At 66.0% G+C, this 113869-nt stretch carries 100 protein-coding genes and 1 pseudogene; 58 read left to right on the plus strand and 43 right to left on the minus strand.

Annotated features, from left to right (window positions below; translation table 11 throughout):
* Positions 1 to 53 precede the first annotated feature (53 nt).
* Positions 54 to 2729 (minus strand): S8 family serine peptidase, encoded by a 2676-nt coding sequence (locus tag K7W42_RS23110; protein ID WP_369411316.1) that lies wholly within the window; start codon positions 2727 to 2729, stop codon positions 54 to 56.
* A 22-nt stretch (positions 2730 to 2751) separates the two neighbouring features.
* Positions 2752 to 3777 carry an Ig-like domain-containing protein gene (locus K7W42_RS04030; protein WP_224572494.1) on the minus strand — a complete coding sequence of 342 codons (1026 nt, stop codon included), beginning with the start codon at positions 3775 to 3777 and terminating at the stop codon, positions 2752 to 2754.
* A gap of 228 nt (positions 3778 to 4005) precedes the next feature.
* Between K7W42_RS04030 and K7W42_RS04035 the strand changes: the two genes are divergently transcribed.
* Positions 4006 to 4542 (plus strand): hypothetical protein, encoded by a 537-nt coding sequence (locus K7W42_RS04035; protein ID WP_224572496.1) that lies wholly within the window; start codon positions 4006 to 4008, stop codon positions 4540 to 4542.
* 98 nt (positions 4543 to 4640) lie between these two features.
* Complete coding sequence (locus K7W42_RS04040) at positions 4641 to 5606, plus strand: alpha/beta hydrolase family protein (RefSeq protein WP_224572499.1); 966 nt, start codon at positions 4641 to 4643, stop codon at positions 5604 to 5606.
* Between the two features lie 45 nt (positions 5607 to 5651).
* Here K7W42_RS04040 and K7W42_RS04045 read toward each other — a convergent pair whose 3' ends face one another.
* Entirely contained in the window at positions 5652 to 6422 is a 771-nt protein-coding gene (locus K7W42_RS04045; protein WP_224572500.1) for a TatD family hydrolase, read from the minus strand.
* 80 nt (positions 6423 to 6502) lie between these two features.
* On the opposite strand from K7W42_RS04045, the gene K7W42_RS04050 reads away from it, so the two are divergent.
* From K7W42_RS04050 to K7W42_RS04060, 3 genes are read left to right on the plus strand one after another with little or no spacing between them, the layout of a single operon-like run.
* A complete protein-coding gene (locus K7W42_RS04050) occupies positions 6503 to 7111 on the plus strand; it encodes a hypothetical protein (RefSeq protein ID WP_224572503.1) in 609 nt (202 codons plus the stop codon).
* A 19-nt stretch (positions 7112 to 7130) separates the two neighbouring features.
* Entirely contained in the window at positions 7131 to 8021 is an 891-nt protein-coding gene (locus tag K7W42_RS04055; protein ID WP_224572505.1) for an LptA/OstA family protein, read from the plus strand.
* A gap of 9 nt (positions 8022 to 8030) precedes the next feature.
* Entirely contained in the window at positions 8031 to 9059 is a 1029-nt protein-coding gene (locus tag K7W42_RS04060) for an LptA/OstA family protein (RefSeq protein ID WP_224572508.1), read from the plus strand.
* A gap of 178 nt (positions 9060 to 9237) precedes the next feature.
* On the opposite strand, the gene K7W42_RS04065 is transcribed toward K7W42_RS04060, so the two are convergent.
* Entirely contained in the window at positions 9238 to 9702 is a 465-nt protein-coding gene (locus K7W42_RS04065) for a universal stress protein (protein ID WP_224572510.1), read from the minus strand.
* 91 nt (positions 9703 to 9793) lie between these two features.
* Between K7W42_RS04065 and K7W42_RS04070 the strand changes: the two genes are divergently transcribed.
* A complete protein-coding gene (locus K7W42_RS04070) occupies positions 9794 to 11257 on the plus strand; it encodes an MBL fold metallo-hydrolase (protein WP_224572512.1) in 1464 nt (487 codons plus the stop codon).
* Positions 11258 to 11443: 186 nt separating this feature from the next.
* Complete coding sequence (locus K7W42_RS04075) at positions 11444 to 11944, plus strand: thioredoxin-like domain-containing protein (RefSeq protein ID WP_224572514.1); 501 nt, start codon at positions 11444 to 11446, stop codon at positions 11942 to 11944.
* Positions 11945 to 12003: 59 nt separating this feature from the next.
* Here the strand turns inward: K7W42_RS04075 and lon are convergent, their stop codons facing one another.
* From lon to clpP, 3 genes are all read right to left on the minus strand, one after another.
* The gene (gene lon, locus K7W42_RS04080) at positions 12004 to 14439 is read right to left on the minus strand and encodes an endopeptidase La (protein WP_224572516.1); all 2436 of its coding nucleotides are present in this window, start codon (positions 14437 to 14439) and stop codon (positions 12004 to 12006) included.
* A gap of 141 nt (positions 14440 to 14580) precedes the next feature.
* Positions 14581 to 15789 (minus strand): ATP-dependent Clp protease ATP-binding subunit ClpX, encoded by a 1209-nt coding sequence (gene clpX, locus K7W42_RS04085; protein ID WP_157457978.1) that lies wholly within the window; start codon positions 15787 to 15789, stop codon positions 14581 to 14583.
* Positions 15786 to 16397: an ATP-dependent Clp protease proteolytic subunit gene (gene clpP, locus K7W42_RS04090; protein ID WP_439648697.1), complete on the minus strand. Its 612-nt coding sequence runs from the start codon at positions 16395 to 16397 to the stop codon at positions 15786 to 15788. Before clpP ends, clpX begins: the two co-directional genes overlap by 4 nt.
* Positions 16398 to 16491: 94 nt before the next feature.
* On the opposite strand from clpP, the gene K7W42_RS04095 reads away from it, so the two are divergent.
* Together K7W42_RS04095 and K7W42_RS04100 are read left to right on the plus strand one after the other, a co-directional pair.
* Positions 16492 to 17058, plus strand: coding sequence for a hypothetical protein (locus K7W42_RS04095; RefSeq protein WP_224572518.1), 567 nt, complete (start codon positions 16492 to 16494; stop codon positions 17056 to 17058).
* Positions 17059 to 17119: 61 nt separating this feature from the next.
* On the plus strand, positions 17120 to 18172 hold the full coding sequence (locus tag K7W42_RS04100) for an aldo/keto reductase (protein WP_224572520.1): 1053 nt from the start codon (positions 17120 to 17122) through the stop codon (positions 18170 to 18172).
* Between the two features lie 95 nt (positions 18173 to 18267).
* Here K7W42_RS04100 and K7W42_RS04105 read toward each other — a convergent pair whose 3' ends face one another.
* Complete coding sequence (locus K7W42_RS04105) at positions 18268 to 19941, minus strand: ribonuclease J (RefSeq protein ID WP_224572522.1); 1674 nt, start codon at positions 19939 to 19941, stop codon at positions 18268 to 18270.
* Positions 19942 to 20236: 295 nt separating this feature from the next.
* Between K7W42_RS04105 and K7W42_RS04110 the strand changes: the two genes are divergently transcribed.
* From K7W42_RS04110 to K7W42_RS04120, 3 genes are read left to right on the plus strand one after another with little or no spacing between them, the layout of a single operon-like run.
* On the plus strand, positions 20237 to 20902 hold the full coding sequence (locus K7W42_RS04110; RefSeq protein WP_224572524.1) for a response regulator transcription factor: 666 nt from the start codon (positions 20237 to 20239) through the stop codon (positions 20900 to 20902).
* A 12-nt stretch (positions 20903 to 20914) separates the two neighbouring features.
* Complete coding sequence (locus tag K7W42_RS04115) at positions 20915 to 23209, plus strand: PAS domain-containing sensor histidine kinase (RefSeq protein ID WP_224572526.1); 2295 nt, start codon at positions 20915 to 20917, stop codon at positions 23207 to 23209.
* Positions 23206 to 23649 carry a response regulator gene (locus K7W42_RS04120; RefSeq protein WP_157457984.1) on the plus strand — a complete coding sequence of 148 codons (444 nt, stop codon included), beginning with the start codon at positions 23206 to 23208 and terminating at the stop codon, positions 23647 to 23649. Before K7W42_RS04115 ends, K7W42_RS04120 begins: the two co-directional genes overlap by 4 nt.
* A gap of 191 nt (positions 23650 to 23840) precedes the next feature.
* On the opposite strand, the gene K7W42_RS04125 is transcribed toward K7W42_RS04120, so the two are convergent.
* The 3 genes from K7W42_RS04125 to K7W42_RS04135 all read right to left on the minus strand — a co-directional run bounded on the left by K7W42_RS04125 (position 23841) and on the right by K7W42_RS04135 (position 25603).
* A complete protein-coding gene (locus tag K7W42_RS04125) occupies positions 23841 to 24287 on the minus strand; it encodes a hypothetical protein (RefSeq protein WP_224572528.1) in 447 nt (148 codons plus the stop codon).
* A 52-nt stretch (positions 24288 to 24339) separates the two neighbouring features.
* On the minus strand, positions 24340 to 25224 hold the full coding sequence (locus K7W42_RS04130) for a class I SAM-dependent methyltransferase (RefSeq protein WP_224572649.1): 885 nt from the start codon (positions 25222 to 25224) through the stop codon (positions 24340 to 24342).
* Between the two features lie 82 nt (positions 25225 to 25306).
* Positions 25307 to 25603: a hypothetical protein gene (locus K7W42_RS04135; RefSeq protein ID WP_157457986.1), complete on the minus strand. Its 297-nt coding sequence runs from the start codon at positions 25601 to 25603 to the stop codon at positions 25307 to 25309.
* A gap of 167 nt (positions 25604 to 25770) precedes the next feature.
* Here K7W42_RS04135 and K7W42_RS04140 point away from each other — a divergent pair, with 167 nt between their 5' ends.
* A complete protein-coding gene (locus K7W42_RS04140) occupies positions 25771 to 26151 on the plus strand; it encodes a hypothetical protein (protein ID WP_224572530.1) in 381 nt (126 codons plus the stop codon).
* 26 nt (positions 26152 to 26177) lie between these two features.
* Positions 26178 to 26549, plus strand: a complete 372-nt coding sequence (locus tag K7W42_RS04145; RefSeq protein ID WP_224572532.1) for a nuclear transport factor 2 family protein — start codon at positions 26178 to 26180, stop codon at positions 26547 to 26549.
* 486 nt (positions 26550 to 27035) lie between these two features.
* On the opposite strand, the gene trmB is transcribed toward K7W42_RS04145, so the two are convergent.
* On the minus strand, positions 27036 to 28043 hold the full coding sequence (gene trmB, locus K7W42_RS04150; protein WP_224572534.1) for a tRNA (guanine(46)-N(7))-methyltransferase TrmB: 1008 nt from the start codon (positions 28041 to 28043) through the stop codon (positions 27036 to 27038).
* Positions 28040 to 28786: an FAD-dependent oxidoreductase gene (locus K7W42_RS04155; protein ID WP_224572537.1), complete on the minus strand. Its 747-nt coding sequence runs from the start codon at positions 28784 to 28786 to the stop codon at positions 28040 to 28042. The genes trmB and K7W42_RS04155 overlap by 4 nt, the downstream gene beginning before the upstream one ends.
* 64 nt (positions 28787 to 28850) lie before the next feature.
* On the opposite strand from K7W42_RS04155, the gene K7W42_RS04160 reads away from it, so the two are divergent.
* On the plus strand, positions 28851 to 29747 hold the full coding sequence (locus K7W42_RS04160) for an RluA family pseudouridine synthase (RefSeq protein ID WP_224572539.1): 897 nt from the start codon (positions 28851 to 28853) through the stop codon (positions 29745 to 29747).
* 257 nt (positions 29748 to 30004) lie between these two features.
* On the opposite strand, the gene K7W42_RS04165 is transcribed toward K7W42_RS04160, so the two are convergent.
* The 3 genes from K7W42_RS04165 to K7W42_RS04175 form a co-directional block, all read right to left on the minus strand.
* A complete protein-coding gene (locus tag K7W42_RS04165; protein WP_224572541.1) occupies positions 30005 to 31024 on the minus strand; it encodes a ComEC/Rec2 family competence protein in 1020 nt (339 codons plus the stop codon).
* Positions 31021 to 31359 carry a DUF3006 domain-containing protein gene (locus K7W42_RS04170; protein ID WP_157459779.1) on the minus strand — a complete coding sequence of 113 codons (339 nt, stop codon included), beginning with the start codon at positions 31357 to 31359 and terminating at the stop codon, positions 31021 to 31023. The genes K7W42_RS04165 and K7W42_RS04170 overlap by 4 nt, the downstream gene beginning before the upstream one ends.
* Before the next feature lie 163 nt (positions 31360 to 31522).
* Positions 31523 to 32533 (minus strand): GGDEF domain-containing protein, encoded by a 1011-nt coding sequence (locus tag K7W42_RS04175; protein WP_224572543.1) that lies wholly within the window; start codon positions 32531 to 32533, stop codon positions 31523 to 31525.
* Between the two features lie 120 nt (positions 32534 to 32653).
* Here K7W42_RS04175 and mqnE point away from each other — a divergent pair, with 120 nt between their 5' ends.
* The 3 genes from mqnE to K7W42_RS04190 all read left to right on the plus strand — a co-directional run bounded on the left by mqnE (position 32654) and on the right by K7W42_RS04190 (position 35124).
* Positions 32654 to 33796 carry an aminofutalosine synthase MqnE gene (mqnE, locus tag K7W42_RS04180; RefSeq protein WP_224572545.1) on the plus strand — a complete coding sequence of 381 codons (1143 nt, stop codon included), beginning with the start codon at positions 32654 to 32656 and terminating at the stop codon, positions 33794 to 33796.
* 4 nt (positions 33797 to 33800) lie between these two features.
* Positions 33801 to 34142, plus strand: coding sequence for a nuclear transport factor 2 family protein (locus K7W42_RS04185; RefSeq protein ID WP_224572547.1), 342 nt, complete (start codon positions 33801 to 33803; stop codon positions 34140 to 34142).
* Positions 34143 to 34257: 115 nt separating this feature from the next.
* Entirely contained in the window at positions 34258 to 35124 is an 867-nt protein-coding gene (locus K7W42_RS04190) for a menaquinone biosynthetic enzyme MqnA/MqnD family protein (protein WP_224572549.1), read from the plus strand.
* 306 nt (positions 35125 to 35430) lie between these two features.
* Here K7W42_RS04190 and K7W42_RS04195 read toward each other — a convergent pair whose 3' ends face one another.
* From K7W42_RS04195 to K7W42_RS04205, 3 genes are all read right to left on the minus strand, one after another.
* Positions 35431 to 36660, minus strand: a complete 1230-nt coding sequence (locus K7W42_RS04195) for a M16 family metallopeptidase (protein WP_224572551.1) — start codon at positions 36658 to 36660, stop codon at positions 35431 to 35433.
* On the minus strand, positions 36653 to 37948 hold the full coding sequence (locus tag K7W42_RS04200) for a M16 family metallopeptidase (protein ID WP_224572553.1): 1296 nt from the start codon (positions 37946 to 37948) through the stop codon (positions 36653 to 36655). The genes K7W42_RS04195 and K7W42_RS04200 overlap by 8 nt, the downstream gene beginning before the upstream one ends.
* Positions 37949 to 38018: 70 nt before the next feature.
* A complete protein-coding gene (locus K7W42_RS04205; RefSeq protein WP_224572555.1) occupies positions 38019 to 39623 on the minus strand; it encodes a histidine kinase N-terminal 7TM domain-containing diguanylate cyclase in 1605 nt (534 codons plus the stop codon).
* Positions 39624 to 39951: 328 nt separating this feature from the next.
* Here K7W42_RS04205 and K7W42_RS04210 point away from each other — a divergent pair, with 328 nt between their 5' ends.
* The 5 genes from K7W42_RS04210 (at position 39952) to K7W42_RS04230 (ending at position 44739) form a co-directional block, all read left to right on the plus strand.
* Positions 39952 to 40467, plus strand: a complete 516-nt coding sequence (locus K7W42_RS04210; RefSeq protein ID WP_224572557.1) for a M23 family metallopeptidase — start codon at positions 39952 to 39954, stop codon at positions 40465 to 40467.
* A gap of 320 nt (positions 40468 to 40787) precedes the next feature.
* Complete coding sequence (locus K7W42_RS04215; protein ID WP_224572559.1) at positions 40788 to 41312, plus strand: hypothetical protein; 525 nt, start codon at positions 40788 to 40790, stop codon at positions 41310 to 41312.
* 67 nt (positions 41313 to 41379) lie between these two features.
* Positions 41380 to 41811 (plus strand): hypothetical protein, encoded by a 432-nt coding sequence (locus K7W42_RS04220; RefSeq protein WP_224572561.1) that lies wholly within the window; start codon positions 41380 to 41382, stop codon positions 41809 to 41811.
* The gene (locus tag K7W42_RS04225) at positions 41808 to 42509 is read left to right on the plus strand and encodes a fimbrial biogenesis chaperone (protein ID WP_157459789.1); all 702 of its coding nucleotides are present in this window, start codon (positions 41808 to 41810) and stop codon (positions 42507 to 42509) included. The genes K7W42_RS04220 and K7W42_RS04225 overlap by 4 nt, the downstream gene beginning before the upstream one ends.
* A gap of 106 nt (positions 42510 to 42615) precedes the next feature.
* Positions 42616 to 44739 carry a fimbria/pilus outer membrane usher protein gene (locus K7W42_RS04230; RefSeq protein WP_224572563.1) on the plus strand — a complete coding sequence of 708 codons (2124 nt, stop codon included), beginning with the start codon at positions 42616 to 42618 and terminating at the stop codon, positions 44737 to 44739.
* Here K7W42_RS04230 and K7W42_RS04235 read toward each other — a convergent pair.
* From K7W42_RS04235 to K7W42_RS04255, 5 genes are all read right to left on the minus strand, one after another.
* A complete protein-coding gene (locus K7W42_RS04235; protein WP_224572565.1) occupies positions 44717 to 45262 on the minus strand; it encodes a GNAT family N-acetyltransferase in 546 nt (181 codons plus the stop codon). The genes K7W42_RS04230 and K7W42_RS04235 overlap by 23 nt on opposite strands.
* Before the next feature lie 145 nt (positions 45263 to 45407).
* Positions 45408 to 46484, minus strand: a complete 1077-nt coding sequence (locus K7W42_RS04240) for an aldose epimerase family protein (protein ID WP_224572567.1) — start codon at positions 46482 to 46484, stop codon at positions 45408 to 45410.
* Between the two features lie 6 nt (positions 46485 to 46490).
* Positions 46491 to 47657 carry a xylose isomerase gene (gene xylA, locus K7W42_RS04245; RefSeq protein WP_224572568.1) on the minus strand — a complete coding sequence of 389 codons (1167 nt, stop codon included), beginning with the start codon at positions 47655 to 47657 and terminating at the stop codon, positions 46491 to 46493.
* Positions 47658 to 47772: 115 nt separating this feature from the next.
* Positions 47773 to 49254, minus strand: coding sequence for a xylulokinase (gene xylB, locus K7W42_RS04250; RefSeq protein ID WP_224572571.1), 1482 nt, complete (start codon positions 49252 to 49254; stop codon positions 47773 to 47775).
* The gene (locus tag K7W42_RS04255; RefSeq protein ID WP_224572572.1) at positions 49254 to 50459 is read right to left on the minus strand and encodes an ROK family transcriptional regulator; all 1206 of its coding nucleotides are present in this window, start codon (positions 50457 to 50459) and stop codon (positions 49254 to 49256) included. Before K7W42_RS04255 ends, xylB begins: the two co-directional genes overlap by 1 nt.
* A 442-nt stretch (positions 50460 to 50901) precedes the next feature.
* On the opposite strand from K7W42_RS04255, the gene K7W42_RS04260 reads away from it, so the two are divergent.
* The 8 genes from K7W42_RS04260 to K7W42_RS04295 all read left to right on the plus strand — a co-directional run bounded on the left by K7W42_RS04260 (position 50902) and on the right by K7W42_RS04295 (position 61726).
* Complete coding sequence (locus K7W42_RS04260) at positions 50902 to 51930, plus strand: LacI family DNA-binding transcriptional regulator (RefSeq protein WP_224572573.1); 1029 nt, start codon at positions 50902 to 50904, stop codon at positions 51928 to 51930.
* A 116-nt stretch (positions 51931 to 52046) separates the two neighbouring features.
* Positions 52047 to 53294: an ABC transporter substrate-binding protein gene (locus K7W42_RS04265; RefSeq protein WP_157459797.1), complete on the plus strand. Its 1248-nt coding sequence runs from the start codon at positions 52047 to 52049 to the stop codon at positions 53292 to 53294.
* Positions 53295 to 53395: 101 nt separating this feature from the next.
* The gene (locus K7W42_RS04270; RefSeq protein WP_224572574.1) at positions 53396 to 54340 is read left to right on the plus strand and encodes a carbohydrate ABC transporter permease; all 945 of its coding nucleotides are present in this window, start codon (positions 53396 to 53398) and stop codon (positions 54338 to 54340) included.
* Positions 54337 to 55233, plus strand: coding sequence for a carbohydrate ABC transporter permease (locus K7W42_RS04275; protein WP_224572575.1), 897 nt, complete (start codon positions 54337 to 54339; stop codon positions 55231 to 55233). The genes K7W42_RS04270 and K7W42_RS04275 overlap by 4 nt, the downstream gene beginning before the upstream one ends.
* A gap of 2 nt (positions 55234 to 55235) precedes the next feature.
* Complete coding sequence (locus tag K7W42_RS04280; protein WP_224572576.1) at positions 55236 to 56477, plus strand: glycoside hydrolase family protein; 1242 nt, start codon at positions 55236 to 55238, stop codon at positions 56475 to 56477.
* A gap of 85 nt (positions 56478 to 56562) precedes the next feature.
* Positions 56563 to 57939 carry a GH1 family beta-glucosidase gene (locus K7W42_RS04285; RefSeq protein WP_224572577.1) on the plus strand — a complete coding sequence of 459 codons (1377 nt, stop codon included), beginning with the start codon at positions 56563 to 56565 and terminating at the stop codon, positions 57937 to 57939.
* On the plus strand, positions 57936 to 59546 hold the full coding sequence (locus K7W42_RS23195) for a glycoside hydrolase family 43 protein (RefSeq protein ID WP_224572578.1): 1611 nt from the start codon (positions 57936 to 57938) through the stop codon (positions 59544 to 59546). Before K7W42_RS04285 ends, K7W42_RS23195 begins: the two co-directional genes overlap by 4 nt.
* A complete protein-coding gene (locus tag K7W42_RS04295) occupies positions 59543 to 61726 on the plus strand; it encodes a glycoside hydrolase family 3 N-terminal domain-containing protein (protein ID WP_224572581.1) in 2184 nt (727 codons plus the stop codon). The genes K7W42_RS23195 and K7W42_RS04295 overlap by 4 nt, the downstream gene beginning before the upstream one ends.
* Before the next feature lie 33 nt (positions 61727 to 61759).
* Here K7W42_RS04295 and K7W42_RS04300 read toward each other — a convergent pair whose 3' ends face one another.
* The 7 genes from K7W42_RS04300 to K7W42_RS04330 form a co-directional block, all read right to left on the minus strand.
* A complete protein-coding gene (locus K7W42_RS04300; RefSeq protein WP_224572583.1) occupies positions 61760 to 62041 on the minus strand; it encodes a histidine phosphatase family protein in 282 nt (93 codons plus the stop codon).
* Positions 62042 to 62205: 164 nt separating this feature from the next.
* Positions 62206 to 62283, minus strand: coding sequence for a hypothetical protein (locus K7W42_RS23200; protein ID WP_369411320.1), 78 nt, complete (start codon positions 62281 to 62283; stop codon positions 62206 to 62208).
* A 233-nt stretch (positions 62284 to 62516) separates the two neighbouring features.
* The gene (locus K7W42_RS04310; protein WP_224572588.1) at positions 62517 to 63059 is read right to left on the minus strand and encodes a CbrC family protein; all 543 of its coding nucleotides are present in this window, start codon (positions 63057 to 63059) and stop codon (positions 62517 to 62519) included.
* Positions 63056 to 64015 (minus strand): NUDIX domain-containing protein, encoded by a 960-nt coding sequence (locus K7W42_RS04315; RefSeq protein WP_224572590.1) that lies wholly within the window; start codon positions 64013 to 64015, stop codon positions 63056 to 63058. The genes K7W42_RS04310 and K7W42_RS04315 overlap by 4 nt, the downstream gene beginning before the upstream one ends.
* Positions 64012 to 64641, minus strand: coding sequence for a nucleoside deaminase (locus K7W42_RS04320; RefSeq protein ID WP_224572592.1), 630 nt, complete (start codon positions 64639 to 64641; stop codon positions 64012 to 64014). Before K7W42_RS04320 ends, K7W42_RS04315 begins: the two co-directional genes overlap by 4 nt.
* Positions 64629 to 65066, minus strand: coding sequence for a DinB family protein (locus K7W42_RS04325; RefSeq protein ID WP_224572594.1), 438 nt, complete (start codon positions 65064 to 65066; stop codon positions 64629 to 64631). Before K7W42_RS04325 ends, K7W42_RS04320 begins: the two co-directional genes overlap by 13 nt.
* Positions 65063 to 65671 carry a GGDEF domain-containing protein gene (locus K7W42_RS04330; RefSeq protein WP_224572652.1) on the minus strand — a complete coding sequence of 203 codons (609 nt, stop codon included), beginning with the start codon at positions 65669 to 65671 and terminating at the stop codon, positions 65063 to 65065. The genes K7W42_RS04325 and K7W42_RS04330 overlap by 4 nt, the downstream gene beginning before the upstream one ends.
* A gap of 255 nt (positions 65672 to 65926) precedes the next feature.
* On the opposite strand from K7W42_RS04330, the gene groES reads away from it, so the two are divergent.
* Together groES and groL are read left to right on the plus strand one after the other, a co-directional pair.
* Positions 65927 to 66214 carry a co-chaperone GroES gene (groES, locus tag K7W42_RS04335; protein ID WP_157459804.1) on the plus strand — a complete coding sequence of 96 codons (288 nt, stop codon included), beginning with the start codon at positions 65927 to 65929 and terminating at the stop codon, positions 66212 to 66214.
* A 77-nt stretch (positions 66215 to 66291) separates the two neighbouring features.
* On the plus strand, positions 66292 to 67926 hold the full coding sequence (groL, locus tag K7W42_RS04340; RefSeq protein ID WP_224572596.1) for a chaperonin GroEL: 1635 nt from the start codon (positions 66292 to 66294) through the stop codon (positions 67924 to 67926).
* A gap of 285 nt (positions 67927 to 68211) precedes the next feature.
* On the opposite strand, the gene K7W42_RS04345 is transcribed toward groL, so the two are convergent.
* Complete coding sequence (locus tag K7W42_RS04345) at positions 68212 to 68862, minus strand: trimeric intracellular cation channel family protein (RefSeq protein ID WP_224572599.1); 651 nt, start codon at positions 68860 to 68862, stop codon at positions 68212 to 68214.
* Between the two features lie 174 nt (positions 68863 to 69036).
* Between K7W42_RS04345 and rpmF the strand changes: the two genes are divergently transcribed.
* The 7 genes from rpmF to K7W42_RS04375 all read left to right on the plus strand — a co-directional run bounded on the left by rpmF (position 69037) and on the right by K7W42_RS04375 (position 75221).
* Entirely contained in the window at positions 69037 to 69219 is a 183-nt protein-coding gene (rpmF, locus tag K7W42_RS04350) for a 50S ribosomal protein L32 (protein ID WP_107137128.1), read from the plus strand.
* 281 nt (positions 69220 to 69500) lie between these two features.
* Positions 69501 to 70535, plus strand: a complete 1035-nt coding sequence (locus K7W42_RS04355; RefSeq protein WP_224572600.1) for a GGDEF domain-containing protein — start codon at positions 69501 to 69503, stop codon at positions 70533 to 70535.
* Between the two features lie 100 nt (positions 70536 to 70635).
* A complete protein-coding gene (locus K7W42_RS04360) occupies positions 70636 to 71409 on the plus strand; it encodes an AIM24 family protein (protein ID WP_224572601.1) in 774 nt (257 codons plus the stop codon).
* Between the two features lie 399 nt (positions 71410 to 71808).
* The gene (locus tag K7W42_RS04365; protein WP_224572602.1) at positions 71809 to 73149 is read left to right on the plus strand and encodes an AAA family ATPase; all 1341 of its coding nucleotides are present in this window, start codon (positions 71809 to 71811) and stop codon (positions 73147 to 73149) included.
* 150 nt (positions 73150 to 73299) lie between these two features.
* The gene (locus K7W42_RS04370) at positions 73300 to 74223 is read left to right on the plus strand and encodes an AEC family transporter (RefSeq protein WP_224572603.1); all 924 of its coding nucleotides are present in this window, start codon (positions 73300 to 73302) and stop codon (positions 74221 to 74223) included.
* Between the two features lie 387 nt (positions 74224 to 74610).
* Positions 74611 to 74745 carry a hypothetical protein gene (locus K7W42_RS22900; protein ID WP_255639021.1) on the plus strand — a complete coding sequence of 45 codons (135 nt, stop codon included), beginning with the start codon at positions 74611 to 74613 and terminating at the stop codon, positions 74743 to 74745.
* Between the two features lie 53 nt (positions 74746 to 74798).
* Positions 74799 to 75221 (plus strand): bleomycin resistance protein, encoded by a 423-nt coding sequence (locus tag K7W42_RS04375; protein WP_224572604.1) that lies wholly within the window; start codon positions 74799 to 74801, stop codon positions 75219 to 75221.
* On the opposite strand, the gene K7W42_RS04380 is transcribed toward K7W42_RS04375, so the two are convergent.
* A complete protein-coding gene (locus tag K7W42_RS04380) occupies positions 75218 to 75673 on the minus strand; it encodes a hypothetical protein (protein ID WP_224572605.1) in 456 nt (151 codons plus the stop codon). The two genes, K7W42_RS04375 and K7W42_RS04380, sit on opposite strands and share 4 nt — an antisense overlap.
* Positions 75674 to 75713: 40 nt before the next feature.
* On the opposite strand from K7W42_RS04380, the gene K7W42_RS04385 reads away from it, so the two are divergent.
* The 3 genes from K7W42_RS04385 (at position 75714) to lpdA (ending at position 79159) form a co-directional block, all read left to right on the plus strand.
* Positions 75714 to 76199 carry a hypothetical protein gene (locus K7W42_RS04385; RefSeq protein ID WP_224572606.1) on the plus strand — a complete coding sequence of 162 codons (486 nt, stop codon included), beginning with the start codon at positions 75714 to 75716 and terminating at the stop codon, positions 76197 to 76199.
* Positions 76200 to 76363: 164 nt separating this feature from the next.
* Positions 76364 to 77683 carry a radical SAM family heme chaperone HemW gene (gene hemW / locus K7W42_RS04390; RefSeq protein ID WP_224572607.1) on the plus strand — a complete coding sequence of 440 codons (1320 nt, stop codon included), beginning with the start codon at positions 76364 to 76366 and terminating at the stop codon, positions 77681 to 77683.
* A 72-nt stretch (positions 77684 to 77755) separates the two neighbouring features.
* Positions 77756 to 79159 carry a dihydrolipoyl dehydrogenase gene (gene lpdA, locus K7W42_RS04395; protein WP_224572608.1) on the plus strand — a complete coding sequence of 468 codons (1404 nt, stop codon included), beginning with the start codon at positions 77756 to 77758 and terminating at the stop codon, positions 79157 to 79159.
* A 353-nt stretch (positions 79160 to 79512) separates the two neighbouring features.
* On the opposite strand, the gene K7W42_RS04400 is transcribed toward lpdA, so the two are convergent.
* Positions 79513 to 80478, minus strand: a complete 966-nt coding sequence (locus K7W42_RS04400) for an ArsR/SmtB family transcription factor (protein WP_224572609.1) — start codon at positions 80476 to 80478, stop codon at positions 79513 to 79515.
* 253 nt (positions 80479 to 80731) lie between these two features.
* Between K7W42_RS04400 and K7W42_RS04405 the strand changes: the two genes are divergently transcribed.
* The 6 genes from K7W42_RS04405 (at position 80732) to K7W42_RS04430 (ending at position 89974) form a co-directional block, all read left to right on the plus strand.
* Entirely contained in the window at positions 80732 to 81697 is a 966-nt protein-coding gene (locus K7W42_RS04405) for an ABC transporter substrate-binding protein (RefSeq protein WP_224572611.1), read from the plus strand.
* A gap of 83 nt (positions 81698 to 81780) precedes the next feature.
* On the plus strand, positions 81781 to 83325 hold the full coding sequence (locus tag K7W42_RS04410; protein WP_369411318.1) for a sugar ABC transporter ATP-binding protein: 1545 nt from the start codon (positions 81781 to 81783) through the stop codon (positions 83323 to 83325).
* Entirely contained in the window at positions 83322 to 84347 is a 1026-nt protein-coding gene (locus tag K7W42_RS04415) for an ABC transporter permease (RefSeq protein WP_224572612.1), read from the plus strand. The genes K7W42_RS04410 and K7W42_RS04415 overlap by 4 nt, the downstream gene beginning before the upstream one ends.
* Positions 84344 to 85336, plus strand: a complete 993-nt coding sequence (locus tag K7W42_RS04420) for an ABC transporter permease (RefSeq protein WP_224572614.1) — start codon at positions 84344 to 84346, stop codon at positions 85334 to 85336. The genes K7W42_RS04415 and K7W42_RS04420 overlap by 4 nt, the downstream gene beginning before the upstream one ends.
* 136 nt (positions 85337 to 85472) lie before the next feature.
* Entirely contained in the window at positions 85473 to 86885 is a 1413-nt protein-coding gene (locus K7W42_RS04425) for an AbfB domain-containing protein (protein ID WP_224572616.1), read from the plus strand.
* 224 nt (positions 86886 to 87109) lie between these two features.
* Positions 87110 to 89974, plus strand: coding sequence for an AbfB domain-containing protein (locus K7W42_RS04430; RefSeq protein ID WP_224572618.1), 2865 nt, complete (start codon positions 87110 to 87112; stop codon positions 89972 to 89974).
* Positions 89975 to 90102: 128 nt separating this feature from the next.
* Here the strand turns inward: K7W42_RS04430 and K7W42_RS04435 are convergent, their stop codons facing one another.
* Both K7W42_RS04435 and K7W42_RS04440 read right to left on the minus strand, forming a co-directional pair.
* Positions 90103 to 92838 carry a PAS domain-containing sensor histidine kinase gene (locus K7W42_RS04435; RefSeq protein ID WP_224572620.1) on the minus strand — a complete coding sequence of 912 codons (2736 nt, stop codon included), beginning with the start codon at positions 92836 to 92838 and terminating at the stop codon, positions 90103 to 90105.
* On the minus strand, positions 92835 to 93005 hold the full coding sequence (locus K7W42_RS04440) for a hypothetical protein (RefSeq protein ID WP_224572622.1): 171 nt from the start codon (positions 93003 to 93005) through the stop codon (positions 92835 to 92837). Before K7W42_RS04440 ends, K7W42_RS04435 begins: the two co-directional genes overlap by 4 nt.
* 99 nt (positions 93006 to 93104) lie before the next feature.
* On the opposite strand from K7W42_RS04440, the gene K7W42_RS04445 reads away from it, so the two are divergent.
* Positions 93105 to 94733: a C1 family peptidase gene (locus tag K7W42_RS04445; protein WP_224572624.1), complete on the plus strand. Its 1629-nt coding sequence runs from the start codon at positions 93105 to 93107 to the stop codon at positions 94731 to 94733.
* Positions 94734 to 94789: 56 nt separating this feature from the next.
* Here the strand turns inward: K7W42_RS04445 and glmS are convergent, their stop codons facing one another.
* A complete protein-coding gene (gene glmS, locus K7W42_RS04450) occupies positions 94790 to 96610 on the minus strand; it encodes a glutamine--fructose-6-phosphate transaminase (isomerizing) (RefSeq protein WP_224572626.1) in 1821 nt (606 codons plus the stop codon).
* Positions 96611 to 97117: 507 nt separating this feature from the next.
* Here glmS and K7W42_RS04455 point away from each other — a divergent pair.
* The 6 genes from K7W42_RS04455 to K7W42_RS04480 all read left to right on the plus strand — a co-directional run bounded on the left by K7W42_RS04455 (position 97118) and on the right by K7W42_RS04480 (position 103726).
* Positions 97118 to 97327, plus strand: coding sequence for an FmdB family zinc ribbon protein (locus tag K7W42_RS04455; protein ID WP_224572627.1), 210 nt, complete (start codon positions 97118 to 97120; stop codon positions 97325 to 97327).
* Positions 97324 to 98424: a S1C family serine protease gene (locus tag K7W42_RS04460; RefSeq protein WP_224572628.1), complete on the plus strand. Its 1101-nt coding sequence runs from the start codon at positions 97324 to 97326 to the stop codon at positions 98422 to 98424. The genes K7W42_RS04455 and K7W42_RS04460 overlap by 4 nt, the downstream gene beginning before the upstream one ends.
* Positions 98425 to 98735: 311 nt before the next feature.
* The gene (locus K7W42_RS04465) at positions 98736 to 101603 is read left to right on the plus strand and encodes an AAA family ATPase (RefSeq protein WP_224572629.1); all 2868 of its coding nucleotides are present in this window, start codon (positions 98736 to 98738) and stop codon (positions 101601 to 101603) included.
* A gap of 666 nt (positions 101604 to 102269) precedes the next feature.
* On the plus strand, positions 102270 to 102530 hold the full coding sequence (locus K7W42_RS04470) for a hypothetical protein (protein WP_224572630.1): 261 nt from the start codon (positions 102270 to 102272) through the stop codon (positions 102528 to 102530).
* Between the two features lie 95 nt (positions 102531 to 102625).
* Positions 102626 to 103537 (plus strand): SPFH domain-containing protein, encoded by a 912-nt coding sequence (locus tag K7W42_RS04475; protein WP_157459822.1) that lies wholly within the window; start codon positions 102626 to 102628, stop codon positions 103535 to 103537.
* Positions 103538 to 103543: 6 nt separating this feature from the next.
* Positions 103544 to 103726: a type II toxin-antitoxin system antitoxin gene (locus tag K7W42_RS04480; protein WP_224572631.1), complete on the plus strand. Its 183-nt coding sequence runs from the start codon at positions 103544 to 103546 to the stop codon at positions 103724 to 103726.
* A 62-nt stretch (positions 103727 to 103788) separates the two neighbouring features.
* On the opposite strand, the gene K7W42_RS04485 is transcribed toward K7W42_RS04480, so the two are convergent.
* Positions 103789 to 104178 (minus strand): helix-turn-helix domain-containing protein, encoded by a 390-nt coding sequence (locus K7W42_RS04485; RefSeq protein WP_157459824.1) that lies wholly within the window; start codon positions 104176 to 104178, stop codon positions 103789 to 103791.
* A gap of 307 nt (positions 104179 to 104485) precedes the next feature.
* Here K7W42_RS04485 and K7W42_RS04490 point away from each other — a divergent pair, with 307 nt between their 5' ends.
* Positions 104486 to 104737: a hypothetical protein gene (locus K7W42_RS04490; RefSeq protein ID WP_157459825.1), complete on the plus strand. Its 252-nt coding sequence runs from the start codon at positions 104486 to 104488 to the stop codon at positions 104735 to 104737.
* Between the two features lie 65 nt (positions 104738 to 104802).
* On the opposite strand, the gene K7W42_RS04495 is transcribed toward K7W42_RS04490, so the two are convergent.
* The 5 genes from K7W42_RS04495 to tgt form a co-directional block, all read right to left on the minus strand.
* Positions 104803 to 106284 carry a carboxypeptidase M32 gene (locus tag K7W42_RS04495; protein WP_224572632.1) on the minus strand — a complete coding sequence of 494 codons (1482 nt, stop codon included), beginning with the start codon at positions 106282 to 106284 and terminating at the stop codon, positions 104803 to 104805.
* A gap of 238 nt (positions 106285 to 106522) precedes the next feature.
* Positions 106523 to 107794, minus strand: coding sequence for a bifunctional folylpolyglutamate synthase/dihydrofolate synthase (locus K7W42_RS04500; protein ID WP_224572633.1), 1272 nt, complete (start codon positions 107792 to 107794; stop codon positions 106523 to 106525).
* Positions 107795 to 107849: 55 nt separating this feature from the next.
* On the minus strand, positions 107850 to 108794 hold the full coding sequence (locus K7W42_RS04505; protein ID WP_224572635.1) for a manganese-dependent inorganic pyrophosphatase: 945 nt from the start codon (positions 108792 to 108794) through the stop codon (positions 107850 to 107852).
* Positions 108795 to 108887: 93 nt separating this feature from the next.
* Positions 108888 to 112205 (minus strand): S-layer homology domain-containing protein, encoded by a 3318-nt coding sequence (locus K7W42_RS04510; RefSeq protein ID WP_224572637.1) that lies wholly within the window; start codon positions 112203 to 112205, stop codon positions 108888 to 108890.
* Positions 112206 to 112513: 308 nt separating this feature from the next.
* A complete protein-coding gene (tgt, locus tag K7W42_RS04515; protein WP_224572639.1) occupies positions 112514 to 113668 on the minus strand; it encodes a tRNA guanosine(34) transglycosylase Tgt in 1155 nt (384 codons plus the stop codon).
* Between the two features lie 101 nt (positions 113669 to 113769).
* Here tgt and K7W42_RS04520 point away from each other — a divergent pair.
* Positions 113770 to 113869 (plus strand): annotated as a pseudogene (locus K7W42_RS04520) (polyphosphate kinase 2 family protein); the annotation flags it as partial.

Here is a 113869-nt window from a genome sequence, read left to right on the forward strand (position 1 = left end):
GCCCACGAAAACGCCGCCCTTATGCACGAGGGCGGCGTTCTGATGTATGTATCTTAGGGGCGCGCGACGGTGAACTTCTGGCTGGTGTAGACCTCAGTGTCGCTCTCGACACTCTCGTCCCCCAGCGCCTTAAGGACCTTCAGTCGGAGCTGGTATACGCCGTTGGGCGCATCCTTACCGTTGCTGAGTTTGCCGTCCCATTCTAAATTGAAGAAGGCATCACAGGTGCTACTTGCCAAGGCGAGGTTATTCGTGCAGTTGCGGCCTAGATACTCCTCTGTGCGGAGTTTTTCCATAACCGTGCCGTTTGCATCTAGCAGGTCGAGCGTCAGCCTGCGGGATTGGTGGGAGAGTTGCGCGATGATATACGGGGCGTCCATCGTCAGTTCGTTGGGCTTGCTTGGGTCAACGGCCACATCTTTAAACGTGTAATCAATAGGCGTGGTAACGTTCTGCCCCTCGGTGTAGTACGTATTAGCCACGTCGTCCGCCAGAGCGGGGAAGTTCTGGCTAGTGCCGTTCACGATCAGGTTGCCGAGTACCTGGATGCTCTGGTAGTCGCCCTTGAAGCCGCCGTAGGGAATCACCATGTTCTGACCGGAGTTGCTTTCAAGAATGATGTATCCGCCGTACTGAGCCTTGTCAGACGCGCCTGCGGGCGGCGCGATCACAACGTTCAGCTCGGCTTCGCCGTTAGCAGGCACAACAACTTCGACATCAGTCTTATCGGCATCCTGTCCATTGATGGTCATGGTGGCGTAGGCCGTGCTGGCAGTTGGAGCCCAAGTGGTGCCGCCAACAGTTAGGGCGGGGTAGTGGTACGCCTTAAATGTCTCAGTGCGGCTGTAGGTGTTTTTCAACACAACTACTTTATTGCGGGTGGCGAAGCTGGCGCTTTCCCCCAGGCTGAGCTTATTGGGCGTGGCGCGCACTGTGTTGTAATACGAGCCGACGATATCCAACATGCCCGCTCCCTGGCGCTGCACGTGATCGGGTAGGCCGGTGAACAAGGTGCCGTTGGCAGCACGGTACCAGCGCAACGAAGCGCTGTTCATGAGCAGGCCGCGCATGTCCTTGGCCTTGGTGTTTGGGAAAGCCTGAAGCATCAGCGCGGCGGCCCCGGCCACATGTGGGGAAGCCATGGAGGTGCCGCTCAGGGTTGCGTAGCCGCTGGCGTCCTTGGTTAGAGGATACGCGCTGCGGATGTTCCCGCCGGGCGCGGCGATGTCGGGCTTCTGCTCCAGCTCAGCGCTCATGCCATATGAAGAGAATGTGTCGAGGGTGTTCCCGGTTGGACTAGGAATACCGATCTTTCCGGCCTTGAATGTCAGGCTGACACCACTACTGATTAAGCCGTCAATCTTGAGGCCATCGGCACGGCTCACGCTCACCACAGGAATAGTGATGCTGCTATCTAAGCCTCCCGGTACCTGATAGCCAGCAACGTTGTTATACAGGACAACTGCGCTGGCGCCAGCCTTTTGGGCGTTGGTCACTTTTTCTAGGAAAGTGCAGGTGCCACGCTGAATCAGCACAGCTTTGCCAGTCAGACTGCCAGCGGCGAAGCCGCCGCTGACAGTGCAGCCGTCATTCGCCGTAGTAGAGGTGCTCCCAGGCTTCTTAGTAATAGGTAGCGTAACACCAGGCGTTCCGATAGGTGGGCCGTCTCCTGTCACGTATCCAACACTGCTGCCGTCGCTGAGGGTGAAGTTGTTAACTTCAATCTCAATATTGCTGACCGACGCGACCGAGATCACGTTGTCCCCCATGGTTACACCGCCCATGGAGTACTGACCATTGGCTCCGCTGTTCCCAGCAGATGCCACAACAATCATGCCCTTCTTGACCATGCGGCTGCCGACCTTGGCCGAGGGCGTTCCTTCCCAGTTTTCGAAGGCCGAACCGATACTGAGGTTCACAATCTGCATGCCGTCCGCGTAGGCGCGCTCCATAGCGGCGATCATGATGTCCTCTTTGGTACTTCCGTTGCAGCCGAAAACTCGGTAGGCCCCAAAACTAACCTCGGGCGCTACACCCTTGAAGCCTTTACTGGAATCGTTGCCGCCCACAATGCCCGCGACGTGTGAGCCGTGGCCCTGGCAGTCGTCGGCGATGGGGTCAGGGACAGGAGAGTCGGCTGGTTTACTGTACTGATCGCCCACAAAGTCGTACTGTGCGACTACACGTCCCGCGAAAGCAGGGTGCTCCAAGTCAATCCCGGTGTCAATCACGCCGACCTTGATGCCCTTACCGGTCAGACCCAGTTCGTTCTGGGCGACGCTGGCTCCCGTCATGTTGATGGCGGAGAACATGTCAGGAGTCAGGGTATCAGCCAAGTTGCGCTCAACCACGGGGGCAGGGATGACCTTAACGGGATATACGCCCAATACGCCGGCCATGCGAGAGATGCGATTGATCTCGGCGCTGCTGGCCTTCACCGAGAAGCCGTTAAAGAGCGTATGGAAGCTCATGACTTCCTGATAGCGGATACCCAGCTGGGCGGCCTGGGTACGGAAGGCAGCCTGCTGAGCGCCAACGCTTTGGACGCTCAGGGCCGTAGGGTCACCAGCCAGTTCCACGAACCAGCGATCAGTGGCCTGTGCACGGGCGTTCAGTTCTTTGGCCGAGTGAGCGTTGGGCGTGACGGTTTGGGGCGTACTGTTATTCCCACAGGCGCCTAGCACGAGGGCCAGGCTTAGCAGGGACGCGGTCTGAATAGTCTTCTTCACGTATTGACTCCTCGGGTGCGCCTTAGCGGCGGCTCAGGGCGATCTGGTATGTATTGGTGGCCTTGTCGTCGGTGGCGGTCGGGTCATCGTGAATCTCGAAGCTGGTCACGACAACGGTGTACGTGCCGCCGACAGGTGTATTGAAGCGAATTTCCGATTCCAGATTCGTGCCGCCGTCGTCATCCTTCTCCAGAACAGTTTTTCCATCGGGCATCAGGATCATGACGTAGGGATCCAGGGTGCTAGCGGCGTTTGCACTGACCGATTTGACAGTCAGCTTCAGGGGATCGCCCGCCGCTGCATCAAACTTGAAGTAATCTATGTCGCGGGCCTGAGCCGTAATCGCGCCGTTGATCGGCGTGCCCACCGTCAGGAGGGTGGCTGCAGCTACACTGTCATTAGGTTCATTGGCATCTACGATAGACACGGTGGTCGTTGTTGTCGCCGTAGAAACATTGTTCAGTGCGTCATAAGCTTTGGCCGTAATGGTGTGCACACCATTATCTGCGAAAGCGTAAGCTTTGTTGGCAGTAAATGGAGCGGTGGTGTCAGTTGCAACGAGCACGCCATTGTCGAAAAAGTCAACTTTAGTCACGCCTACGTTGTCGGTGGCCGTAGCCGTAAATGTCACAACGCCAGCTGCAACCAAAGGGTTAGGCGCCGCTGTGACACTTACTGTTGGCGCCGTGTTGTCAATGTTCACCGTTATGGCAGTGGTCGCCTCAGCAGTGTTTCCAGAAGTATCAGTGGCCACAGCTCGGTAGGTCACACTGCCGTTTTGAGAGCTCGTGATATTGTCTGTCGCCGTGTAAGGCGCTGTTACATCTGTGAAGATGAGGGTCGTTCCTTTATAAAATGACACTGAGGCTAACGCAACGTCGTCTGAAGCTGTCGCCGTCAGGGTGACTTGGCCAGCGTTTGTGACGGTATTGGGGGTAGCGACCAAGCTCACCGAAGGCTTGGCAGTATCCGGGGTCGGCTGCGGATTACAAGCGCTTAGCAAGGCACCTGTCAAAGCCAAAAGGGCGAATGTAGTGGATCTCTTCATGGAATCTCCTTTGCCACTCGACTTCTCTCTACCCGTGAGAGAGATGAGTCTATAAAAAGACGAGACAAGAACGGAAACAGAACCGACAGAGAGCCGGTTAATGTCATGCGGTGAGGCCCTAAGATAACGTCACATGCAGCAAGGGGCAAGGTGCCCTAAGCTCAATTTCAGATTCAACTCAGAAAACAGTCGAGACAACCTCATCCCAAAACCCGGTACGGTGGCCTCATGCGCGCTGCTCTCCCCGCCTTACTCCTGCTGTCCTTGCTCTCGGCCTGCCGCCCGCAGGAGGTGCGTCCGCCTGACGCCTACGCCCTGAGCGGCACCATTGCTGGCGACTGGGGCGCCGCGCCCCGCCTGCGCCTGGCGCTGGTGGGCACAGGCGTACCGGTGGCCGTGACCAACACCAGCGCCATTGGCCAGAACGTCGTGAGCAGCGATCCGAACACCTGGCAGTTCGGCTTTGATCTGCCGGGCATCCCGGCGGTGGCGGGCGTGTATCAGGTCATCGCCTTTGACGACGCCAACAACAACGCCCGGTATGACGTGGGCGAGACCTTTGCGCGCAACCGGCAGTGGCTGGTGTACAGCCCAGTTTCGGGGACAGTGGACACGGTAGAGATTCCAGAGTTCCTGGGGGGCGGCGAGCTGCTGCCGGCCATGACCGTCACGCGAGGTTGGAATCTGTATGACCGCAGTGTGGCACTGGGCGCCGGTAATCCCAGCCCCTTTACCCGGCTGACCAGCTACACCCTGAGCCGCTGAGCCGCCGCTGCGCCATGAGGGCTGGCCCAGTGAAGCCTCAAGGCGGGAACGGTGGCCAGGCCGCAGTCTCGCCTCTTGCCGCCCCCTAGCCTGACGCCATGCGCCGCCTGTTGCCACTGACCCTGCTGCTGACGCCTCTGGCCCTGGCCCAGTCTGACGCGGCGCTGGCGGCGGTGGACGCCGCGCAGATGAGCATTCCCGCTGCCCGGCAAAAGGCCTATCCCGGCAGTGCCCTGACCGTGCGGCAGACCCTGGCGGCAGGCAGCACCTACACCCGTCAGGTGGTGAGCTACCAGTCCGACGGCCTGCGCATCAACGCGCTGCTGACGGTGCCGCGCGGGACGCCACCCAAAGGTGGCTGGCCCGCCATCGTCTTCAATCACGGCTATATCCCGCCCAACGTCTACCGCACCACTGAGCGCTACGTGGCCTATCAGGACGCCTTTGCGCGGGCAGGCTTCGTGACCCTGAAAAGTGACTACCGGGGTCACGGCAGCAGCCAGGGCGAGGCGCTGGGCGGCTACTACGCACCGGGCTACACCACCGATGTCATGAACGCGCTGAGCAGCCTGAAGCAAGATGGCCGGGTCAACGCCGCGCGTATCGGCATGTGGGGGCACTCGATGGGCGGCTTTCTGACCCTGCGGGCGATGGTCATTGACCGGCAGGTGAAGGCTGGGGTCATCTGGGCGGGCGTGGTGGGCGACTACCACCAGCTCCTCAACGAATGGAACAACCCTGTGCCGGTCTCTATTCCGGCCCGCATCCTGAACCTGCGCAAACAGGCCGTGGCGAAATACAGCACCCCGCGCCAGAACCCGCAGTTCTGGAATCAGCTCAGCGCGACCTCCTACCTGCGCGACCTGGGCGGCCCCGTGCAGCTGCACATAGGTACGGCAGACAAGGAGGTGCCCGTGGCCTTTCACACCTCGCTGGCCACCCGCCTGAAGGCCCTGGGCAAGCCGGTGCAGAATTACGTCTACCCCGGCGACAACCATGACCTGAGCCGCAACCTGCGCGTGGCCCTTGACCGCAGCGTCAAGTTCTTTCAGCAGCACCTGTAACGGCGCGCCCTGACCTTGCGGCCGCGCGTGCTGGGCCGGCCACCTTTAAGTTATCGGCAGCCCATAGACCCGCTGAGCGTTTTCGTCTGTTGAACGCTCCAGTTCAGCGGGGGCCAGGCCGCGCAGCGCCGCAATGAACTCCAGCGTGTAGCGCACGTAACCGGGCCGGTTGGGTTTGCCCCGCTTGGGGACTGGGGCCAGGAAGGGCGCGTCGGTTTCCACCAGCAACTGGGAGAGGGGCACCTCACGCGCCGCCGCATGAATCTCAGCGGCGTTCTTGTAGGTCGTGTTGCCGGCAAACCCGAAATAGGTGTGGTCACCGCGCTCCAGCCCAAAGCGCAGCAGACCTGCATGTCCACTGAAACAGTGCAGGATGACCGGCACCTCTGGCCAGGCCCGCAAGACCTCCATGCCCCCCTGGTGGGCGCTGTCCTGGCCAGCCTTGTCGCGGGTGTGAATGACCAGCGGCTTGCCCGCGCGGCTGGCCAGGTCCAGCTGCCACTCGAAGGCGGCGCGCTGCACTGAGCGCTGATCCGCGTTCCAGTAGTCGTCCAGGCCGCTTTCGCCAATGCCCACCACGCGCGGGTGTTGGGCCAGGGCTTCCAGTTCGGCGCGGGTGTCAGGGCTGTCCTGGTCGGCGTCGGTGGGGTGCAGGCCCACGGTGGCATATACGTCAGAAAACTGCTCGGCCAGGGCCACCGCATTGCGGGCATGCTGAACGCTGGCGCCAATGCAAACCATGGCGCTCAGGCCCAGCTCGGAGCGGGCGCTCGCCGGGTCGTCCAGGTAATCCAGATGGGTATGCGTGTCGATCATGCCCGCAGGCTAGCGCTGTCCAGCTCTGTCCCATGCCATCCCCACCACTCTCATGAGAGGCCCGCGCTAGAGTGCGAGCCGTGCAGAAAACTGGCCTCTACGCCCTGGCGGGCATCACCCTCTTTGCGCTGACGTTTGTGTTGTTGCCGACAGGCGGCCACGTGGCCGATACCGGCGCGACCCTCTCGGGCGTGGAGCTCAAGCTCTATCCCTCGCGTGACCCGGACGCGGTGTGGAGCTTCCGCGCCGTCAATGTAGAAAGTGACCCTGAGCAGAACCGCACCTACCTGAGCGGCCTCTCGGGTGGGCAGCGGGTAAAGAAGGAACGCGACGCCCGGGGACGCCTGACGGGACGTGAGGTGCTAGACGCGCGCCTAACGGCCCCTGACCTGACGATTGACGGCCAGGACAACATGACCACCCGTCAGGCCCGCATCACGCTGGTGCGCGAGTGTGCCGACATTGACCTGACTGGTACGGATAAGACACCCGTGAAGATTGAGCAGGGCCAGGGTTTTAGCGCGCCCAAAGCGCAGGTCAATTCACCTCAGATGAATGGCTTTATTGGCCTGCTCAAGATGAGCTTTGATTTCAACATTGAGGACTCGGATAACGCGACCTCAAACTTTACCTACGACCTTGATACCACTGAACGCTGTGTCAATGGCCAGCGCGTCCCCGGCGCCTAAACCACTCAGGAGATCACCCATGAAAAAGACTGCTTCCCTGCTGACTCTGCTCGCCGTTGCCGCTCCAGTGCTGGCCCAGACGGGCGACGCCAACAAACGCCTGATTACCATCCAGGGCGGGCCGCGCGGTGATGTACGAAACGGCCCTCTGACCTTTACCGGCAATCCAGTGAAGGCGAAGGTCAGCACCCTCAATATTGAAGCCAATCAAGCGGTGATGGCCGCCCCCAAAGGTACGCCTCTGATTGAAGCCAAGGGCAAGCGCACCGCCGCCTTTACCGGCGACGTGAAGGTCACGCGCGGCCGCCTGACCGCCACTGGCAGCGGCCTGAATTACGACGAGGCCACTGGCCAGGGCGTCCTGGACGGCAACGCCAGCGCCACCTTCGTGCCTGAAAAGAAGGAAGACGGCGACACCGTGACCATCAAGGCGCCCAAGATGAGCCTGGACGTGGACAACAACGTCTCGACCAGCACGGGCGGTGTGACGCTCTCCACCGGCACCCAGAGCGGCAAGGCCGACAAACTGGTCTTTGATGAGGACCGCGAACTGGCGCAGCTGACCGGCACCCCCAGCCTGACCCGCGCCGCCAAGGGCAGCCAGAAGGAACTGGTGATCACGGGCCAGGAAGTGCGCGCCCTGACCAAAACCAAGACGCTGTACGTGCGCGGCGGCGTGAAGCTGGTGCAGGGCACCACCACGACCACGGGCGACGCCGTGTACTACGACGACAAGAAGAATGTCGCCTACGTGGTGGGCAACGCGGTCAGCGTCGACAGCAAGAGCAAGGTCACCGTCAAGGCCCCAGCCAGCGGCTACCTGGAACAGCGCACCGATCTGGCCCGCGTGCGCGCGCTGAACTCGGCGTACAAGATTCCCACTGAACAGTTTGAGCTGAGCAAGAAGTAAACTGCCGTGATGACAGGGCAGCGTTGGACAGGGGCCGCCGGGCGCGTGACGGTGGCCCTGCTGCTGGGGCTGGGCGGCGTGGTGTGGGGGCAGACGCAGCCGGTGCCTTCTGCCCCGGCCCGAACCACGACTCCCCAGGTGCCCCCGGAAGACCTGGCACCAGCGCCGGAGCAGGCGGGCGCCGAGCAGTCCAGCCTGGAACTGGTGCGCCGCAGCGAAAAAGACGGCAAGAGCCGCCGCATTCTGATTGTCAAAACCGGCACCCAGGATGACAGCGGCGTCTTCGTGCTGTGCCAGCCCACCGAGGACGACCCTGAAGACGCTCCTACCCTGGCGGTGTTTAGCGAAACCGGCACGGGCGGCGTGCGCCTGACCATTGACAAGAACGTCATCACCGTCCCGCTGGCGGTAGTCACGCAGTTGCCCCCCAAAGACGGCCAGGAGGGCAGTGACGGCCGGGTCGAGGCCAGCGCTGGCACCGCCCGCTTTCTGGACGAGCCGCCGCCTGGCAAGACGGATCGTCTGAGCCGCTGTGCCGTCGAGGCCACGCCCAAACCGGCCGCCGACACGGTGCTGGTTACGCAGGGCCGCACGGAACTCAGAGGCCAGAAGCTGGTCTATGACAGCGCCGACGGCATCGCCCGCATTGACGGCCCCATCACCTTCAAGCGCAGCAGTGACAAAGACGCCCTCAGCGGCACCAGCCAGCGCATTGAGGTCAGCGTGGACGATGAAAAGACCACGCTGGTCGGCAACGTGGTCCTGAATTCCGAGGGGGGCCGGGTCAGCAAGGCCGCGCGGGTGGAATACGACGACGCGAGCAATATTGCCCGTCTGTACGGCACCCCTGAACAGCCTGCCCAGAGCGTGAAGGGCGGCGACACCCTGAGCGCCGGCACCATCCTGTACGACCTGGACCGCAACGAGGTGCGAGCGGTCAAGCCCGAAGGCGGCACGATTACCGGGGAGTTCATCGAAGGCGAGGCAGCGGGGACACCATCTGCCGTACCTCCACCTGCTACCCCACCTAACCCTTGACAAGAGATACCCGAGAAGTGGCCCTGTCCTGAACGGTGCCACTTGTTTTCATTTGGGCTTTTCAATTCGGCCGCCTTGCTGCCCCACTCTACCGCTCACAGCGGCTGCCAGCTTCATTGAGAGGTCGAAACATCCTCCTCAACCATTCTGGGTTTTGCTGTCAGAACCAGGCCATCCCTTACCGGCGCTCGGCCCTCACCGTCAGCACCGGCACCGGGCTTCGGGCCACGATTTTCTCGGCGGTGCTGCCCAGGAAGAAATGTTCCAGGGCGCCCTGGGCGTGGGTGCCCACCACGATCAGGTCTGCCCCCCAGCGGGCTGCCGCATCCAGCAGGCCCGTCACCGGGTCGCCCACCAGCAGCTCAACCTCCTCACCGCCCTGCATCAGGCTCTGGAGGCGCCCCGCGTCGGCATGTTCCAGGGTATTCAGGAGGGCCGGGTCTGGCAGGGCGGGGGTCACGCCACCCATTAGGTCGGGGGTCGCCGTCACGCGGGCGTCGGTAACGTGCGCCAGGCACAGCTGCGCGCCGGCAAATCGGATGCGGGCCAGGGTGAGGGCCGCCTGCGAGGATGCCGAGAAATCCACACCCACCAGAATCCGGGCGAAGCCACCAGAAGCAGAGGGGTCAGCAAGCTGGGTCATGCCCTGACCGTACACCGCGCCACGGTCAGGGCCGCTGGAGGGTAAAGGGCCGGTAAAGCGGCTGGTCTGTGGTGGCCCCCTAGACTGCCGTATGAACCTCCAGAGTTTTGGGGCGGCGCAGACGGTGACCGGCAGCATGCACCTGCTGACGCTGGGCGGGCGTCAGCTGCTCGTGGACTGCGGGCTGTTTCAGGGCGGCGACGACTTAGAGGCCCGCAACCGCGAGGCCTTTTCCTTCGAGCCGGCCGGGCTGGACGCCGTCCTCCTGACCCACGCGCACCTGGATCATGTGGGGCGGCTGCCGCTGCTGGTCAAACGGGGTTTTCGCGGCGCGGTGTACTGCACGGCCCCCACGGCCGCGCTGGCCGAAACGGTCTTGCTGGACAGCGCACGCCTTCAGGTGGAGGGCTACCGCCACGACCTGCGCCGCGCCCGGAGGCAGGGGGTGCCCGACGAGCAGGTGCCCCCGCCGCTGTACGAAGAGGAGGACGTTCACCGCGCTCTGGCCCTGCTGCGCCCGGTGCTGACCTTCGGCGAGACCACGGTGGTCGCGGGTGTGCGCGTGACCCCGCAGCGCGCCGGGCACATTCTGGGCAGCGCCTATCTGGTGCTGGACACCCCGGACGGCCGCCTCATCATGAGCGGCGACCTGGGCAACCGCGAGAGTGGGCTGCAACTGGACTTCACGCCGCCGCCGCCGGCCGACGCCATCGTGCTGGAATCCACCTATGCCAACCGCACCCACCGCGCCTGGCCAGACACTCTGGCCGAATTCAGCGCGGCGCTGCGGGCCAGCGTACGCCAGGGCGGGAAAATCCTGATTCCCAGCTTCGCCATTGAGCGCACCCAGACCATCCTTCATACCCTGAAAGAACTGATGGACAGCGGGGAGGTGCCGCGCCTGCCCGTCTTTCTGGATTCCCCGATGGCAGCGCGCGCCACCCACGAGTATTTCGAGTTCGGGGATGAGCTAGTGCCGCCGGTCAGAGACGCCCTGCAAGCGGGCGAGGACCCCTTCCGGCCAGGCACGCTGCATGTGGTCAACACCAGCGCCGAGTCCCAGCGCATCAACCGCTACGACGGCCCGGCCATCATTCTGGCGGGCAACGGCATGATGACCGGTGGGCGCATCCAGCACCACCTCAAGCACCACCTCTGGAAGCCGGGCACCAGCCTGATTATCGTCTCGTACCAGTCGCCCAGCAGCCTGGGCGGGCGCATTGTGGGCGGCGCCGACACGGTGCGCATTCTGGGTGAGGAGGTGGCGGTGCGCGCGCAGGTGCACACCATCGGGGGCTTTTCCGCCCACGCCGATCAGGACGATCTGCTGGCCTTTCTGGAGGCGGCCGGGCAGCCGCACGTCTGGCTCGTGCACGGCGAGAACGAGGTCATGGCCGAATTTCTGCCGGTGCTGGCCGCGCGGGGCCTGAAGGGCGACATCGTGCCGGACCGACAGGCGGTGGACCTCAGGGGCGCCGGCTTTCCCAACGGCACACCTCCGGGGTTTCACATCGAGACCCGTGACCGCGCGGCCCAGACCGCTGGGGGCGAGTAAGACGGGTTTCGGATTAGTCCGTAATACCTTTTAGGCTCAACTCGACTGGAAAGCCGAACAAAGTTGCGGAACGAGGGAAGCCATCCTGGCACCTGGAGGAGCGTCCGGTCCTCGGCTGTTCCCGAGCTGGACGGCCGCCGCAACACCTCCACACGCCCTCATGCCCAGCCGCTACTCTAGAGGTCCATGAAACGCGCGTTGCCCCTGGCTTCCCTGTTCCTGTTTGCCCTGACAGCTTGCGGCTCTAAAGCCGTTGATGGCGTGCAGACCTTCAAGTACGACGGCGGCGACCACCGCACCGGCTCGCTGCTGTACGCCGAAAACCCGCCGGCTGGCGGCGCCCACAACGCCAGCTGGCAGAACTGCGGCGTCTATGACCGGCCGCTGTACAATGAGTACGCCGTGCACAGCATGGAACACGGGGCGGTGTGGATCACCTACCGCCCGGACCTCGACAAAGCGCAGGTGGACCAGCTGAAAGGGCTGGTGGAAGGCCGGCCCTATACGCTGCTCAGTCCCTACGAAGGTCTGGACAAGCCCGTCACGGCCAGCGCCTGGGGCGCCCAGATTAAGGTCGACAGCGCAGGCGACGAACGCCTCAAGGCGTTCCTGGACAAGTACGAGCAAGGTGCCACTGCCCCCGAGCGCGGCGCCTCGTGCAGCGGCGCCTATAGCGAAACGCGCTGAGCACGAAGGATAGAAAGAGCCCCCGGCCAATTACCGGGGGCTTTGTTCTTGTAGGTCTCTCAGGCGCCGGGCTGGGTCACGCCTTTGCTCATGGGGACGGGCATGTTCGGCTCGCTGGCCTCGGGCTTGGGCAGCAGCAGCAGGTCCAGCACCTGGCCTACGCGCTCCAGGGTGTGAATGCGCAGGTCGCCGCGAATACTGTCGGGCACGTCCTGCAGATGCGGCTCATTGTCCTTGGGAATGATGACCTCGCGGATGCCGCCCTGGTGGGCCGCCAGCAGCTTCTCCTTGACGCCGCCGATAGGCAGCACCCGGCCGCGCAGGCTGATCTCGCCAGTCATGGCCACGTCCAGGCGCACTGGGCGCCCAGTAATGGCACTGATGACGGCTGTGGCAATCGTGATGCCGGCGCTGGGGCCATCCTTGGGCGTGGCGCCGTCAGGGAAGTGCACATGCAGGTCCAGAGTCTTGTGGAAATCAGGGTCCGCGCCGTATTCCGCCGCATGGGCCCGCAGGTAAGCGATAGCCGCCGCCACACTTTCCTTCATCACGTCGCCCAATGAACCGGTCATGACGATCTTGCCGGTGCCAGGGGTCGCCAGGGCTTCGACCAGCAGCATGGTGCCGCCCACGCTGGTCCAGGCCAGACCCTGCGCCACGCCCACCTGGGGCTCTTTTTCCATCTTGTCGGGGCGGTGCATGGGCACGCCCAGATAATCCGGCACCTGCGGCGCGTCAATGACCTTCACGCTGTCCCAGGCCTTTTCCAGCAGCTCGCGGGCGGCCTTGCGAGCCAGCTTGCTGACCTGGCGGTCGAGGTTACGCACGCCGCTCTCGGCGGTGTACTCCTCCACAATGCGGTTGAGGGCCGCGTCGGTGATTTCCAGCTTGCCGGTCAGGCCGTGCGACTTGACCTGCCGGGGGACGCGGTAGCGCTTGGCGATCTCCACCTTCTCGGGCTGGGTGTAGCCGGGAATCTGGATGATTTCCATGCGGTCCAGCAGGGGCCGGGGAATGGTCTGGAGGCTGTTGGCCGTCGTGATGAACATGACCTGCGACAGGTCGTAGGGGACTTCCAGGTAGTGGTCCTGGAAGGTGTGGTTCTGCTCGGGGTCCAGCACTTCCAGCATGGCGCTGCTGGGGTCGCCGCGCCAGTCGCTGCTCATCTTGTCAATTTCGTCGAGCAGGATGACCGGGTTGGTCACGCCCGCCGTCTTCATGGCCTGGATGATGCGGCCCGGCATGCTGCCGATGTAGGTGCGGCGGTGACCGCGAATCTCGGCCTCGTCACGCACGCCGCCCAGCGCCATCCGCACGAACTTGCGGTTGAGGCTGCGGGCGATGCTCTTGCCCAGGCTGGTCTTGCCCACGCCAGGAGGGCCCACCAGCACCAGAATCGGCGCGCGCAGTTCGGCGTCGTCGGTGCGCTCTTCGGCGCTGCGCTCCTGGCGCTGCTCCTCGGTTTCGCCGGGCTTGTGGGTCAGCTGACGCACGGCCAGGAATTCCAGGATGCGGTCTTTGACGTCGCCCAGCGCGTAGTGGTCAGCGTCCAAGATTTCGCGCGTGCGGCTGATGTCGAGGATTTCCTCATCGCGCTTGTTCCAGGGCACGTCCACCAGCCAGTCAATGTAGTTGCGCACGACGGTGCTTTCGGGGCTGCCGCCGGGAGTCCGCTCTAAACGCTGGAGTTCCTTGAGGGCCTTTTCCTTCACGCTGTCAGGCATGCCGGCGCCCTCAATCTTCTCGCGCAGGGCCTCGACCTCGGCGGGGCCGTCCTCGCCGCCGCCCAGTTCCTTGCCAATGGCCTTCATCTGCTCGCGCAGGTAGTACTCGCGCTGGTTGGCGTCCATCTGCTCTTTGACGCGCCCGGCGATCTTCTTGTCCATGTTGAAGCGCTCGGTGTCACGTGACAGCAGCTTCAGCACGCCTTCCAGGCGGGGGCGTAACTCCACGGCCGTCAGAATCTCCTGCTTCTCCTCGGGCGTCCAGGTGGCGTGGTGGGTCACCTGATCGGCCAGGGCGCCCACGTCGGTCAGGGCTTTCAGGCCTTCTAACTGGTAGTTGTCCAGGCGCAGGTTCTTGTTCTGGCGCTGATATTCCTCAAAGGCACTCTTGACTTCGCCGGCCAGCACCGCGACTTCGCGGCTGGGGTCGGCGGCGGTGGGCTGGGTCTCGGCGCGCACACGCATATACGCGCTGGGCACCTCGTCCAGCACGGCGGCGCGCTCCTGCGCTTCCACCAGCACCTGATAGGTGTTGTCGGGCATGCGGACCACCTGCTTGATGACCGCCAGCACGCCCATGTCGTACAGCTCGGCGCGGGTGGGGTCATCGGTGCGGGCGTCGCGTTGGGTCAGCAGCAGCACGCGCCGGTCGCTGGCCTGCGCCTCGTCCACGGCGCGCTTGCTCTTGGGGCGCCCCACGTCCACGTTCATGGTGACGCCGGGCAGGATCACAATGTTTCTCAGGGCGACGACGGGTAATTCCCAAATCATGCTTGCTCCTTGGGTCGCGCGGCGCTGGGCCGCGCGTGAATGGGTCAGTGTATCGCAGGGAAGAACAACGAAAAATACCCCCGCACGGTGTCCCCAGAGTCTAGGGACGGGCGCGGGGGAATGCTGTAAGCTCTGTTGCGTTTACGCAGACTTCTTGAGTCCCTTTGACTCAAGCAGCGTCATGGGGTCATCAATGTGATCGGCGTCAAAGCGCAGTTCGCGCAGGCCGTCCACCGGCAACTCGAACAGCAGGTCGGTCATCGCTTTTTCCAGTACGGCGCGCAGGCCACGGGCGCCCGTCTTGCGGTCACGGGCGCGGTGGGCCACCTCACGCAGCGCCTCGTCGGTAAAGCTCAGGTCCACGTCCTGAAACCCGAAGAGGGCTTGGTACTGGGTGGCAATGGCGCCTTGCGGTTCGGTCAGGATGCGTACCAGGGCGTCCTCGTCGAGGTCCTGCAACTGCACGACCAGCGGCAGGCGGCCCACAAACTCGGGAATCAGGCCGAACTTCACGAGGTCTTCGGGCAGGAAACGCAGCTCGGCCTTCTCGTCGCCCTTGTGCTCGGCGCCAAAGCCCACGGCGCGCACGTTGGTGCGGGTGCGGCCGATGTCGGCGATGCCGTCAAAGGCCCCGCCCACGATGAACAAGATGTTCTTGGTGTTGACCTGCACCAGTTCCTGCTGCGGGTGCTTGCGGCCCCCCTGCGGCGGGACCTGGGCGACGGTGCCTTCAATGATCTTCAGCAGGGCCTGCTGCACACCTTCGCCTGATACGTCACGGGTGATGGAAGTGCCTTCGGACTTGCGGGCGATCTTGTCGATTTCGTCAATGTAGATGATGCCGCGCTCAGCCGCCGCCACGTCGTATTCGGCGGCTTGCAGCAGGCGCACGATCACGTTTTCTACGTCATCGCCCACGTAGCCAGCTTCGGTGAGGGTGGTGGCGTCAGCGATGGCGAAGGGCACTTCCAGCATCTCCGCCAGGCTGGACGCCAGCAGGGTCTTGCCGGTGCCCGTCGGCCCGATGAGCAGGATGTTGCTCTTTTGCAGGTTCACATCGGGGTGGGCGAGGCGCTGGTAGTGGCTGACCACGGCGACCGCCAGGGCCTTTTTCGCCTCATCCTGCCCAATCACGAACTCGTCGAGGTACGCCTTGATCTCTTTGGGCGTGGGCAGTTCGGTCAGACTGAAGTCGCCGCCTGCTTTCTTGTTCTGCTTGACCAGCTCGTGCGCGCGGTCCGTGCACTCGTTGCAAATGAAGGCGGCGCGGCCCGGCGCCTCGATCAGCTGGGCAATCTGCGGATGCTGCCGCCCACAGAACGAGCAGCGGTCTCCCCCCGTCTTGGTCATTGCGCGCCTCCCAGTTCCCGGGTGTTTTCGATGACAGAGTCAATCAGGCCGTACTTCAGCGCTTCCTCGGGCGACATAAAGTAGTCGCGCTCCATGTCGCGCAGCAGCTTGTCGTGCGGCAGGTCGGTATGCCGGTGGTAGATACTCACCAGCTTGTCGCGCAGGTGCAGCACTTCCTTGGCCTGCACTTCCAGGTCGGGGGTGTTGCCCCGGAAACCCGCCGAGCCCTGGTGAATCATGATGCGGCTGTTGGGCAGGGCCATGCGCTTGCCCTTGTCGCCGGCCATCAGCAGCACGCTGCCCATGCTCATGGCGATGCCCACACAGATGGTGCTGACGGGCGCTTTGATGTAGCGCATGGTGTCGTAAATCGCCAGGCCCGCGTAGACTTCGCCGCCGGGGCAGTTGATATACATCTGAATTTCCTGCTCGGGGTTTTGAGAGTCCAGCAGCAGCAGCTGCGCCACAATGGTGTTGGCCATCTGGGACTCGATTGGCGTGCCCACGAAAATAATCCGGTCTTTGAGGAGGCGCGAGTAGATGTCGTACATCCGCTCGCCGCGTCCAGTCTGCTCAATGACGTAGGGAATCACGCTCATAAGGGCGATTATCGCACGGGACGGAAAACGTAAAGTGTCAAAGGTGGGGAGTGGAGGCGGGCAACAGCCAGAAGACACGCGTGTTAGGGACGCGCTGCTGGCCTTGCTGGCGGCGCAGGCGGAAGAGTTGGGATACAGCCACCATGAGGAAAGGGCGTGGGGGGGCATCTTTCGGCGCGAAGTAATGCACGGCGCTCTGTTCCTCAAATATCGTTTACAACACTTTCAGGGTAGATGGCACGCTGATGTGCAGGGCTGCATGAGATTTCTCGTTTTTCAGAGTGGAGAGGAGCGTATTCTCAGTTTTTGCAGCACACCGCACCGTCTGGAGAACACTCAGGCCCGCAGATGGCGTTTTCCCTCAGAAGCCCGCGATCCCGAACTGCGCTGGATTGCCAAAGAAATCCGGGGCAGTTACACCCGAACGTTGCTCCCTTTCCTTAAGCAGGTTTCAACTCCAATAAGCCTCCTGACATTCATGACGAACGAGTATCAGCCATACAAACTAGCTTCAGCGGACCTGCTCACTCCTTTTCGGAGCGCGGCGCTGGTGTTGGGAACTTTGCTGCGCCCCGAAGAAGCCGCTCCCGCTCTGGCCCAACTGAACGCGGCGGAACTCGTTTTCAGTGCCCGCTGGGAGGCCTACTTCGGTCCCTTGGACCCTTCCTAACCCTCTCTTCTCCGTACCACCCCCTACAGTCCCCCCACCCTCCTCTCCCCCACCCTGGGGCATGAACCTTTCTTCTTACCGCACGTTGGGCCGCTCGGGCCTGGTGGTCAGCCCATTAGCGCTGGGCACCATGACCTTTGGCACCGCCCGCTGGGGCGCGTCCGACGACGAATCTCAGGCAATTTTCAACGCTTACGTGGAAGCCGGCGGCAATTTCATTGACACCGCCAACGTGTATGCCGGAGGCCGCAGCGAAGAGTGGGTGGGGCGTTTCGTTACTCAGGGGAAGCTCCGTGACCGCCTCGTTCTGGCCACCAAGGCCGCCTTCTCCACCGAAAAGGGCAATCCACACGCCAGCGGCAACGGGCGCAAGCACCTGCACGCGGCGCTGGACGCCTCGCTGCGCCGCCTGAGCACCGACTACATCGACCTGTACTGGCTGCATATCTGGGACATGGTGACGCCCGCCGAAGAGGTGCTGCAGACCCTATGTGACTTCGTGCGCGAGGGGCGCATTCGGTACTTCGGATTTTCGAACGTGCCCGCCTGGTATGCCGCCAAGGCCGCCACGTTGGCCCAGGTGCACGGCGTCCCCGGCCCCATCGCCCTACAACTGGAGTATTCGCTAGTAGGCCGCGACCTGGAACGTGAGCATGCCCCTGCGGCGCGCGAGCTGGGGCTGGGCCTGACCCCCTGGAGTCCCCTGGCCGCCGGCTTTCTTACTGGTAAATACACCCGCGAGGACGGTTTGAAGGGCACGGCCCAGGGCGAGGGCCGCCTGGACGGCCCCAATCCGTTTGGCGACAGCAAATTCACCGAACGCAGCTGGCGCACCCTGGACGCGCTGAGGGCGGTGGCAGCCGAGGTGGACCGTCCACTGGCGCAGGTGGCGCTGGCCTGGGTGGTGGCTCAGCTGGGCGTGACTTCGACGATCATCGGGGCCAGCAGCGCGCGACAACTGACCGACAATCTGGCCTCGCTGGACGTTCGGCTGAGTGCCGAGCAGCTGAAGACCCTCGGCGAGGCAAGCGCCCCGGACACCCCCAACTTCTTCTCAGACGGTCTGCGCTCCATGATTTTTGGTGGCAGTGACGTGCAGGGCTGGACACCGTAAGCTCGCTCTGGACTGAATACTGAACAAGGCCGCCCCAGCTGTGGGCGGCCTTATTGATACGGGATTGGGAGCACCACGACCGGCGCCCCTACTGCTCAGTCCACGATCAGTGGAATCAGCACCGGGTTGCGGCCCGTCACCTTGCGGACAAAGCGCCGCACGGCCCCGTACATGTCGTCGCGCACATCTTCCAGGCGCTTCTTCTCGCGGGTGCCCTGCTCCACGGCGTCCAGGGCCACCTTGCGAATCTGGGCGTCCAGTTCACGGTTGGCGCGTACAAAGCCGCGCGAAACGATCTCGACGTGGGGGGTGGGATGCAGCACCGCCGTCATGATCAGGATGCCTTCCTGGCTCATGTTCACGCGGTCCAGCAGCACATCGTCCCCGATGTCGCCCACACCCAGGCCGTCCACATAGACGGCACCGGCCGGCACCGTGCCTGTCACCTTGAAATCCTCCTGGCTCAGGCGCACAACGTCGCCGTTCTTGGCAATTAGGGTGCGCTTGGGAGGCCGGGGCAGCGTCTGGGCCAGTTTGGCATGGTTAATCTGGTGACGGGGCTCGCCGTGCCAGGGCAGGAAGAACTTGGGCCGGGTCAGGTTCAGCACTGTGGCCAGTTCCTCCTGACTGCCGTGGCCCGAGGCATGCACCTTGTACGCCGGGGGGTAGTACACGTCCACGCCGATTTCGTACAGGCGGTTGACCACGAGGTTCACCGCTTCCTCGTTGCCGGGAATCGGGTTGCTGCTCAGAATCACACTGTCGCCCCGGCGCAGCGCAATTTTGGCGTGGTTGCCAAACGCCAGGCGGGGCAGCACGCTCATAGGCTGGCCCTGCGAGCCGGTGCAGATGTACAGCACCTGCTGGTCCTGCAGAGTGCCCACCTCGTCATTGCTCAGGAAAGGCTCGGGCAATTCCATGTAGCCCACGCTCTGGGCCACCTGGGCATATTTCAGGATGCTGCGGCCTTCGAGCACCACGCGGCGGCCCAGGCGGTGGGCAATCTGCACGATGTTTTGCATGCGGTGCACGTTGGACGCGAAGGTGGACAGGAACACGCGGCCCTTGCAGCTGGCAATCAGCTGCTCCAGGTTGCGCGCCACTTCGGCCTCGCTGACGCTGCGGCCCGGGCGCTCGGCATTGGTGGAATCCGAAATCAGCAGCAGCACGCCGTCCTTGCCCGCCTGCTCAATGCGTGCCAGGTCGCTGGGGCGCCCGTCGCTGGGTTCCTCGTCCAGCTTGAAATCCCCCGTGTGCAGCACCACCCCAGCCGGCGTGGACAGGATGTACCCGGCGTTGTCAGGAATCGAGTGGGTCATGCGCAGGAACTCGACCTGAAACTGCGTGCCGATGCGCACCTTGTCGCCCATCTGCACCTCGCGCAGGTCGGTGTCCACGTCGCGGATACCAAATTCGGACAGCTTCTCGCGCACCAGCCCCAGGGTCAGACCCGCGCCGTAAACCGGCACCTTGGGCAACCGGGGCAGGATGTACGGCAGGCCGCCAATGTGGTCCTCGTGGCCGTGGGTCAGAATCCAGCCTTTAATCAGGTCGGCGTTCTGCTGCAGGTAGTCAATGCGCGGAATGATGAGGTCAATGCCCATCTGGTGGCTGTCGGGAAAGGCCAGGCCGGCGTCCACGACCATAATCTCGTCGCCGGAGCGGTAGACGGTGATGTTCTTGCCAATCTCGCCCATGCCGCCCAGCGGAATGACTTCAAGGTGCGGGGCGGCCCCCTGGGCGGGTGTGGCCTTGTTGGGCTGGGTCATGAGGATCTCCGGTGGGCTGGATGCGGCCCCTGGGCGGGGATGCACAGCAGGTTGTGAGAGAAGGCGGGGCCACCAGGGGCAGCCGGGGTGGGGACTGAGTTGTGTCGCTCTGCGCTGGGGCCAGGGGCCGGCAGACATAGAGGCGCGGTCTCACCAACCTAGCACACCCCCGGCGGGGGACAGCCCAGCAGGCCGCCACCAGCCCCCCAAAGGCCGCGAAGTTCAGGAGCGCAAGACCCTGGCGGTCAAGAAACCATCATGAAGGCGCCCCTCATGAGGGGGTATCATCGGCCACGTGACCACGCAACGCATTCTTGTCATCGAGGACGACCTGGACATTGCCAACGTCCTACGGATGGACCTAACCGACGCCGGCTTCGAAGTTGACCACGCCGACAGCGCCATGAACGGCCTCATCAAAGCCCGCGAGGACCAGCCCACCCTCATTCTGCTGGACCTGGGCCTGCCTGACTTTGACGGCGGCGACGTGGTGCAGCGCCTGCGCAAGAACAGCGCGGTGCCGATTATCGTGCTGACCGCCCGCGACACCGTGGACGAAAAGGTGCGCCTGCTAGGCCTGGGCGCCGACGACTACCTGATTAAGCCCTTTCACCCCGACGAACTGTTGGCCCGCGTCAAGGTGCAGCTGCGCCAGCGCACCACCGAGAGCCTGACGATGGGCGACCTGACGCTGGACCCGCAAAAGCGCCTGGTGACCTACAAGGGCGACGAACTGCGCCTCTCGCCCAAGGAATTTGACATCCTGGCGCTGCTGATTCGTCAGCCAGGGCGCGTGTACTCGCGCCAGGAAATCGGCCAGGACATCTGGCAGGGGCGCCTGCCCGAGGGCAGCAACGTCGTGGACGTGCATATGGCCAACCTGCGCGCCAAGCTGCGCGACCTGGACGGCTACGGGCTGCTGCGAACCGTGCGCGGCGTCGGCTACGCCCTGCGCGGCTAAGGGCCAGGACACATGACGGACGCCCAGCCTGGTCTGGGCCGGCCAGATGGGTCGGGCACCGGGTTTGCCGGGGTGGACGCCAGCGCGCTGCTGGCCGCCCTGCCGGACCCGGTGGCGCTGCTGCACCCTGGCGGCGAGGTCACGCTGAACGCGGCGGCGCAGGAGCGCATCACGCGCGCCTCGCCGCAGGGCGACTGGCAGGCGCTGTTTCAAGCAGAGAGTGCCGATGCGGTGCGGGCGGCGGTGATGGGCGCCCTGGAAGGCCAGACCTCGCGCGTCACGGCGCGGGCCGTGGACACGGTGGCGCCGGCCCTGGTGACGGTCTCGCCGGCAGGGGGCGGCGTCCTGATTCACCTGCATGTGGCGCGCGACCCCCTGGAAGTGGCCCTGGAACTGATGGACAGCCTGCGCCTGGGCATGACGGTGCAGGCCCCCGACAGCCGCATTTTGCACGCCAACCGCGCCGCCGAGCAGATTCTGGGCCTCAGCCTGGACCAGCTGACCGGGCGCGATTCCATGGACCCCCGCTGGCAGGCCATTCATCCGGACGGCTCGGCGTTTCCCGGTGACACCCACCCGTCTGTGCAGGCGCTGCGCAGCGGCGAAGCGGTGTATCACGTCCCGATGGGCATCTTTCACCCGCCCAGCGGCGAGCAGCGCTGGCTGGACGTGACCGCCCTGCCCCGGCGCGCCCCCGGCAGCGCTCAGCCCAAGCAGGTCACGACCGTCTTTAACGACGTCACAGACCTGTACACCACCCAGAAGGCGCTGCGGGGCAGCGAGCAGCGCTTTCGCTCGCTGGTCGAGGCCACCGCCCAGATCGTGTGGACCACCCAGCCTGACGGCGCCTTTTTGCCGCCGCAGCTCGACTGGGAAGCCTTCACGGGCCAGACGCCGGAAGAGTACAGCCAGGCCGGCTGGCTGGGCGCCCTGCATCCAGAAGACCGCGCCCACGCCATTGCCGCCTGGGAAGGAGCGGTGGCGGCCCGCAGGCCCTACATCACGGCCTACCGCGTGCGCCGCGCCGACGGCGTGTATGTGGCGATGGACGCGCGCGGCGTACCTGTGCTGGACGAGCGGGGCGCCGTCAGCGAATGGGTGGGCACCAACACGGATGTTACCGAGCTGCGCGCCGCCCAGCAGGAACTGATGGACGCCAACGCCGACCTGGAGGCGCGGGTGCAGACCCGCACGGCCGAACTGGCGCAGGTCACGCGCTTCAGCACCCTGCTGCTGACAGCAGTGGGCGAGGGCATCTTTGGGCTGGACCCGCGCGGCGTGACTACCTTTGCCAATCCAGCGGCGGCCCGCATCTTTGGTCACAGCGTTGAAAGCATGATTGGCCAGAGCCAGCACGACCTTATTCACCACCACCATGAGGACGGGCGGCCCTACCCGGTTTCAGAGTGCCCCATTCACCAGACGCTGCGCGACGGCCAGACCCGCCGCATCGAGCGCGACGTGATGTGGCACGCCTCGGGCCGGGCGGTGCCGGTGGCCTACGTCGTGACGTCCACGCAGGACGCTTCCGGGCAGGTGGGCGGCGCGGTGGTGATGGTGCAGGACATCACTGAGCGTGAGCAGGCGAGGCAGCAGCTGCACGAGATGATTGAGAATCTGGAGCGCAGCAACCAGGACCTCGAACAGTTTGCCTATGTGGCTTCTCATGACCTGCAAGAACCGCTGCGGACCATCGGCAGCTACACCGAGCTGCTCGCCCGGCGCTACAGCGGCCAGCTGGACGAGCGGGCCGGGCAGTACCTGACCTACACACAGGGCGCCGTCGAGCGGATGCGCAGCCTTATTCAGGACCTGCTGGCCTTCGCCCGCACCGGCCGGCAAGACACTCCCCTGACGCCGCTGGCGCTGAATGACCTGATGGCGGCGGCGGCCAGTAACGTTCAGGGGACCTTGCAGGGGGGCGGCACCCTGACCTGGCACACGCCTCATTCGGTGCTGGGCCAGGCCTCGCTGCTGACCCAACTGCTAACCAATCTGGTGAGCAACGGCCTGAAGTTCTGCGCGCCGGGCCAGCCGCCACAGGTGCGCGTAACCTCGCGCCTGGAGGGGGCCTTTGTGCATCTGAGCGTGCAGGACAACGGCATTGGCATTGCGCCGGAATACCACACCCGCGTGTTTGACATCTTTCAGCGGCTGCATCACCGGGACTCCTTTGCCGGCAACGGCATGGGGCTGGCCATCTGCCGTAAGATTGCCGAACACCACGGCGGCCAGATCTGGGTCGAGTCCAGCCCAGGGCAGGGCAGCACGTTTCAGGTGAGCCTGCCGGCGGTGCCGACCCCATGACCGCGCCTTCTACACCCATTGAAATCCTGCTGGTCGAGGACAACGAACCCGATGTCCTGCTGACCCTGGAAGCCTTCGAGGAATCCCGCGTGCCCAACCGCATGCACGTGGCCCGCGACGGTGTGGACGCCCTGCGCTTTCTGCGCCGCGAGGGCGAACATGCCGGTTCGCCGCGCCCCGACGTGATTCTGATGGACATCAACATGCCGCGCAAAACGGGGCTGGAGGTGCTGGAGGAACTCAAGGCCGACCCCCTGCTGCGCAGCATTCCTGTCGTGATGCTGACCACCAGCCAGGCCGACGACGACGTGCGGTCCTGCTACGAGCGTCACGCCAGTGGGTACGTGGTCAAGCCGGTGGGCTTCGAGAACTTTCTGGGCGCCATGCGAGCTTTTGAAGCCTTCTGGCTGACGTTTGTGCGCTTCCCCCCTCGGGCCTGACTGTCAGCACAGAGAGGCGCTCAGGACTTGGGGGCGTCTCTGCGTCTGGGCAGCAGGAGGAAGGAACAGGGGGTGCTTGCTCACTCCCAAGGCTGCAGAAAACAGGTGAAAAGGAGGTAGCCACAGCACGAACAGCCGTGGCCACCTCCTTTTCACTCAATCCGCACTCTTCAGCACGCGGTGCCTGAACCCTAGCCTCCGCGCTTGACGGTGCAGTCGCCGCCGGTCAGTTTGGTGCCGGTGCCGCTGAGCTTGGCGAACACGGCGTCCAGGTCGGCCATTGAGCCAGTAACACTGATGCCAGGGTATTCCCGGACGCCGCCGATATAGGGCTGGCGCACGATACATACCACCAGCCGCTTGGCGTCGCGGGTGTCCCAGACCTGAAAGTGCCGGTTACTCTCGGTGTAGCCAATGTAGGCCCGCGCATCTTCATAGCTCCATTCGCGCTCAGTGCGGTCATAGTCCGGGGCAGCGGGCACCACGACTTCGCCCTCCACCTTTTCATTGAACTGGTCGCGGCCCGTGATGGTCCAGCGTTCACCCTCAACCAAGGGGCCTTTCAGGACGTCTGCCGTGGTGGCAGCGGGCGCGCAGGCAGCGAGAAACAGGGCAGGCAGCAGAAGCAAGGAACGCATACAGCTGCCCACCCTAGCGCAGCCGTGAGGCCTGCGTAAGAAAGTTTGTGGCCTACAGCTCCAAATTCAGTGGCGTGCGGCTCTGGGCTGGAATGGCCGTGAGCAGCACCTCATATTTCCCGGTCACGAACACCTTGAACCCGTGTTTCTGGAGGCCACGCCGGGCATTCGTGACATCAGCGGCCAGCAGGCTCAGGTCTGGGCGGGCAAAGTTGCGCAGGCGCGCGCCGTAACTCAGGGTGCCGTCGCGGTAGCGGGCGTTCGGGTAACCCAAGATCAGACCGCCGCTGGAGCTCAGGTGATGCCGGCGCAGCGCCGAGAGCAGCACGTCCTGGGTGACGCCGGGGCTTTGCAGCAGGCTCAGGGCCAGGACGAGGTCAAAGCGGCCCAGGTCAGGGGGCAACACGTTGACATCCTGCTGCAGGAAAGTGGCGGCTGGAAACCTGGCCTGCGCAGCCCGCAGCGCCCCGGAGTCAAGGTCTACCCCCGTCACTTGCAACGCCTGGCCCGGAAAGGCCAGGGCCAGGGCGTCCAGCTCATGGCCAGCATTCACCCCCAGCGCCAGCACCCGGCCGCTGGGCGGCGGATTAACCCGCCGCAGCGCCTCGATGAAGGTGGCCAGAAACACGGGGTCCTCCAGCTTGTTCACGCGGCCCCAGCCCCCGGCTGGGCTGTAGCCGGCCGCATCCGGGTCAGGCACGGCGCCCCAGGTACGCAGCCGCACGGTGACGCGGCCTGCCTCGGCCCGTTCGGGGGTCAGCAGATGGGCGCCGAGCAGGTCGGCCAGGTCGGTCCAGGTGGCCCAGGGACGGTGGCATCCGGCGGGCGTGGGCTCACCCGCGTGGAGACCCAGCCCCAGGTCGGGGTCGGGCACGGTGAACGCCACCTCGCCCTGAAGCCGCAGGGCGCCGCGCACGGCAGGCAGAATGACGCTCATGGGTTCGGTGGTAAAGAAGAGGGGGAGAGCAGACAAAGCCCCGTCAGGATAGACGGGGCCGGAACCGAAGGAGAAGCGGGCTTTAGCCTTGCAGGGCGGCGGCCAGCTGGCGCAGGCCGCTCTGGTCAGCTTCGGGGGCGTCTGGGGCGAGGCTCTCGGTGGCGGCACCCAGGTCGGGCAGCAGGGCGGCGGCGCCTTCGAGGTCACCGCTTTCCAGGGCCGACTTGAGGCTGGCCAGGTGCTCCACGACCGTCTCGGCGCCGGGCACGCCGTCCAGCGTCTGGTGCCAGCTCGTCACGTTGTCAATCGCGGCGCTGGCGGGCACGTCCTGAAGGCCACCCGAAAGGGCGTCAATGGTCTGCTGTAACTGCTGGTTCATGCTTGACCTCCTGCGTCTGGGAATTTCCTGCCTGCACAGCACACCACGGCAAGAGGCGGCGAAGTGTAGGCCCGCACGCTTCATGAAGTGCAGGAATTCCGCGTGCTGGCCGACTTTTTGCAAGCGTGCTTACGGTCTTTTTCTGGTGCACACGCTGAGCTGACCCGGTGACCAGCCTGTGGCCTGCCCGTGGAGCCGACCTCGAAGCTCGCCTGACGCGCGTGTTCCTGCGTGCCGCTGACCCCAGTCCGGCGCAGGCCCGCTTGAAACTGCGCTTCGTGCATACGGCGCCCGACGCCTGCGTGCTGGTGGACGGCCGCAGTGACGAAGTGGCCCTGAGCAGCGGTAACGCCGCCCGGCAGGGAGACGCCGACCTGACTTTTCACCTGCGGGGGCCAGAGGCCCACACCTTCTGGCGCGGCGAATTAAACCCGGTGGCCGCCATGACGGCAGGCGTGCTGCGAATTGAAGGCCCGCTGCTGCGTGCCCTGGCGCTGGCCCCCGGCCTGAAACTGGTCCAGGCGGCGTACCGGGAGGAAACGGCCTGATCGCACCCAAGACCTAGACTCCACAGATGGATATACGGCAGCTGGAGCGGCAGCGACTTCGGGCGATCCTGCACGCCGAGCAGGCCACCCTGGAGGCGCTTCATCATCCTGACTTTCAGTTGTGCACGCCCAGCGGCGCCATCTGGACCAGAGCCTTTTATCTCTCGGGCCTGCTGGACGGCTCTCTTCAGTACCACCGCTTTGAACCCGTGACGCCCCTGGAGGTGCGGCAGGTGCCTGGACTGGGCGCCGTCCGGTACCGCTCGGTGATTGACGTGTCCTTCCAGGGTGGCCCGAACAACCATCTGGAATGCTGGCATCTGGATATTTACACGCAGGCCCAGGACAGTGCGTGGCGCTGCCTCTGGTCACAGGCCACCGATACGATTCGAGACTGAGTGCGTCGCCCAGACTCCCCAAGTCGAGACAGCGGCCCGCTCTAGCCTGAAGGAGGATGGTCACCCCACATCTGCGCCATGCACTCCTCCTGCGCGATGGACGCCAACCCGACCGTAGTCGCGTCTGATGCGGATGCCGCTTCATTACGTCACAGCCGGAAGGGTACCGCCTGCGCCTCCATATATTCGTACCTTCCCCCTCTCGCTCCGCTCGGATTTCATCGAAATTCCTATGAGGGCAGACTCGGAAAGCGGCACTGCCCTTCAATCAGGCGAACAAGGTTCAGCCGTGTTCTTTTGACAGCGGCTGCCCGTTCCATTGAGGGGCCGAGAACGCCCCTCAACTCCACTTTCGCCGCCGTCTCTTCCGGAGACTCACTGTGTTCGCCTCAGCGTAGTTGAGGACCATCACCCTCAACCACCCTGAGTTCCGCTATGAGAGCGAGTGATCCAGACGGCAGGCCAGAGCATCAGCCCCGCCTGACCTCAATACCCCCGGTGCTTGACCACTGCGCCTTGCCCTTCCAGCCACTGCGTCACCGTGCCCACGGCGGCTTTCACGCCCGGCGTGATAATCGGGCCGCCGAACTTGGCCAGACGCACCAGATGGGTGCCGTCCTCCCGCGCCGTGATGCCCACCAGCACTTCCTGGGTCAGCTCGCCTTCGACGACATGCGCCAGCGCCACCCAGCCGTCACGCCGCAGCGCCTGATACAGCTCAAGCAGCACCACGGTCCAGCCTGCGTCCTGGGGATCACGGCCAGGGGGGCGGCGGTCCGTGACCTTGTCAAAAGCGGCGGGGTGAAAGTCGGCGGGCAGGGTCAACACAGCGTGGGGCACAGCGGTCTCCGGGGCAGAGAGAGGGTCGGCAGGATAGGGCGCGGTCTGGCCGTGGGAGATCGGCGCGTGGGCGGTGGGCACAAAGCGGGCGTGGTTGACCCCCAGGCCCAGGTCGCGCCACTTGAGGGCGTACTTGGTTTCCAGGGCGGCGGCGGGCGGCTCGCCCTGTTCCACGCGCATGACGCCGCTTGAATTTGCCTCGGCGCAGGCAAAGGCGAAATACTCGTCGTGGTCGGTGGTCAGCAAAATGGCGCCGCCGGGTTTCAAGCGGCTGGCGGCCAGCCGAAAAAACGGCGCCTGCAGCAGGCGGTGGTCGGTATGTCCGGCCTTGGGCCAGGGGTCGGGAAAGTTGACCACCATCAGGTCCAGGCCGGCGTGGGGAATCACCTCGCGCACCAGCACGTCGGCAGGCAGTTTAGTCAGGTGGGCGTTGTGCAGGCCAGCGTCTTTGAGGCGGCGCGCCGCCTTGAGCAGCGACACGCCCGAGAGTTCCACGCCCAGGTAATTGGGCGCCTCGGGAAAGGTGCAGGCAAAGTGCGGCCAGAAGCGGCCGTCGCCAAAGCCCACCTCCAGCACCCAGGGGCGACCGGGCGTATCCGGATACAGGCGCGCCGGGTCGTCGGGAAACTGGAAATCACCCAGGCGAAGAATCATGCGCCCGCCTCGGTCACCAGGTCGGCAGCCAGACGGGCCGCGTCATTCAGCACGCTGGCGTAGGTATGGTCGCCGGGCACGCACTGGCCCAGCATCCGCACCCGGTCCAGGCGGCCCACACGAAACCCGTCCAGCTCGCCCGGCGCGGGGGTCAGAAAGCGCACGTCATAGGGGGGTTCCACGCCCTCACCCTCGGCGCGGCGCTCGGCGCCCACCAGCCAGACGCCGCTGCGCGCCAGGTCATCGGCCAGAAAGTCGTAGGCGACCTCCGAGAGCCGCCCGGCCTCTTCCATCGTGTCGCCCACCAGCAGGCGGCCCTTCAGAAAGGCGCCCACCGCCAGCACACACAGGCGCGCGCGCAGGGACGGGCCTTCCCAGGTGGACAGGGTCACGGTCGCCTCGTCTTCATCCAGCGCCGTCACGGTGCTTTGCAGCAGGTGAATACCGGCGGTTTCTTCGATGCGCGCCTTGACATGGCGGTGAAAGGTCCAGCCGTCAGTGTCGGGGGCCAGGGCCAGGCGCACCTCTTCAAACAGGCTGCCGGGCGCGAATACGGCGCCGGCGGTGGTGGGCTGGTACAGATTGCCCAGGTGGTCCAGGGCCTGCGACACCAGCAGCACGTCCTGCCCCGCGCGGGCCAGCCGCCACGCCAGTTCGGTGCCGGCCAGGCCCGCGCCCACGACGGCCACGTCGTACAGGTGCCCAGGTTGCGGGCGGCTTCGGGGAGAGGCGGGGCCAAACATAGGGCGCAGTCTAGGGTCAGAGACCGGCGCAGGGCCAGGACACGGCGCCCCGTATGCTGTCGGGATGCCCCCTGAGGACGCCCCCAGCAACGCCGGCTACGCCTACCGGGCGGTGGTCCGGCAGGCTGGCACCCTGCTGGACTTTCTAAGTCTGCACTACCCCCACTCGGCGCGGGAGGTCTGGGCTCAGCGGCTGGCGGCAGGTCAGGTGGAGGTTCAGGGCAGGCGCGCTCAGGGGGGCGAGTGCGTGCGCGCCGGGCAGGTCGTGGTGTGGCACCGCCCCCCCTGGCGGGAGGAGACCGCGCCTCTGCACTTTGGGGTGCTGCACGAGGACAGCGCCCTGCTGGCCGTGAACAAGCCTTCCGGACTGCCCACACTGCCGGGCGGAGGCTTTCTGGCCCACACGCTCCTGAGTCTGGTGCGCGCGCAGTATCCGGGGGCCAGTCCCCTGCACCGCCTGGGACGCGGCACCAGCGGCGTGGTGCTATTCGCCCGGACTGGCGAGGCCGGGTCGGCCCTGGCCCGCGCCTGGCGCGACCATGAAGTCACCAAGGTCTACCGCGCCCTGAGCAGCGGTGAGGCCGCGCAGCACACCTACGACATCACCGCGCCCATTGGCCCGGTGCCGCATCCCCGGCTGGGCACGGTGTACGCGGCCCAACCGGAAGGCAAACCCAGTGTCAGCCGGGCACAGGTCAGGCGGCGCACGCCCGGCCAGACCCTCTTTGACGTGCAGATTGCCACCGGGCGCCCCCACCAGATTCGGATTCATCTGGCCAGCATCGGGCATCCGCTGGTTGGCGACCCGCTGTACGGCGCCGGCGGCCTGCCTCTCCCTGACCTGCCTGGGCTGCCCGGCGACCTGGGCTACTGGCTGCACGCCTGGACGCTGGGGTTTCGGCACCCGGTGAGTGGGCAGCACATGCTGGTGGAGGCCGAACCGCCGCCAGAGTTACAGTAAGAGACCGGATGTCGCTGAGGGCAGCTCACACTCCCGAGGCTTTGGTTGTAGGCAACGACCTTCAGAGCTGAACGGGGACTTTCTCAGCCTAATCATCAGGTCGGCGCACTCATGGAAAACCCCGCGTGGATTTCTGCCTGACGGGGCAGCAGCAAGGACAGCGCATTTCAAGGCCACTGCATAAGCCCCTCTACCAGTGCAACGACCCGAGTGAACCTGCCGTCTTCTGGAAGACCTGAAAGCCCAGCCCTGCCCCTTCACCGCTCGGTTTCGGCCGTATACGTGCCGTCAGCTCGGCCCCGGAAGGTCACGGTGCCCTGACGGTCGGTGCGGTAGACCCGCGCGCCCGCCTGCTTGTACAGGTTCAGCGCCTGGGCGGTGGGGTGGCCGTAGGTGTTGCCAGTCCCCACGCTGACCACCACGTTCTCGGGGCGCACGTTGGCCAGCCACGCGGCGCTGTCGCCGTTCGCCGCGCCGTGATGAATGCTCTTGTACACCTGAAAGGGGCCGCGCAGGTCGGCGCGGTCCTGGGCCAGCCAGCCTTCGGTTTCAGGGGTCTCGCTGTCGCCGGTCATCAGGGCGCGGAAGTCCCCGAATTGCAGGGCGATCCCCACGCTGTTCTCGTTCTGCTCGTCGCCCACACCGGGGGGCGGCGCAATGACCCTGAGCTTGACGCTGCCCAGATTGACCGTCTGATTGCTCGCCTTGGCAAAGGTGGTGCCCGCGTCCTGCAGCGCCGAGACCAGCCGCTCCCAGGTCTGGGTGGTGCCGCCCAGCCCATTGTTGAGAAACAGCCGGGGTTTGAGCGCCGCAGCCGGCACCAGCCCGGCAATGTGGTCGGCGTCGGCGTGACTGGCGACCATCAGGTCCAGGGCCGTTAGATTCAGCGCTTCCAGGTGGCCCCGCATCCGCTCGGCGCTGCGGCCCCCGTCAATCAGCAGGCTCTTGCCTTCCGGGCTTTGCACCAGGATGGCGTCGCCCTGCCCCACGTCCAGAAAGCGGATGATGACCTCGCCGGCTGGCCCGGTGGGGGTACCCTCTTCCCCGCCGCCGCCCTGCTGACGCATCCAGCCGCAGGCGGCCAGCGACACGGTCCCCAACAGCACCAGCACGCCCAGCACATCTGAGGCGCTGGGGCCGCGTGGGCGCCCGCTACGGGCCGATTTGCGGGCAGAGGCCGCCTTGACTTTCCTGGCGGCTGGCCCCGACTTGCTCCCTGCTTTACGCGGCGCCGCAGGTTTCTCGCCCGGCTTCTTCTTACCCTTGCCGCCCGTCACAGCGTCACCTCGCCGTCGTCGTTCAAAGGCAGCGCCGCCTGTCCCTGCGTGTTCAGGGCGTCCAGCCGCGCCTGGGCCTCGGCCCGCCGCTCGGCCGTGACACTGGGCAGGCGCACCAGCGTCACCCCGTCAGGGCCGTCCTGCACCGCCAGCACGTCGCCTTCTTCCAGCCCAGCAGGCAGGTCTGCCAGGGGCCGGGTCACGGTGGTGCCGTCTGGCCGCTCCAGCCGAGCCACCACGCCGCGCGGCGTGGGTTCCAGGCCGTCCACGGTCCAGCGTTCGGGCCAGTTCTCCTCCGCCTGTTCTGTTTTTGCCTGGGCGCCTTCCCTGTTCATCTGCCCACAGCGTAGCGCAGGGCGCCGCCGGGCAGGTGTGGGAACGCTCCAGGACCAGGGCGCCTCTCAATGCCGTGGGCACTGGTATCGGTGATAGAACCTCATTTCGTTCACCTGAGCAGCAGCTGAGGCGCACCACTACTGGCCCCTCTGAGGGCCGCTCTCAGTCGGCGCCCTGGCGCAGCAGTTGTACGCGCTGGCGCTTGGCGCTGTACATGCGGGCGTCGGCCTGCCGCAGCCAGTCACTCAGGGTCGCGCCCGGCCAGGCCGCCACGGCCCCTACATTCAGGCGCGGCGCCTGCGGCACCGGCCAGCTGAAGGCGGCCACACGGTCCAGAAAATCGGCCAGCCGCGCCTCACTTTCGGTCTGGGGCCAGGGCAGCAGCGCGGCAAACTCGTCGCCGCCCAGCCGGCAGACAAAGCCCGCTGTCCGCACGAGGTCGCCCAGCAGCGAGGCCACGCCGATCAGCACCTCATCGCCCACCGGATGCCCGTGCCCATCATTGATGCTCTTGAAGTCCTGCACGTCCATGACCGCCAGGGTATGCGGCTGGCCGCTGCCCAGCGCGTCCTGCACCCGCCCGGTCAGGGTGCGGCGGTTGGGCAGGCCAGTCAGGGGGTCGGTGTTGGCTTCCCGCTGCACCTGTTCGTGCAGCGCGGCATTTTCCAGGGCGATGCTCAGGTGAACGCCCAGCAACTCCAGAAACTCCAGGTCTTCATCTGTAAAGGCGTCCAGGTCGTAGCTCTGCACCGACAGCACACCGACTTCCTCGTCGCCCACATGCAGCGGCACGCCCATCCACGACAGGGTATGCGGCAGGTCGTGGCGAAAATGCACGCGCACCACCTTCAGGCCCTCGCGCGCCACATAAGCCCGCAGGTCGTTTTGCAGCCTCAACTGGCCATTCAGGACCCGCTCCAGCAGGCCGTCGGTGCGCGGGGGGAGATTCTGTTCGTCCAGGCTGTCACTTTCCAGGGTCAGGCAGTGCCAGCCGCCTCCCGGCAGGCGCCGGGCCAGCAGAGTCACGGGCGTGGCAAACAGCGCCTGCACCTGGGCGTGCATGGTCCGCAGCAGGTCCGGCGTGCGGGCGTGCCGGGCCAGCGCCGCCGTCACCTGTACCAGCGAGCGGTACCGGGCAATCTGGCGCTGGGCATCGGCGGTGGACGTGGTCACCTTGCTCCTTATTGTGGCACGCCGGGGGCCCGGCCCCTGTACCCCCGCACCCCCGGCGGCTGCCCCCGCCCGCCCCGCCGGGGACATTCCTGCCCCGCCCAGCGCCGTATGCTGAGCAGCATGAAGTGGATTTCCGATCCCGCGCTGGTCGGTATCGCGCAGAAAGTCGAGGCCGGCGAGCGCCTGAGCTTTGAAGAAGGCCTGGCGCTCTTTCAGACGCGCGACCTCAATACCCTGATGCGCCTGGCCGACGGCCGCAAGCGAGCCCTGCACGGCGACAAGGTGTATTTCGTGCACTCGATGCGCCTGGAATTTACAAACATCTGTTACGTCGGCTGCACCTTCTGCGCCTTTGCCGCGCGCAAGACCGAGGAGCGCGCCTGGGACTACGACCCCGAACAGGTCGTGGCCCAGGTGGGCCGCCGCTACCTGCCCGGCATTACCGAATTGCACATGAGCAGCGGCCACCACCCCAACCACAAGTGGCCCTATTACCCGGACATGGTGCAGCGCCTGCGCGAGGCCTACCCCGACCTCCAGGTCAAGGCGTTCACGGCCGCCGAGATTGAACACCTGAGCAAGATCAGCAAAAAGCCCACGCTAGAGGTGCTGCGCGACCTTCAGGCGGCGGGCCTGAGCGCCATGCCCGGCGGCGGCGCCGAGATTTTTGCCGACCGGGTGCGCAAGCAGGTGGCCAAAAACAAGGTCAAGGCCGAGAAGTGGCTGCAGATTCACAGCGAGGCGCACTCGCTGGGTATGCGGACCAACGCAACCATGCTGTACGGCCACATCGAAACGCTGGAAGAGCGCCTGGACCACATGCACCGCCTGCGGGAGTTGCAAGACGATTCACTGGCCCGCTACGGCGGCGGCTTTCACGCCTTTATTCCGCTGGCCTTTCAGCCGCTGGGCAATACCCTGGCGCAGAACCTGGGCAAGACCGATTTCACGACGGGCCTGGACGACCTGCGCAACCTGGCCGTGGCGCGCATCTACCTGGATAACTTTCCGCACATCAAGGGCTACTGGGTCATGATTGGCAGCGAGTTGACGCAGGTCAGCCTGGACTGGGGCGTGAGCGACATTGACGGCACCATTCAGGAGGAGCACATCGCCCACGCGGCCGGGGCCACATCCCCTATGGCCCTGTCGCAGGCCGGGATGATCCGCATGATTCAGCACGCCGGGCGCGTGCCAGTGCTGCGCGACGCCTATTACAACGAGCTGGATACTTTTCCCCGCGTCACTGAAGCGGCGGACTGACGCCGTGAGCGCCCCCGACCTGGACGCCGTGCTGGCCCTGGACGACGCCTGGAATGCCGCTTACCACCACGGCGACCCCGAGCGTATGGCCGCCGTTCTGGCCGAGGACTGGCTGGCCTTTTTTCCTGACGGTACGGCGGTCTTCAGGGCCGACCTGCTGGCCAACATGCGCCGCGACCCCCCACCCACTTTGATGTTCGAGCGCCACGCCAGCCGCGTGTTTGGTGACGCGGCCATCACGCGCGGCACGCTGTACGCCGGTGGCGAGCGCGTCCAGAGCTTTTTGCGCGTGTATGCCCGGCGGGCGGGACAGTGGCAGGCGGTCAGCGTGCAGGTGGTGCCGTGAAGGGGGGAGTGGGGTGTGGGAAGTGGGGTGTAGGAGCTTTTGGCTTTAGCCAATACCGCGCTGTTCCTACTTCCTACACCCCACGCCCCACACCCCACGCGCACGCGGAGCGCCCATGACCTACCGCGCGGGCTGGATTCATTACACGAACGTGGCGCCCATTCTGGATTCCCTGGAATTGCCGCCAGGCGTCACCGCCATTACGGGTGTGCCTACCGAGATGAACGCGGCTCTGCTCTCAGGCCAGGTGGACATCGCCAACATCAGCGCGGTGGAATTCATCCGGCACGCCGACATCCTGGAAGCTCTGCCGGACTTCAGCGTAGCGGTGCTGGGGCCGGTGTATTCGGTGAACCTCTTTCATACTCGGCCGCTGGCCAGGGTGCGGCGCATCGCCCTGACGGCGCAGTCCGCCATGAGCGTGGCGCTGCTGGAAGTACTGCTGCGCGAGTGGGGCCTGACCCCCGTGCTGGAACGCGCCGAGGGCGACGCCGAGAGCCTGCTGAGCCAGGGCTACGACGGCGTGCTGCGCATTGGCGACAGCGCTCTGCGGGAATGGTATGGGGTCGCCGGCCCCCTGACCCCGCAGACCACCATGACCAGCCTGCCCAACACGGGGCGCGGCATTACCGTGACCGACCTGGCCTGCGCGTGGTTTGACCTGACGGGTCACCCATTCACGTTTGCGGTGTGGGCCTACCGCAAAGACAACCCGCCCCCAGCTGACCTGATTCAGGCGATGCGGGAAGCGCGCCGCGAGGGGATTGGCCACCTGGCCGCCGTGGCCCAGCGCCACGCCGCCCGCCTGGGCCTGCCCGAGCGCGTGGTGCAGCATTACCTCTGGAACTTCCGCTACCATCTCGAAGCCCCCGACCGCCTGGGCCTGCACGAGTTCGCCGCCAAGGCGGTGCCAGGCCACGCCGAACTGACCTTTGGGCCAAGGCCCGGCCGCCGGGAGGAAGTGAGCAGCGGGCAGAGGTAAAGAGAAGGCGTGGGTTGTGGGTTAGGGGGACAGAGGGCAAGGGATGAGATTCAGGTCCCGCATCTTTTGAAAACTAGAACCTCTCACCTGCACCAAGGCTTCCTGCCCCGTATTGCCCAGGTCCAGGCGAGGCCATTGTGCGCGCAGCGCGCAGGCCCTTGCGCTGGGCGGCAGGATGGCGTCGAGGCCAGACCCATAAACGTAAAGAGCAAACTGGCCAACTCCAGTCAAACCTCTTGCCCAGTGCCAACGTCTACTCCCCCGTCCCCCCTGGGGATGGGGGCTGGGGGGTGGGGCGAACCGAGCCTACTTCTCCTCCCCCACCGGCCCCAACACCACCACCGTCAACCGCTCTAACGGACAGAGCCGCAGCACCTCCTGCACGTCCTGCACCGTCACCCGCTCGTACCGCCCCACCAGTTCGGCCGTGTCCAGCACCCGCTCGGTGGCCAGATATTCCATGCCCAGCGCAAACAGCCGGCCCTGCGGCGTCTCGGCCCGCAGCAGCGTCCCCACGGCCAGCTTGCGCGCCGCCCGCTGAACCGCCTGCGGCGTGATGAGCGTTCCGGCGTTTTGAAGCACGTCCCGGAAGGTCGCCAGCGCGCCGTCCAGGCGTTCCGGATCGCAGGTCAGGCCGCCTTCAAAGGTGCCGGCGCCCTGATAATCCAGGTGGCCCAGGTCGGCGCTGTCGCACAGGCCGGTGTCCACCAGCGCCCAGTACAGCGCGCCGTTCTCGCCGCCGATCAGGTCGGCCAGCACCTGCGCCGCCTCGCGCAGCGGATGGGTGGTGGCCAGGCCTGGGCAGGCGGCCACCACATGCACCCGCGTCAGGTCGGGGTCGTGCAGTACGCGGGTGTGCTCCGGCCAGGCCGGCGGGGGCAAGACGGTGGCGTCTGGCCGGCCAGCGGGCCAGGCGGTCAGCACCCCCTGCGCCCAGGCCAGCACCGCCGCCGCGTCAAACTGCCCCGTGACGGCCAGCGTGACGCGGCCCGCGCCGTAGCGTTCCTGGTGATGCCGCGCCAGCACGGCGGGAGTCAGGGCCCCAACCGTCTCGGGCGTCCCCAGAATGGAGCCTCCCAGCGGATGCGCCCCCCAGTAGTCGGCGCGCAGTTCGTCGGCCAGGCGGGCGGCAGGCTGGTCGGCGTACATGGCGATTTCTTCCAGAATCACGCCCCGCTCGGTGTCGATGTCGGCTGGGCGCAGCGCCGGGCGCATCAGTTCGGTCAGGATGGCCAGCAGCTCGCCCACCTGCTCGGGCAAGGTGGCGGCGTGGTAGACGGTCGCTTCCTCGCTGGTAAAGGCGTTGGCGTGCCCGCCCAGTTCGTCCAGGCGCTCATTGAGTTCGGCGGCGCCCACGACCTCGCTGCCCTTGAACATCAGGTGTTCCAGAAAATGACTGGCGCCCTGCTCGGCGGCCTCTTCCTCGCGGCTGCCGGTGCGCACGAAATAGCCCGCCGCCACCGTCTGGGCCTCGGGGTCGGGTTCAAGCAGCAGGGTCAGGCCGCCCGGCAGGTTGTAGCGCTGGGTCTCAGACATGGGTGGTCTCCAGAGGTGCCGACAGCGGGGGCACCGCGTTGCCCACTGGCCCCAGGGTCACGACGGTGGCCTGCGCAGCGGGGTCGTACCCGGCCAGAAAGGCGTTCACCCCGTCCAGGCTCAGGGCCTCTACCGCCGCGCGCAGGTCAGCGGGGGCGCGGGGGGAACCGAACAGGGCCGTGTCACGGGTCAGGGCGTGGGCGCGGCCACGCAGGCTCTCGGCGCCAAAGACCACGCTGCTGCTCAGGCCCGCGCGGGCGCGGCCAAACTCAGCGGCCGTCAGGCCCTGCGGCAGCCGCGCCAGCTCAGAGAGCAGGACCTCCAGGGTCTCGGGGGCGCGGTCCGGGGTGCTGCCCGCATACAGGCTCAGAAAGCCCTGCCCCCCCAGCACCAGCGGCGAGGCGCTGACCGCGTAGGCCAAGCCGCGCTCCTCACGCACCGAGTGAAACAGGCGGCTGGCGCTGCCACCCGAGAGGGCGCCCACAGCCAGTTGCCAGGCCAGCCAGTCGGGGCTGTGCGGCGCCACCCCCGGACACAGCACGCTGAGGTGGGTCTGCTCGGCGTCCTCGTGCGGCACCCGAACCTGCCCACCCGCTTGAAAATCGGCGGGCACCTCGTCGGCCGCGCCGGGGCGCAGATCACCGAGCACCTCCTGCGCGAGGGCATGCGCCTGGGCTGGGTCCAGGTCAGCCACCAGCCCCAGCACCGTTCCGGCCTGGCCGTAGCGCGTCAGGTGAGCCCGCAGGGCCGCTGGACTCAGCGCCGTCAGGCCGCCGGGCGTGCCACTGACCGGGTGGGCGTAGCCGGCAAACGGCGACCCCAGGGGCCGGGGAAAGGCGGCGGCGCGGGCCTCCAGGGCCAGCAGGTCGGCTGGGCTGTCCTGCACGCCGTCGAGGTCCTGCCGCGCCAGGTCGGTCAGGACCGGCACCTCAGCCTCGGGCAAGTCGGGGCGCATCAGGACATCGGCGCACAGGGCCAGCGCCGCCCGCAGGTCAGCCTGCAGGCCGCTGACGCTCAGGCGCGTGGCCTCGGGGCCGACCCCGCCGCCCCGCCGGACCCCCAGGTCATCAAAGGCGTCTTGCAGGGCGCGGGCGCTGCGGCCGCCGGCGCCCTTAAACAGCCACTCTTCCAGCACACCGCTCGCGCCTTCCTGCCCGGCCGGGTCGTGGGCGCTGCCCACCGGCAGGCGCAGGTCAAAGGCAAACCCCGGACTGCGGCGGCGCTCGAAGGCGACGCGCAGGCCGCCGGGCAGCGTCCACAGGTGGGCGGAGGGGGGAGCAGCAGGCATCCGGCCATTCTACCCCGCGCCGGCCTTTTTTCGCGCGTCCGGCGGGGGGATGGGCGCCGGCGCCCCAGCGCTACCCCACCACTAGACCCACACCCCGCCCCTGGGGAACGGCCAGCGTGACGCGGTTGCGGCCTCCCGTCTTGGCGGCGTACAGCGCGGCGTCGGCCTGGGCAATCCAGGCGTGCAGGTCCAGTTCCTGCGGGGTCTGGGTCATCTGGTCCTGTGTGGTCTGGGCCTGGGCCGCCTGCCCGGCGACCAGCCCCAGGCTGAGCGTCACTGGAATAGGTCGCCCCGCGTCTTCCAGCCGCAAAGCCTCGACTGCTTCCCGCAGGGCCTCGGCCACCTGCTGGGCCTCGGGGGCCGACGTGGCGGGCAGCAGCGCCACGAATTCCTCACCGCCGTAGCGCGCGAACAGGTCCGTGCGGCGCAGCCTGGCCTGACACGTCTGCGCCACCGCCCGCAGCACCTCGTCGCCCGCCGGGTGGCCGTAGGTATCATTGATGCCCTTAAAGCGGTCGATGTCCATCATGACGACAGCAAACGGCTGCCCACTTCGCCCGGCCTGCGCGAGCGCCTGCCCAGCCAGGGTCACGAAATGGCGGCGGTTATGCACGCCGGTCAGGGCGTCACTCTGGGCGAGTTGCCGGAGCTGCTGCTCGGCTTCGCGGCGCGCGGTGACGTCAAACAACACCACGGCCTGCCCGCTCAGCCGCCCCGACGCCCCCCGGATGGGCGAGCGCTGCACTGTGAAGTAGGCCGGCTGGCCCCGGCTGAGCAGCGTGACCTCCTCATCGGTGGTCTGGGGGGCGTCCGGCGGGGCCAGGTGGGGCAGCACGGTATGGGAAGGCGCGCCCACCCCCGCGGTGCCGGTCAGCCCGAACAGTTCGCGGGCAAAGGGGTTCAGGTCCACCACGCGGCCACTCAGGTCCAGCACCACGATGCCCGCCCGGATGTTGTGGACCACGAGGTGGTGCGCGATAGGCACCAGCCGCAGGGCGCTGTAGCGGAACAGCGCCAGGGCAAACAGCACCGCCGAGACCAGGAAGAAGAAAATCACCTCGTCCACGCGGAGCAGCAGGTCCAGCCCGAACAGGTCTTCGGACATGCGCCCGGCCAGCGGCGCAAATCCGCCCAGCGTCAGCAGCAGCCCCTGGCGCCGGAACAGCGGTTGGGCCGTCCAGTAAAAGCGGGTGAACAGCACCACGCTGGTCAGAATCGAGGCGTAGATGGCGGCGGCGTACAGCCAGAAGAAAGGGCCGTGGCCCGCCTGCAATTCCGGTTCGCCGGGCACCACGCGCAGTTCGGTCCACATCAGGTGATGAACGCCGTCGGTGCAGACCACGGCGAAGGTCAGCGCGGCCCACCCGGCCAGCGCCCACTGCACCCGCCGCGTCAGCCACGCCTCCCGGCCCGTGGCGTACAGGCAGAACACCAGCCACAGCAGCGGCGTCGGCGCGGCCCCCACATACTTGGCCACCAGCCAGGCGTGTTTGCCGGCCAGGGTAGGACTGCACAGTTCCAGGGCGTAGCACAGCGTCCAGACCGACAGGCCCAGCATCAGCCAGACAAAGGTGCGGGCCGCTGGGCTGGGGCGGCCCACCGCCACCAGGGCCAGCGCACTGGTCAGGCCCAGCGAGACCAGAAAGGGCAGAACGTATGGGGTGTATTCCAGCATGTGGGGCTCCTCGGCGCCGGTCAGACAGGCGCCATCAGGCCTGCCTTTAGTTTCTCTTTAAGTTTAAGCTCATACGGACTCCGATTGAATCGAGCGGAATGCCGGGTGGAATCCGAGCGAACTTGGAAAGCGGCGCAGCAGACTTGAAAAGTGCCGCAGGCGAGCGAGCAGGAACAGATGCGGATTTCGCAATATGGAAGCGCAGACGGTGCCTGTCTTTGCCGTGTAGTAATGAAGCGGAATCCGTATCAGCCGCCCTGAAGGCGGCACCCCCTCTGCAACTTTTGCCGGTTTTGGCCTGGGTCAGGGGCGCGGCATGCTGAGCCGAATGCGACGAGTCATCGGAGTGGTGCTGACACTGGCCGTGCTGGGCGGCGCGCTGTTTCTCCTGTGGCCGCTGCTTGAGCAGGCGCGGCGGATGTCCGCTCTCCTGTCGGCCCCCGCGCCGGTAGCGGGCAGTCTGCCCAATCCGCTGCCGGGCCAGCGCTTTGTGGACACCTGGGGCGCGGCGCGCAGCGAGGGCCGGCGGCATGAAGGCGTGGACATCTTTGCGCCGCGCGGCACCCCTATCCGCTCGGTCACGCGCGGCCTGGTGCTGAATGTGGGCGCGAACAATCTCGGTGGCCGCACCGTCATGGTGCTGGGGCCCGCCGGACAGCGGCACTACTACGCGCACCTAGAGCGGTATCCCAACCTGAAACGCGGCGACTGGGTGCAGGCGGGCGACGTGGTGGGCTATGTGGGCGACAGCGGCAACGCGCGCGGCACCCCGCCCCATCTGCATTACGGCATCTACACGGGGCAAGGGGCCATCAATCCGTTCGGGCTACTCCGGCAGCAATAACGCACTGCGCAAGTGTTAAGCGCTTAAGAAGCCTTAAGCCAGAGGCTACGGCAGGCTCATAGAGAGTTTTATTCGTACAGCACGAGGTTAGAGGCCATTAACGCTTCGTTAACGTGAGGTTTTATACAGTGATGTCACAGGAAAAGGAAGGCAGAAGCGAGGGAGCGCCGAAGCCATCTGGAGCCTGAAGCCGGAAGCCTTACCGCTGAGATCGGGTGCGAGTCGCCGGCAGGCCGCACGACGGAAGGGGGTCGCCGCATGACCCTGCAATTCAGTCATCACTGGGCCACACCGTAGGCCCCATCCCTGGAGGGAAGATCATGAGGAACATTGCACTGCTGGCCCTGACCGCTGTTCTCGGCACCGCTTCGGCCGTGACCACCAACACCCAGACCACCCCCCTGAAGCTGAAAGTCGACAACGTCTGCGTCACGGCGTACAGCGGCTTTGACGGCGCTTCCCGCGACCACACCTGGGGCACCCTCGACCTGGGCAAGATCAACGCCGTGTCCAGCGTGACCTCGTCGGCGCAGGTGCTGGCCGTGGACTGCAACTACAAGACGGCCCTGACCGTCATTCAGCCCACCTCCATCACCCTGACCAACGAAAATGGTGACACCTTCAGCATCAACAACGATGTCTGGAGCCTGAGCAACCCCCTGTCGGTGCAGTTCCGCGAAGCCGGCAGCTACACCCCCAACTGGGGCTACGGCCCTTACCAGTACTACGCCTGGAGCGCCGACTTTAAACTGGGCGGCCCTGGCACCGGCTACGGCAGCGCCTGGTCCATCCCCGGCGGCAGCTACACCGGCAACTTGGAAGTGAAGTTCGAGTACAACGAGTAATCCCACCCTATCCTGACGCACAACCTGGCAGCGTAGGCCAGGTTGTGCGTCTTCTCAAGGAGCCCCTATGCGTATTCGCCCCCTGCTTCTCCTGCTGCTCTGTACGGCGGCCAGCGCCAGCCCCAGCAGCCCGGCCGCCAGTTGCCAGATTGTTCAGCTGACGGCCAATCTGGCGCCCTACCGCGCCCCGACGGGCGCGCGCGGAACGGTTCACTTCCGGGTGAATTGTCCGGCTGCTGGCCGCTACGTGGTGGCACTGAGTACCCCAGATGGTCCTCTGAATGGGCCAGTGGCCACTCTGCGGCTGCGGGGGCACTGGGGCGAAGCGCAGGCGCACCTGACCCTTCCTCTGGACCTGACCGTCTCGGGGTCGCGGACCTTTGATCTGAATGTGCAGGTCGCCCCGGGGCAGTGGCGACTGGCAGGGGGCGACTACGAACTGCCCTTTACGGTCAGCACCACCCGACTGGACGCTGCCCCCGCAGGAGAAACACCATGAAGCGCTTGACCCTTGCCGCACTGGTCCTTTTGGGCACTGCCACGGCGCAGAACTTCAGCCTCAGCCCCACGGCGTTCAACCTGGACCCAGCCCGCACCAACACTTCGCAGGTGCGCCTGCAAAACCCAGGCAAAGTGACACTGAAGTTTCAGGTCGAGGTGCGCAAGTGGACCACCGAAAATGGTCAGCATGCCTACTCTTCCACGCGGGACGTGGTGGTCAATCCGGCGACGTTCACTCTGGGACCAGGGGAGTCTCAGGTCATTCGCCTGGGCCTGCTGAAAAAGGCGGGGGCCGACGAACTGACCTACCGGGTCTTCGTGAAGCAGGTGCCGGCCGAAGGCACGGCCACCCAGCAGGTCAGCAGCGGCGCAGCCAACATGAATCTGGCACAGCTGGTTCAGCTGTCGCTCCCGGTGTATGTCACGCCGGCAAACAGCGCCCCCAAAATTAGCTTCCGCGCACGCAAAGATGGCAGCACCCTAACACTAGACGTCATAAACAGCGGCAATCAACATCAGACGTTCCGGGCCCTGTCGGTGGTGACTGGCGGCCAGGAAATCAAACTGGGCAGCACCGCCGTCCTGGGCCGCACCACCCTGAGCCTGCCTTTAAAAGGTGTCGTCAGCGGGCCTCTAGAACTGCGTTACACCGATACCAACGACAAGGAATGGAGTGAAACGCTTTCGATTCCCTGAGGGATGGCGCGCTTCTTGGCTGCTGACTGCGGCGCTCTCGGCTCAAGCCGGCGCCCAGACCACTGACCAGGCCGCCAGTTCCCCCTGTGCTACAGCGCCCATCTTCGTGGACACCATTGTCAACGGCGAGGCACGTGGCGGCGCGCTCATTCTGGTCCGCCCCACTGACCTGTGGGTGACGCCATCCATTCTGGGTGAGTCAGAAGCGGGCTACATCGCCGAGCAGGTCACGTGCGATGACGGCCCCTTCGTGCGTCTCGATCCCCGCCTGGAGAGTCGGTACAACGCCGCCGAACTGACCCTGGATATCCGGGCCCGTCTGGACCTCCTGCCGGGCAACACCCTGGATCTGGGGGCGCAGGCCGGAGCGGCTGGCGTGACGGACCCCACGCTGCCTCTGGTCACCTTGAGTGCCCGTGGCGGCGTGAACCGCTTTCCCGCGCCGGCCGGGCTTACGGGCGTACCCGCCACCATCAGTCATAACGCGGCGGTGCGTGCTGGTGTGCAGGTAGGGCAGGTGCAGGCCAGCGCGGCGGTCAGCGAGGTAGGCGCGGTGACAGACGGCCAGACCCAGTCGCAGTGGCAGGGCGAGGTCCAGGCCACCTATGACTTCAGCGAGCACCTCTCGGCGGGCCTGCAAGCCTACGCCCGCCTGAACGAAGGCGAGACGACCCTGGACCCGCAGCGCATCAGCGGCCTTCGGGTGACGGTGGGTGACACCCGCGCCTACCGCCTGCCCGAAGTCGTGCTGGCCCTGCCCCTGGATGCCGATGTGGATCTGGTTATTAACGGCGAAGCCCTGCCAAGACTGCGGGCCCGCGCAGGCAACCTGTCGCTGCGCAACATTCCCGTGAGCGCCCCCGAAGGCGTCCTGGAATTCACGGTCCGCGACGGCACCGGCCTGCGCACCGAGCTCCGGCGTTACACAGCCGCCGAGGTGGTCGTCACGGCCCGCGCCCTGGCGGCGCAGGCTGAAGCTGGACTGCTGGGCACCCAGCCCGCCGCACGTGCCACTGCGGTCTACGGGCTATCTGATCGCTGGAGCCTCTCAGGGCAAGCCACGGTGACCCGTGAAAATTGGACGGCGAAGGTGGCCACCCGGTACGTTCAGCCGCAGCTCAATGCTGGGTTAGGCGCTGAATATGACGCCAGCCAGCCGGACCAGGCCGCCCTGAACGCTGACGCCACCTATGTTCGCGACGCCTGGCGGGTCACCGGAACTGTGCGGGCCCTGCCCCTGAACCTCAGGGCCAGTGCGCTGGGGGCTCAGGTGATCTGGACACAACCCCGCTACAGCGTTTCGGGGCGGCTGCAAGCGGCGCCGGGCAATGCCCAGTATCTGGCGGGCCTGACTGTGAATAACCGGATCAACGACCAGTGGGCGGCGGCGCTGGACGGCAGCGTCACTTCATCCAGCGGCCAGGTGGGGTGGAAAGTTGGGCTCGGCGTGACCTGGAACCCTCTCCCGACCGTCAATGTCATCACAGCGGCCGAATCACAGGGCGGCTCTCAGAGCACAGGCCTGAGCGGTGTGAGAACCCAGGTGCGCTATCAGCCAACGCCTGAGCACACGATCAGTGCAGCGGCGCAGCTGACCACCGCTCAAGAACGGTTTGCCCGGCTGGGCTACGACTACGATGGTCAGGTGCGGCTGTCAGCCAACGTTTCCACCGCTGGCGAGTGGGGCGTGTCCGGCGACGCCGGCGTCGCCTGGGTCGGAGGCCGTGTGTACATCACGCCAGACGAGCCAGGGCCAGGCATCCTGGTGCGTGTAGGGTCGCCGGGTGTGCCGCTTCTGGTCAACAACACGCGCGTGGTGACAGATGCGCGCGGCGAGGCGCTGGTGCTGCTGGGGGCCGGCCTGCGTTCTGTCAGTGTCACGCCCGATTTTGAGGCCCTGCCCGTCACAGTCAGCGTGCGTGAGGAACGCCGTGAGCTGACCCTGGCCGCGCACGGCGTGACTGTCCTGGACTGGAGCAAGAACTTCGAGCGCTTCGCCTGGGTGCGCCTCCTCCACCCCGACGGCACGCCGCTGAAATACGCCCAGCTGGCCCTGACCGGCGGCCCCACCACAGACGACGATGGCTGGGCGCTGGTGCCTGCCTTCAGCACGCCGCTGACCGTGCAGGTCACCGAAGAAGAGGCGGGCCGCCCCCCCTGTCAGGCCGTCCTGACCCCCGGCACCGAGACCGCCACCTGCGTGCCCCTTACCCCCCCAGCCGCGCCCTGACCGCTGGCCACTCGGCCGCTACGATGGAATACAGGACCGTGTCGCGCTGGCTGCCATCCAGGCGCGGCATGTGCTGGCGCAGCACCCCCTCGCGCACCGCCCCCAGGCCCTCAATGGCCCGCTGAGACCGGAGATTCAGGAGGTCGGTTTTGATTTCCACGCGCAACGCGCCCAGGGTCTCGAAGGCGTGGCCCAGCAAGAGCCGCTTGAAGGTGCGGTTGGCGGGCGTACGCATGTGAGCCGGCGCCAGCCAGGTGCTGCCGATTTCCAGGCGGCGGTGGGCCAGGCGCATCTCCATATACCGGGTCGCCCCAGCGTAAACGCCGTCCACCATGGCCACAAACGGCCGCTGGTCCTCAGCGTTCAGGGCCCCCAGGTAGTAGCGCTCCAGCATGGGCGGCGTGATCATCTGCGCGTACTCGGCCGCGTTGGCCTGGGCCAGCAGCATCAGCGGCGCTTGATCGCTCTCCTGCAGGGGGCGCAGGGTATAGGGCCCGCTGCTGAACGTGAGGTCGTGGCGCATAGGCCGACTGTAGCCCTTCCAGCAGAGCCTATCGCCGCCCTATTCCTTCTCCTCTGTGGTGGGCCGAGCAGACTTCCGCGAACGGCGGCCTTCTTGGCGTGGATGGTTGCGACTAGCTCCCCAGCTCTATACAGAAAGACCGCTGTTAGCGCGTGCGGAAAGTGAAGGTGGTCTGCGACTCGTAAACCTCGCCGGGATTCAGGCGGGTTGAGGGGAAGTCAGGCTGGTTGGGCGAATCGGGGAAATGCTGCGTTTCCAGGCAGACGGCCGCGTGCCGGGCATGCACCTGACCGCCTTTGCCAGTCACGGCGCCGTCCAGAAAATTGCCGGTGTACACCTGGAGGCCTGGGGCAGTGGTGGCCACGGTCAATTCACGGCCGCTGGCCGGATGACGCAGCACCGCCGCTGGGCGCAGCGTCCCGGCCGGCCCCCGCACCACGACGTTGTGGTCGTAGCCGCCGGGCAGCTCAGCCGCATGACGCGCCATAGCTTCTCCCAGCCGCTGGCCGGCGCGGAAGTCCAGCGGCGTGTCCCCCACTGCCCGCACCTCACCAGTCGGAATACCGCCAGCGAGGGCCGGGGTGTAGTGATCGGCGTGCAGCGTCAGGTCGTGGTCCAGCACCAGTGACCGTGGGGCGGCGCTCAGGTTCCAGTAGGTGTGGTTGGTCAGATTGACCACCGTGGGCGCGTCGGTCTCGGCGCGGTAAGTCAGAGCCAGGGTGGGGTGCGGGTCGGCGGTCAGGCTGTACGTGACCCAGACGCGCATGGTGCCAGGAAAGCCTTCTTCACCGTGCGGGCTCAGGCGAGAAAATGTCACCTGCGGGCCTTGCGGGGTCAGGACAGGCCGCGCCTGCCACAGCCGCAGATCAAAGCCGCGTGGCCCGCCGTGCAGGGTATGGGGCCCATCGTTGAGGGGCAGCTCAACCACCCGGCCATCTAGCACAAAGCGTCCACCTGCAATGCGGTTGGCGTAGCGCCCCACAGTGGCGCCCAGATAAGGCGAAGTGTCGTGGGAAAAGTAGCCTTCGGGCTGCTCATGGCCCAGAACCACATCGCCCAGCACACCCTCACGGTCCGGAACCTGCACCCCCACCAGGGTCGCGCCAAAATTGGTCAGGGTGACCTGTGCGCCGCCCGGCAAGCTCAGGGTGTAGAGGCACACCTCCTGGCCACCGGGCGCCACGCCCCAGCGGCGCGTGTCCAGTGTGCCGGCGGCGCTCATCTGCGCCTAGCGTACACCCAGCAGCAGTTCCATGGTCAGCTGGTCTAGAGCTTCGAGGCCGGGGCCCCGCGCCCCCAGCGCTGCCCGGTCAAAGGTGCGCGCCTTGAGGGCGGCCGCGTTTTCCGGGGAAAAGGTACCCGTCAGGGCACTCAGCTCGGCGTCCTCTACGCGGTAGGCCGCCACCGCTGCCTGAATCTCGGCGTCCTGGGCAAACTGCGCGGCCTTCTCTTTCAGAATCAGGTAGGTGCGCATGCAGCCGCGCGCAAAGGCCCAGACGCCGGCCTCGTCCTCGGTGCGCAGGGCGTGGGCGTCAAAGTGCTTGGGCCCGGCGTAGCCCGTGTCTTCCAACAGTTTCACCAGGAAAAAGGCGGCCTTGGGATTCTCGGCGCCAAAGCGCAGGTCCTGGTCAAAGCGGCCCATCTTCTGATCGTTCAGATCGATGTGAAAGAGCTTCCCGGCGTCAATCGCCTGTGCCACCGCATGCGGGAACGACAGCCCTGCCATCGTCTCGTGGGCGAACTCGGGGTTCAGACCGAACAGGTCTGGCTGGTCCAGCGTGGTGATAAATCCCAGGGCGCTGCCCACGGTGGGCAGGAAGATGTCGGCGCGCGGCTCGTTGGGCTTGGGCTCCAGGGCGAAGCGGTAGCCGTACCCCTGGGCCTCGCTGTATTCGGCCAGGTAATTCAGGCTGTCCCGGAACCAGGCCAGGGCGTCCAGCAGCTTGCCGCCGGCGTCCACCTCGGTGCCCTCGCGCCCGCCCCACAGCACGTAGGTCTGCGCGCCCAGCTCGGCGCCCAGGTCCATGGAGTGCATCGTCTTGTGCAGGGCGTAGGCCCGCACGCGGGCGTCGGCACTGGTAAAGGCGCCGTCCTTGAACGCTGGGTCGGAAAAGAGGTTGGTGGTGGCCATCGGCACGACCAGGCCGGTGTCCGACAGGGCCGCCTTGAACTCTCCGACAATCGCGTCTCGCTGCGCCGCTGAGGCGTCAATAGGCACCAGATCGTTGTCGTGGAGGTTGACGCCGTAGGCGCCCAGTTCGGCCAGTTTGCGCACCAGGTAGGGGGCATTCAGGGCTGGGCGGGTGGCCTCGCCAAAGGGGTCGCGGCCGGGGTTGCCCACGGTCCAGAGGCCAAAGGTAAAGCGGTCAGCGGGGGTGGGGGTGTAGCTGGGCATAGGGGCTCCTTGGCTGGGTGAAAGGTGATGGGTGATGGAGAGAAGTGGGACTGGCCTTAACCCACTCCCCAGAGGGGCAGAGCAGAGAGCCTGGCGCCGCAAGAAAGGAGGTGCCTTAGCCCGGCTGCACCGGAAACAATGCCTCCCTTGTGCCGGCGTAGGCAGCCAGAGCGGCGGTCATCTCCAGAGGGGCCACAGCCGGCAGAGCCGCCGGGCGGGTAGCGTCCAGAGCCGCATTCAGGGTGGGGTGTAGGCCGGCGGCGGGCATCGCCAGAATGGCTGCGCCGTGGGCCGCGCCGGGGCGGGCGGCCGTGGGCTGCACCGGCAGACCCAGCGCGCCGCTGGCCAGGCCCAGCCACAGGTCGCTGCGGGCGCCGCCCCCTGTGGACAGCAAGGTGTCCAGCGGCGCCAGGCCGCGCATCACGGCATATGCGTCGGCCAGCGCCGCCACCGAGCCTTCCAATACCGCCCGCACCAGATGGGGCCGCCCGTGGGCCAGGCTTAGGCCCGTAAACGCCGCGCGGGCCGCTGGATTCATCAGGGGACTGCGCTCGCCCGCCAGGTAGGGCAGGAAGGTCACGCCCTCGGCGCCAGGGGGCACGGCGGCGGCTTCATCCAGCAGTGTGGCAATCGGCACCTCAGGCGCCAATTTGCTGTGCAGCCACTCCAGCGACCCCGCCGCCGAGAGGGTCACGCCCAGCAGGTGAAAGCCGCCGTCGGCGTGGGCAAACAGGTGCACCCGGCCCTCCGGGTCAGGGGTGGGCTGGGCCAGGGGCGCAAAGACCACGCCAGACGTGCCCAGGCTCAGGCTACCCACGCCGGGCCGCGCGGCGGTCAGGCCCAGAGCCACCCCCGCCGCGGCGTTGTCGCCGCCGCCCGCCACGACCGGTAGGCCTTCGGGCAGCCCAGTGGCGGCGGCCCAGTCGGCGCGCAGGTGGCCCACCACGTCGGTCGAGCGGCGGACCTCTGGAAACAGCGCGGCGTCCAGGCCCAGTTCGGCCAGCACGTCTAGGTCCCAGGCGCCGCGCGCCAGATTCAGGGCGCCCACGCCGCTGGCGTCGCTGGGCTCGGTGGTCGGCACGCCGGTCAGGGCGTACCCCAGGTAATCCTTGGGCAGCAGCGCGCGCCGCACCTGGGCAAACACCCCGGGCTCCTCGTCGCGCAGCCACAGCAGCTTGGGCAGCTGAAAGCCGGTGACGGCGCGGTTGCCAGTGCGCGCCACCAGCTCAGCGCGGGGAAGGCGGGCTTCTATGGCCCCCACCTGTGCGCCGGTGCGCTGGTCGTTCCACAGCAGGGCGGGCCGCAGCACTTCGCCCGCCGCGTTCAGGGGCACCAGACCGTGCATCTGGCCGCTGAGGCCCAGGGCCAGCGGCTCGGCGCCCAGGGCACGCAGATCGTCGGCCAGCTCACGCAGAGCGGCGCGGGTACCGGTCAACCAGTCCTCCGGGCGCTGCTCGGTCCAGCCGGGGCGCGGGGTCAGCAGCGGGTAGGTGTGGGTGCGCTCGGCAACGACCTCGCCCCCGGCGCTCAGGGCCACCACCTTGACGCCGCTGGTGCCCAGGTCAGCACCCAGGGTCACAGGTAGTCGGGCCGCCATTACGCGGCCCCCCCGGCGGCAGCCGTGGCCGGAGCCGCAATGGCGCGCGCCAGCACCTGCGCCGCCGCGCCGCGTGCGGGCAGCAGCAAGCTGTCCGGCTGCACCTCCACCCGCACGGCGGGCGTGCCGGGGCGGCGGCGGTGGGCGGCGTAAAAGTCCAGCGCGGTGTCGATCAGGGGCCCGCCCAGCCGGGTCAGGGCCCCACCAATAACAATGTCGCTGGGGTTGAGGGTGTGGTGCAGGTTGACCAGCAGCAGCCCCAGGGCCTCGCCCGCGCGCTGCAGGGTGACGCCCACCGCCGCCTCGCGCAGCCGGGGGGCCAGCGCCACGTCCAGGGCTTCTTGCACATTCAGGCCCAGCGCCGCGCGAATGGCCCAGCCGCCCAGCAGGGTTTCCACGCAGCCCCGGTTGCCGCAGTGGCAGTACAGGCCGCCCGGCTGCGCCACCGTGTGCCCCAATTCGCCGGCCAGCCCGTGCGCGCCGCGCAGCACGTCGGGGCTGCCGCCCAAACGGCCGATCAGGCCCGCGCCGACCCCGCTGCCCAGGCTGATATACGCCAGCAGTTCCGGCTCGGGCCCCGCGCGCAGGTAGCTTTCGCCAAAGGCTGCCGCGTTGGCCTCGTTGTCCAGAGTGCAGCCGGCCGGCAAGGGCGGCAGATGCGGGTCCAACAAATCCAGAAACGGCACGTCTTCCCAGCCCAGGTTGGGGGCGTACAGCAGGCGCTCGCCGCTGGGGTCCACCGGCCCCGGCAGCGCCACTCCCAGCCCCAGCGGCAGCCGGCCCTGCACGGCGGGATCGGCCCGCAGCGTGGCCAGCAGCTCGGCCAGGGTCTCTACGGCCTGCTGCGGCGTGCTGGTGGGCACTTGATGCTGCGCCGAGGCCAGAATGTCGCCCGAAAGCGTGCAGGCCACCGCCCGCACCCCCAGCACGCCCACCTCGGCGCCCAGCAGCACCGGCCCGCTGTCGTTCAGGCGCAGCTGACGCCCAGGGCGGCCCACCAGCCCCTGTTGCAGGTCGCCTTCGTGCAGCCAGCCCTCAGACAGCAGCTGGCCCACCAGACTGCCTACCGTCACCTTGGTCAGGCCGGTGCGCAGCGCGAGGTCGGCGCGGCTCAGGCCTGGGGTGCGCCGCAACAGATTCAAGATGGCCGAACGGTTCAGGTGTTTGAGGTACGGCTGATCGCCGCCCGTGGGCATCACGGACATAAAGCCTCCAGTGGGCTCAAAAGTAAAAAGAGTTAACCAACAGGAGAGTAAAGGGCCGGTGAATGCCAGTCAAGAGGGAGGAGGAGGAGGAGAATGACCGTTCCTGGTTTCGGAGCAATGGAGCCGTGCTGCCAGCACTTGAGTGCAGAGAACACCGCTTGCAATCTCCGAGCATTTCTGCCCCTTGCCCGCCGCCTTGCAAATAAGGCCTCTTTGCACTTTTGTATTTTCGATCTACGAACAGCTTTCAGCCACACAGCGAGCTACGGGTCAAAAACACTGTTTCTGAGGCAACATTTGCCCTTTTCAGCCCAGTTTCCGCTCATTTGCCGTCTTGAATCAGCTTGACAGCGCTTTCAGATAGGTTTACGCTTCAGTCACCTTAAAGACCCATGAAGTGCAGGCGACTGTGGCCTGCAACTGAAGGAGCAGCCCTGTGTCTATGCTCGAACCTGTCACCCTGGCGCATGTGGCGCGTGAAGCGGGCGTTTCGCCCAGCACCGTCTCGCGCATTCTGAACGGCACGGCCAACGTGACGCCAGAAAAACGGGTGCGGGTTGAGGCCGTGATTGCCCGCCTGAACTTCCGGCCCAATCCGCAGGCCCAGGCACTGGCCGGTGGGCGCAGCCTCAGCATCGGCGTGATTACCCCCAGCCTGCACTCCACCTTTTACGGCGAAGCCCTGGCGGGCATTGAAGCGGCCCTGGACGACACGCCCTATCACCCTCTGGTGATCAGCGGCCAGTGGCGCACCGAGCGCGAGCAAGAAGCCCTAGACGTGCTGCTGGCCCGCCGGGTGGACGCCGTGATTCTGCTGGGCGGCATTCTGGACGACGAAATCCTGCAGCATGTGGCCCGCCGCGTGCCGCTGATTGCTGTGGGCCGCGAGGTGCGGGGCCTGTCCGAGTGCTGCATCGTGCTGGACAACGCAGCGGGCATGCGGCTGGTGGCGCAGCACCTGCTCTCGCTGGGCCACCGCCAGTTCGCCTACATCAGCGGCGCCGAGCGCCAGAGTGACGCCCTGGAGCGCCGCCACGCCTTCCTGGGCACGCTGCATGCGGCGGGCCTGACGGTCCCAGACGGCCTGATTCAGGTGGGCAACTACACCGAAGACGGCGGGCGACTGGCCGCCCAGCGCCTGCTGGACACCGGCTTACCCTTTACCGCCCTGGCCTGCGCCAACGACCAGATGGCTCTGGGTGCCCGCCTGACCCTGTACCGCGCGGGGCGGCAGGTGCCTGGAGACGTGTCACTGACCGGCTTTGACGACGTGGTGACCTCCAGCCTGATGACTCCGCCCCTGACCACCGTGCGCCAGGCCATTTACGACATTGGGACAGTGGCCGCCCGCGAGGCACTGAATCTGCTCGCCGGTCAGCCGGTGAACCGTCAACTCTTTACCCCCGAACTGGTGGTGCGCGACTCGACCGCGCCGCCACCGTCCCCATCTCCGGCGGAGGCCCAGGCATGACCGGCCCCGCTGGTTAGTCCTGCTTTCCGCTGGCGGCGCCCTTACCTTTTCGTCTTGCCCTTCCGCCTAAACCTGTCCCTCATTTGAAAGCGCTTTCACGACCCCGGAGGTCACCCATGAAAAAAGCCCTTGTGTCCGCTCTCGCCGCCGCCCTGCTGCTGGGTCAGGCCAACGCCCAGGAAAAAGTCACGCTGACGGTGGCCGCCTTCCCTAGCCTGGACAGCGCCATCAAGGCGATTATTCCGGCGTGGACGAAGCTGCACCCCAACGTCACCATTAAGCTGCAGGCGCAGGAATTCGCCGACCACCACAACGCCATGACCACCGCGCTGGCCACGGGCCAGGGACTGCCCGATGTGATGGCGCTGGAAATCGGCTACGTGGGCAAGTTCGCGGAAGGCCAGGGCCTAGAGGACCTGAACAAGGCGCCCTACAGCGCGGTGGCCTCCAAGAAGCTGTTCACGCCTTTTACCATTGCGCAGGCCACCAGCGCCGATGGCCGCTTTATCGCCATGCCGACCGACATCGGCCCCGGCACCTTCTTCTTCCGCAAGGACGTGCTGGACAAGGCTGGCGTCAACCCCGTGAACATGCAGCGCTCGTGGGAGTCGTACATCGCGTCCGGCAAGACCATCAAGGCCAAGACCGGCGCCTACCTGGTGAACACCGCCGCCTCGGTCTACAACGTGATTATCCGCACCAACCTCAAGAGCGGCGAGGGCATCTACTTCGACAAGAACAACAACCTGCTTGTCGGCCCTGACAACGCCCGTTTCGTGCGCGCCATGACCCTGAGTAAGCAGGTACGCGACGCCGGCCTGGACGCCAAGATCGGCGAGTGGAGCAACGAGTGGTACGACGCCTTTAAAAAGGGCACCGTGGCCACGCAGTTCAGCGGCGCCTGGCTGCAGGGCGCGCTGCAAAACTGGATGGCGCCGGACACCAAGGGCCTGTGGCGCGTGCAGAACCTGCCCGAGCGCGGCTTTGCCTCGTGGGGCGGCTCGTTCTACGCCATTCCCAGCAAGGCCAAGAACAAGACCTGGGCCTGGGAATTTATCAAGTTCATGACCCTGAACCAGCAGTCGCAGATCACGGCTTTCCGTGACAACGGCGCTTTCCCTGCGCTGCTGGCCGCGCAAAAGGACAAGGCCTTTAGCGAGCCCGTGGATTTCCTGGGCGGCCAGAAGGCCCGCGTGATCTGGCGTGACGCCGCCGCCAAGACCCAGCCGATTGACGTGAACAAGTACGACAGTGTGGCCGACCAGATTATGCAGACCGAGCTGACCAACGTGCTGGAGCAGGGCAAGGACATCAAGCAGGCCCTGGCCGACGCCCGCGTGCAGATTCTGCGCCGCGCCCGCTAAGCCGCGCCAGGCCGCACCGCCCCTGACCCGGCGGAGTGCAGGAACACGTCAAGGTGGGGGCGCTGGTCTGGCCCCCACCCCTGTTATCAAAGGAATGCCCCATGTCATACCGTGCCCCGCTGGCCCGCCCTGCGGAAAGTCGGCGCTGGAGTTACACCCGCTTTCAGCAGCGCCTCGCGCCCTACGTCTTTACCAGCCCCTTTTTCATCCTGTTCGCCATCTTCGGCCTGTTTCCGCTGCTGTTCAGCCTGTTTCTGGCCTTTCACCTGTGGAATCCGTTAGACGGGCTGGGGAACTGGAAGTTCGTGGGCTTCGAGAACTTTCAGCTCGCGCTGGACGCCCGCGACCAGTTCTGGGTGGCCCTGAAACACACGGTCTGGATTGGCCTGCTGGCCGGCGTGCCGCAGCATCTGGTGGCGCTGCCGCTGGCCTTCGTGATTCACCAGTTTCTGCGCCGCTGGCAGGGGGCCATCAGCACGGTCTTGTTTCTGCCGTACATCACCAGCGCGGTGGCCATCACCATCGTGTTCGGCATGCTGTACAGCGAGCGCCTGGGGCTGCTGAATTACGTGCTGGGCCTGGTGGGCCTGGACCCGGTGCGCTGGCTGGCACAGCCGGAACTGGTGCCGTATTCGGTGGCGACGGTGGTGTTCTGGCGTTACGTGGGCTGGAACGTCATTCTGTATCTCTCGGGGCTACAGGCCATCAGCGAGGATGTCTACGAGGCCGCCACGGTGGACGGTGCCAGCGCGTGGCAGAAATTCCGGTTCATTACCCTGCCATTGCTGCGCCCCATGATGTTCTACGCCTTCACGCTGACCATCGTGGGCAACATGCAGCTGTTCGAAGAACCGTTCATTCTGACCGGCCAGGGTGGCGGCAGCGGCGGCGCGGCCCTGACGAGCGCCATGCACATCTTCAACACCGGCTTCCGCGACCTGGACATGGGCTACGCCTCGGCCATGAGCTGGCTGCTGTTCCTGGCGATTTTTGTGCTGAGCATGGTCAACAACTACCTCTTCTCGCGTGACGGAGGCCGCTCGTGACCACGCAACCCCTGAAAACAGCCGTTCCCGCCCCGCGCCGCCCCCGCCTGCGGCTGCCAGTGGGCCGCGCCGGGCTGTGGCTGCTGGTGGGCCTGGCCTGCTTCCTGTCGGTCATCCCCTTTTACCTGATGTTCGTCTGGGCGACCCTGCCCAGCGCCGAAGTGTTCTCGGTGCCGCCCAAGTTCTGGTTCAGCGACCAACTGGTGGGCAACTTCCAGAAGATGATGGACGCGACCGGCGGGCTGGCGCTGCGCCACTTCTGGAACAGCCTGTACATCGCCATCATGGCCACCCTCACCACGCTGTTTTTCTGCTCCCTGGCGGGCTTTGCCTTTGCCATGTACGACTTCCGGGGCAAGCGGTTTCTCTTCGGCTTCATCCTGCTGACCATGCTCATTCCGCCGCTGGTCATGGACATCCCCAGCTTCCTGGTCATGAACAACTTCCTGCAGTGGGTGGGCGAACCGCGCGCGCTGTGGGTGCCGGGCATGGCCAACGCCTTCGGGATTTTCCTGATGCGCCAGTACATCGGTTCAGCCCTGCCCCGGCAACTGGTCGAGGCCGCGCGCATCGACGGCGCCACCGAATTCGGCATCTACTGGCGGGTCGTCTTGCCGCTGATCCGGCCCATCCTGGCCACCCTGGGCGTGGTGACGTTCGTGGGCTCGTGGAACAACTTCAAGGGCGCGCTGATCATGAAACTCAGCGACGGGCCCATCATGACCCTCCCGCTGTCGCTGCGCAAAATCACGGGCGGCGCCACGAACATCAACGTGGACTGGGGCGCCAACCTGATGATGGTGGTGCTGACGGTGCTACCGCTGCTGATTCTGTTTCTGCTGGCCAGTCGCCAGGTGATCAGCGGCCTGACGAGCGGCGCGGTGAAGGACTGAGGATGAAGGCCCGGTCTGTGCTGACTCTGCTGCTGGCGGCCCAGGCCGGGGCCGTCACCGTGACCCCTGGCCCGGACGCTCCGCGCCCTATCCGCCCGGACACGGTCAGCGGCTTCAATCTGGGCAACTGGATGCCGGTCGTGGAAGCGCTGCCCCAGCTGCGCGCCCTGGACACGGCGCTGCTGCGCTGGCCCGGCGGCAACGTGGGCGACGAAAACGACCTGACCCCGGCGGGCCTACAGACCCTGAAAACCAACTGGACCCTGCTGGGCGAGCCGGCCCTGATCGTGCAGACGCGGGTGTTTACCCGTGCTGGCGTGGGCAAAGCCAGCCCGGCCGACGCGGCCCAGGCGGTGCGCGACGCCCGCGACAAGGGCCTGCGCGTGGCCTACTGGGAGATTGGCAACGAGCCGAACCTCTACGCCACCAACCGCAGCGACCCCAGCTGGACCCCCGAGAAGTACTGCGCCACGGTGCGGGCCCAGCGCGCCGCCATTCTGGCGGTGGACCCCGCCGCCCGGATCGCCGGCCCGGCCGTCAGCAACCCCGGCGAGTACCTGAACGAGGTCATTCGCCGGTGCGGCGACGCGCTGGACCTGGTGACCTGGCACCTGTACCCCACCGACGGCAGCGCGGCCCCGGCGGCGGCGCTGGCCAGTGCCGAGCAGGCCACCACCTCGGCTGAGCAGGTCAGGGCGCTATGGGCCGACCCGGCCACCAATCCGCTGGGCCACCTGAAGCCCCTGAACATGGCCGTGACCGAATACGGCCTGTCGTGGCGCACCAACAAGGGCCGGCATCTCTCGGACGCCGTGGGCGGGCTGTGGGCGGCCGAAGCCACCCTGCGCTTTTCGGCTGCTGGCGCCAGCACGGCCTATTTCGCCCTGATGGGCACGGGCAACCACGGCCTGCTGGACGAAGCCGGTTTTCCGCGCTTTGCCTACGGCACCTTTCACGAACTGGCGCACTACCGGGGCCAGACCTTCAGCGTGCAGAGCGACGACCCGCGCGTGTGGGTCCATGCGGCCCAGCAAGGCGCAGTCGTAACCCTCTTCGCCCTCAACACGGCTGACTCGACCCTTCCCCTGACCGCCACGCTGCCGGGCCTGAGCCTGATTGGCGCCAAGGCCGTCACCGACGAAGACGTGAACGCCGACCGCCCACCGCGTGCGCTGAACATTCGCGGCCCCGTGGCTCTACCGCCCCTGAGCCTGACCCGACTGGTGTTCAAAGCGCAGCCGTAGGCAGGGCTCAGGCCCGGCGGTCCACCGTTACCTCACTGCTCAGGCTTTTTTCACGGACCACTTTCCCCCTTCCCCGGAGCTGCACATGACCAACCACACCCCCACCCCCGACCGCTTTCCCGCCCGTTTTACCTGGGGCGTGGCCACCAGTTCCTACCAGATTGAGGGCGCTGCCTGCGAAGGCGGCCGGGGCCCCAGCATCTGGGACACCTTCTGCGCCACGCCCGGCAAGGTGCGCGGCGGCGACACCGGCGACGTGGCCTGCGACCACTACCACCGCCTGGACGAGGACCTGGACCTGATCGCCAGCCTGGGCGTCAACGCCTACCGCTTTAGCATTGCCTGGCCGCGCATTCTGCCGCAGGGGCGCGGCGAGGTGAATGCCGAGGGCGTGGACTTTTACAACCGCCTGGTCAACGGCCTGCTGGCGCGCGGCATCACCCCGTGGGCCACCCTCTACCACTGGGACCTGCCGCAACCCCTGGAGGACGAGGGCGGCTGGACCGTGCGCAGCACCGCCGAAGCGTTTGCCGAGTACGCCGCCGTGATGGCCGAAGCGCTGGGCGACCGGGTGCGGCACTTTATTACCCTGAACGAGCCGTGGTGCTCGGCGTTCTTGGGCTACGGCAACGGAGTGCATGCGCCGGGCCGCACCGACCTGGCCGACAGTTTCGCGGCGTCGCACCACCTGCTGCTGGCCCACGGGCTGGCTGTGCCGCGCATCCGGGAGCACGCGCCGGACGCGCAGGTGGGCATTACCCTGAATCTGCACCACGCTTACCCTGCCCAGGACACCGACGCGGACCGGGGCGCCGCCCGGCGCTCGGACGGCTTTCAGAACCGCTGGTATCTGGACCCCGTGTACGGGCGCGGCTACCCGCAGGACATGGTGACGCTGCTGGGCGAAGCCAGCCCCCAGGCGCGCGGCCTGGTGCACCCCGGCGATGAGGCCACTATTGCCGCCCCGACCGACTTTCTGGGCATCAATATGTACACCCGCGCCGTCATGGAGGACGCCCCTGGCGACAGCTGGCTGCACGCCCGTCAGATTCGCCCCGAGGGCAGCGACTACACCGGCTTTGACTGGGAAGTGGCCCCCGAAAGCCTGACCGACCTGCTGGTGCGCCTGCAAAAGGACTACAACCCGCCGGCCCTGTACATCACCGAAAACGGCTCGACCTACCCCGACACGGTGTCGGAGGACGGCACCGTGCACGACGAGGGCCGCACCCGCTACCTGGAGAGCCATCTGGCCGCCATGCAAGAGGCCATGGGGCGCGGCGCGAAGGTGCGCGGCTACTTCGCCTGGTCGCTGATGGACAACTTCGAGTGGGCTGAGGGCTACGACAAGCGCTTTGGGATCGTGCATGTGGACTTTGAAACCCAGGCGCGGACCCTCAAGGCGTCGGGGCGCTACTACCGCGACTTTCTGGCACAGACGCGCGCGGCGGTGGGCGTGTGACGGCTGAGGTCCGGCCGCCTACCCCAGCCACCGTGACCGTTCAGAATCCCGTCCTACCCGGCTTTCACCCCGACCCCAGCATCCTGCGGGTGGGCGAGGACTATTACCTCGCCACCAGCACCTTCCAGTGGTTTCCCGGAGTGGCCATTTACCACTCGCGCGACCTGGTGAACTGGCGGCTGGCGGCGCGGCCCTTGGACCGCACGGCCCTGCTGGACATGCGCGGCAACACCGATTCGGGCGGCATCTGGGCGCCGTGCCTGTCACACGACGGCGAGCGCTTTCACCTGATCTACACCGACGTCAAAGCCTGGGGCATGCAGGAGGCTTTTAAGGACAGCCCCAATTACCTCACCACCGCCGAGCAGCTTGAGGGGCCGTGGTCGGCGCCGGTCTACCTGAACAGCAGCGGCTTCGACCCCAGCCTCTTTCACGATGACGACGGCCGCAAGTGGCTGCTGAACATGGTCTGGGACCACCGCCCTGGCCGCAACCCTTTTGCCGGCATCGTGCTGCAGGAGTACAGCCCGGCCGAGCAGCGGCTGGTCGGCCCCCGCGACCTGATCTTTAAAGGCACCGAGTTGGGCGTGACCGAAGGGCCGCACGTCTACAAACGCGGCGGCTGGTATTACCTCGTGACGGCCGAAGGCGGCACCAGCTACGACCACGCGGTAACGGTGGCGCGTTCGCGCTCGCTGCACGGGCCCTACGAGGTGCATCCCGAGAATCCGCTGCTCACGGCCGCCGACGACCCCAGCCTGCCCATTCAGAAGGCCGGGCACAGCAGCTTCACGCAGACGCCGGACGACCAGTGGCTGCTGGCCCACCTGTGTGGCCGCCCGCTGGCAGAGAAAGGCGAGTGCCCGCTAGGCCGCGAAACGGCGCTGCAACCGCTGATCTGGGGCGAGGATGGATGGCCCCGCCTGGCTGGGGGCGGGCACCACCCGGCGCAGACCGCTGAGCTGCCCGCCCTGACGCCGCACCCCTGGCCCACGGTTCCCGAACGTGATGACTTTCAGAGCGGGGCCCTGCGCTCCGAGTGGCTGACCCTACGCGTGCCGGCCGCCGACCTGGGGGTGGAGCTTACAGGCGACGGCCTGCGCCTGCCGGGGCGCGAATCGCTAAACAGCCGCCACCACACGGCGCTGGTCGGACGGCGCCTGCAAAGCCTGCACGCCCGCCTGCGCACCTCGCTTGACTTTGATCCGCAGGATTTTCAGCAGATGGCCGGGATGTGCGCCTATTACGACACCCGCAACTGGGTCTATCTGCGCCTCAGCCGTGACGCGGCACTGGGCCGCACCCTCAACGTGGTGTCGTGCGAGAACGGCACCTACCGCGAGCATCTGCCCCAGGAAGTGCCGGTGGCGCCAGGCGCCGTTGAGTTACAGATTCTGTACAGCGGCCCCACTTTTGCCTTTGCCTACCGGCAGGCCGGCCGGGACTGGGCCGACCTTGGGCCGCCCTTCTCTGCGGGTCTACTGTCCGACGAGCACTGCGGCGGCCTCAGCTTTACGGGCACCTTTCTGGCCCTGGCCTGTCAGGACCTCAGCGGCCAGCGCCAGCCGGCGACCTTTCACTGGGCTGACTACACGGAGACGCCTTGAGCCGCGCCGCCTTCTGGCTGCTGACCGCCGCCCTGGCGTCTTCAGCCGCCGCCCTGACCGACCAGGCCACCGCCGAAGCCCAGGCCCGCGCCCTGCTGGCCCGCCTGAGCACAGACGAGAAGATCGGGCAGGTCACGATGGCCCACTTTTTCCGCTTTACCGAAGGAGGCCGCAGCGCGCCCATAGCGGCGAACGCCGCGCAAACTTTCGGCGCCCTCAAGCCCGGCAGCCTCCTGAACGGCGGCGGCGACACCCCGCAGCCCAACACGCCGCGCGGCTGGGCGGATTTTCTGGCGGGGCTGGACACCCTGGGCCGCGCCAACCTTCCGCAGGGCATCCCCGCCGTTTTCGGCACCGACGCGGTTCACGGGGTCAACAACGTGCCCGCCGCGACCCTGTTTCCTCACAACATCGGCCTGGGCGCAGCGTTTAACCCGGCCCTGACGCGCGAGGTGGCGCAGGCCACGGCCCGCGACCTGCGCGCCCTGAACACCGCCTGGACCTTTGCCCCAGTGGCCGATGTGGGCCGGGACCCCCGCTGGGGCCGCTACTACGAAACCTTTGGCGAGGCGCCGTGGCTGGTCGCTGATCAGGTCGCGGCGGCGGTGACGGGCCTCCAGGGCGAGGGCGTGGCGGCGACCCTCAAGCACTTCACCGGCTACGGGCTGCCCTCGCTGGGTCTGGACCGGGGCAATGCCGAGATCAGCGCGCGGGCGCTGCACGAAACCTTCCTGCCGTCTTTTCAGGCTGGCATTCGCGCCGGCGCCCTGAGCGTCATGGCGAACAGTGGCAGCGTCAACGGCGTGCCGGTCCACGCCTCCAAAGCCCTGCTGACCGATGTGCTGCGCGGCGAACTGGGCTTTAACGGCCTGCTGGTCAGCGACTGGAACGATATTGACCGTCTGGTGGGCACTTTCCGCAGCCAACCGGACCTGGTGCGGGCGGCGGCGGCCAGCGTGAATGCTGGCATTGACGTGTATATGGTGCCCAATACCGTCGAGGCGTATCAGGCGGCGCTGAAAGAAGCGGTCACGGCTGGGCAGGTCAGCACTGCCCGCCTGGACGAGGCGACCCTGCGCCTCCTGACCTTCAAAGCGCGGCTGGGGCTGCTCGAAACGCCGCTGGCCGGCAGTGGTGTGCTAGAAGACCACCGTGCCCTGGCCAAGAAGGCGGCGGCTGCCACCCTGACCCTGCTGGACAACCCACGCGGCACGCTGCCCCTGAAAGCGGGCCGGGTGCTGGTGACTGGGCCAGCCCAGGACAGCCCCGCCATTCAACTGGGCGGCTGGAGCGTGAACTGGCAGGGCGTGGGCAAGGGCAATGTCCGGGAGGTGCCGCGCGTGACCACGCTGGCCCCGGCCCTGAAGGCGACCGCGCCCGCAGGCGTGACCGTCAGCGCGCTGCCCGAAGGCAAACGCCCCCAGCTGTTGGCCGCCGCCAAGGGCGCCGATGTGGTGGTCGTGGCCCTGGGCGAGCCGCCCGCCGCCGAGTGGGAAGCGAACAACCCCAGCCTGACCCTGCCTGCCGAGCAACTGACGCTGCTGCGTGACCTGGTGGGCACTGGCAAACCAGTCGTGGCGGTCCTGATGGCTGGGCGGCCCATTATGCTGCCGGCCGACGTGCAGGTGGAGCTGGCGGGTCTGGTCATGGCTTACCTGCCCGGCACCGAGGGCGGCGCAGCCCTGGCCGACGCGCTGTACGGCCGCACAGGCTTTCCGGGCCGTCTGCCGTTTTCCTGGCCCGAGACGGCGGTGCAGGCGGGCCTGACCGCCGACCGACCGCCCGAAGGCGCAGGCCAGGCGCCGCAGCCGCTTTACCCGCTGGGCTACGGCCTGGACTACACGACCTCGGCGGCGCGGGAGGTTACGGCCACCGCCCGGCCAGACGACGTTACCCTCAGCGCGGCCCTGACCAACAGCGGCAGCCGTGCGGGCACCGTCACGTTCGTGGTGCGAGCAGCGTTGCCCGCCAGCGGGGCGTTGCAAGCAGTGGCCCGTCCGGTGGCGGTCCTGCAGGCCGACCTGAAAGCGGGCGAAACCCGGCGCGTGACCGTGACCGTACCAAACGAGCGCCTGCAATCCTGGGTGGGAGACGCCTTCGGAACCGTTCGGCCTGAGCTGTTGCCCGGCACGTACACTTTGACTGCAGGCGACGGCCGAGCCGACTTTACTCTGCCGTAAAGAGAGAAAGGAAAGGCGCTGAGGGGATAAGCCTCAGCGCTCTTCTTCTTTTAGGTGCGGCGCGAGCTTCACCTCCGTGAATAAGGCACGCTGGCTGGTCCGGCTGAGGGGCATGGTGGCAAACGCAGCGGCCCCGAAGGCAAACCAGGCGTGGGCCGCGCCCAGCAGTTCGCGCAGCAGTGAATTGCCAAAGCCTCCATGCGTGACCGCCAGTACGCGGTCTCCCCCGCCTTGCCAGACCAGATCCAGAGCCAGAAGGGCACGCGCACGGATGGCTGCCTGACCCTCTCCCTGTAGTGAACGCCTCCAGGTCATGCCGGAAAGTAGGAAGAGGCAGGGCTTCATCTCGTTGTACGCCGGCCAAAGACCCCTTCCGGCAAGAGGTCGGTGGTGAGATACACCCAGCGCCTCTCTCACAATCTCTGCCGTTTGCGTCCATGCCAGGGTGGAACAGTACGGTCAAAGCCCGGTGGGTGCACCTAGCAGTGCGCTGACAGAGCGTGAACCTGAGTCCGCCCCTCTCTACTCAGCGGCGAGTCGTAACGGCCCTGATGCACGCCCTCGTCGTCAGCCTGGCTGCGGCCGTGACGCAGGAGAATCAGCGGCAAGAGTCATACGGATTCCGCTGAATTGCAGCACCGCAAAGAAAGGCACCGCCTGCGCTTCCATATTGCGGAATCCGCATCTATTCCTGCTCGCTCTCCTGCGGAGCTTTTCAAGTCTGCTGCTCAGCTTTCCAGGTCCGCTCGGATTCCACCTGGCATTCTGCTCTATTCAATCGGAGTCTGTATCAGTCAGCATCCGCATATCCCCCGTAAGCGCCGCAGTGCAGACACTGAAAGAGGTAAGCCGTAGGGCTGCCGCCTTTGTCGAGCGCCTGGGAAAAGCGCGCCCACGCCTCAGCAGGCAGCGCCAGGGGTTCACGCATGGCCGCCGCGAATTGGGGGAAGCGGGCCAGTTCCGCCGCGCCAGCACGGCCAAGAAAGGCCGCTCCATCGCCGCAGTGGGTCCACCACTGCTCCTGCTGCCAGCCGGAAAATCCAGGCGTCCGGGTTGAAATAATCTGGATGACCGCCCCAGGTACCTCCTCCCAGCGGCCATACCCGCCCACGCCCGCCGCATCGGTGAACTCGGCGTCTAACCGCTCGGCGGCAGAGCCGTCAGCAATACACCAGGGGCACAGGTCCGGCCACTCTTCTTCCGCAAAGGGCGTGGACGTATAGCGGTAGCCCCGTTCCTGCTCGCAACATGGGCATTCACCGTCAAAGGGTTCAATCATGCCGGTGGCCAGTGGGTCCGGGTGGTAGCGGAAGACAGGCAGCGCCGGGTTCACCGCTTCACCGCCAGCACCACGCGCTCGCGGCGGCTGACCTCAAGCTCGGTGCAGGTCAACCGTGGATGGCCAAAAAGGGCGTCTCGTCGGGGGTCGCCCCCATACAGCGCTTCAGGCAGTCGCCCTGGCGGGCTGAAGTTGTCCATCACCAGCAGGCCGCCGGGCTTCAGACTGGCCACCAGCTCAGCCACGGCTGCCGTCTCCTTGGCTGGAGCGCAATCCGCAAAGGTCAGGTCAAAGGGGCCCCGCTCCAGGGCGCCCCGCCAGTCTCCATGCAGCACCTCAGCGCGGAGGTCGGGCGCCAGCACCTCCCAGGCCGTTTCGGCGAGTAGAGGGTCGGCCTCCACAGTCAGCAGGCGCGCGGCCCCGTCCATCCCCGCCAGCAGCCACGCCGCGCTCTCCCCCACCCCGCTGCCCAGGTCCAGCAGCCGGCCCCCCGGTTTGCTGGCGGCCAGAGTGCGCAGCAGCCGCCCCGTTTCCAGCGAGCACGAGCGGTCAAAGGATAGACGCCTGGCTTCCTGCCGCGCCACCGAAACGAGCGGGGGCAGGTCAAGACACGCCGGCAGCTCACCCCTGGCGGCCAGCACCTGCCGCAGTTGCACGTCGTCGGCCCAGGGCAGGGCGCGGGGATTGACCCAGGCCACCGGGCGCCCTTCCGGGCTGGGGTCCAGGCTCAGCAGCCGCAGCGGCCAGCAGTCGGCCGGCTCGCCGTGGGCCCCGCGCAGCGGCAGCGGCTCGCCCCTGACCTCACACCGCGCCCCCGTTTCCTCCCAGGCTTCCCGCAGCGCCGCCTCAGCCGAGGTTTCCCCTGGCTGGACCCCGCCCCCCGGAAGCGTCCAGCCGCCCCAGTCCAGGCCGGTCATCAGCACGGCGCCATCGTCCCGCTCAATCCAGGCGCAGGCGCGTCCCACACGGTTCGTGTCCGCCGAGAGGTTCAAAAACTTTGGGCTGCTCATGCCAGCACCGCCAGGGCGTGGGCAAGGGGCGCACGGAGCGCCCGCAGAGCGCTAAGGGTGCCGGCTTGATGAACCCGCTCGGCCAATGCCTCAGCTTCCGGATCTTGCGCGGCGAAGCTGTCCAGAACGGCGCTTGTTCCCCGCGCCCGCCCTTCTTCCAGCAGCGCCTGAAGCGTCAGCTGCAGGGCCAGCCGCGAGACCCCTACCGGCGCCCGCTCCACCCGAATCCCTTTCTTCACCACATACTCGTCGTCCGTCAGCAGGCGGGTACAACCCGCCCAGGGGTCTGGCGCCACGTACGCCACCGCCCGCAGGCCGCTCATGGCAATAGCCCCTGCACACTGCGGACAGGGCTGCACGGTGGTCAGCAGGGTCCAGCTGTAGCACGCCGGACGAGGCGTGGCCGCCAGATTCAGCAGCGCATTGATTTCTGCGTGGGCTAGGTCATGCCCCGCAATCACCCCGTCCACCCGCCGCGCCTCGCCCAGCCGGTTGCGCCCCCGCGCCAGAATCTGTTCCCCGGCGTCCACGACGACGGCCCCAATCGGATACGAGCCGTGCAGATAAGCGTCCCAGGCTTCAGAGAGTGCGGCGTGCCACCCAGTGCCCGGAGTTACGCCGGCCACGCACCCATCACCTGCCTCAGGCCCACAATCTTGCCTAGGTGATAACTGTTATGAACCGCCAGTGCGCGCAGAAGATCCGCCATGGTCTCGCCGGGATTGACCTCCTGTTCCAGCTGTTCCGCTGAGGAAGTCCAGGCGAGGGCCCGCGTCAGCCCAGAGAAAAACCGGTCCACCAGCGCCGTCCACTCGGCCAGGTCAGTGGGGGGCCGGCCAGGGTAACGCTCACCCGTCTGCCAGACACCCTCATACAGCGCCTCGTCCCGGTCCACCATGATGTCCTGCCAGAGCGCGGCGTGCCACAGCTCGTCGTAAATAGAGTGGGGAGCGCGGCCCGGTCTGGCGGTGACCTGGGCCAGGGTCAAGCCAGCCAGCAGGGTCCGGCGGTCTGCAAATTCGCCGTAAAAGAGGTGCTCCCAGCGGGTCACAGGGCGCCTCTGTTCTTCTCTATCAGTTCATCCAGTGCCTCGCGCAGCAGGCTGGCCTCAGTGCGGCCCAGCGCGCCTGACAGCTTGGCCAGCCGCTCCAGCTGGCTCTTGGGGTAGTAATTGCTTTTCAGCACCATCTTGCTTTCCACATAAATGCAGGCGCGGGCGCGGCCTTCCCGCTTGGCGCGGATCATGGCTTCATCGGCGGCGCGCTTGAGGTCGTCGTAGGTGGTGGCGTGGGCGGGGCGGGCGGCCAGGCCCACGCTCAGGCCCAGGCTTCTGGGCCACTGGGGGTCGCGGTGAATATGAAAATGCTTGATGACCTCGTCGAACAGAATCAGGGCCGTTTCGGCCGCCGTCTCTGGCAGGATGATGGCATATTCGTCCCCCCCAATCCGACCCACCACACTGCCACTGGGCAGGCTGCCCGACAGCAGGCGCTCGACGCTGCGTAGCACCCGGTCACCCTCACTGTGGCCCAGCGTATCGTTCAGCGTCTTGAAGTGGTCAAGGTCAAGGACCGCCAGAGTCAGAGGCGCACCTCTGAGGGCATGAAAGGCATCTTCAAAGGCAATGCGGCTAAGGGTAGCGGGGCGTGCAGCCATCATGAACCTCCTGGCCTGGGGCCGGGCGAGAGCTTATATATCTGAATAACATATATATGTCTCAAGCCATAGAATGCAAGCGCATATGCGAAACCGCCCTCCCAGCGCACCTTGAGCGCACCACACTCAGATTCTCAGATTCAAAGATTTGACAATTTTCTTACGAGAGGACTACTCTTGCGTGCGGAACGGCAAAAACTCGCCGGAATGTCCGGCCGGGTGCGCCCCATATCCCATCTCTCAGGAGGACACAACATGCTGAAACCTTTAGGTGACCGCGTTCTGGTTGAAATTATCGAGGAAGCCGAGCAGAAGACGGCCGGCGGCCTGTACGTCCCCGACACCGCCAAAGAAAAGAGCCAGCGCGGCAAAGTGATCGCCGTGGGCAACGGCAAGGTGCTGGACAATGGCACCCGCGTGGCGCTGGACGTTAAAGAAGGCGACACCGTGTACTTCGCCAAGTACGGCGGCACGGAAGTCAGCCTGGAAGGCAAGAACTACTCCATCCTCGCCGAACGCGACATCCTCGCCATCGTCGAGTAAGCGGGCGCGGGCCCTGACCGGCTCGCCTCAGCTTCCGGCCCTTTTTCCCTCTCTGAAGTCTTTAAGGAGCACCCATCATGGCTAAACAGCTCGTGTTTGATGAAGCCGCCCGCCGCAGCCTGGAACGCGGCGTCAATGCCGTCGCCAACGCCGTCAAAGTGACCCTGGGGCCCCGTGGCCGCAACGTGGTCATCGAGAAGAAGTTCGGCAGCCCCACCATCACCAAGGACGGCGTGACCGTCGCCAAGGAAGTGGAGCTGGAAGACAAGCTGGAGAACATCGGCGCCCAACTGCTGAAAGAAGTCGCCAGCAAGACCAACGACATCACCGGGGACGGCACCACCACCGCCACCGTGCTGGGTCAGGCCATCGTGAAAGAAGGCCTGCGCAACGTCGCCGCCGGCGCCAACCCCCTGGCCCTGAAGCGCGGCATTGACAAGGCCGTGGCCGCTGCGATTGAAGAAATCAAGGCGCTGGCCGTGCCGGTGGAAGACAGCGACGCCATCAAGAAGGTCGCGGGCATCTCGGCCAACGACGATCAGGTCGGCGAAGAAATTGCCTCTGCGATGGACAAGGTGGGCAAAGAAGGCGTCATCACCATCGAAGAAAGCAAGGGCTTTGACACCGAAGTGGACGTCGTCGAAGGCATGCAGTTCGACAAGGGCTTCATCAACCCCTACTTTGTGACCAACCCCGAGAAGATGGAAGCTGTCCTCGAAGACGCTTACATCCTGATCAACGAGAAGAAGGTCAGCAACCTCAAGGACATGCTGCCTATTCTGGAAAAGGTCGCCCAGACCGGCCGTCCCCTGCTGATCATCGCCGAAGACGTGGAAGGCGAAGCCCTGGCCACCCTGGTCGTCAACAAGCTGCGCGGCACCCTGAACATTGCTGCCGTGAAGGCGCCCGGTTTCGGTGACCGCCGCAAGGAAATGCTGCGCGACATTGCCGCCGTGACCGGCGGGGAAGTCGTCAGCGAGGACCTGGGCCACAAGCTGGAAAACGTCACCATGGATATGCTGGGCCGCGCCGCGCGCATCCGCATCACCAAGGACGAAACCACCATCGTGGACGGCAAGGGCGAGCAGAGCGGTATTGACGCCCGCGTCAACGCCATCAAGGGCGAACTGGACACCACCGACAGCGACTACGCCAAGGAAAAACTCCAGGAGCGCCTGGCCAAGCTGGCCGGCGGCGTGGCCGTGATCCGCGTCGGGGCCGCCACCGAAACCGAACTGAAGGAAAAGAAGCACCGCTACGAGGACGCCCTGTCCACCGCCCGCTCGGCTGTGGAAGAAGGCATCGTGGCTGGCGGCGGCACCACGCTGCTGCGCATCATCCCCGCTGTCCGTAAGGCCGCCGAAAGCCTCAGCGGCGACGAAGCGACCGGCGCGCGCATCCTGATCCGCGCTCTGGAAGAGCCCGCCCGCCAGATCGCCGCCAACGCCGGCGAAGAAGGCAGCGTCATCGTGAACGCCGTGATTAACAGCGATAAGCCCCGCTACGGCTTTAACGCCGCGACCGGTGAGTACGTGGACGACATGGTCGCCGCTGGTATCGTGGACCCCGCCAAGGTGACCCGCACCGCGCTGCAGAACGCCGCCAGCATCGGCGCGCTGATCCTGACCACCGAAGCCATCGTCAGCGACAAGCCCGAGAAGGCCGCCCCTGCGCCAGCCGGTGGCCCCGACATGGGCGGGATGGACTTCTAAACCAACGCAACTCCGGCGTGAACGGCACAGGTGCTGGGACTCTCTCCCACTGCTGAACCCCACACGCCAGCCGCCCACCTTCTCCGGTGGGCGGCCTCGTTTTGGTGTTGTGGCTGGACTCTGGAGGTCCGCAAAGGTGCTCCGATGTTCCCTGCTGCTGTAGCAAAGACCCCACGCTGCGGCGCTAGACACCACCTCCCTCAGCGCCGCTATAGGCTCTCGTACAGAGTTTTCTCTTCAAAACGCCATCACTGGCCCGAGGCAGCCCCGCCGCATCAGCGCCCCCTAATTGTCGGGCAACTGACGCACCGGCAGCTTCACCCAGCCCCGGCGAGAGAGCCAGCGCAGCGCCACGACTACCAGCGCGCCGCCACACTGCGCCTGAAATGGCGTGACATGTGGGTGGAGCGCCCAGACCGTCAGCGCGCCTGCCGCTGCCGCCGTGGCATACAGCTGCTCGCTGCGGTACATGATTTCCGGCACCTCGTTGGCGATCAGGTCCCGAATCACGCCGCCGCCCACGCCCGACAGCATGCCGGCAAACACCACGCCCAGCGGCCCCAGCCCAATGTTGATGGCCCCCAGGGCCCCCGACGCAGCGAACAGCGCCAGCCCCGCCGTATCGAACACCCTCAGGGTACGTTCAAAGCGGGCCAGGCGCGCGCCAAACAGGAAGGCCAGCCCGGACCCCAGCAGCGCCGCCCACAGGTACGTTTCATCGCGCAGAAACAGGGGCGGCGTCTGCCCGGTCAGGGTGTCGCGGATGGCCCCGCCGCCCACCGCCGTGACGCAGCCCAGCACCATCACACCCAGCAGGTCAAAGCGCTTGCGAATCCCCAGCAAGGCGCCGGACAGCGCAAACGCCAGCACCCCAATCAGGTCCAGGGCGCGCAGCCCCGCTTCCAGGGTCACAGGTGACCATTCCAGCTCATGCACGCTGCCCACTGTAGCCCTGGCGCGCGCCAGTCCGGGCAGGATCAGGTGGCCTGAAGCCCTACAGCGTCCGGTGTGATATACTCCCGGCTGTTGTCTCGCGCCTGTCCCAGTAGTGGGGGCGGTCCGAGAATCGCGCCCCGGCGAGAAACGCCGTGCGGCCCAGGAGAGACCAAAATGGCCAAGCACCCCGTTCCCAAGAAGAAGACCAGCAAGAGCAAGCGCGACATGCGCCGCAGCCACCACGCCCTGGTGGCCCCTAACCTGAGCGAGTGCCCCCAGTGCCACGCCAAGAAGCTCAGCCACCACATCTGCCCCAGCTGCGGCTACTACGACGGCCGTCAGGTGCTGGCGGTTTAACCCCGCTATTCAGCACAGCGCCCCCACTGCTGGAGGCGCTGTTCTTTATGCAAAGGCGTGACGCGCATGGCCAGGAGAGCCACATCAAAAGCGGCGCCCAGCGCCGTCCCAGAGGAACACACCGTGCCCGGTAGACTGGGCTTGACGCCGCGTGTATATCGGGGTATCCTTTTCTTATCACCGTCCAACAAGGGCGGCTTTTTTATTATGGCTGACTCTTCACGCGCGGGCCTGACTAACCCCGTGAGGAAACTGGAAGGAGCGCCGCCGTAGCATCAGGTATGGCGACCCCTGACCCGGCCCGCTGGCGCCTGACCGAAAGTGGGCGGCGCCGCGCACGGCTGTGGATTACTGGGCTGGCCAGCGCCGGTCAGCTCGGCGCGGCCCTGCTGCTCCGCCGCGCCGGGTCGGCGCAGATATGGGAACCGCTGCTGGGCGGGGTGCTGTGCGCCGTGGCCTGCGCGCTGGTGGCCAGTTCGCGCATTCCGTGGCGCTGGGTGGATATCGGGCTGCTGGTGGCCGCCACCCTGAGCGTGGGAGGCCAGCTGCTGACGCATGACACGGGCGCGCCGCTACCCCCCAGCGTGCAGTTTGCTGGCGTCTTTCTGTTTCTGACTGGATTTATCGTGCTGCCGGTAGGCTGGGGGGCGCTGTATGCCGGGGGCGTGCTGGCGGTCTACAGTGCCGTCCTGCTGCGCAGCGGCGACCTGACGGCCCTGTGGCAGCTGGGCCTGGCCGGGCTCCTCAGCGCGTACCTGTCGGCCTTTGGCCGCACCATTTCAGCCGAGCGGGCCGAAGCCGAGGCCTTCGAGCGCCTGGCTCTGACCGACCCCCTGACAGGGCTGGACAACTGCCGCGCCATGATGGCCCGCCTTCAGAAAGCCGCGCACACCGGACAGCCGGTCACGGCGCTGCTGCTGGATATTGACCGCTTTAAGGGCATCAATGACCGCCTGGGGCACGATGTGGGGGACGAGGTGCTGCGCGAGGTGGGCCGGCGGCTGCGGGCGGCCGTGGGCACACACGGCGCGGTGGCCCGCTGGGGCGGCGAGGAATTTCTGGTTCTGCTGGACGGCGCCGCGTCGGCCCAGGCCACCGGACAGGCGCTGCGTCAGGCAGTGCGGGCCGCACCGATGGCCGGCGGCGTCACCGTGACCGTCAGTTTGGGCGGCGCGGCGCTGCGCGAGGTGGGCACCGTGGGCGAACTGCTGAAACTTGCTGACGCCCGGCTGTATGTCGCCAAGAGCAGTGGCCGTGACCGCGCCGAGCTGAGTGTGCCCCAGCTGCATGAAGTGCAGATCCAGACCCTGGCCTGAGGGTCAGCACCCTGTGACCTCCCAGGGTCTGCACCCACTGCGACACCGCTGAAAAAGGCGGCCAGGGAACTTCTGACTGGAGGGTTCCGTACCTGGCCGCATGGAATTCACCTGGACAGCCAGCACGGAACGGGAACTGGACGCACGAGGGTCCAAGCTGCAAGTGCTGGAGTACAGCGCGGCGCCGATGGAACCGCCGGTGAGCGGCTACCATCAGCCCCTTTCGCGCCCCGGACGCTGGCGCCAGCTGGCTGTGCATGTGACAGGACAGCCTGGGAGCGCCGTGCTGGAACCTGGCGCGCTGCAATACCTGCGCGGCGACCTCGACATGCAGGCGGTCAATGCGGGCGGCGGTAGCGGTCTGGGTGGGTTCCTGCGCGGAGCCGTGACCGCCGCCGCGACCGGCGAAGGCCTCTATAAAACCGCTTACAAGGGCAGCGGCATCCTCTACACCGAGCCCACCCGCCTGCACCTTTTGCTGGGCGAACTGCGCGGCGAGTCGCTGATCGTGGATGACGGCGCTTTCGTGGCCTGTGTGGGCGACGTGCAGGTGGGCCGCCACATCAACCACGGTTTTGCCCAGGCGGTAGGCAGCGGCGAGGGCCGGGTGCAGCCCAAGTTGAGCGGCAGCGGCCTCTTTGCCTTGCAAAGCCCCGTGCCACCCGAAGAATTTCAGGTCCTGGAACTGAACAACGAGACTCTGAAGGTGGACGGCAATCTGGTGGTGGCTTATACCGATGGCCTGGAGTTCAAGGTGGAACGCAGTGCGCGCGGCCTGCTGGGCAGCGGCAAAACCGGCGAGGGCTTTGTGCAGGCCTACCGGGGCACTGGCCGGGTATGGCTGGCGCCTACCCTGCCCCTTCACCTAAGTTAAAAGCGGCAAACATATGGAACAGACACGCGGCGAACTGGCCGCGTTGTTTGTTGGGGCGAATGAAGCGGTCGGTGCTTCTGGAGAACAGCGAATCAAACGGAAAATAGGTCAACCCCAGCACGACACTGTTCAATCCAACTTCTGTGCGTTGTGTATGAAGCGGGGCCCATGCACCAGAGCCGGGTGCCTGGCCTTGCGCTGCAAACAGGCCAGTGGGCGGGGAACCTCTGGGCCAATTGGCGCAGGACGGGCGCGTGGAGCGTCACTATGCTGAACATACGACCTCCCCGAGGTTCAGTTGGCGAACCGACCCGGCTCGCTCCAGCCTCTGCGCGGCCTCCGCTGATTCGCCTGCCCGGACAGGCGCCGCCGCCCCACGCCCCCGTTCTCCGGCTTACCATGACCATTCCCGACCCGCTGACCCTCTGGCGAGAGCTGGAGGCCGCCGTCCGCCATACCCTCACCCACAATGAACTGGCCCAGGGCGGCTTGCTGATCGCCCTGCTCAGCGCCGTCGCCGTGCAGGCCCGCAGCGTGCCGGCACAGACGGTTGGGTGGCTTAAGGGCCGCTTTACCGTCACGCTGGACGTGCAGGGCGACGACCCCGCCTTTCCGTGGCTGGCCGCCTGGCTGGCGGCGCAGCCGGTGGGGCGGCACCTGCGCCATCTAGGCGTCGTGACCCGCTTTAACGAGCAGATGGGCGGCCAGAACCTCTGCCTGGGCACCGACCGCGACGGCGACGAGGTCAACGTGCGCCTGGTGCCGCTGAGCGGCCAGGTGCTGCTGCGCTACCGGGGCCACTGGATGCTGGCCCGCCCGGCCCGCACCCAGCGCCAGGCGCAGGGCCGAGCATCTGGCGGCTTTGACCACAGCCTAACGTTCCGGCTGCTGTCGGGCGCGCGTCACCTCATCCCCGACCTGCTGCGCGACGCCTACCAGGCCACTGCCGGACAAGGCGACGGCCGCATCGAGATCCACGTGCCCAGCTACGACAGCTGGAGCCTGGCCGAACGCCGCCTGGCCCGTCCGCTGGGGAGTCTGATGTACGACGGCACACTGCTCGACAGCCTGCAGGGCGACCTGCACAGCTTTTTTCAGGACCGCGAGTGGTACGCCGATATGGGGATTCCTTACCGGCGCGGCTACCTGCTGCACGGCCCGCCCGGTAACGGCAAAAGCAGCCTGGTGGCGGCACTGGCCGGCGCTTACGGCCTGAACGTCTGCGTGCTCAATCTGGCCAGCCCAGAACTGACCGACGACCGCCTGAACACCCTGCTGGGAAGCCTGCCCCGACGCGCCCTGCTGCTGCTGGAAGACATTGACGCCGTGTTTGTGGGCCGCGAGGCGCGCGCCCCGACCGTCAAACTGTCCTTCAATGGCCTGCTGAATGCCCTAGACGGCGTGGCGGCGGGCGAGGGCCGCGTGACCTTCATGACCACCAACGACCTCGCCGGACTGGACCCGGCCCTGATTCGGCCCGGCCGCGCCGACCGGCACCTGCACCTGGGCAACGCCTCGCCCACCCAGGTCGCCGGGATGCTCCGCCGCTTCTGGCCCGCCTGGACCAGCGAACAGGTGGACGCCCTGGCCACACGCGTGCCGGGCGGGCTGCTGAGTATGGCCCGCGTGCAGGAATTTCTGCTGGAACGCCGTGCCGACGAAGACGCCGTGATGCGCGACTGGGCCGGGCTGGTGGGCACCCCCTGTCCCACCAGCCTGAAGCTGGCCGCAGCCGGCTGAGACGGACTCGCCGAGCGAGCAAGAGAGCGTAGGAATCTCACGGTATGACGGCGCAGACGGTCACCTCCCGGCTGTGCCGTCCCTTATCAGTGCCACTTGCCTGCACGCTCCAGCGCCCTGGCCGGCGGCCCCGTGCCAGCATAGGGCCGGATGCTGAACGCCCTGGGGACCGTCTTGCTGCCCGTCTTCGTGGTGGCGGGGCTGGGGGCGCTGCTGTCCAGCCGGCTGCCCATAGACCAAGCCACGGTGGCCCGCCTGACGCTGTATCTGCTGTCTCCGGCGCTGGTGCTGAACGTGCTGCTGACCACGCCCATTCAGGCAGGCGAAATCCTGGCCCTGGGCACGGCCTACGCCCTGACGGTGGCCGGGTGCCTGGCGCTGGGCTGGCTGTGCGGTCTGGGGGCGCCGCAAGCCGAGCGGCGCAGCCTGATGGCAAGTGTCAGCCTCTGGAACAGCGGCAACATGGGCCTGCCCATCGCCCTGTTTGCGTTTGGCCAGACTGGCTTTGCCCAGGCGACCCTCCTGTTTCTGATGTCCTTTGTGACGGTGTATCTGGTCGCGCCGCTGGTGTACAGCGCTGGCGTGCGGACCGAGGGTCAGCCGCGCGCTGGGCTGGGCGCCGGGCTGCTAAATATGGTGCGCTTGCCAGCAGTCTGGATGGTCGGTCTGGGGGTGGTGTTGCGGGCCCTGAACGTGACCCTGCCTACAGGTCTGGCCCGCAGCGTCGAACTGCTGGCCCAGGCCACGCTGCCGGTGGTCCTGCTGTCACTGGGCCTGCAACTGGGCGCAGGAGGTTGGCCTCGCCTGACCCAGCGCGTGTGGCTGGCGGTCGCTGCGCGGCTGATGGGTGGGCCGCTGCTGGCGCTGGGGGCCGGCTGGCTGTGTGGCTTGGATGGTCAGGCGCTGGCGGTCTTGGTGCTGTCGGCCAGTATGCCCACGGCGGTCAATGCCCTGCTGATGGCCCGCGAGTACGGCAGCGACGCCGAAACGGTGGCGCGCGCCGCCTTTCTGAGTACCCTGCTGAGTCTCCCCACCGTAGCCGGGGTGGTGGCTCTGCTGCCCCGCCTGGGCTGAAGATCAGTGCATAAGCGCGCCCGAGGGGGCTAAGGAGAGCCGTCCAGCACAGGGTTTTCTGACCCCTCGGTTGAGCCTTGACGCACGGTGCATACCGCGCTATGCTCTTCCTATCACCGTCCGAGAAGGGCGGATTTTTGTTGTAGGTCTCTCGGCGGCGAATCTGAACAAGGCACCACTTTAGAGGCAACCTGCATACGCACCTTCTTCAACGGTCACTTCCACGCTGTGCTTGACAGGCTTTTTCACGTCGTCTGGCTGGACTTGACTCCGGCTGCATATCGCGCTATCTTAATTTCATCACCGCCCAAGAAGGCGGGTTTTTTATTTTGGTCAGCTTGTGGGCCTGACAGGCCGCTGTCAGAACGCCGGTACACACTAGAGGCAATGCGAATCCCTGGCTTTCGGAGTCTCCGGCAGGCGAAAGTGGAGTGGCGGGTCAAGTACAGCAATCGCTGCAATGGCGGGCGCACGGGCCGGGTCAAGGTGCGCGTTCCCAAGCCGCACCGGCGCGGGGCGTAGGGCAGGCCACCCGGCGCATGTGGCCCGGAGGGAGCGGCCGGTAGGGTGACTCCATGACTACCGACCCCGTCTCGCTGGTGCCCGTCACCGAGTGGGCCCCCCTGGTGCCCGAACTGATGACCAGTGACCTGGCCCGCAGCCTGGACCTCTATACGCGCCTCTTTGGATTCACCATCCACTACACCCGGCCCGGCTTTGCCTACCTGAGCCTGGGGCGGGTGCAGTGGATGCTGGAACAGGCTGAGCCGGACAAGGCGTGGCAGACGGGCCCACTGGAGAGGCCCTACGGACGCGGCGTCAATTTTCAGATTCAGGCACCGGACTTGGGCGCCCTCCATGCGCGGCTGACGGCGGCCAGCTATCCGCTGTTCCGGCCCCTACACACCGCCACCTACGCCGAGGGCGACACCCTGCACACCGTGCGGCAGCTACTGGTTCAGGACCCCGACGGCTACCTGCTGCGGTTCACCGATTAAAGGCGCTGCGCGGCAATCAGGCCTGACAGCCGTTCCAGGCGGCCCCGCAGCGCCAGCAGGTAGACGGGCGGCGGGACTTCCTCGCCGTAGGTCCAGGCCCGCACCCCGCTCTGCTCGCCCACCGAGAGCAGCCGGTCGAGCACCCGCAGCAGCATGGCGCGGCCCGCCTGATGTTCAGCCAGCAGCTCGGGCAGGGTCATTCCGGCCAGGGGCGCTGTGGTGCGCAGGGGCAGGCCGTCCAGCCGGCCTTCCAGCCCAATTCGCATCTCCATCTGGGCCTTGCGTTCCATGCCAATGGTGGCGCGCAGGGTTTCCTCGGCGCCGGCGGCCCAGCCCTGCGGGTCCAGGGGCGCGGGCGGCAGGGCGGCCAGAGCGCGGCGCACGGCGGCCAGGTCAGCGGTCGCCGCCTCCCGCTTGGGGGCGTCCAGGGGATGCGGTTCGGGAGCGGTCATGGGCCCCAGTCTGCCGCATGGGGCCGCTATGCTGCGCCCTATGCAGCACACCCGCACCTGGTCTGACGTGTATGGCAGCGCCCGCGCCCTGTTTGAAGGCCGCGCCGGAGGGCACGCCTGGCTGGTCGCCGCGCCCCCCGACCTGGCCGCGCCGCTGGCCGAGGCGCTGGAATGTGTGGACGGCAAGGGCCGCGTGGCGCTGGTGGTCCACGACGGCCTGACGCCCCTGCTGGCCGCGCTCAGGGAAGAGCAGCCGCGCGGCGTGATTGTGGTAGCCGAGCAGGCGTTGGCCAGCGGGCCAGCGATGACGGTGCCCGAACGCCAGGTGGAGGGTGACGGCGCGGCTTACCAGGAAGGAGGCGAGTTTCCGGCCTGGATGGGCGACACCGGCACCGAGGGCCCTCAGAGCGAATGTGCCCCGGCCAGTGCCGCCGCCCTGCTGGGCCTGCCTGTGGTGGTGACCACGCCGGCCCAGGTGGCCCAGACCCTCACCGCCTGGATGGACCGCACTCCGCACGGCCGGTAAGAGGGGCCCCTGACCCCACCAGGGGCCAAGACGAGGGGAAAAGCGCTCCTCTGGGCGGAGCGTGTGCACGCCAGTCCGTTCTCGATGGATTGGCGTGACCGACGCCATCGGCAGAGGACCGCCCGGAACAGTTGGTGCGCGCGCCGCGTTTTACACTGCCGCGCGTGAGTTCGCCCGGCCCCTCCCCTGCCTACCTGGACCCGGTGGTGCGCCACCTGTACGTGCATGTGCCGTTTTGCCCCACCATCTGTCCCTACTGCGACTTTCATGTCCTGACGCGGCGGGCCGGGCTGGTGGAACAGTACCTGGCCAAACTGGAAGAGGACGCCGCGCGCTTGGCCGGCACCTACGCCGTGGACCTGGACACGGTGTACCTAGGCGGCGGCACCCCCAGCTTTCTGCGGGACGAAGAACTGCGCGCGCTGGTGGGCAGCGTGAGGCGGCACCTGGGCTGGGGCCGGCGGGAAAACACCCTGGAGGTCAACCCCGGTACCGTGACGCCCGCCCGCGCGGCCTACTGGCAGGCGCTGGGCTTTGACCGCGCCAGTGTGGGCGTGCAGAGCCTGCATGACCCCACCCTGAAGTTCCTGGGCCGTCAGCACGACGCCGCGCAGGCCAGAGAAGCCGTCGGCACCCTGGTGGACCGGGGGATGCGGGTCAGTGGCGACCTGATTACAGCGGTGCCAGGGCAACCGCTGGACGCCGATATTCAGGGCCTGTTGGACTTGGGGGTGAGCCATGTCAGCGCCTACACCCTGACCATTGAGCCTGGCACCGAGTTTGCCCGCCGGGGCGTCACGGTGCACGAGGACGACGAGCGCGCCGGCTTTGAACGCACTGAGGCGCTGCTGACCGCCGCCGGCCTGACCCGCTACGAGATCAGCAATTACGCGCGCCCCGGGCAGGAATCGCAGCACAACCTCGCTTACTGGCAGGGCCGCACGTATCTGGGGCTGGGGCCAGGAGCGGCGGGGCATTACCCGGCTTTGCCGGAGGTTGATGGTCGCAGGTTGATGGGTGATGGAAAGGGCGGGGTAGCGGATGGCGAGTGGCGGATGGCAGATAGCGAAGTGCGAGTTGAGGGGTTGAGCGGCCAAGGCATTGAGGAAGGACGGGCTTCTCCAAGGCCCACGTCCCATTCACCATTTCCCCCTCCCCCCTCACCCCTCACCCTGCGCCGCACCACTCCTCACCTGCACGACTGGCTGGCGGGCGAGACGGGCGAGGCCGAGCCGATTTACCCACACGATTACGTCACCGACGCCCTGTTCATGGGCTTGCGGCTACGGGCCGGCCTCGATCTGGCCGACCTCTCGCGGCGCAGCGGGGTGGATGTGGCGGAGGTGTACGCCGCGCCTCTGGCGGCCAATGTGGCGCGTGGCCTACTGACCCTGGACGGCCCCCAGCTGCGGGCCACGCCGCAGGGCTGGTGGGTCCTGAACCGCGTGGTGACGGACTTTCTGGAGGCGGCGCCCAGCCACTGACCACCGGGAATTGTGAATCGCCCGCGTCCAGCTATGCGGGCAGGTGGGTCGGCTGGACGCTAGACTGGCCCTATGACGACATCCTATGACTACGACGTGCTGGTCATCGGTGCGGGGCCGGGCGGATACCACGCGGCCATCCGCGCCGCGCAGCTGGGGTTGAAAGTAGCCTGCGCCGAGCGCGAGGCCGTGGGCGGCGTGTGTCTGAACGTGGGCTGTATTCCCACCAAGGCGCTGCTGCACGCGGGCGAACAGATTGCCGCCGCCCGCCACGCCGCCGACTTTGGCCTGACCTTCGGCGAACAGAAGCTGGACATTGCCAAGCTGAACGGCTGGAAAGACGGCATCGTCAAGAAGCTCACGGGCGGCGTGGGCGGCCTGTTCAAGGCCAATAAAGTCGCGCACCTGCAGGGCCAGGCCAGCTTCGTGGACGACCACACCGTCAAGGTCGGGGACAAAACCTACACGGCGGGCAGCATCATCATCGCCACCGGCTCAGAGCCCGCCAAACTGCCGGGGCTGGAGGTGGACCAGCAGACCATCGTGGATTCCACGGGCGCTCTGGTCATGCCAGACCCCGTGCCCGCCCGCATGCTGTGCGTGGGCGGCGGGGTCATCGGTTTTGAGTTCGCGCACGTGTACAACAACATGGGCACCAAGGTCAAAGTCATCGAGTTCCTGCCCGCCATCATTCCGGGCGCCGACGCCGACGCCGTCAAGGAATTCCAGAAGGCCATGAAAAAGCAGGGCATCGAGATTGCCGTGCAGACCAAAGCCAACAAAGCCGAGAAAAAGGCCGACGGCATTCATGTCGAACTGGAAGACGTCAAGACCGGCGCCAAGACTGTGGAGGTCTTTGACCGCGTGCTGGTCGCCGTAGGCCGCCGCCCGCGCACCGACGGCCTGAACGCCCAGGCGGCGGGCGTCACCGTGACCGAGCGCGGCTTTATTCCCGCTGACAGCCGGCAGCGCACCAACGTGCCGCACATTTATTCCATTGGCGACGTGGCCAGCAACCCCATGCTGGCGCACAAGGCCATGAAAGAAGGACTGGTGGCGGCTGAAGTAATTGCTGGCAAACCCGCCGAGCAGGACGCCGTGGCTATTCCCGGCGTGGTGTACACCAGCCCCGAACTGGCCTGGGTGGGCCTGACCGAGCAGGAAGCGAAAGACAAGGGCTATGAGGTGAAGACCGGTGTGTTCCCCCTGTCAGCTTCAGGCCGCGCCATGACGCTGCAGCAGACCGACGGCTTCGTGAAGATGGTCGTAGAAAAAGACACGGACCTGCTGCTGGGCGTGCATATCGTGGGGCCGCACGCCAGCGACCTGCTGGGCGAGGCGGGCCTGGCGCTGGAAATGGCCGCCACCGCGTCTGACATCGCCCTGACCATCCACGCGCACCCCACCCTGGGCGAAAGCGTGCTGGAAGCGGCCGAGGCCGTCCATAAGCAGGCCATTCACATCATGAACCGCTGAGAGGCAGCTCGCCTTCGTCCCCAGACCACCTGTCTGGGGACTTTTCTTTTCGGAAGGCGCGAGAACGAGACTCGCGCCTCAGATAGAGTTCGCCTGTAACGCCAACAACCCAGCACCCCACTGGGTTGCCAACTCCACGCCCGGAACCCGTTTTTCTCCCACTTGCTCCGCTCGAATTGAATCGTTTACAAAAACGATTCAATCGGAGTTCGTATCAGACAGAATCCAGCTGCACCGCTGACAAATCGGGAGGTCAAGGCTGGGCCACCTCTACGCCCGCTCGTCCGCTTGCTCTCTCGCCCCGCTTAGATTTCAGCGTTTGCCGAAGTCCTCATGACCTCTTCCCGCGCCCCCTACTTGATGACGTAAGGCCGCTCGCCTTCGCGGAACTCGTACCACACGCGCATGACGATGTCCTGCTCGGTGTTGCCAAAGCGGCGGCCAAACAGGTTCATGCCGCCTTTGTGGCGCGCGTCGTCCTTGACGCCCACCCGCAACTCGATCAGGGGCTGGGCGCCCAGAGCCAACTGGTCGATGGTCGTGGTGGCGCTGACCTGCCGCCCGTCAATAAAGGTGCCCTCGCGGCTGATCTTGAAGCGTTTGAGAACCCCGTACTGCGTGTGGTTGAGTGGCCACCAGCGCGGCGTGACCTTGCCCGGCACACCGCCAAAATCGGCGGGGCTGGTCCAGGTCCCCAGTTCGGTGCCATTGACCCACACCGTGATGTCCGACGGCCAGTCCAGATCGTGTTCCGGGGCTTCGGAGCACAGTTCCATCGAAACTTCCAGCTCGGTGGCCTCGGCGCCGTGGGGCAGGTTGTTGGGAAAGTCGTAGCCCAGGGTGCCGTGGCGCATCCAGATGATCTGGGCAAACACGTGTTCAGGCTCGAAAAAGGAACGCGGATCGTCCACCATGCCAATGAGCTTGGCTTCGGTGGCCAGGCCGCAGGTGGGCTGCACGTCCGAACGGCGGTAATTGCCAATCGGCATGGAAATCTCGACGACGTTGCTCTGGGCGCTGACCGCCGCGCCCGGCAGCTTGATCAAAATCTCCTCGTAGCGCTTGCTGATCAGCTTCTGCCGCCCGCGCGTTCCCGGCATGAACTGCACGTCCAGCAGGCCTGCGTCTTCCAGGGTCTTGATATTGAAGTTGACCGTGGACGCAGGCAGCCCCATCGCCGTGGTCAGGGCTGTGACATTCATGGGGCTGTGCGAGAGCAGGCTCAACATGGACATGCGGGTCTCGCTGTCCACCGCGCGGGCCACGCGCAGGGCTTCCTCGCCCTCGACAATCAGGGTGCGGCGTCCGGCAATAGGCATGGAACCTCCAGAAAATACCCTCCAAAACTACAAGTTTAGTGGTGGGTTTTCAAGAGCGGCCTGACGGGCAAATCGCGTTGGGCTGGACACATCAAAGCCACAGGGCTTCCAGCACGCTTAGACAACCCACCAATTTATTTGACTCTTAACAGCCGTTTTGGTACGTTTTTATTGTTCCACAATCTGCAATCGCAGGACGCGCGGCTGGCGTGCATCTGTTGACGGCTTCGGCGTGCCCCTGCCCGGAGGACATATGAAACGAACCACCATGGTGCTGGGCGGCGTGGCCCTCCTCCTGACCGGCACGGTGCTGGCCCAGGGCCTGCCCAAACTGGCGGTCAAGAAGACCTACCGCGTGGGCTTTGCCCAGACCGAGAGCAACAACCCCTGGCGCCTGGCCCAGACCAAGAGCATGCAGGACGAGGCCCGGCGCCTGGGCCACCAGCTGGTGTACACCGACGCCGCCGGTTCTACGGCCAAGCAGGTGGCCGACGTGCGCTCCATGATCGCGCAGAAGGTGGACGCCATCTTCCTGTCGCCGCGTGAAGACAAGCCGCTGGCCCCCGTGGTCAAAGAGGCCGCCAAAGCGGGTATTCCGGTGATTCTGCTCGACCGCAACATTGACCCCGCGCTGGCCAAGGCCGGCACCGACTACGTCACCTTTATCGGGTCGGACTTTGTTCAGGAAGGGCAGCGGGTCGCCAACTGGCTGGTCAAGAACGCCAAGGGCAAGACCAACATCATTGAGCTGGAAGGCACCACCGGCTCCAGCCCCGCCAACGACCGCAAGAAGGGCTTTGACGACGTGATTCGCAAGAATTCGCAGTTCAAGATTCTGGCCAGCCAGACCGGCAACTTTGCCCGCGACACGGGCCGACAGGTCGCCGAAACGCTGCTGCAGGCCAACCCCACCGCTAACGTGATTTACGCCCACAACGACGAAATGGCGATTGGCGCCGTGTCGGCCATCCGGGCGGCCGGCAAACGCCCCGGCGTGGACATCATCGTGCTGTCTATTGACGGCGGCAAGGAAGCCGTACAGATGGTGGCGGACGGCAGCATCAACTACGTTGTGGAATGCAACCCGCGCTTTGGGCCAGCCGCCTTCAAGACCCTGGCCGGTTACGCCGCCGGGCAGAAGTACCCCGCTAAGGTGATCAACGCCGACCGCGATTACACCCCGCAGAACGCCAAAGCTGGCCTGGCCAGCGCGTACTAACTTCTTTCCCCGGTCACCTGCGCCGCGCCACTACTCTTGGTGCCGCGCAGGTGGCCGGAGCCGTTCAGGAGGTCTGTGTTTCCTTGAGCCAGTCGCCCGATTCTTCCCTGCCGCTGCTAGACATGCAGGACATCCGCAAAACCTTCGCCGGCGTTCCGGCGCTGGACCGCGCGTCGCTGACGGTTGGTCCCGGCGAGGTTCACGCCCTGATCGGCCAGAATGGGGCGGGCAAAAGCACGCTGATTAAAGTGCTGACGGGGGCCTACCGGCGCGACGCCGGGCAGGTCACGTTTGCCGGCGCGGCGGTGGATTTTCCCAGCCCCCTGGCCGCGCAGCGCGGCGGCATTGCCACCATTTACCAGGAAGTCAATCTGGTGCCGCTGCGCAGCGTGGCCGAGAACATCATGCTGGGCCGCGAGCCGCGCCGCTTTGGCCTGATTGACTGGCACGCCCTGAACGACCGCGCCCGGCAGGCCCTGAGCGACCTGGGCCTGACCCTGGAGGTCACGCGGCCCCTCGGGGGCTACAGCACCGCCGTGCAGCAGATGGTGGCGCTGGCACGCGCCGTGAGCGTGCAGGCGCGCCTAGTCGTGATGGACGAACCCACCAGTTCCCTGAACGAGCGCGAGGTCGAGACCCTCTTTGGGGTCATCCGGGGCCTGAAGGCGCGCGGGGTGTCGGTGCTGTTCGTGTCTCACCGCCTGGACGAGCTGTACGAGGTCTGCGACCGCATCACGGTGATGCGCGACGGGCATACGGTGTTCAGCGGCCCTATGACTGACGTGAGCCGGCTGCGGCTGGTCGAGCTGATGCTGGGGCGCGCCCTGGACAGCAGCGGCGCCCAGACGGGCTTTGTGCGGGGGCAGGCCAGCGACGAGGAACTCCTGAGCGCACGCGGCGTCACCCTGGGCACGCGGCTGCGCGGCGCTGGGGTGGAGGTCCGCCGGGGCGAGGTGGTGGGGCTGGCCGGGCTGCTGGGGTCCGGGCGCAGCGAATTGGCCGGCGTGCTGTTCGGCGCCGAACGCCCCGACCAGGCCCAGATCACCCTGCGCGGCCAGGCGGTGGCCTTCCGGGCGCCGGGCGACGCCATTCGCGCCGGGCTGGGTTTTTGCAGCGAGGACCGCAAGGCGCAGGGCATCATTCCTGACCTGAGCGTGCGCGAGAACCTGACGCTGGCGCTGCTGCCGCGCCTGGCCCGCGCCGGGGTGGTGGACACGGCGCGGCAGGCCGAGATCGTGGACCGCTTTATGACCCGGCTGGGCATCAAAGCCAGCAGCGCCGAGCAGCCTATCCGTGAACTGTCGGGGGGCAACCAGCAAAAGGTGCTGCTTTCGCGCTGGCTGGCCACCGAACCGGACCTCCTGATTCTGGACGAGCCCACGCGCGGCATTGATGTGGGCGCCAAGGCCGAGATTCAGCGCCTGATCGGCGAACTGGCGCAGGGGGGCTTAGGGGTGCTGATGATTTCCAGCGAACTGGAAGAACTGATTGAAGGGTGCCACGAGGTCACGGTGCTGCGGGACGGCCGCCGCGTGGCGCGCCTGAGCGGCGAGGCCATGACCGAAGACGCCCTGCTACACGCCATGGCCCAAGGCGAAGCCGACTCAGGCGCCGCCGGGGCCGCGTGAAGGGCGAGGTGCAGACCGTGCCGTCCAGCCCCGCCCGACCCGCCCGGCGCCCGCTGGCCTGGGGCGACCTCTGGGCTGACCTGCACGCCATCCGGGTCAGCCTGCTGATTCTGGCGGCCCTGCTGCTGTTTAACGCTCTGTTTACCCCCAATTTTCTGAGCGTGCAGACCCTGAACGTGAACCTGACGCAAGTGGCCACCACCGTCATCGTGGCGATGGGCATGACCCTGGTGATTGCCACCGGGGGCGTGGACCTGTCGGTGGGCTCACTGATGGCCATCAGTGGAGTGCTGGCCCCGCTGCTGTTTTTAAATCCGGCGTTCGCGGGGGCGCCCGCCCTGGGGGTGGCGCCGGCGTTCGTGCTGCCGGTGCTAGCGGCCGGGGCATTTGGGCTGCTCAACGGCGTTTTCGTCACGCGGCTGCGCCTGCAACCCATCGTGGCCACGCTGGTGCTGTATATCGCTGGGCGCGGCATTGCGCAGGTCATCACCAATGGGCAGCTCCAGAGCTTCACCCGCCCTGACTTCTCGTATATCGGGCTGGGGCGCCCACTGGGGATTCCCTTTCAGGTGCTGCTGATGCTGGTCATCGTGGCGGTGACGTACTGGGCGGTGCGGCGCACCGTGTTCGGGCGCTACGTGCTGGCAGTGGGCGGCAACGAACAGGCCGCGCGGCTGGCCGGCATTCCGGTCGCCCGCGTCAAACTGGCGGTGTACGGCCTCAGTGGGCTGCTAGCGGGCGTGGCGGGACTGATCGTCATTGCCATCAATTCCAGCAGCGACGCCAATCAGGTGGGCCTCAATATGGAACTGGACGCCATTGCGGCGGTGGCAGTGGGCGGCACCCTCCTCAGCGGCGGGCGGGCGCAGGTGCTGGGCACAGTGGCCGGCGCCCTGATTATTCAGCTCATTCGCTACACCCTGCTGGCGCGCGGGGTGCCCGACGCCGCCGCCCTGATGGTCAAGGCCGCCATCATCGTGGCGGCAGTGGCGCTGCTGCAGCGCCGGGGAGGCCGCTCATGACGACCGCTGCTCCGCCGTCGGCGCGGCGCACCCGCACCCTGCGCCTGCTCAGCCAGTCAGGCGTGCTGGTGGCCCTGCTGCTGCTGGTGCTGTTCGGGGCGCTGCGCTACGACGGCTTTCTGGGGGCCTACAACCTCTCGACGTTCCTGCGCTACAACGCCATGTTTGGTCTGATTGCCGTGGGCATGTGCTTCGTGATCATCACGGGCGGCATTGACCTGTCGGTGGGCAGCGTGGTGGCCATGAGCAGTGTGGTGGCCGCGCTGCTGAGCCCGCACGGCGTGGGCACCGCGGTCCTGGGTGGCGTGCTGGCCGGAGCGGCGGTGGGCCTGCTGAACGGACTGATCATCACGCGGCTGAACATTCAGCCGTTCATTACGACCCTAGCCACCCTGCTGGCCGCGCGGGGGCTGGCGCTGCTGCTGGCCCGCAACCAGGGCGGCGTGGGCCTGGATCCCACCAACACGGCGCTGGCGTGGGTGGGCCAGGGCGACTTGTGGCGGCTGCCGGTGCCGGGCGTCATCCTGGCTGTGGTCGTGGTGGCGGCGGCCGTGGCCCTGCGCTTGACCCCCTTTGGCCGGCACGCCCTGGCCACCGGCGGCGGCGAGGACGCCAGCAGCTTGATGGGCCTGCCGGTAGACCGAATCAAGCTGGGCGTGTACGGGCTGTCCGGCGCGCTGGCAGGTCTGTCGGGCGTCATTCTGGCCGCGCAACTGGGCGCCGGGCAGCCCACCGAGGGCCTGGGGTGGGAACTGTCGGCCATCGCCAGCGTGGTGGTCGGCGGCACCCTGCTGACGGGCGGGGTGGGCAGCGTCTGGGCCACCCTGGCCGGCACCCTGCTGCTGGGCCTGATTTTTAACCTGCTGAACTTCGAAAACGGCCGGGGCGTGATTTCTCTGTCGCCGTACTGGCAAAGCGTGATTCGTGGAGGCTTTTTGCTGCTGGTCGTGGTGCTGCAAAGCCGCGCCGGAGGGTCCGGTGAGCCCTAACGCCCGCGCGTCGCCACTCCTCTGACCCCGCCCCATCTTCCAGCGTTGTCGTTCTGTGGACGGCCCCACCGGCCGCCCTGCTGGTGCCGTGTGCCACCTGTTTGCCGTCCCCTCTCCCCTGTCAGGAGGTTGTTCTATGCGTCCACTTCCGCTTCTTAGCCTGCTCAGTGTCTCGCTGTTGTTGGCGTCGTGTGCCGGCACGGACGGGCATGACCACACCCACGCCCCCGAAACCCAGGCCAGCACGCGCCACAGCCACGACGCCCTGTGGCAGGCCCACCATCCCACCGGAGACACCCTTCAGGTCCAATTGCCCGACCGCGACGCGCCCAGCACCGTGACCCTCAGCGGTGGCCACGCTTACCTGGGCGACGACATCATCGGGGACGTGCGCGGCACGGCAGTGGTGGGCCTGAGTGGGCAGACCATCCTGCGCACCGACCGGAGCGGCATTCAGCCTCTCAGCAGCGGGATTACCGACGCGGGCCTCAAGTGGCCGGGGGCCGTGGTGCCTTTCGTCTTTGACGGCAGCGCCACCGCCAACATCCGCACCCAATTTAACCAAGCCGTGCAGATTTACAACGGGCAGACCGTGGTGCGGTACGTGGCGCGCACCAATCAGGCCAATTACGTGCGGGTGGTGGCCGGCGACGGGTGCAGCAGCTACGTGGGCATGATGAGCACCAGTTTCAAGCCCAACGGCCAGGAGATTACCCTGGGCCGCGACGGCTGTGGCGTGGGCGCCGCCCTGCACGAAATGGGCCACGCGGCGGGCCTGGAACACGAGCAGCAGCGGCAGGACCGCGACAGCTACATCACCGTGAACTACGGCCTGATTGATCCGGCGTGGCGCAGCCAGTACGACATCATCCGCGACAACCGGGTCAATACCGCTTTTACCGGCTACGACGTGCATTCCATCATGCACTACGGCAACAGCCAGGTGAACAGCCAGTGGGTGATGACCAGCAAGCAGGGCGTGCCGCCCGAGCAGATTGGGCAGAACAGCGGTTACCTGACCGACGGCGACAAAACAGCTTTCCGCACCATCTACGGCAATGTGAACGGGGGCGGCGGAGGCCAGGGCATCACCCTGACCACCGGGCAGTGGACCTCGCTGCAGGTGGTCACGCCCGGCTTTACCAACCGGTTCCTGCGTCACCTGAACAGCCTGGGCTACACCGAGGTCGTCACCAGCGGCAGCAGCGCCACCCTGAAACAGGACGCCACCTTCCGCGTCGTGGGCGCGCTGGACGGCACTGGCTGTTATTCGCTGGAATCGCGCAACTTCCCCGGCCAGTTCCTGCGCCACCAGAACAACCGCCTGCGGATTGACCGCAACGACGGCAGCGACCTGATGCGCCGCGACGCGACCTTCTGCGCGCAGACCGGCCTGGCGGGCTTAGGCGGCGTGAGTTTCGTGTCGCGCAACATCAATAACGCCTACATTCGTCACCGCAACGGCGAGGTGTGGCTGGACGTGAACGACGGCAGCACGGCCTTTAAGCAGGACGCCAGCTGGAACTTGGCCGGCGCCTGGGCACCTTAACAGCCTTTGACCAACGAACAGACCTGAACGCCAGCGCTTTTCGCTGAGGCTGTCCGGCAGAGCACGGCATACCACTGGCGCTTCTCCCCTGCCCTCCCCATTCTGTGGCTTTCCAAAGGGCCGCCACCCTCCTCTTTCCCATGCTCCGGGGCGACCTCATGCGCCCCGGCGGGGCCGCCCACGCCTTCCGACACCCTCTCACCGCGACCCTCAGGAGCTGTCTCATGCATCCACCTGACCCGGCATCAACCCTTTCCCGCTTCTCCCGGCGGCCCTGGCCCCTGGCCCTGCTGGCCGCCGCGCTGCTCAGCGCCTGCGCCGGCACGCCGCAGCCGGCCGCCACTGCTGAGCTGCCCGAGCCGCCTGCTCTGGCCAGCGCCACCCCACCCACGCTGGGCGCCCTGGCCCTGCAGCCCAAGACGCCGCCCATCAGCACGCCGTGGACCGCGCAGGTGTCCACCACCAACCCTCTGCCTGAGTACCCGCGCCCGCAGATGACCCGCCCCGACTGGCAGAGCCTCAACGGGCAGTGGCAGTTTGCCAACGCCAGCGCCGGCCAGGCCCCGCCCGTGGGTCAGAACCTCGCCGAAACCGTGCTGGTGCCCTTTCCCATCGAGTCGGCGCTGTCCGGTATTCAGCGGCACCAGGACCGCATGTGGTACCGCCGGACCTTCACAGTGCCCAGCGGCTGGAACGGGCGGCGCGTCCTGCTGAACTTCGGGGCGGTGGATTATCAGGCGGCGGTGTATGTCAACGGCACGCAGGTTGGCGCCCACACGGGCGGCTACGACGCCTTCAGCTTTGACATCACGGGCGCGCTGCGGGCCGGCTCAAACGAGGTCATCGTGGGTGTGTACGACCCCACGAACGCCGCCGGGCAGCCGCTGGGCAAGCAGGTCAATGTGCCCGACAACGGCATCTTCTACACCGCCGCCAGCGGCATCTGGCAGACGGTGTGGTTGGAGCCGGTCGCCGCGCCTCACATCACCCGCCTGGACCTGACGCCCGACGTGCCCGGCGGCGCCCTGAAGGTCACGGTGCGCGGCGAGGGCCTGAGTGGGCAGACCGTGCAGGTCACGGGCCTCAACGGCACCACGGTGGTGGGTACGGTCAACGGCAACGTGGACACCGAGTTGCGCCTGCCGGTGCCGAATGCGCGCCTGTGGAACCCGGACGACCCCTTCCTCTACAACCTGACGGTCAAGCTGGTCAGCGGCTCGGCCACCGTGGACACGGTGCAAAGCTACTTTGGGATGCGCAGCATCGGCACCAAGGTCATTAACGGCTTCCTGCGCCCGGTGCTGAACGGCAAGTTCGTGTTCCAGCTGGGCACCCTCGACCAGGGCTACTGGCCCGACGGCATCTACACGGCCCCCACCGACGACGCCTTGAAATCCGACCTGCAAAAGCACAAGGACCTGGGCTTCAACATGGTGCGCAAGCACATCAAGGTCGAGCCGCAGCGCTGGTACTACTGGGCCGACCGGCTGGGGCTGCTGGTGTGGCAGGACATGCCGTCCATGCGCATCGGCGTGAACCCCAGTTCGAGCGACCGCGCCGAATTCGAGCGGGAACTGCGGATCATGGTGGACCAGCACCGCTCCTCACCGTCCATCGTTACGTGGGTGGCCCAGAACGAGGGCTGGGGCGAGTATGACCCCGCCCGCATCGCCGACGCCGTGAAGGCCTGGGACCCCAGCCGCTTGGTGGACAACATGAGCGGCTGGAACTGCTGCGGCTACGACGGCGGCAACGGCGACCTGGCCGACTGGCACGTCTACGTGGGCCCCGGCACGCCCAACCCGTCCCTCAGCCGCGTCTCTGTGCTCGGCGAGTTCGGCGGGCTGGGCCTGCGCACCCCCGGCCATGAATGGAACCCCAACACCAGCTTCAGCTACGAGATGCAGCCCAGCGTGGCCGCCTTTAACGACCGCTACCTGGGGCTGGTGCAGGCCACCCGGGCCCTGATGATCAATAAAGGCCTGAGTGCCTCGATCTACACCGAGCTGACCGACGTGGAAAGCGAGGTCAACGGCCTGTACACCTACGACCGGCAGATTGCCAAGATTGACGTGGCCCGCGCCCGCACCGCGCACCTGGGCCTGATTGCGGCGTCCAACGACCTGCCCGTCAAGGTCACCCTGCCGCTGTACACCTACAAGTCTTTCCAGGTGACGACGCCCGGCTTCACCAACCGCTTTATTCGGCACCTGGACGGCCTGGGCGCGACAGAAGTGGTCACTGGCAGCAGCGCCGAACTGCTGAAAAAAGACGCCACCTGGCGCATCGTGCCGGGGCTGGCCGATGCCAATTGCTACTCACTGGAATCGCTGAATTACCCCGGCGAATACCTGCGTCACCGCGAGTCCCGCGTACGGCGTGACCGCCCCGACGGCAGCAGCGCCTTTAACGGCGACGCCACCTGGTGCGCCCGCAGCGCCCTGTCCGGCGTGGGCATCAGCCTGGAGTCTTACAACTTCCCAGGGCGTTACCTGCGCCACTACGACAGCGCGCTGTGGCTGGCGCAAAACGGCGGACCGCTGCCCAGCGACAGCACCGGCAATCTGGTGCAGGACAGCAGCTGGAACGTGGTCACGCCCTGGGCGCGCAGCGGCGTCACGCTGGCCAACGCCTACCAGTCTCTGCAAGTGACCACCGCCGGCTTTACAGACCGCTTTGCCCGGCACCAGAACGGCCTGGGCTTTACCGAGGTCGTCACGGGGGGCAGCCCGGCGCTGCTCAAGCAGGACGCCACCTTCCGCCTGGCACCGGGCCTGGCCGACAGCCGCTGCACGTCCTTTGAGGCCCGCAACCTCCCCGGCCAGTATCTGCGCCACCGCGACTTCCGGATTGGGCTGGCGGCGAACGACAACACTGACCTTTTCCGGCAGGACGCCACCTTCTGCGCGCAGCCGGGCCTGGGCGGGGGCGGCGTGAGTTTCGAGGCCTTCAACTCGCCCGGCTTCTTCCTGCGCCACTTCGACAGCGGGCTGTGGATTGCGTCAGGAGGCGGCGCCCGCCCCAGCGACAGCGCAGGCGGCTTCAAGCCCGACAGCACTTGGACGATTGCCGCGCCCTGGGCCCCATAAGAGCAGCGCCCCTGCGGGCAGCATGACGAGGAACCGGGACTGGCTCTGTTCCGAGACATGACAACCGGCCACTCACAGCAGGCCAGAAGACACAAAGGCCGCCGCCCCGTGTGGGGCGGCGGTTTCTGTTACCCGCCGGGGGTCTGGCCCTGGGCCTCCCCTTCGCTGCTGGCCGCAGTCCCCGTCATCCCAGAGCGGGCCTCGGCACGCCTCTCGCCTGAGGGCAAGGTGAACCAGAAGGTGCTGCCCTGCCCCGGCACCGAGTCCACGCCCATCTGCCCGCCGTGGCCTTCCACAATGCGGCGCGCCACCGACAGGCCAATGCCGTTGCCCAGGTACTGCTCGCGGCCATGCAGGCGCTGAAACACCGTAAAAATCCGCTCGTGATAGGCCGGGTCAATCCCGATGCCGTTGTCCTGCACCGACAGGCGCACCCAGTCGCCCTCGCGCTGCGCGCTGACCTGCACCTGTGGGGCGCGGCCAGGCGCGCGGAATTTCAGCGCGTTGCCTATCAGGTTTTGCAGCAGCTGACGCAGCTGGGTGGGCGAGGCCAGCACGGGGGGCAGGGGGCCGGCGCTCACGGTGGCCCCGGCCTGCTCTATCTGGCTTTGCAGGTCGGCACGCACCTGACGCAGCAGGTCGGCGGGCTGCACACGCTGGGGCGGCTGGCGGTCAGCCGTGACCCGCGCGAAGGTCAGCAGGTCCTGAATGAGCTGCTGCATCCGTGCGGTGCCCTCGGTAATGTGGCGCGCGTAGCGCTCGACTTTGGGGTCCGCGTCCGTGTTAAAGCGCCGGGCCAGCAACTCGGCGAAGCTGGTGATGGTGCGCAGCGGCTCTTGCAGGTCGTGACTGGCCACATAGGCGAACTGCTCCAGCTCGCGGTTGCTGCGCTCCAGCTCCTGGGTGCGGCGCACTGAAGTCTGGGCGTGTTCGGCGCGGTCCAGCGCCAGTTGCAGACTGAACACCACGGCGCTGAGCAGCTGCTGATCGGCGGCGGTCCAGGCGCGCGCTTCCTGCCGGCCCACCCCCAGCACGCCGCGCGTCTGGCCATTGACCATGACCGGCAGGGCGGCGCTGGCCCGCACGGCACTCAGCTGCGCCCGCGCCACGGCCGGGGTGGACTGGGCGTCGTACTGGTGCTGATAACGCGCCTCGCCCGTGGCAAACGGCTCGTCCAGATTGTGGGCGCCGCCGCGCGGCAAGCCCGCTTCCAGCCGGGCCAGCAGCGCCGGGTCATGAAACCGGCCCCGGTGCGACTGCAGGGCCCACAGGTCACCGCCTGGTTCGTAATAGGTGCTGAAGGTGTGCGGCAGCAATTTGACAATGGCGTCTTGCGTGCGGCCCACCAGGGTCAGAGGGTCACTTTCCTGCGCCAGGTCGCGGGTCAGGTCGGCAAAGGCTTCCAGAGCGCGGGTACGCGCCTGCAGGGCCGCGTTGCTCTCTTCCAGGGCGGCAGCGTGGCGCTGGAGTTCCTGGGCCTGCTCCACGTGTTCCAGAGCCACGCCCAGGCTCTGGGCTACGCTTTCGAGGACCACCTTATCGGCGCGCGTCCAGGGCTGCGCGCTGTTGAGGCCAATGGCAAAGATGCCACGTGGCCGCCCGCTCACGAGCACCGGTAAGGTGGCGGTGGTCTGCAGCTGCGCGGTGGCTTCGGGCAGCCCGTCGGCGTCGTGGTCGTAGGCCTCCTGGTAATACGGCTGCAAACTCTGCCACGGTATCAGGAGGTTCGGGGTGCCCTCATAGGAAATCCCGGCGTCCAGCACCCGCTGCAACTCTGGACTGCCCAGGTCGCCCACCTGGGATTTCAGGCGCCACAGCCCGCCGGCCGGTTCGTAATACACCGCGAACCCCTGTGGCAACAGGGTCAGCGTGAACTGCTGGGCCCGGCGAATCAGGGCGTAGAGGTCGGTGTGGCGGGTCAGGTCGCGCGTCAGATTGGCAAAGCCTTCTAGCACCACGGTGCGCGCTTCCAATTCGGTGTTCTGGGTATGCAGTTGCCTGGCCAGTCGGGCCAGGTCGCCCTCACTGCGGGTCAGCTCGGCGTCCAGCGCGTCCGCCTGGGTGCGCCGCAACTGCTCAGCCAGCGCCTCGGCGCGGCGCTGCTCACGCAGGTCACGCACGTAGCCCACCACCAGCGTCTGGTCTTGGTCCTCGGCGCGCAGCAGATACACCTCAACCGGCAGGCTCTGGCCGCTGCGGTTGAGCATGACTTTCTCGTACCAGCCAGAGTGGCCGGTGCGGAAGGTGCGCTCAAAGGCGGCGGCGTCTGCCTCGCGCTCGCGTTCGGGGGTCAGGTCCAGCCAGTCAATTTGCCCAGCTTCAAACTCGGCGCGCGAAAACCCCAGCAGGTTCAGGTAGGCGTCATTGACCTCGACCAGCTGCCCGTCGGGGGTGCCAGCTGCAATCCCAATCGGGCTGACACTCATGAGGTGCTGGGCGCGCTCGGTGGCGCCGGCCACGGCTTTCCCAGCGCACAGGGCCAGCCCACCCAGCGCCGCCAGCGTGCGCAGCGTGTCCTGGTCTTCTGGAGAGGGCGGCGCGTCGTAGGCCACAAGGAGCACCGCAGCTATGGGCTGCCCTGGGCCGCCGGGCAGCGGCGCGGCGGCCCAGGCGCCGCCCCCCTCCTCCTGCTCATACAGGAAGTGCCCTTCCTGGGCGGCGCGCGCGGCCCGCCCGGCCCAGAGCGCCGCTGAACCCGGCAGCGCCGCCGGGCCGTCCTGCGCGCCGGCCACCTCCCAGGCAGCGCCACGCGCCCTGAGCAGCGCCGCCCGGACGCCGGGGCGCACGGCGTGGGCCAGCAGGCACGCCGGCACGTCCTGCAGCGCGGCGCCGGCCAGGGCCTCGGCGGCGTCCCGCAGGGTCATGGGGTCTCCGTGCCAAAAGGTTTGAGGATAGCGGTCAGGTGCAGCGTGGGCACCCGAGCACCATAGCGCAGGCAGTGGCGGGCGCACACCGCGCAGGCCCCGGCGGTCATGGGCGTGGCCAGAGCGATCACGGCCCGGTCACGCCGGCCATGATGAACTGCTTTCACGGACAGGGCGTCAGGCCCGCCGAACCCGGTGAGCAACGCCCGCGCAACGCTTCATCCGCTCTACTGACCCCACGCCCACTTTCAGAACAGGAGACCGACATGACCACCTCTGCCCGCCGCACTGCCACCCTGCTCGCCCTCAGCGCCGCGCTGCTGGGCACCGCCCACGCCCAGAACACAGTCAACCTGTCAGGCCTGCAGCTTCAGCCCATCAAGATTGCCAACCTGGACCTGAACGTGCTGCGCGTGGCCCCGAACGTCTTTCAGCAGACCCTGCAGGCCCCCAACGCCCTGCAGGTCAATCTGAGCGACCTGCCGGCCCGCATTCAGGCCCGCGACGCCGAAGTGACCCGCAGCCTGAACGTGACCCGCAACCTGGCCGCCAGCAATGACCTGCGCGCCGACGTGGCCCGCGCCGCCCTGAGCCTGCCGCGCGGCCTGACGGTGCCCGTCAACGTGCGGCTGCGCACCGGCGAGGACAAGGAAGTGCTGCTGTTCGGGCAGGACACGGTGGCCGTGAACGTGGCCCAGGCCGAGGCCGACGCCGGACGCAACCGCGCCGCCGTGCTGCAATCGTTTGGCCTGAACGAACAGAACCCCGTGCCGCGCGAGTTCCTGTCGGCCGACACCCTGAGCAGCGTAAATATCGCGGCGAACATCAACATCAAGGCCCCGCTGCTGGCCCCCATGACGCTGACCAACACGCCGCCCAAGCCCTCGCAGCCGGGTCAGGAACTGGGCGACGGCTTTGTCAACAATCCCAGCGACGGCGCCTGCCGCTTTACTCCCACCAACGCGCTGTTTAACCAGATGCGCGGCAACGCCGTCAACCAGATCACGACCATCAAGGACCAGGGCCGCCGGGGCACCTGCATGGCCTTTGCCTACGTGTCCGCGCTGGAAACCATGATTGCCAGGCGCACCAAGACGCCCTTTAACCTCTCGGAGCAGTACGCCTACTACTGGCTGCGCGGCGACGACGGCGTGCTGGGCGACGGCGCCGGCTGGGGCGACTTTAACGACGCCATTGCCAAGGCGCGCATGATTCCCACCGAGGTGCGCTGGAAGTACAATCCGTCCCGCAGCCGCACCCGCGTGCCCGCGAACAATGACCAGCCCATCACGGCCTTCAAGAACTCCTGCACGAACTACGCCAGCCAGGCGTGCAGTGACACCACCGCTCAGGCGCAGCTGGTCTGCCAGAGCGGCACCAACAACTGCGCCTGGAAGCCCGAGTGGGACATCGCCCCCAACGCCGCCTTTAACTTCCGGCCCACCCAGGGCAACGAGGTCTGGGTCTCGCTGGGGGGCATGAACCTGGGCAACGCCGACGCCACCCGCGCCTACCGCCGCGCCATGCTGCGCCAGATGATTGACCGGGGCGACCAGCTGATTCTGGGCTTCACGGTGGACCGGGCCTTCGACAGCATCGGCGCCAACGGCCTGCCCAACACCGCCCTGATGGGCCAGAGCCCGCGCGGCGGCCACGCCATCCACGTGGTGGGCTACGTCAACACCGGCAACCAGACCTACAACGTCAAGATTGGCGGCCTGGTGAATGCTAAGATGACCCTGCCCACCGGCTACTTCGTCATCAAGAACTCGTGGAGCTGCGGCTTTGGCGACGGCGGCTACGCCTACCTGCCCGACAACTTCATGGATCAGGAAGTGTACGGCGTGTACAACCTACGCGCGAACGCCGTCGCGTCGGACATGGCCGGCTTCTAAACAGAACAGGAAGAGGGGGCCGCAGCCAGGTGTGCTGCGGCCCCCTTCCTTTGTCTTTACTCCACCGTCACGCTCTTGGCGAGGTTCCGGGGCTTGTCCACGTCCTTGCCCAGCGCAGTCGCTGTGAAGTACGCCAGCAGCTGCATGGCCACCGCGTTCACCACTGGGCTCACCATCTCATGCGCGCGCGGCACATAAATCACATCGTCACCGTGGCGAGCGTTTTCGGTATCGCCATCGCTGAGGAACAGGATCACCTTCCCGGCGCGGGCGCGCACCTCCTGCACGTTGCTGATGGTCTTTTCGAGCAGGCGGCTTTCGGTGGCAATCACGGCGACCGGGAGATGCTCGTCAATCAGGGCAATGGGGCCGTGCTTCATCTCGCCGGCCGCGTAGGCTTCGGCGTGGATGTAACTGATTTCCTTCAGTTTCAGGGCGCCCTCGTAGGCGGTGGGGCTGTTCACGCCGCGGCCCAGGAACAGGTAGTCACGGGCCAGGGCGTACTTCTCGGCGACTTCCTTGATGCGCGCCACACGTTCGGGGGCCAGGGCCTCTTCCACCAGACGGGGCAGTTCGCGGGCGGCGTGCAGCAGTTCGGCGCCCTGCTCGGCACTCAGCGTTCCGCGCGCCCGGCCCAGCCACAGCGCCAGCATCACGAACGCGCTGACCATGCTGGTATATGCCTTGGTGCTGGCCACGCCAATTTCGGGGCCCGCGTGGATGTACAGCGTGTCGTCCAGCTCGCGCGTCATGGAGCTGCCCTTGGCGTTGATGACGCCGAGGGTCTTGGCGCCAAACTTCTTGGCCTCGCGCAGGGCTTCTAAGGTGTCAATCGTCTCGCCGCTCTGGCTGACCACAATCGCCAGGGTATTCTCGCTGACCAATGGGTCGCGGTAGCGGTACTCGCTGGCCACGTCCACTTCTACCGGAATGCGCGCCAGCTGCTCGATCAGGTACTCACCCACCAGACCAGCGTAGAAAGCAGTGCCGCAGGCGATGATCGAAATGCGCTTGAACGAACCGGGGTCGAGGTTGATGTCCAGGTTCACCTCGCCGGTCTCGTCGTGCAGGCGGCCAATCAGGGTATTCGTTAGGGCCTGGGGCTGCTCGTAGATTTCCTTGAGCATGTAGGTGTCGTACCCGCCTTTCTCGGCGGCTTCGGCGTCCCATTCAATGTGTTCAATCTGGCGCTGCTGGAGGGTGCCGGCCAGGTCCGTGACCTTAAAGCCGTCGTCACTCAGGACCACCATGTCGCCGTCGTGCAGGAACACCATGTTGCGGGTGTAGGCCAGCAGGGCGGGCACGTCGGACGCCAGGAACATCTCGCCTTCACCTACGCCCATCACCAGCGGGCTGACTGTGCGGGCCGCCACGATCTCGCGGTGGTCCACATGGGTCACCACTATGCCGTAAGCGCCGCGCACCTGCGAGAGGGCCGCGCGCACCGCCTCTTCCAGATTGCCGCTGTACGCCTCTTCAATCAGGTGGGCCAGCACTTCGCTGTCGGTCTCGCTCTTGAACTCGTGGCCCCGGCCCATCAGGCCTTCTTTGAGGGTCAGGTAGTTCTCGATGATGCCGTTGTGAATGATGACAATCCGCCCGTCTTCGGTGGCGTGCGGGTGTGCGTTCGTGTCGTTCGGCAGGCCGTGGGTGGCCCAGCGAGTGTGCCCGATGCCCAGCGTGCCCGGCAGCGGCTGGCCTTCCAGCAGCGTGCTGAGGTTGGCGAGTTTGCCCGCCTTCTTCTTCACGTCAATCTGGCCGTCATGGCACACCGCGATGCCCGCGCTGTCGTAGCCGCGGTACTCCAGTTTAGCGAGGCCCGAAATCAGAACCTCTTGCGCCTGCCGGGGGCCGATATATCCAACGATTCCGCACATAGAGCTCCTTCGGAGCGCGCATGGCTTAGGTCAGATGGCTGAAGGCAAAGGGCCTGAGAAGGCCACCCGCCATAAGCCATTGACCATGTGCCAATCGCCTCCCTGGTGCCTGCTGAAGTTGTGCATCGTTCGCGGCTTTATCTCCGTGTCGCCACGGGGCTTATGGCCGCAGATTCACGCCCGTGTGGGCGCCGGGTAGGCCCTGAATGCTGGCCTGGAGGCATCCGCAGAACACTCGCTGACCTCCACCTCGTCTTCCCCGGAAGGGGACCTTGCGCTGCCCTGTTGGTGTGGACCGGACACCAAACGGTCCGCCCGGCAGCATAGCACCCAGGCCAGCACTCAGGTGAGTACGACACTCATGCGGGCGCCGCGCCGTGGGACCCCCAAGACACCCCCACGCCCCCTTCATCCGTCCCGGCCTCCCCTTGCTAGGATAGGAGCGCTTCCGGTGGGCTGTTCTGTACGCCCAGACGGGGCTCTGCACTCCCCACCAAGGTAACGATCATGCCCACGTATCTGTATAAAAATTTGACCACCGGCGAAATCTACGAGTTGCAGCAGAGCATGCGCGACGACGCCTACACCGTCCACCCCGAGACCGGCGCGCCGGTCAAGCGGGTGCTGGCGCGCCCCGGCATTGCCTTCAAGGGCAGCGGGTTTTATGTCACCGATTCGCGCCCCAAGACCGAGGGCAGCGGGGGCGGCGGCGAGTGAAACCTGCGCGCGCCTTCGGCCTGGGGCTGCTGCTGGCCGGCGCGCTGACCGGCGCGTATCTGGTGGGCGGGGTCACGGCGCAGCGCACGCTGGTCACGGCCGACGAAATCAATACAGTCGAGGTGGCGCAAAAGGCTCTGCAGGCCGTGGTGCGCGTGGACAACCGCCTACAGCGCGAGCGGCTTCAGCCCGGTGACTTGCCCACCGAGACAGGCACCGGCTTCTTCTACAAAAAAGACCTGATTGTCACCAATTACCATGTGGTGCAGTATCAGGAATCCATCACGGTGACGCTGTACAACGGGCGGCGCGTGACAGCCAAACTGGAGGGCATTGATCCGGGCATTGACATTGCCATTCTGCGCGTGACAGGCGTTACGGCCCCCGCCACCCTGAGCTTTGGCTCCAGCGCCCGCCTGATTCCGGGGCAGAAGCTGATGACCATCGGCACGCCGCTGCGCATCCCCAATTTTGTGGGCACGGGCGTCTTTAGCGTGGCCGCCAGCGCCCGCGACGTGCCGCGCAACGATGGCCTGGCCGAGGAAGTGGGCCAGTACCTCACCACCACCGCCAGCTTGCAGCAGGGCAACAGCGGCGGGCCGGTGCTGGACTCCCGTGGGCTGGTGGTGGGCGTGGCCGATGCCAACGCCGCCCCCAACGGCCTGGTGCCGGGCGTCATTGGGATTGCCCTGCCGGGCGACCTGGTGCGGCAGAGCCTGGATGACCTTGAGAAGGTGGGGGTGCCCCAGCGCGGCACGCTGGGCGCGGGCCTGGTGGACCTGGAGACCCTGGACCCGGCGCTGCGCCAGCTGGCGGGCCTGAGCAGTTCGGAGGGGGCATTGGTAGATCAGGTACCGGCCGGCAGCGCCGCCGCCCGTGCGGGCCTGCGCGGCAGCCTGCGCAACAACCGCGATCAGCTGCTGGCCCCCCTAGGCGACGTGATTGTGCAGGTCGACGGCCAGCGCGTGCGCGACTCGTTTGACGTGATTCGGCTGGTGGCCGCCAAGCGGCCGGGGCAAACAGTCACGCTGGATGTCTGGCGCAACAAGAAGCGGGTGGCGGTGAAGGTCACGCTGCTTAAACGTACGTTGCAGTAAGCGTGCTGTCGTCAGCTCAGACGGTCTCTAGGGCGCTGAATTTGACCGCCCACCAGCATGTCTAGCCCGAGAGGGTGTGAGGGCCAGCCTCTGCTCTCCTCCACTCGTAACCGGAAGGAGACTGTGAATGCTGTCTCGTTTGGCTCATTTTCTTCTAAGGCGGTGGTCAACCTGCATCTGGTCCAGTCAGAGCGAAACGCTACGCCGAGAAGGGCTGAAGTGACCGTGCCGAAGAGAAATCCAACCCGGTCTTGCGGTGTACCGTCACGATTTATTTTTTGGCCATTCACAGTATGGCCCCGGAGTTCCATGTGAGCCTGCTTCGCCGTCAGCATCTGCTCTCTGCCATCCAGCATGTTCCCATTGCGCTCTTGCTGGGACCCTCCGGATACGGCAAAACAGTCCTCATGGCTCAGGCAGCGGGCGAGTCGCAACAGTTGCCAGTACGACTGGATTTTCGTGAGGTGGAGCATGACCTGCGTTCCCTCATTGAGGATCTAGCTGCGTCCTTAGAAACTTTCGCCCCTGAAGCCGCTCAGGCCATTGAGCAGGCCAATGCAGACCGGCCTCTGCCGGCCAAACGTCTGGCGAGGCTTCTGGAGCACGTCCCACCTTTGCACTTTTTTCTAGATCATGCCGAGCGGTTAACCGAGGAGACCCAGGCCTGGCTGGTAACGCTGATCCGGCATCTCCCGGCGCAGCACCGCCTGATGCTTGCAGCGCGGCACATGTCATCCGCAGAAGTGGCGTCGCTGGTGGCAGCCCAGCGTATTCGCGTATTTGGCCCAGAACAACTGGCGTTCGGCGATGCGGAGGTCCTGGCTCTGGCCCAGACCCATCAATTCGAGAACCTGGCAGCGCTGGAAGCCCAGCACGGCTGGCCAATGGGGGTGGCCCTTACCGTAGCAGGCGCTTACGGCCATTCTGCGGGCGACCTCATTCGGGCTCTGCTCAGCAGCCTGCCACCGACGTTCCAGTTGGCCCTTCCACACCTGGCCCCTTACGACCACTGGACGCCTTATCTGCCAGCGGCCCTGAACCTGCCACTTCCTCCAGACTGGCTGGGCGTTCTCATCAATCAGCGTTTCCCGCTGCAGCAGCAGGGTGGAGGCGTTCAGCCACACGAGCAGGTGCTCACCGTGCTGGACGAACAGTTGCGCTTAAACCGCCTCCAGTGGCAAGACAGCTACCGGAGAGCCGCCGAGGAGGCGCGGGCGCTGGGGCGACCCCTCCAGGCACTGACGTTGCTGCTTCACGCCGAACACACCGACGAGGCGGTCACAATGGCCGAGCAGGTGTTGCCGCCTCTCTTCCGCCAGGGCCTGTTCGTGGCGGTTCGGGACTCTATCAAACGCCTTCCCCAGGCCAGTCTCGCAGCTTCAGCCACGTTGACCGAAATCTATGGTCTTTCCCTTGCAGAAACTGGGCAGATCCTGGCAGGAGCGCCTTACCTTCAACAACTGGGCCAAAACCCCACGACACGCCCAAGTGTGATTAGTTACCTGACGTACATCGCTTTGCTGCAAGCCCGGTTTCAGGAGGGGCAAGCCCTCATAGAAGAAGCCAAAGGGATGTGGCCTCAACTGAAAAACAATCAGAAAATTGCCATCTTGATTAGAGAGGGCGTGATTGCAAGGGAAGCGAATCTCGACAGAGAAAAGGCGCTGGAGAAACATTTGCAAGCACTCCACTTGGCCGAGGAAACCCATGAAGAAGCACTGATCGGCTCCGCGCTGATTGCTCTGAATGTAACGTACCTTCAATTGGCCCGATCTGATGAAGCCTTGGCAGCGGCCCTCCGTGCCTGCGCCATCGCTGAGCGCCGGGGAGAGTTTGGCCACCTCCCCACCCCCTTACTGAATGCCGCTGTGCTTCACGGCACCCGTGATGAACTTGACACGTCAGAAGCTCTGCTCAAACGGGCGCTGCACATCGCCGAGGAGCAGCAAACCCGTACACTGACCAATATTCACTTCATCATGAGCGGTATTCACATCAAAAGGGGGCGACTTGAAGACGCGGCCACTTCTCTGATGAAGGCGGTCACCTACGCCCAACATTCAGGCCGACCAGATATGGAGTTCCTGGCTCAGGCTGTGCTGGGCGAAGTGTTCTATGCCCAGCAACAAAACGCTGAGGGCCACCGTCAGGTGACGCTGACGGAGAGCCTGTTGGACCATTCTCCTCAATTGAGACAGAGTGGGACGATGCTCAATCTGCTGCGGTTTCAGCAGGGTCGGCGTGCCTTCGCTGAACATCACTACGAAGAGGCACTCTCTCTTTTTGACGACTTCCCTACCAATAACGGCGAGATGGCCGAATGGGCGGCCCGTACCCGTTTGTACACCGCCCAGATTCATTTTGAGCAGGGCCGCCTCACTGAAGAGGACGTGTCGGCCTTCATGAGTCTGCACCGACCTCTCCTTTCCCGGCTTTATCTCACCCCCGATCTGCCAGTGGTCCGCCCCGTGCTCCAAGAGGCCGTGCGCCGGGGCTGGTACGCCGACGAACTGGCCGATTATGCCTTTGGGCGCAGTGAAACCCGGCGGCGTGTCTTTGTTCGGACACTGGGCCGACTGGAGCTGACGGTTGACGGCGAACCACTGCCCCTCACAGGTGCCAGCCGAGCCCGAGCCCAAGAACTCCTGGCGCTGATGGCCCTGCTGCCGCCGGCCACATCAGCCGAGTTACAACGCACCCTGATTGGTGAGGAGCGTGGGGACCACCGCAACGCCCTTCAGACCCTGCGGACCAGCCTGGCTCAGGCCACTGGCATAGAACAGCCTGTGGTGCAGGACGAACAGCGGCGCTACACCTTCAGCGGGGAACTGGATGTCCGCACCGATCTGGACGAACTGCGCCGGGCCACGCGGCTGCGCAACCTGATGCTCATCCGGCGTATTCTGGGCGGCGGCACCGACTTTCTCCCAGGGCTGGACCGGCCCTGGGCCGCGGACCTGCGCGACACCGAGGTTCCAGAGGCGCTGCACGCCGCTTACCGCGTTCTGGGCACCGAGGCGCTGGAACGCGGCGCCCTGGCTGAGGCGACAACGCACTTTGAAGCCATGCAGCGCCTCTTTCCAGAAGCCGACACCCTGCGCACCCTGATCGAGTTGTACCGTGGCCTGGGCGACCCTGGCCGTCAGCAGGACTTCGAGCGCGACCTTGCGCGGCTCTGAAGGCCAGGGCCCGGTGACGCGCGGCTGACCTCCTTACTCCTTCTGATCTGAACCCCGTTAGAGCAGGTGACAAGAGGCGCTGGGCGGCGTCGATCAGGGTGGCCTGTGATGAAGAGGAGGCGTGCGGGCCTTGAGCCTCCATCTCCGGCGCTCGCGCCATCCAGACCCGCACCAGCGGCCCAAAAGCTTCCCCTTCCAGAAACCTCACCTGCCAGCCGTACACCCGGAGTGACCGGGCAGCCTGGGCCACTTCACGCACTTCCGCGTAACTCTGGAAAACCACCCACAGGACACCAGCCTGATCCCGGCAGACCGCCGGACGGTCCAGGCAGCGCCAGCCCTGCACAGGGCCCAACTGGGTGCGCGCCTGCCGCAGATGACGCCGCAAAGACTGGTGCTCAGGGGTCTGGGGGTCAGGAGCCGGCGTGAGCCCCAGGGTTGCCAACGCCGCGCGTTCAGCCAAATCAAGCTGATGGTCCAGAGTCAGCACAGGGGCCACCAGATTGGAACAGCAGCGCCAGACATGCCACCCAGAGTAGAACTGGCGGCGTCCTGGCCTCGTCATAAATGCGTCGCCGTTCCGCAGGGGTTCCACAACATTCCACAGGTCGGCGGCTACCTTTGGCGCATCCCGCCCAAGCCTCTCGCTCACCAGGAGCCTGTGCCATGACCCTCACCCTGCCCCCTTCTCAGTCCCCCCACCTGCAGCTGTACATTCAGGCGGCCACCACCGATCACTGGGCCGAGGCCACGGCGCTCCTGGCCCAGGCGTATCAGGCAGCGCCGCCACAGACGCTGTCCAGCGAGGACTGCCGCATCCTGCTCCCGCTGACCGACGCCCTGACCTATCTGGGCCAGCATCTGCCTTGCCTATCGCCGACCCTGGCGCTGCTGCACCGCCTCATCCAGCTCCGCCCAGCAGCCTAAAGAGAACAGCAGGCCTGGAGACCCGTGCGCAGCCTCTAGTCAAAATCCTATCAAAGTGATATCACTTTGATAGGACATCAATCTGGAGGTTGCCTATGAATGAACTGCAGCATGTGCCCACCCCTGCCCCGCAAGGTGGCGTGTCTCCGCGCAGCGGCGTGGCCAGCGTGGAGCGGCCTGCGTTTGGCCTGCCCGGCGTTCCGGTCTTTCTGGCCTGGCTGGTGGCGGTGGTGGGCAACTTCTGGCTGCTGCTCAATGACTTTCCGGGCGCCGCCGCCGCGCTGGCGGTGCTGCTGGTGTTCGTGGTCATCGGATTTTTCATCGTGCAGCCCAATCAGGCGACCAACCTCACTCTGTTCGGACGCTATGTGGGCACCGAACGGCGCAACGGCCTGTACTGGACCAATCCACTCACCGTGCGCCGGAGCGTCAGCCTGCGGATTCGTAACTTCAACAGCGAACGCCTGAAGGTGAACGACGCGGCGGGCAGTCCCATCGAGATTGCCGCCGTGATCGTGTGGCGCGTGGTGGACACGGCGCGGGCCGTGTTCGATGTTGAGGACTACGCACAGTTCGTCGCCATTCAGGCCGAGACCGCCCTGCGCCACCTGGCCAGCCAGTATCCCTACGACGAGTACGAGGACGGCCGCATGAGCCTGCGCGGCAACGCCGATGAAGTTGCCGAGGCGCTGGGTCAGGAGCTGGCCACCCGCCTGCGCCACGCCGGGGTAGAGGTGCTCGAAGCTCGGCTGTCCCACCTGGCCTATTCGCCCGAGATCGCCGGGGCCATGTTGCAGCGTCAGCAGGCCAGCGCCATCATTGCGGCGCGCGCGCAGATCGTGCAGGGGGCCGTGGGAATGGTCGAGATGGCCCTCAAGCAACTGTCCGACCAGGACATCGTGCAGCTGGACGAAGAGCGCAAGGCCCAAATGGTCAGCAACCTGCTGGTGGTCCTGACCAGCGAACGCGGCACGCAGCCGGTGGTGAACGCCGGCAGCCTGTACTGAGGCGCCGTGACCCGCAAGAATTTTCCCCTGCGCATCAGCCCTCAGCTGTACGCCGCGCTGGAACGCTGGGCTGCCGACGACCTGCGCAGCGTCAATGCCCAGATTGAGTACCTGCTGACCCATGCCGCCCGCGACGCAGGCCGCCTGAAGCCCACGCCAGAACCCCTACCAGAGCCCAGTCAAGACTAAAAAAAGCTGCCCCCCACACTGGTTGGGGGGCAGCCTCTTTCAGGCTAAGTGGCCGGGGCCGCTTAGTTCAGGATGCGTTTGAGGTGCAGGTAAATCTCGTACCAGTCTTGCTTGTCGCGCGGGCGCTTGCCACGCAGCTCAATGCGCGACAGTGTGCGCACCCAGTCCGGCGTGATTTGCGGCCCCAGGGTCGGGTCAGCCACCAGGTCGGCCAGACCTTTGGGCAGCGCGCCCTCGGTGGACGCCCCATAAAACTCGACACCTTCCAGAAGGTCGTGCACCGTGATGGTGTACGCGCCCGCGAGAGTCTGGAGGGTTTCCAGGCTGGGGTTGGTGCGGCCACGTTCCAGGTCACTCAGGTAAGGCACGCTGATGCCCGCCGTCTCGGCCACGTCTTTCAGCCGCAGCCCGCGTTCACTGCGGAGTTCGCGGAGTCTTTCATGCAGTTTCATTCTTCACCTCCTCGGCTGCGGCTTGGCCTCACACTGCCCTGCGGGTGCAGGAAGCGCGTGCCGCCTGGGGTCGTCCCCGCCCGGCAGGCAGGTTTGCCTGTGGGCAGAATGGGGCTACCTTGCTTGGAGTGTAACACCGCCCCGCACTACGGTCAATACAGAATGAGGGTTAACCCTTCTTGCCCTTCACGATTTGCCCTGCTAAGATGAGCCCTACAACAGGCCCTCCTCCACGCATTTCTGCTCTGCACCGCACTTTCCCTGACCCTGACCTCGCCGCCCACCGGGCGGGAAGGAGTGCCCCCCTATGCGCGCCCTGGACACTATTGCCGAAAGCATCCGCGTCGGCTACGCCCACCCCACCACGCTGCTGAATACCCTGATTGAGGTCGAGAACGAAGGGGGGCTGGGCGCGGTGCGGCGCATTGAGCGGCAGTTGCACCTTGGCGTGACCGCCCTGCGGGAGCGGCAGCACCCCAACACCGAACTGGCCCAGACCTGGCTCAATTCGGCCCGTGCCTACCTGATTACCCGCGCAGAGCGCCGGCAAGCGGTCTAAGACAAAGCAGAAAAGAGGCCCGGCTGTATATGCCGGGCCTCTTGCTTTGCCGTGCTTGCCGCCTTTTACTTCAGGCCGTAAATGTCCTCGTATTTGCGGTGCAAGTAGGCGACGTAGGGGTCAGCCGTCAGAGGATGGCCGGTGGCCTGCATGGTCAGTTCATCGGGGGTCAGGCTGCGGCCATGTTGATGCACCTGGTCGGCCAGCCACTCACGCAGGGGGCCGTAGTCGGCGCGGTCGGTCGCGGCGGCAATCTCCGGTGAACGCCGTGCTGCTTCCAGCAGCTGCACACTCAGCAGATTGCCCAGCGTATAGGTAGGGAAGTAGCCAATCAGGCCGGCTGACCAGTGAATGTCCTGGAGAACACCACGGGCGTCATCCGGCGGGGTCAGGCCCAGATACTCCTGCATCTTGGCGTTCCAGGCGTCCGGCAGCTCGGCCACCTTGAGGCTGCCTTCCAGGAGGGCCAGTTCAAGCTCAAAACGCAGCATGACGTGAAAGTTGTAGGTCACCTCGTCGGCCTCTACCCGGATCAGGCTGGGGTTGACACGGTTGACCGCACGGTACAGGGTCTCGGCGTCCAGACCCGCTGTGACCTCGGGGGCGGCCGCCTGCAACTGGGGGAAGTACCGCTCCCAGAAGGGTCGGCTGCGGCCCAGCAGGTTCTCAAACATCCGCGACTGGCTCTCGTGAACACCCAGGCTGGTGCCACTGGACACCGGCGTACGGGCCCAGCGCTCGGCCACCCCGCGCTCATACATGGCGTGGCCAGTCTCGTGCCAGGTGCCAAAGCAGCAGGCGGGCCAGTAGTCTTCCACGCGTGTCGTAATGCGGATATCGCTGCGGCTGAATGAGGACTGAAACGGGTGGGCGCTCTCATCCTGACGGGCAAACTGGTCCCGGAGCCCAAAGGCCTCGCCCGCCACCTGCCAGGCGAAGGTTTTCTGCGCGCCGTGTGCGAAAGGCCGGGTCAGCACGCTGTAATCGGCCGCGTCCCCCGCCGCCCGAATGCGGGTGAGCAGCGGCAGCGTGCGGTCACGCAGGTCGGCAAAGACGGCCTTAACGTGCGACGCGCGCATGCCCGGCTCGTAGTCGTCCAGCAGGGCGTCGTAGGGGTGCTCGTCGTAGCCGCTCAGGTCGGCCTGCCGGCGGGCCAGGGTCATCAGGCGGTCCAGATACGGCGCAAAGGCCGCGAAGTCGCTGTTGGCGCGGGCCTCCAGCCAGGCGTGATGGGCCTCGTTCTGAACCCGGGTGCGTTCCTCGACAAAGGCAGTCGGCAGTTTGGTCGCCTTGTCATAGTCCCGGCGGGCCACGCGCACCACAGCGGCCTGCGTATCGTCCTCTGGCTGGGCCGCAGCCAGCAGCTGTCCCGTCTGGTCATCCGCGAGCAGTTCGTGCGCCAGGCCGCTCAGGGTGGTCAGTTGCAGGCCGCGCCCGGCCGCCGCTTCGGGGGGCATAAAAGTCTCCTGCTCCCAGGACAGCAGGCTGGCGGCGGCCTCCAGATCATTAATCTGCCCCAGACGGCGCATCAGGTCGGTCATGGTCATGCGCCCAGCCTACCGCCGCCCAGCACCGCTCCGCCAGACCGCTTAGAGCCGTGCTTGAGGGTCCGGCATCAGGAGCTCTGACGCCCTTCATCTCCTCGCAGCAACAAGTCCGAGATGTACTAGGACGAACGGCGACAAACGACTGTGCAAAGGGGCTCCTCCGAGTTCAACACTTCTCCATCATCAAGTTACCCCTTGTCAGAGAACCCCTCTCGCCCAGCACTCGCCCTGATCTGACCTACTGCCAGCGCTCGTGGCCTTCGCTCGCCTCGTTCAGCAGCAACGGCCGAACCTCGCCCAGCAGATAGAGGCTGCCGCAGACGAGCGCCAGGTCGGCGGTCAGGCCGCGCAGCGCCTCCAGCGCCTCGGCCGGTGACTGGGTCACGGTCACCGGTACACCGGGGAACAGACGCCGCAACCTCTCCGGGTCGGCGGCGCGGGGACTTAAGGCCGCGCGCGTCAGGATGACCTGAGACGCGAGTGGCCGCAGCGCCTCGGCCACGCCGGTCAGGTCCTTGTCCTCGGCAGCACCGAACACCAGTGGCAGCGGCCCCACCCCCAGCGTTCCCAGTGCCTGCACCAGCGCCTGCGCGCCGTCTGGGTTATGGGCGCCGTCCAGCATGACCCGTCCCCCCGCCCAGGGCAGCACCTCCATGCGCCCCGGCCAGCGGGTCTGGGCGGCGCCGCGCTGGATGGCCTCTGCCGGGAGCCCCAGCCTCTGCGCCGCCAGCGCGGCCAGGGCAGCGTTGCGCGCGCCGTGTTCACCCAGCAGCGGCGTGTGCAGGGCGAGCCCGCCCGCCGGACTGTCCAGCTCAAGAGCCGCACCGGCCCAGCCACGCAACTCGGTCTGAAGACGAGCCTCCTGGCCCAGCGCCCACAGGTCGGCGCCCTGGGCACGCAGCAGGGGCAAGAGGTCGGAGGCCACCCCCGTGACTGCGGGCTGCCCCGCCCGCAGAATGCCGGCCTTCTCGGTGGCGATGGCCGTCAGGGACCCGCCCAGCACAGCAGTATGGTCCAGCGCCACATTGGTAATCACACTCAGGACCGGCGAGAGGGCATTGGTGGCGTCCAGTCGCCCGCCCAGGCCCACTTCCATAACCGCCATCTCGACACCGGCCTCGGCAAACAGCAAAACGCCCAGGGCCGTGACGATCTCGAAAAACGAGGCCTCTTCGGCCTCCGCGGCGGGGCGCACGCGGGCCAACGCCGCCGCAACCGTCGGCTCAGACAGCTCCTGACCGTCAACGACAAACCGCTCGGTGAAACGCGTGAGGTGGGGGCTGGTGAACAGTCCTGTGCACTGCCCGCTAGCACTCAACATGGCGGCCAGGGTCGCGGCGGTCGACCCTTTGCCATTGGTTCCTCCCACCAGCACAGTCTGAAGCTGCCTCTGCGGTGACCCCAGGCGTCCCAGGAGTGCTTGGACCCGGCCCAGACCCGGAGTCATGCCAAAGCGTTGTCGTGAAAACAGCCACTCCACGTCTGCCAGCCCACCGGCGCCCAATGTCATCTCCCCAGCATAGAAGAAGGGCCAGGCTGCTGTACCTGGCCCTTCCCATCTCTCTTCAATTCTGAGGGGTGAAGTACGTTTCGAGGGCCGGCACCAGCTGCTTTTTACGGCTGATCCGCGCCCCCAGGTCGGCCACCTGCCCGGACACAGCTGCCCCGAAGACCTCGCGCAGCACCTTGTCCTCAGTGGCACTCAGGACCAGCGTGCGGTTGGTTTCGTTCAGGATGTCCACAACGCTCAGCAACACGCCATTTAGGCGGTCCTCGGCCTTCACGGCGTCCATCGCTGCCAGCAGCTCGGCCTGCCGCCCAAACACGTATCCAGGATTGGTGGTTTCAATGACGCCCAGACCCCACTGCTGCGGCGCCGTGAGCTCTCCGAAGGGAAAGACCTTGTAGTCCATGCGCAGCAGGGTCTCGGCTGGGGTATCGCCCAAGTCGCTTTTGGCGGCGAACATGGCCAGGGCGTAGGCTGTCACGTCCTCAATGCCGGCCACAGGCGCCAGGAACGCCACCGCTTCCTGGTCATCGGCGGTCGTGGTTGGGCTGCGGAAGTGCAGGGTGTCACTCAAGATGGCGCTGAGCATCAGCCGCGCCTCTAGAGGCTCCACAGCCAGTCCGGCTTCCCGAAACAACTTCAGGAGGATGGTCCCAGTCGATCCGACCGGCTCAAACCGCAGGTACGGCGGCTGCGCAGTGCTCAGGTCACCCAGCTTGTGGTGGTCCACCACGCGCGTCACGGTCAGCTCTGACAGGTTTGGCAGCGACTGGGTGCTCTCGTTGTGGTCTACCAGTGCCACCGCCGTGCCTGCGGGCAGGGTCTCCAACAGAGGTGGCGCTTGCACGCCCGCTTCCCGCAGCACAAACGCCGTTTCGAAATTCAGATCACCCAGACGGTACGCCTGGGCTTCCACATCTTGACGTGTGAGCAATCGCGCATACACCAGAGCGGCAGTAATGGCGTCGGTATCAGGGTTAAGGTGACCGAAGACAGCAAGCATATGAGAAGTGTACTGGCTTTGGGAAACAGCGCAGCGCAGATGACATAACGCGGAAAACCCCCGCACACGGCGGGGGCATTCTGGAAAGGAAGTTTAGAAGTTGACCTTGTAGCTGATCTTGAAGACCTGGCCACGGCCGTCGGCGATAGCCGCGCCGGCGCCAGTGGGGGTCACGAGCTGGCCAGCGCTGTTGCGCAGACGCAGGTTGCCCACGCCGTAGCCGAAGGACAGGTCGTAGTAGTTACCTTCCACGTACAGCAGGTCCTGGCTGACGGTCTCATTGTTGTTGTACTGGTCGGTGAAGCGGCCAGCCACAGCGGTGCCAGCATCAATCAGACCGGTGAAGGGGATGTAACCACGGTTCTTGGCCTGGTAGCCGGCGTAGTACACGGCCAGCTTGGTGTTGGGCAGCAGGAAGTCATTGAACTTCACGCCGGCCAGGTAGCGCAGACCCATGGACTGGAAATCAGCGCGGGGACCGATTTGAGCGGGGGGCGTAGTGGTCGAGTTAGGGTCGTTGTAAGGGGTAAAGGTGCCGTAGTCGTAGGTGCGGCTGTAGTAACCAATCTGCCCTTCGAAGCTGGGGCGGAAGATGGTGTTGAGTGGATCAGTCACAATCTTCAGACCTGCGGCAATAGCTGTGCTGTTGGCCACTTGACTGGCAGGAACCCTGGGGTCATTGCGCTCGGCATCGCTGTAGGTATCGTTGCTGAAACCAGCCTTGAGATCCACTTGGGCAACGCCAAGCTTGGCACTGTACAGCGCGTCGCCGTAGAAGAAGCTGTTGCTGTAGGAGCTGCCGAAGTTGCGGTAACGCGAGGCGTAGCCTAGGCGCACGTCCAGGTTCTTCACCAAGGCGGCAGCGTCCTTACCGCTATGAGCCAGTTCCACGCCGTACTCGCTATAGCACACAGGGTCCGTGAAGCTGTTCTGCGAGAAGGTCAGCGCGCGGCCTACACCGTCCACGTCGGTGCTGCGGATGCCGGGGTGCTGGTCACCACAGCCGTCCTGATCTGTCAGCTCGTTGCTGGTCAGGGTGTAGTAGCTGTTGTACAGGCTGTTGCGGAACAGACCGCCGTCGCTCTGGCTCTTGGCGTTGCCCAGACGCAGGTCGCGGTAGTAGGCGCCCAAGGTGATCCCCAGGCCGGGGGTCAGGTCAGCGCGGACATTGTAGCGGACACCAGCACCCTCAACCGTGTTGACGCGGTCATAGGCAGCGCCGCTCTTCAGGTACTCATAGTAGCCACCACGCACGGTCACGAGGTTCAGCAGGTTGACCTTGGCCGTAATACCGCGATCCACAATTGCAGTCAATTCAGTCGCCGTGTTGAGCGGGCTCTTGCCGTAGGCCACCTGGTTATCCCAGTACCCACCCAAGGCGACAGGCCCAAGGGTCGTACCAATCTTGACACCGAAGCCAGTTTGGTTAGCCGCGTAAGGCGCCGTGCTGTACGTGTCGGTAGGGTTGGCTTCCATGATACCAGCTGTCGCGTTGTAGCCCGCGCTGATAGTACGGAAGTTCAGGTTATAGACCTTGGCAATGGTGCCAATGTTGCCTGAGGTCTTCACGTAGAAAGCATTCTCAACGGTAGTGGCCGTAGCAGCCGTGGGTGTGCCCCCCGCCGTAGCGTTAGGCGTGAACGTCGTAGCATTGACGCGGCTCGTGGCGTACTCGCTGTCCAGCTGCCAGCCGCCTACGGTACCGTGCAGATCAGCACCGAAGGTCGTCACATCGTTTGCGAACGTGCTTGCCGTACCAGCAACACCCTCGTTGGCAGTAGTTGCAGGGTTGTCTGCTACGCCAGTGGCGGCGGTACGGGCAGCGGCTGCCGCCGTCCCATTGCCGAAGATGTCGCGGCCTTCCTGCAGATAGTGGATGCCAGCCTTCAGAGTGCCTACGGGAGTGATAGTCGCCCGCACGCCACGGTAGTACAGTCCGTCACTGTTAACGCCGCCGCGGCTGCCATACACCGTCTGAATGGTGGGCTTGAACGCACCAATCACAGGCAGAGTGCTGCCGTCCACGTTTACCAGGAAACCGTCGCCGCGCCCAGCGTAGTCGTTGTCGCCGATGTAGTCAGCGAACTTGAACTTCAGGCTCTTGCCAAAAGTCACGGTGATAGGTGCGTTACCCACGGTGAAGTTGGCAGTGGCGTTGCGGAAGTAGAAGAACAGAGGACGGTAGGTAATGCCCGTGTCGCCATCAGTTACATCAGGGTAGTTGGAGTAGCCTGCGTCATCTGCGGCAGTGCTGGGCAAACCAGCGGTGATGCCGAAAGTCACGTCAACCGTGTTGACATTCAGACCACCAGGGCCGGGGACAAATGCGCCACGGACATCGCTACGGCTGGTGTTGACGGCGCCGCCAGGCGTGTTGAAGGTGATACCAAAGGAGATGGTGGTCTGGCCTTCGTTGTAGACAGCGTTGCCGTCGGTACCCGCATTGCCGGTGCTGCTGAAGCCGTAGAAGTTGGCCTGGTTGTTGATAACCAGCTTGTCGCCGCCGGTCAGGTCAGCCCAGTCCACCGCTGTGTCGTTGGTGTTGGTGTTGTCGTCGGTCCCAGTGCTGAACACGGTGCCGGGGATCAGGCGGTCCAGGTCCATGTTGCGGCTGGCGCGGGCCACGTAGTAGGTGGCAGCCAGGGTGGGCTTGATGGTGAAGGCGTAACGCTCCAGTTGAGCCACGCGGTTGTCCAGGTTCGTGACCTTGGTCTCCACGACGCCCACGCGACCAGCCAGGTTATCGAAGTCGGCGCGGGCCACGAGGTCAGCCTGAGCGGCTTCCACGGCGCTGACGCGGTCCTGCAGGTTCAGGATGTCCTGATTCAGCAGCACGGTCAGGTCGTTTAGGGCAGCAATCGAGCTGGCGTTGTCGTCCACGTCGGCGCGCAGGGTGTCGTACTCATCGGCGCGGGCAGTCAGCTCTTCAATCTGGGCGGCGATGCCAGCCAGAGCTTCGGGGTCGCCACTCGCAGCGGCAATCATCTCGACGCGCTCTTCGAGGCGGGCGAAGTCGTCACGGCTGACGGCATTCTCTTCCAGATCGCTGACGCGCACGCCCAGGGCGGCCAGGTCAGCGGCGAGTTCCTGAATCGCGTTCTGCAGCGCGGTCAGGGTCTCGGGGTCGAGGTCGCTAGGAGCGACGTCGCCAGTGCGCATCTGGTCCAGCAGGCGCGCGATGATGACGGCCGCTTCGTAGCGGGTCAGGTTCTGCGTGCCGCGGAAGGTGCCATCGGGGTAGCCCAGGATGATGCCGGTGCTAACCAGACGGTCAATGGCGTCCTTGGCCCAGTGACCGGCAGGAACGTCGGTCAGTGCGGGCACCTGGGGCGCGCTCGCAGGCGCAGTGGTCTGCGCAGCGGCAACGCCAAAGGACAGCGCAGCGGTGAGAACGAGCAGGCTTTTCTTCATATGAACCCCCAAAAGGTCGTCGCGCATTGGCAGCACGTGGCTGACGGCTCTGAAAACGACGGTGGGGCGAGTTGCCGGGTTTCCTCTCCCAATAGACAATCGCCGCGCTCCGCACTTCCTCCGCGCAACCTGACATTCTTCGCCTGTCGGTTCAGAAAAGTCAGATCAGGCGGATGATACAAGCATGAAAGAGAGGTGGTCAACCCTGAGAGACCCATAAAAGCGTTATTTTAGGCCATTTGGCCTTTTTCTGACGAAGTGATGAAGGGTAACTGACGCCTTCCTGGCTCTTAGAGCACTGCTGAACTTCAGGCATCGTGAGCGTCGAGACTCAAAGCCCTCTGAAACCAAGCGGGAATTTGCCCCTTGAAGTAGCGTTCGGCCCAGCCTGTTGCCCAGCTGTGAAACTCTCCGGCTTCAATCGCGGCTCTTGCCCGCTCGACCAGGCGGTGCAAGTAGCGCAGGTTATGCAAAGACAGCATTCTTGGCCCCAGCATCTCCTCGGCGCGCACCAGATGGGCCAGATACGCGCGGGTGTACTGCCGGCACGCATAGCAGTCGCACTCACTGTCAAGAGGCACCAATTGCTGCCGGGGGGCGCTGGCATTCAGATTCAGTCGCCCGTCGTCCGTCAGCGCGTAGCCAAAGCGGCCCGTCCGGGTGGGGTACACACAATCAAACATGTCTACACCAAGTGCAATGCCGGCCACCAGATCCTCAGGGTGTCCCACACCCATCAGATAACGGGGCTTGTGGGCTGGCAGCCGGTCTGCTGTAAAAGCCACCGCTGGATACATCTCTTCTTTCGGCTCGCCCACGGCCAGGCCACCCAGGGCGAACCCAGGCGTGTCGTGGGGAAGCGTCAGCTCTAAACTCTGCTCACGCAAGTCCTGATGGACGCCTCCCTGAACGATGGCAAACAGGGCCTGATCAGGCCTAGTCTTGGCCTGCAAGCAGCGTGCCAGCCAGCGCTCAGTGCGCTCTAAGCTGCGCTGAATGTAGTCGCGTTCCGCCGGATAGGGCGGGCACTCATCAAAGGCCATGATGATGTCAGCGCCCAGAGCTTCCTGAACGGCCACACTCCGCTCAGGAGTCAGCTGAACGGCACTGCCGTCAATATGGCTTTTAAAGGTAACCCCTTCTTCGGTGATTTTGCGCATGTGGCCCAGGCTCATGACCTGAAAACCGCCGGAATCAGTGAGGAAGGGCCCAGGATAGGCCGTGAAGCCGGGGAGGCCCCCATGTGCCTGGACCAGGGCCTCGCCAGGCCTGAGCATCAGGTGGTAGGTATTTCCCAGAATCATCTGCGACCCAATGTCGAGCAGTTCCTGCGGGCTGATGCCTTTCACCGTGCCCTGGGTTCCAACAGGCATGAACATCGGCGTGGTCACGGCGCCGCGCGGCGTATGGAAATGCGCCACCCGCGCCCGACCGTCGCGCGCCTGAATCTGAAACTCAAACATGCTCGGCATTGTGCCTGATTTGCTCAAGACAGGCGCCCCGCTACCGTCTCGATGTCTGAGATAGCCCAGTATCGTACGCAGGTCCCTGGCTACAAGCAGGATACACGGAGGCGGACGAGGCCGTGTTAACCACCAGCACGCGGGCAGCTCCGTGGTATGTGATTCCAGCGGACCGGAAATGGTTTCGGAACCTGCTGATCA

The organism is Deinococcus betulae (assembly GCF_020166395.1).
In the GTDB taxonomy this organism is placed as follows: Bacteria; Deinococcota; Deinococci; order Deinococcales; family Deinococcaceae; genus Deinococcus; species Deinococcus betulae.

Coding starts and splice junctions, on each gene's coding strand:
- K7W42_RS04030 (WP_224572494.1), bottom strand. CDS start 3,777: ATGAAGAGATCCACTACATTCGCCCTTTTGGCTTTGACAGGTGCCTTG.
- K7W42_RS04035 (WP_224572496.1), top strand. CDS start 4,006: ATGCGCGCTGCTCTCCCCGCCTTACTCCTGCTGTCCTTGCTCTCGGCC.
- K7W42_RS04040 (WP_224572499.1), top strand. CDS start 4,641: ATGCGCCGCCTGTTGCCACTGACCCTGCTGCTGACGCCTCTGGCCCTG.
- K7W42_RS04045 (WP_224572500.1), bottom strand. CDS start 6,422: ATGATCGACACGCATACCCATCTGGATTACCTGGACGACCCGGCGAGC.
- K7W42_RS04055 (WP_224572505.1), top strand. CDS start 7,131: ATGAAAAAGACTGCTTCCCTGCTGACTCTGCTCGCCGTTGCCGCTCCA.
- K7W42_RS04060 (WP_224572508.1), top strand. CDS start 8,031: ATGACAGGGCAGCGTTGGACAGGGGCCGCCGGGCGCGTGACGGTGGCC.
- K7W42_RS04065 (WP_224572510.1), bottom strand. CDS start 9,702: ATGACCCAGCTTGCTGACCCCTCTGCTTCTGGTGGCTTCGCCCGGATT.
- K7W42_RS04070 (WP_224572512.1), top strand. CDS start 9,794: ATGAACCTCCAGAGTTTTGGGGCGGCGCAGACGGTGACCGGCAGCATG.
- K7W42_RS04075 (WP_224572514.1), top strand. CDS start 11,444: ATGAAACGCGCGTTGCCCCTGGCTTCCCTGTTCCTGTTTGCCCTGACA.
- lon (WP_224572516.1), bottom strand. CDS start 14,439: ATGATTTGGGAATTACCCGTCGTCGCCCTGAGAAACATTGTGATCCTG.
- clpX (WP_157457978.1), bottom strand. CDS start 15,789: ATGACCAAGACGGGGGGAGACCGCTGCTCGTTCTGTGGGCGGCAGCAT.
- K7W42_RS04100 (WP_224572520.1), top strand. CDS start 17,120: ATGAACCTTTCTTCTTACCGCACGTTGGGCCGCTCGGGCCTGGTGGTC.
- K7W42_RS04105 (WP_224572522.1), bottom strand. CDS start 19,941: ATGACCCAGCCCAACAAGGCCACACCCGCCCAGGGGGCCGCCCCGCAC.
- K7W42_RS04115 (WP_224572526.1), top strand. CDS start 20,915: ATGACGGACGCCCAGCCTGGTCTGGGCCGGCCAGATGGGTCGGGCACC.
- K7W42_RS04120 (WP_157457984.1), top strand. CDS start 23,206: ATGACCGCGCCTTCTACACCCATTGAAATCCTGCTGGTCGAGGACAAC.
- K7W42_RS04125 (WP_224572528.1), bottom strand. CDS start 24,287: ATGCGTTCCTTGCTTCTGCTGCCTGCCCTGTTTCTCGCTGCCTGCGCG.
- K7W42_RS04130 (WP_224572649.1), bottom strand. CDS start 25,224: ATGAGCGTCATTCTGCCTGCCGTGCGCGGCGCCCTGCGGCTTCAGGGC.
- K7W42_RS04135 (WP_157457986.1), bottom strand. CDS start 25,603: ATGAACCAGCAGTTACAGCAGACCATTGACGCCCTTTCGGGTGGCCTT.
- K7W42_RS04145 (WP_224572532.1), top strand. CDS start 26,178: ATGGATATACGGCAGCTGGAGCGGCAGCGACTTCGGGCGATCCTGCAC.
- trmB (WP_224572534.1), bottom strand. CDS start 28,043: ATGATTCTTCGCCTGGGTGATTTCCAGTTTCCCGACGACCCGGCGCGC.
- K7W42_RS04155 (WP_224572537.1), bottom strand. CDS start 28,786: ATGTTTGGCCCCGCCTCTCCCCGAAGCCGCCCGCAACCTGGGCACCTG.
- K7W42_RS04160 (WP_224572539.1), top strand. CDS start 28,851: ATGCCCCCTGAGGACGCCCCCAGCAACGCCGGCTACGCCTACCGGGCG.
- K7W42_RS04170 (WP_157459779.1), bottom strand. CDS start 31,359: ATGAACAGGGAAGGCGCCCAGGCAAAAACAGAACAGGCGGAGGAGAAC.
- mqnE (WP_224572545.1), top strand. CDS start 32,654: ATGAAGTGGATTTCCGATCCCGCGCTGGTCGGTATCGCGCAGAAAGTC.
- K7W42_RS04190 (WP_224572549.1), top strand. CDS start 34,258: ATGACCTACCGCGCGGGCTGGATTCATTACACGAACGTGGCGCCCATT.
- K7W42_RS04195 (WP_224572551.1), bottom strand. CDS start 36,660: ATGTCTGAGACCCAGCGCTACAACCTGCCGGGCGGCCTGACCCTGCTG.
- K7W42_RS04200 (WP_224572553.1), bottom strand. CDS start 37,948: ATGCCTGCTGCTCCCCCCTCCGCCCACCTGTGGACGCTGCCCGGCGGC.
- K7W42_RS04205 (WP_224572555.1), bottom strand. CDS start 39,623: ATGCTGGAATACACCCCATACGTTCTGCCCTTTCTGGTCTCGCTGGGC.
- K7W42_RS04210 (WP_224572557.1), top strand. CDS start 39,952: ATGCGACGAGTCATCGGAGTGGTGCTGACACTGGCCGTGCTGGGCGGC.
- K7W42_RS04215 (WP_224572559.1), top strand. CDS start 40,788: ATGAGGAACATTGCACTGCTGGCCCTGACCGCTGTTCTCGGCACCGCT.
- K7W42_RS04220 (WP_224572561.1), top strand. CDS start 41,380: ATGCGTATTCGCCCCCTGCTTCTCCTGCTGCTCTGTACGGCGGCCAGC.
- K7W42_RS04225 (WP_157459789.1), top strand. CDS start 41,808: ATGAAGCGCTTGACCCTTGCCGCACTGGTCCTTTTGGGCACTGCCACG.
- K7W42_RS04235 (WP_224572565.1), bottom strand. CDS start 45,262: ATGCGCCACGACCTCACGTTCAGCAGCGGGCCCTATACCCTGCGCCCC.
- K7W42_RS04240 (WP_224572567.1), bottom strand. CDS start 46,484: ATGAGCGCCGCCGGCACACTGGACACGCGCCGCTGGGGCGTGGCGCCC.
- xylA (WP_224572568.1), bottom strand. CDS start 47,657: ATGCCCAGCTACACCCCCACCCCCGCTGACCGCTTTACCTTTGGCCTC.
- xylB (WP_224572571.1), bottom strand. CDS start 49,254: ATGGCGGCCCGACTACCTGTGACCCTGGGTGCTGACCTGGGCACCAGC.
- K7W42_RS04255 (WP_224572572.1), bottom strand. CDS start 50,459: ATGTCCGTGATGCCCACGGGCGGCGATCAGCCGTACCTCAAACACCTG.
- K7W42_RS04260 (WP_224572573.1), top strand. CDS start 50,902: ATGCTCGAACCTGTCACCCTGGCGCATGTGGCGCGTGAAGCGGGCGTT.
- K7W42_RS04265 (WP_157459797.1), top strand. CDS start 52,047: ATGAAAAAAGCCCTTGTGTCCGCTCTCGCCGCCGCCCTGCTGCTGGGT.
- K7W42_RS04270 (WP_224572574.1), top strand. CDS start 53,396: ATGTCATACCGTGCCCCGCTGGCCCGCCCTGCGGAAAGTCGGCGCTGG.
- K7W42_RS04280 (WP_224572576.1), top strand. CDS start 55,236: ATGAAGGCCCGGTCTGTGCTGACTCTGCTGCTGGCGGCCCAGGCCGGG.
- K7W42_RS04285 (WP_224572577.1), top strand. CDS start 56,563: ATGACCAACCACACCCCCACCCCCGACCGCTTTCCCGCCCGTTTTACC.
- K7W42_RS04300 (WP_224572583.1), bottom strand. CDS start 62,041: ATGACCTGGAGGCGTTCACTACAGGGAGAGGGTCAGGCAGCCATCCGT.
- K7W42_RS04315 (WP_224572590.1), bottom strand. CDS start 64,015: ATGAGCAGCCCAAAGTTTTTGAACCTCTCGGCGGACACGAACCGTGTG.
- K7W42_RS04330 (WP_224572652.1), bottom strand. CDS start 65,671: ATGGCTGCACGCCCCGCTACCCTTAGCCGCATTGCCTTTGAAGATGCC.
- groES (WP_157459804.1), top strand. CDS start 65,927: ATGCTGAAACCTTTAGGTGACCGCGTTCTGGTTGAAATTATCGAGGAA.
- groL (WP_224572596.1), top strand. CDS start 66,292: ATGGCTAAACAGCTCGTGTTTGATGAAGCCGCCCGCCGCAGCCTGGAA.
- rpmF (WP_107137128.1), top strand. CDS start 69,037: ATGGCCAAGCACCCCGTTCCCAAGAAGAAGACCAGCAAGAGCAAGCGC.
- K7W42_RS04355 (WP_224572600.1), top strand. CDS start 69,501: ATGGCGACCCCTGACCCGGCCCGCTGGCGCCTGACCGAAAGTGGGCGG.
- K7W42_RS04360 (WP_224572601.1), top strand. CDS start 70,636: ATGGAATTCACCTGGACAGCCAGCACGGAACGGGAACTGGACGCACGA.
- K7W42_RS04365 (WP_224572602.1), top strand. CDS start 71,809: ATGACCATTCCCGACCCGCTGACCCTCTGGCGAGAGCTGGAGGCCGCC.
- K7W42_RS04370 (WP_224572603.1), top strand. CDS start 73,300: ATGCTGAACGCCCTGGGGACCGTCTTGCTGCCCGTCTTCGTGGTGGCG.
- K7W42_RS22900 (WP_255639021.1), top strand. CDS start 74,611: ATGCGAATCCCTGGCTTTCGGAGTCTCCGGCAGGCGAAAGTGGAGTGG.
- K7W42_RS04375 (WP_224572604.1), top strand. CDS start 74,799: ATGACTACCGACCCCGTCTCGCTGGTGCCCGTCACCGAGTGGGCCCCC.
- K7W42_RS04380 (WP_224572605.1), bottom strand. CDS start 75,673: ATGACCGCTCCCGAACCGCATCCCCTGGACGCCCCCAAGCGGGAGGCG.
- K7W42_RS04385 (WP_224572606.1), top strand. CDS start 75,714: ATGCAGCACACCCGCACCTGGTCTGACGTGTATGGCAGCGCCCGCGCC.
- lpdA (WP_224572608.1), top strand. CDS start 77,756: ATGACGACATCCTATGACTACGACGTGCTGGTCATCGGTGCGGGGCCG.
- K7W42_RS04400 (WP_224572609.1), bottom strand. CDS start 80,478: ATGCCTATTGCCGGACGCCGCACCCTGATTGTCGAGGGCGAGGAAGCC.
- K7W42_RS04405 (WP_224572611.1), top strand. CDS start 80,732: ATGAAACGAACCACCATGGTGCTGGGCGGCGTGGCCCTCCTCCTGACC.
- K7W42_RS04420 (WP_224572614.1), top strand. CDS start 84,344: ATGACGACCGCTGCTCCGCCGTCGGCGCGGCGCACCCGCACCCTGCGC.
- K7W42_RS04425 (WP_224572616.1), top strand. CDS start 85,473: ATGCGTCCACTTCCGCTTCTTAGCCTGCTCAGTGTCTCGCTGTTGTTG.
- K7W42_RS04430 (WP_224572618.1), top strand. CDS start 87,110: ATGCATCCACCTGACCCGGCATCAACCCTTTCCCGCTTCTCCCGGCGG.
- K7W42_RS04435 (WP_224572620.1), bottom strand. CDS start 92,838: ATGACCCTGCGGGACGCCGCCGAGGCCCTGGCCGGCGCCGCGCTGCAG.
- K7W42_RS04445 (WP_224572624.1), top strand. CDS start 93,105: ATGACCACCTCTGCCCGCCGCACTGCCACCCTGCTCGCCCTCAGCGCC.
- glmS (WP_224572626.1), bottom strand. CDS start 96,610: ATGTGCGGAATCGTTGGATATATCGGCCCCCGGCAGGCGCAAGAGGTT.
- K7W42_RS04455 (WP_224572627.1), top strand. CDS start 97,118: ATGCCCACGTATCTGTATAAAAATTTGACCACCGGCGAAATCTACGAG.
- K7W42_RS04470 (WP_224572630.1), top strand. CDS start 102,270: ATGACCCTCACCCTGCCCCCTTCTCAGTCCCCCCACCTGCAGCTGTAC.
- K7W42_RS04475 (WP_157459822.1), top strand. CDS start 102,626: ATGAATGAACTGCAGCATGTGCCCACCCCTGCCCCGCAAGGTGGCGTG.
- K7W42_RS04485 (WP_157459824.1), bottom strand. CDS start 104,178: ATGAAACTGCATGAAAGACTCCGCGAACTCCGCAGTGAACGCGGGCTG.
- K7W42_RS04490 (WP_157459825.1), top strand. CDS start 104,486: ATGCGCGCCCTGGACACTATTGCCGAAAGCATCCGCGTCGGCTACGCC.
- K7W42_RS04495 (WP_224572632.1), bottom strand. CDS start 106,284: ATGACCATGACCGACCTGATGCGCCGTCTGGGGCAGATTAATGATCTG.
- K7W42_RS04500 (WP_224572633.1), bottom strand. CDS start 107,794: ATGACATTGGGCGCCGGTGGGCTGGCAGACGTGGAGTGGCTGTTTTCA.
- K7W42_RS04505 (WP_224572635.1), bottom strand. CDS start 108,794: ATGCTTGCTGTCTTCGGTCACCTTAACCCTGATACCGACGCCATTACT.
- K7W42_RS04510 (WP_224572637.1), bottom strand. CDS start 112,205: ATGAAGAAAAGCCTGCTCGTTCTCACCGCTGCGCTGTCCTTTGGCGTT.
- tgt (WP_224572639.1), bottom strand. CDS start 113,668: ATGTTTGAGTTTCAGATTCAGGCGCGCGACGGTCGGGCGCGGGTGGCG.